This window comes from Pseudoalteromonas aurantia 208, from assembly GCF_014858725.1.
Lineage (GTDB): Bacteria > Pseudomonadota > Gammaproteobacteria > Enterobacterales > Alteromonadaceae > Pseudoalteromonas > Pseudoalteromonas aurantia.
Genome location: NZ_AQGV01000012.1, coordinates 692,057 through 807,399, shown reverse-complemented (window position 1 = coordinate 807,399; position 115,343 = coordinate 692,057). Strand labels below are relative to the sequence as shown.

General features: G+C 39.8%; 70 protein-coding genes and 2 pseudogenes (2 of these 72 running past the window's edge). 21 read left to right on the top strand and 51 right to left on the bottom strand.

The annotated features are described in order from the left end of the window. On the bottom strand, positions 1–2,311 hold the 5' portion of the coding sequence (locus PAUR_RS07510) for an efflux RND transporter permease subunit (RefSeq protein ID WP_192507163.1). It extends 815 nt beyond the left edge of the window; the window shows 2,311 of its 3,126 coding nt (coding positions 1–2,311); it begins with the start codon at positions 2,309–2,311; its stop codon lies beyond the left edge, outside the window. Next, positions 2,308–3,432 carry an efflux RND transporter periplasmic adaptor subunit gene (locus tag PAUR_RS07505; protein ID WP_192507162.1) on the bottom strand — a complete coding sequence of 375 codons (1,125 nt, stop codon included), beginning with the start codon at positions 3,430–3,432 and terminating at the stop codon, positions 2,308–2,310. Before PAUR_RS07505 ends, PAUR_RS07510 begins: the two co-directional genes overlap by 4 nt. 475 nt (positions 3,433–3,907) lie before the next feature. On the opposite strand from PAUR_RS07505, the gene PAUR_RS07500 reads away from it, so the two are divergent. From PAUR_RS07500 to PAUR_RS07490, 3 genes are read left to right on the top strand one after another with little or no spacing between them, the layout of a single operon-like run. Further along, positions 3,908–4,579, top strand: coding sequence for a response regulator transcription factor (locus tag PAUR_RS07500; RefSeq protein WP_192507161.1), 672 nt, complete (start codon positions 3,908–3,910; stop codon positions 4,577–4,579). Continuing rightward, complete coding sequence (locus PAUR_RS07495) at positions 4,579–5,862, top strand: sensor histidine kinase (RefSeq protein WP_192507160.1); 1,284 nt, start codon at positions 4,579–4,581, stop codon at positions 5,860–5,862. The genes PAUR_RS07500 and PAUR_RS07495 overlap by 1 nt, the downstream gene beginning before the upstream one ends. Positions 5,863–5,899: 37 nt before the next feature. Next, positions 5,900–6,304: a DUF1801 domain-containing protein gene (locus tag PAUR_RS07490; protein ID WP_192507159.1), complete on the top strand. Its 405-nt coding sequence runs from the start codon at positions 5,900–5,902 to the stop codon at positions 6,302–6,304. 41 nt (positions 6,305–6,345) lie between these two features. Here PAUR_RS07490 and PAUR_RS07485 read toward each other — a convergent pair whose 3' ends face one another. Beyond that, positions 6,346–7,875, bottom strand: a complete 1,530-nt coding sequence (locus PAUR_RS07485) for a DUF3369 domain-containing protein (protein WP_192507158.1) — start codon at positions 7,873–7,875, stop codon at positions 6,346–6,348. A 12-nt stretch (positions 7,876–7,887) separates the two neighbouring features. Then, the gene (locus PAUR_RS07480; protein WP_192507157.1) at positions 7,888–9,537 is read right to left on the bottom strand and encodes a sensor histidine kinase; all 1,650 of its coding nucleotides are present in this window, start codon (positions 9,535–9,537) and stop codon (positions 7,888–7,890) included. A gap of 156 nt (positions 9,538–9,693) precedes the next feature. On the opposite strand from PAUR_RS07480, the gene PAUR_RS07475 reads away from it, so the two are divergent. Beyond that, entirely contained in the window at positions 9,694–10,554 is an 861-nt protein-coding gene (locus PAUR_RS07475) for a type 2 periplasmic-binding domain-containing protein (RefSeq protein ID WP_192507156.1), read from the top strand. 362 nt (positions 10,555–10,916) lie between these two features. Here PAUR_RS07475 and PAUR_RS07470 read toward each other — a convergent pair whose 3' ends face one another. The 3 genes from PAUR_RS07470 to PAUR_RS07460 all read right to left on the bottom strand — a co-directional run bounded on the left by PAUR_RS07470 (position 10,917) and on the right by PAUR_RS07460 (position 17,167). Next, positions 10,917–15,854 (bottom strand): leucine-rich repeat domain-containing protein, encoded by a 4,938-nt coding sequence (locus PAUR_RS07470; protein ID WP_192507155.1) that lies wholly within the window; start codon positions 15,852–15,854, stop codon positions 10,917–10,919. 274 nt (positions 15,855–16,128) lie between these two features. After that, positions 16,129–16,545, bottom strand: a complete 417-nt coding sequence (locus PAUR_RS07465; protein ID WP_192507154.1) for a GNAT family N-acetyltransferase — start codon at positions 16,543–16,545, stop codon at positions 16,129–16,131. A 13-nt stretch (positions 16,546–16,558) separates the two neighbouring features. Continuing rightward, positions 16,559–17,167, bottom strand: a complete 609-nt coding sequence (locus PAUR_RS07460; RefSeq protein WP_318782600.1) for a LysE family translocator — start codon at positions 17,165–17,167, stop codon at positions 16,559–16,561. A gap of 94 nt (positions 17,168–17,261) precedes the next feature. On the opposite strand from PAUR_RS07460, the gene PAUR_RS07455 reads away from it, so the two are divergent. Then, positions 17,262–18,656 carry an aminotransferase-like domain-containing protein gene (locus PAUR_RS07455; RefSeq protein WP_192507153.1) on the top strand — a complete coding sequence of 465 codons (1,395 nt, stop codon included), beginning with the start codon at positions 17,262–17,264 and terminating at the stop codon, positions 18,654–18,656. Here PAUR_RS07455 and PAUR_RS07450 read toward each other — a convergent pair. The 15 genes and pseudogenes from PAUR_RS07450 to PAUR_RS07380 form a co-directional block, all read right to left on the bottom strand. Continuing rightward, complete coding sequence (locus PAUR_RS07450) at positions 18,598–19,245, bottom strand: DUF4573 domain-containing protein (RefSeq protein WP_192507152.1); 648 nt, start codon at positions 19,243–19,245, stop codon at positions 18,598–18,600. The genes PAUR_RS07455 and PAUR_RS07450 overlap by 59 nt on opposite strands. Before the next feature lie 108 nt (positions 19,246–19,353). Then, on the bottom strand, positions 19,354–20,004 hold the full coding sequence (locus tag PAUR_RS07445) for a hypothetical protein (RefSeq protein ID WP_192507151.1): 651 nt from the start codon (positions 20,002–20,004) through the stop codon (positions 19,354–19,356). A 131-nt stretch (positions 20,005–20,135) separates the two neighbouring features. Further along, positions 20,136–20,645, bottom strand: a complete 510-nt coding sequence (locus PAUR_RS07440) for a hypothetical protein (protein ID WP_192507150.1) — start codon at positions 20,643–20,645, stop codon at positions 20,136–20,138. 348 nt (positions 20,646–20,993) lie between these two features. Next, positions 20,994–21,446, bottom strand: a complete 453-nt coding sequence (locus PAUR_RS07435) for a hypothetical protein (RefSeq protein WP_192507149.1) — start codon at positions 21,444–21,446, stop codon at positions 20,994–20,996. Between the two features lie 226 nt (positions 21,447–21,672). Beyond that, complete coding sequence (locus PAUR_RS07430) at positions 21,673–21,981, bottom strand: DUF1272 domain-containing protein (RefSeq protein ID WP_192507148.1); 309 nt, start codon at positions 21,979–21,981, stop codon at positions 21,673–21,675. Between the two features lie 243 nt (positions 21,982–22,224). Continuing rightward, complete coding sequence (locus PAUR_RS07425; protein ID WP_192507147.1) at positions 22,225–23,103, bottom strand: MBL fold metallo-hydrolase; 879 nt, start codon at positions 23,101–23,103, stop codon at positions 22,225–22,227. A gap of 39 nt (positions 23,104–23,142) precedes the next feature. Further along, positions 23,143–23,445 (bottom strand): hypothetical protein, encoded by a 303-nt coding sequence (locus tag PAUR_RS07420; RefSeq protein ID WP_192507146.1) that lies wholly within the window; start codon positions 23,443–23,445, stop codon positions 23,143–23,145. A gap of 272 nt (positions 23,446–23,717) precedes the next feature. Beyond that, on the bottom strand, positions 23,718–25,985 hold the full coding sequence (locus tag PAUR_RS07415; RefSeq protein WP_192507145.1) for a CocE/NonD family hydrolase: 2,268 nt from the start codon (positions 25,983–25,985) through the stop codon (positions 23,718–23,720). 330 nt (positions 25,986–26,315) lie between these two features. Continuing rightward, positions 26,316–27,158: a class I SAM-dependent methyltransferase gene (locus PAUR_RS07410; RefSeq protein WP_192507144.1), complete on the bottom strand. Its 843-nt coding sequence runs from the start codon at positions 27,156–27,158 to the stop codon at positions 26,316–26,318. A gap of 160 nt (positions 27,159–27,318) precedes the next feature. Next, positions 27,319–27,786 carry a DUF3291 domain-containing protein gene (locus PAUR_RS07405; RefSeq protein WP_192507143.1) on the bottom strand — a complete coding sequence of 156 codons (468 nt, stop codon included), beginning with the start codon at positions 27,784–27,786 and terminating at the stop codon, positions 27,319–27,321. A 392-nt stretch (positions 27,787–28,178) separates the two neighbouring features. Next, positions 28,179–28,961 (bottom strand): YwqJ-related putative deaminase, encoded by a 783-nt coding sequence (locus PAUR_RS07400; protein WP_192507142.1) that lies wholly within the window; start codon positions 28,959–28,961, stop codon positions 28,179–28,181. 25 nt (positions 28,962–28,986) lie between these two features. Continuing rightward, complete coding sequence (locus PAUR_RS07395) at positions 28,987–31,596, bottom strand: hypothetical protein (protein ID WP_192507141.1); 2,610 nt, start codon at positions 31,594–31,596, stop codon at positions 28,987–28,989. 950 nt (positions 31,597–32,546) lie between these two features. Further along, the gene (locus tag PAUR_RS07390; RefSeq protein WP_192507140.1) at positions 32,547–32,897 is read right to left on the bottom strand and encodes a hypothetical protein; all 351 of its coding nucleotides are present in this window, start codon (positions 32,895–32,897) and stop codon (positions 32,547–32,549) included. A gap of 398 nt (positions 32,898–33,295) precedes the next feature. Continuing rightward, a complete protein-coding gene (locus PAUR_RS07385; RefSeq protein WP_225738309.1) occupies positions 33,296–33,610 on the bottom strand; it encodes a hypothetical protein in 315 nt (104 codons plus the stop codon). A gap of 334 nt (positions 33,611–33,944) precedes the next feature. Then, positions 33,945–34,811 (bottom strand): annotated as a pseudogene (locus PAUR_RS07380) (IS30 family transposase); the annotation flags it as partial. Positions 34,812–35,332: 521 nt separating this feature from the next. On the opposite strand from PAUR_RS07380, the gene PAUR_RS07375 reads away from it, so the two are divergent. Then, positions 35,333–36,229: a CPBP family intramembrane glutamic endopeptidase gene (locus tag PAUR_RS07375; RefSeq protein WP_192507139.1), complete on the top strand. Its 897-nt coding sequence runs from the start codon at positions 35,333–35,335 to the stop codon at positions 36,227–36,229. Positions 36,230–36,752: 523 nt separating this feature from the next. Here PAUR_RS07375 and PAUR_RS07370 read toward each other — a convergent pair. Then, positions 36,753–37,190, bottom strand: coding sequence for a hypothetical protein (locus PAUR_RS07370; RefSeq protein WP_192507138.1), 438 nt, complete (start codon positions 37,188–37,190; stop codon positions 36,753–36,755). Positions 37,191–37,325: 135 nt separating this feature from the next. Here PAUR_RS07370 and PAUR_RS07365 point away from each other — a divergent pair. Further along, a pseudogene (locus PAUR_RS07365) lies at positions 37,326–37,448 on the top strand (IS110 family transposase); the annotation flags it as partial. 171 nt (positions 37,449–37,619) lie between these two features. Here PAUR_RS07365 and PAUR_RS07360 read toward each other — a convergent pair. The 18 genes from PAUR_RS07360 to PAUR_RS07275 all read right to left on the bottom strand — a co-directional run bounded on the left by PAUR_RS07360 (position 37,620) and on the right by PAUR_RS07275 (position 88,423). Next, complete coding sequence (locus PAUR_RS07360) at positions 37,620–37,949, bottom strand: hypothetical protein (protein WP_192507137.1); 330 nt, start codon at positions 37,947–37,949, stop codon at positions 37,620–37,622. 1,052 nt (positions 37,950–39,001) lie between these two features. Continuing rightward, on the bottom strand, positions 39,002–40,018 hold the full coding sequence (locus tag PAUR_RS07355) for a transposase (RefSeq protein WP_192507136.1): 1,017 nt from the start codon (positions 40,016–40,018) through the stop codon (positions 39,002–39,004). 183 nt (positions 40,019–40,201) lie between these two features. After that, positions 40,202–41,965: an anti-phage-associated helicase HerA gene (gene herA / locus PAUR_RS07350; protein ID WP_192507135.1), complete on the bottom strand. Its 1,764-nt coding sequence runs from the start codon at positions 41,963–41,965 to the stop codon at positions 40,202–40,204. After that, positions 41,962–43,185 carry a DUF4297 family anti-phage-associated protein gene (locus tag PAUR_RS07345; protein WP_192507134.1) on the bottom strand — a complete coding sequence of 408 codons (1,224 nt, stop codon included), beginning with the start codon at positions 43,183–43,185 and terminating at the stop codon, positions 41,962–41,964. The genes herA and PAUR_RS07345 overlap by 4 nt, the downstream gene beginning before the upstream one ends. A gap of 118 nt (positions 43,186–43,303) precedes the next feature. Next, positions 43,304–44,383 carry a hypothetical protein gene (locus tag PAUR_RS07340; RefSeq protein ID WP_192507133.1) on the bottom strand — a complete coding sequence of 360 codons (1,080 nt, stop codon included), beginning with the start codon at positions 44,381–44,383 and terminating at the stop codon, positions 43,304–43,306. Positions 44,384–44,845: 462 nt separating this feature from the next. Continuing rightward, positions 44,846–45,295 carry a pyridoxamine 5'-phosphate oxidase family protein gene (locus PAUR_RS07335; RefSeq protein WP_192507132.1) on the bottom strand — a complete coding sequence of 150 codons (450 nt, stop codon included), beginning with the start codon at positions 45,293–45,295 and terminating at the stop codon, positions 44,846–44,848. A gap of 222 nt (positions 45,296–45,517) precedes the next feature. Further along, positions 45,518–46,711 (bottom strand): prohibitin family protein, encoded by a 1,194-nt coding sequence (locus PAUR_RS07330; protein ID WP_192507131.1) that lies wholly within the window; start codon positions 46,709–46,711, stop codon positions 45,518–45,520. Further along, on the bottom strand, positions 46,708–48,366 hold the full coding sequence (locus PAUR_RS07325) for a cyclic peptide export ABC transporter (protein WP_192507130.1): 1,659 nt from the start codon (positions 48,364–48,366) through the stop codon (positions 46,708–46,710). The genes PAUR_RS07330 and PAUR_RS07325 overlap by 4 nt, the downstream gene beginning before the upstream one ends. Positions 48,367–48,547: 181 nt before the next feature. After that, positions 48,548–48,721, bottom strand: a complete 174-nt coding sequence (locus PAUR_RS07320) for a hypothetical protein (RefSeq protein ID WP_192507129.1) — start codon at positions 48,719–48,721, stop codon at positions 48,548–48,550. A 73-nt stretch (positions 48,722–48,794) separates the two neighbouring features. Next, positions 48,795–49,349 carry a YcjF family protein gene (locus PAUR_RS07315; RefSeq protein ID WP_192507128.1) on the bottom strand — a complete coding sequence of 185 codons (555 nt, stop codon included), beginning with the start codon at positions 49,347–49,349 and terminating at the stop codon, positions 48,795–48,797. Between the two features lie 241 nt (positions 49,350–49,590). Beyond that, the gene (locus PAUR_RS07310; RefSeq protein WP_192507127.1) at positions 49,591–50,958 is read right to left on the bottom strand and encodes a serine hydrolase domain-containing protein; all 1,368 of its coding nucleotides are present in this window, start codon (positions 50,956–50,958) and stop codon (positions 49,591–49,593) included. 139 nt (positions 50,959–51,097) lie between these two features. Then, positions 51,098–52,051 (bottom strand): TauD/TfdA family dioxygenase, encoded by a 954-nt coding sequence (locus PAUR_RS07305; protein ID WP_192507126.1) that lies wholly within the window; start codon positions 52,049–52,051, stop codon positions 51,098–51,100. Between the two features lie 55 nt (positions 52,052–52,106). Further along, entirely contained in the window at positions 52,107–64,502 is a 12,396-nt protein-coding gene (locus PAUR_RS07300) for a non-ribosomal peptide synthetase (protein WP_192507125.1), read from the bottom strand. Beyond that, positions 64,502–74,569, bottom strand: a complete 10,068-nt coding sequence (locus PAUR_RS07295; RefSeq protein WP_192507124.1) for a non-ribosomal peptide synthetase — start codon at positions 74,567–74,569, stop codon at positions 64,502–64,504. The genes PAUR_RS07300 and PAUR_RS07295 overlap by 1 nt, the downstream gene beginning before the upstream one ends. Before the next feature lie 2 nt (positions 74,570–74,571). Next, positions 74,572–84,843 carry a non-ribosomal peptide synthetase/type I polyketide synthase gene (locus PAUR_RS07290; RefSeq protein WP_192507123.1) on the bottom strand — a complete coding sequence of 3,424 codons (10,272 nt, stop codon included), beginning with the start codon at positions 84,841–84,843 and terminating at the stop codon, positions 74,572–74,574. A gap of 1,284 nt (positions 84,844–86,127) precedes the next feature. Continuing rightward, the gene (locus PAUR_RS07285) at positions 86,128–86,643 is read right to left on the bottom strand and encodes a hypothetical protein (RefSeq protein ID WP_192507122.1); all 516 of its coding nucleotides are present in this window, start codon (positions 86,641–86,643) and stop codon (positions 86,128–86,130) included. Positions 86,644–86,958: 315 nt separating this feature from the next. Beyond that, positions 86,959–87,612, bottom strand: a complete 654-nt coding sequence (locus PAUR_RS07280) for a DUF2987 domain-containing protein (RefSeq protein WP_192507121.1) — start codon at positions 87,610–87,612, stop codon at positions 86,959–86,961. Then, complete coding sequence (locus PAUR_RS07275; protein ID WP_192507120.1) at positions 87,602–88,423, bottom strand: glucosaminidase domain-containing protein; 822 nt, start codon at positions 88,421–88,423, stop codon at positions 87,602–87,604. The genes PAUR_RS07280 and PAUR_RS07275 overlap by 11 nt, the downstream gene beginning before the upstream one ends. Before the next feature lie 226 nt (positions 88,424–88,649). Here PAUR_RS07275 and PAUR_RS07270 point away from each other — a divergent pair, with 226 nt between their 5' ends. Continuing rightward, positions 88,650–89,939, top strand: a complete 1,290-nt coding sequence (locus PAUR_RS07270) for an anti-phage deoxyguanosine triphosphatase (RefSeq protein WP_192507119.1) — start codon at positions 88,650–88,652, stop codon at positions 89,937–89,939. A 63-nt stretch (positions 89,940–90,002) separates the two neighbouring features. Here the strand turns inward: PAUR_RS07270 and PAUR_RS07265 are convergent, their stop codons facing one another. Continuing rightward, the gene (locus PAUR_RS07265; RefSeq protein WP_225738307.1) at positions 90,003–90,437 is read right to left on the bottom strand and encodes an exonuclease III; all 435 of its coding nucleotides are present in this window, start codon (positions 90,435–90,437) and stop codon (positions 90,003–90,005) included. A gap of 261 nt (positions 90,438–90,698) precedes the next feature. Here PAUR_RS07265 and xthA point away from each other — a divergent pair, with 261 nt between their 5' ends. The 3 genes from xthA to rlmA are packed head-to-tail and all read left to right on the top strand — an operon-like array spanning position 90,699 to position 92,944. After that, positions 90,699–91,508, top strand: a complete 810-nt coding sequence (xthA, locus tag PAUR_RS07260; protein ID WP_192508527.1) for an exodeoxyribonuclease III — start codon at positions 90,699–90,701, stop codon at positions 91,506–91,508. 3 nt (positions 91,509–91,511) lie between these two features. Beyond that, positions 91,512–92,138, top strand: coding sequence for an energy-coupling factor ABC transporter permease (locus PAUR_RS07255; RefSeq protein WP_192507118.1), 627 nt, complete (start codon positions 91,512–91,514; stop codon positions 92,136–92,138). Beyond that, positions 92,135–92,944, top strand: coding sequence for a 23S rRNA (guanine(745)-N(1))-methyltransferase (rlmA, locus tag PAUR_RS07250; RefSeq protein ID WP_192507117.1), 810 nt, complete (start codon positions 92,135–92,137; stop codon positions 92,942–92,944). Before PAUR_RS07255 ends, rlmA begins: the two co-directional genes overlap by 4 nt. Before the next feature lie 48 nt (positions 92,945–92,992). On the opposite strand, the gene yfbV is transcribed toward rlmA, so the two are convergent. Next, positions 92,993–93,439, bottom strand: coding sequence for a terminus macrodomain insulation protein YfbV (gene yfbV / locus PAUR_RS07245; RefSeq protein ID WP_192508526.1), 447 nt, complete (start codon positions 93,437–93,439; stop codon positions 92,993–92,995). A gap of 153 nt (positions 93,440–93,592) precedes the next feature. On the opposite strand from yfbV, the gene PAUR_RS07240 reads away from it, so the two are divergent. The 7 genes from PAUR_RS07240 to PAUR_RS07210 all read left to right on the top strand — a co-directional run bounded on the left by PAUR_RS07240 (position 93,593) and on the right by PAUR_RS07210 (position 100,112). Further along, entirely contained in the window at positions 93,593–94,789 is a 1,197-nt protein-coding gene (locus PAUR_RS07240) for an acetate kinase (protein ID WP_192507116.1), read from the top strand. 1 nt (position 94,790) lies between these two features. After that, on the top strand, positions 94,791–96,953 hold the full coding sequence (gene pta / locus PAUR_RS07235; RefSeq protein ID WP_192507115.1) for a phosphate acetyltransferase: 2,163 nt from the start codon (positions 94,791–94,793) through the stop codon (positions 96,951–96,953). Positions 96,954–97,039: 86 nt separating this feature from the next. After that, a complete protein-coding gene (locus PAUR_RS07230) occupies positions 97,040–97,420 on the top strand; it encodes an ACT domain-containing protein (RefSeq protein WP_192507114.1) in 381 nt (126 codons plus the stop codon). Further along, positions 97,421–97,921, top strand: coding sequence for a PTS glucose transporter subunit IIA (locus PAUR_RS07225; protein WP_192507113.1), 501 nt, complete (start codon positions 97,421–97,423; stop codon positions 97,919–97,921). A gap of 24 nt (positions 97,922–97,945) precedes the next feature. Further along, complete coding sequence (locus tag PAUR_RS07220; RefSeq protein ID WP_192507112.1) at positions 97,946–98,290, top strand: ArsC family reductase; 345 nt, start codon at positions 97,946–97,948, stop codon at positions 98,288–98,290. After that, entirely contained in the window at positions 98,290–99,432 is a 1,143-nt protein-coding gene (dapE, locus tag PAUR_RS07215) for a succinyl-diaminopimelate desuccinylase (protein WP_192507111.1), read from the top strand. Before PAUR_RS07220 ends, dapE begins: the two co-directional genes overlap by 1 nt. After that, positions 99,432–100,112, top strand: coding sequence for a M15 family metallopeptidase (locus PAUR_RS07210; protein WP_192507110.1), 681 nt, complete (start codon positions 99,432–99,434; stop codon positions 100,110–100,112). Before dapE ends, PAUR_RS07210 begins: the two co-directional genes overlap by 1 nt. Here PAUR_RS07210 and PAUR_RS07205 read toward each other — a convergent pair. From PAUR_RS07205 to PAUR_RS07195, 3 genes are all read right to left on the bottom strand, one after another. Then, positions 100,104–100,955 carry a DMT family transporter gene (locus tag PAUR_RS07205; protein WP_192507109.1) on the bottom strand — a complete coding sequence of 284 codons (852 nt, stop codon included), beginning with the start codon at positions 100,953–100,955 and terminating at the stop codon, positions 100,104–100,106. The genes PAUR_RS07210 and PAUR_RS07205 overlap by 9 nt on opposite strands. Before the next feature lie 121 nt (positions 100,956–101,076). Further along, the gene (locus PAUR_RS07200) at positions 101,077–102,294 is read right to left on the bottom strand and encodes a pyridoxal phosphate-dependent aminotransferase (protein WP_192507108.1); all 1,218 of its coding nucleotides are present in this window, start codon (positions 102,292–102,294) and stop codon (positions 101,077–101,079) included. Between the two features lie 93 nt (positions 102,295–102,387). Continuing rightward, on the bottom strand, positions 102,388–102,738 hold the full coding sequence (locus PAUR_RS07195; protein WP_192508525.1) for an Hpt domain-containing protein: 351 nt from the start codon (positions 102,736–102,738) through the stop codon (positions 102,388–102,390). 115 nt (positions 102,739–102,853) lie between these two features. Here PAUR_RS07195 and PAUR_RS07190 point away from each other — a divergent pair, with 115 nt between their 5' ends. Then, positions 102,854–103,447 carry a tRNA-uridine aminocarboxypropyltransferase gene (locus PAUR_RS07190; RefSeq protein ID WP_192507107.1) on the top strand — a complete coding sequence of 198 codons (594 nt, stop codon included), beginning with the start codon at positions 102,854–102,856 and terminating at the stop codon, positions 103,445–103,447. Then, positions 103,447–104,229, top strand: coding sequence for a CLCA_X family protein (locus PAUR_RS07185; protein ID WP_192508524.1), 783 nt, complete (start codon positions 103,447–103,449; stop codon positions 104,227–104,229). Before PAUR_RS07190 ends, PAUR_RS07185 begins: the two co-directional genes overlap by 1 nt. Here PAUR_RS07185 and PAUR_RS07180 read toward each other — a convergent pair. From PAUR_RS07180 to PAUR_RS07170, 3 genes are all read right to left on the bottom strand, one after another. Beyond that, positions 104,198–106,678: an EAL domain-containing protein gene (locus PAUR_RS07180; protein WP_225738306.1), complete on the bottom strand. Its 2,481-nt coding sequence runs from the start codon at positions 106,676–106,678 to the stop codon at positions 104,198–104,200. The two genes, PAUR_RS07185 and PAUR_RS07180, sit on opposite strands and share 32 nt — an antisense overlap. A 133-nt stretch (positions 106,679–106,811) precedes the next feature. Beyond that, a complete protein-coding gene (gene dcd, locus PAUR_RS07175) occupies positions 106,812–107,402 on the bottom strand; it encodes a dCTP deaminase (protein ID WP_192507105.1) in 591 nt (196 codons plus the stop codon). Positions 107,403–107,405: 3 nt separating this feature from the next. Next, positions 107,406–108,479: an Mrp/NBP35 family ATP-binding protein gene (locus tag PAUR_RS07170; protein ID WP_192508523.1), complete on the bottom strand. Its 1,074-nt coding sequence runs from the start codon at positions 108,477–108,479 to the stop codon at positions 107,406–107,408. Positions 108,480–108,649: 170 nt separating this feature from the next. Here PAUR_RS07170 and metG point away from each other — a divergent pair, with 170 nt between their 5' ends. Further along, a complete protein-coding gene (gene metG / locus PAUR_RS07165; RefSeq protein ID WP_192507104.1) occupies positions 108,650–110,677 on the top strand; it encodes a methionine--tRNA ligase in 2,028 nt (675 codons plus the stop codon). Positions 110,678–110,703: 26 nt separating this feature from the next. Here the strand turns inward: metG and PAUR_RS07160 are convergent, their stop codons facing one another. Beyond that, complete coding sequence (locus tag PAUR_RS07160; protein ID WP_192507103.1) at positions 110,704–114,351, bottom strand: sensor histidine kinase; 3,648 nt, start codon at positions 114,349–114,351, stop codon at positions 110,704–110,706. A gap of 63 nt (positions 114,352–114,414) precedes the next feature. Next, positions 114,415–115,343, bottom strand: partial view of a metallophosphoesterase family protein gene (locus tag PAUR_RS07155; protein ID WP_192507102.1) — the 3' portion only. 934 nt of this gene lie beyond the right edge of the window; 929 of the gene's 1,863 nt are visible here — the last part of the coding sequence; its start codon lies off the right edge, out of view — the gene reads right to left on this strand; it ends in the stop codon at positions 114,415–114,417.

The window sequence follows — 115,343 nt, the reverse complement described above, 5'->3', positions numbered from 1 at the left end:
GACTGCTTTCTTTATTGTTACTGACATAAACTTTAACTTCTTCGCCGCTTCGTTGCATTCTCTGGGCTTCAATCCCCGTAAATCGCCCGCCAATTTCAAAAGCCAAATCTTGTGCAGAAAACCCCAAATGCGTCGCTTCTGGCTTCAGAAGCAAACGTACTTCAGGCTGACCTCCTTTAATACTATCTCTTAGATTGTAAACCCCTTGAATTGCGTTAAGCTCCTGCATTAATTCATTGCTAGCCTCTTTGAGAATGGCTTCATTTTTACCAAATAAGTACAATTCCAAACCACCGCTTGTCCCTTCGTCAGACGCTGAGAATTTCAAGTTAATTGTTCCTTCTAGCTCTCCAACCCGTTCACGCCATAGGTTAACGATGTCAGAAGTATTGAGGTTTTTACGAGACTCTGATGGCAACAGCTCAGCATATATTTCCCCTTGAAATGCACCCGCAACTACTTTTAGCATATGGTTAATTGGTGCTGCTTCTGTTACCCCTTTTTGAATATAAAAGTCATTGATCTCATTTCCTATTTTCTCAATTTTTTCCATGTTCCCTATGGTCATTGAATAAGGTGCCCTTGGGTCCATCTCCATAGTAACTCGAATAATTTGCCCAGGTACATCAGGGAAAAAAATCGATTTTATTTTACCATTTTCAATGAGCCCCATACCGAGAAGCGCAACAGAGACGAATGTAATTAACATCGCATAACGTTGACGAATTGCCCAATTAAGCGCTGGTGCATAAATGCTGTCCCTAAATCGAGATAAGGTTGTTTGCGCAAAATGCTGACACTGACTCCATAAGCGAGCCACGACAAAAGTAGACGGTTTCTTATCAATATCGACATAAGCTAGATGCGCCGGCAGGATAAATTTACTCTCAAAAAGTGAAAATAACAGCGCTAAAATCACCACACCAGAAAATGCAGAGAGTACTGTACCAAACCCCTCTTGAATTAACATCATAGGTAAAAAAGCAGCGATTGTTGTTAATACACCAAAAACGGTTGCTGTAGCGACTTTCTTAACACCTTGTTCAGTACCTACAATGGGATCTTTGTGCCGCCTTCTTTCAGTGAACACACTTTCCCCTACTACAACAGCATCATCGACAAGAATACCCAGCGCGATAATTAGTCCAAATGTTGTGATGTCATTCAGCGAATAATCAATCCAACTCGTCCCCATTACGGCAAGTGCCCCAGCAATACAAATAGGAATCCCCATACCTACCCACAAGGCTAACTTAGTGTGTAAAAAGAGCGCTAATAAAAATACAACCAACAGCAAACCTTGAATAGCACTGGTTCTTAATAGACTTAATCTGTCAGAAATATAGCTGCTAGAATCACCAAACATTGAAACACTCATTTCAGGTGGAAGCTGAGACTCAAAATCTGCAATAACACGTTTTGCCACATCAGCAATGTGTAATACATTTTCCTTGCGACCAATTAACACCTCCATACCAATTGCCGGTTTACCGTCAAAGCGGACAATAACATCATCATCTTGATACTGATCTTCGACCATCGCAATGTCTCGTAAAAGTATCCGCGTACCGTCTCCATTTTCTATCACTGGGATGTTTTCAAAATCCGCTTTGTAATAGGCTTGACTGTCAGCGCGAAGTGAAATATTTGCGCCCTTGGTTTTTAACATACCCGCGGTGGAAAGAAGCGATGATTTCTTAATGGCTGCTGCCACATCGCTAATCGTTAACCCATACCTTTCTAACTCATCTGGGTTAGTACCAATGCGCATTTCTGGCTGTTTTTCCCCTAACAGTCTGAGTTTAGAAATTTCGGGTTGTTCAAGTAAATTTTCTTTTAGTGTCTTGGCTAATTGTTGCAATGTTTTTTGATCTATTTCCCCATCCAACATCACGTACAGCGCAGGGAAATCAAAATCATTAAGGGAGATCTTTGGCCGCTCTGCATCACTTGGTAACGTCGCCACGCCGTCAATGCGCAACCTAATATCATCAAGCAACCTTTGTAAGTCATGACCTGCATTTTTTTCGACTCTCACTTGTGAGCCGTTATTGTAAGAAAAAGACTTAATCGTTTTTATTCCATTGAGGCCTTCAAGTGCATCTTCAACCTTTTGAGTTATTTGTTCATCAACCTGCTCGGTGTACGCACCGTAATAAGTTGTGTCAATAATAATGGTATCGGCTGGAAGTTTAGGGAAGCCTTCTATGCGCATGCCATTGACTGTCATATAACCCATGACAAGAATAAGTAGCATAATCAAATTTGCTGCGACAGGGTTTCGAATGAACCAACTTGTTAGCATACTCATCTTAATGTAGCTCCTTCAAACGAAGGATTCACTTTTTTACCTGCGATAAATGACGCGAGAGGGTTTATTACAATATTAAAATCGCCAGCGACGCGACTAATTGGCGCTGTAATAATTAAATTATCTCCCTGATAGAAGAGTATATTACTTGGGAAGTAGCGTAACCGGTTATCTTCATCTATGTACCAAACTGTACTTTCACGCGTGTATGCACTGGCCGGGATCAATAATGAGTTATCTACTGCTCTACCAGGTATTTCTACATTGACAAAATCGCCTGACAGTACATTATTTCGCTCATCATTATCGATTTCTAAAAACAGTTTATGCTGACGAGTCTTCGGGTCTAGAAACCCCCCACCTCGCTTAATCTTGGCGTGCGCTACCCTATCGCCTTGTTTACTTTTAATTTGAGCAGTTCGCTTTTCCCACTGAGTTGCAAGGTTTTGCCATTGAATATTGTTTAACGAAACCGTGATATCAAGATTTGTTTGATCAAGTATACTAAGCAGTGGTTCACCCACATTCACTGTTTGTCCAATACTAACAAAACGGTGCGTTACAATACCTGAAAATGGTGCGACAACTGTGGTGTAAATTTTTTTCATTTCAGCCGCTTTTATATTGGCTTTAGCGGCCGATACCGCTTTCTTAGCAATATCTAGCTGCAGCGGTATCGCTGACGATTCAGACTGAATACCTGACTTTTTTCTATCTTTTAAGGCTCTTTTAGCCCGATCTTGTTCTGTAAATAAGGTAAGATTTGCTGCTGCTAGTGCTTGTTTCGCTGACGCTAAATGAGCCTTGTAATCACTATCTTCAATTCTTATGAGGACATCTCCCTTCGCGTTATATTCACCGGCCAGTGCACTATCCTTTACCTCAATAACCTCACCATCAACATGTGCTTTGAGGGTGACTGCCCAGCGAGGTTTTATTTCGGCAAATACTCTAATAACACCTTCATGGGTACCAACACGCTTATTAATAACACTCACCTCACGCACAGTGTTAATATTATCTTTTTCAACAATATCAATCGTGTCTTCCATATACTCAAGTGCTGTTAACACAATCACCATAAAAATAATTGAACCAATGAACCAAAACTTACGAGACATAACATTCCCCAAAACGACTTCTACGCAAAATTCAACGGATCAACAGACAAGTTGAATACCACCAATTTGCACGGTTTCTAAAGCGATGATGAATAAACCGCTGCATACTGTAATTTTTACAAAACAAGTATTAAGAAAACATTAAGGCGGTGCTTAAGGAGGTATCATTATTACGTTGATAAAGAGATGTTTTGCTGTATACGTGCACCAATTAGCGCATTAAAACAACGTTTTAGAGCAGGTTATTACATATTAAAGCCCTGTAAAAAATGACCATTACAATGGTATATTACGCGTCATTAAAGTACTTCATTTACCTTAATGCCATGTTAATAACGACACTGTCACAATGCTGGTCTACAGCGCAAGTCTGCGCTACTTAAAAATATATTACTCATCATGCTATGCAATTTTGACCAAATGATTAATGTGCTATCAGCTATGATGTATAAATAACGCAATAGAGAGTATTAAATTGAAAGTATTAATCGTCGAAGATGATAAAGACCTGTCGCTCGCTATATCCGATTACCTGGAAATGCATGGCGCTGAATGTGACTTTGCATATGATGGAAAAATGGGTGTAGAGCTTAGTATTAACAACCCATTTGACTGCATTATTCTTGATCTCATGCTGCCAAAAATACATGGTTTTGATGTATGTAAAACTCTAAGAGAACAAGGGTGTTTGACCCCTATACTCATGCTTACAGCGTGCGATACAGACGAAGAACAACTAATGGGGTTTGCAGCCGGGTTAGATGATTATGTGACTAAACCTTGTCATATGTCATTACTATGGGCGCGGCTTCAAGCGCTTCACCGCCGTAATAATCCAATATTAGCCAGTTTTATCGTCGGTGATTTGTCCATTTTCCCCAAAGAACACAGAGCAATGAGAGCTGATACTGAACTCAAGCTCACACCTACTGGCTGGAAAATCTTGGAGTTTCTCGCTAGAAATAGCCCTCAAGTGGTTACAAAAACACAGTTGGAGGAGCATATTTGGCCACATGAAGATGTTGAAACTGGTACGCTCAACGTACACCTTCATCAGCTGAGGAAAGTAGTTGATAAACCATTTCCTGCCACGCTTATTCACACACATGTGGGTGTTGGGTTATCACTTAGAGAAGCAACTACTTGATGACAGAGCATATTACAAAACAAGCAGCCCAGAGTATCGCTGAACGCACTAAACGACAACTCATATCTATTGCCATAGTACTGTTTATAACATGTCTTGCTTTTGTCATTATATTCGTTATTTATGTCGTAGACGCAACAACAGATAGCTACTTGCGTTTAGAAGCAAACAGCGTGATAAATCAGATTAATGTGAATAAAAATATTAAATTGCCGCAGCGTAAAGAGTTTAGTGCTTACCGTTCCTGGCAACAAATCCCCATTGATATAAGGCAACTATTTGATAAAAATAAACTTAAGCTTATGTCTCCTGTGACAATCGAACGTACTTCTGAATTAGGCCAAAGAGACTATGTTTATATCTTATATAGTAAAGTCAAAGACTACGGGGGCATCTACTTTACAGGCGTTGAAGACGCGAAAAATGCTGACCAGTTTCTAACCCCGCTATTTACCAACGCTTTCATTCATGCCTTAGTTTTAATTGCTGTATTATTCTCTGCCCTGTATTTTGTTATATCTTGGATTTTAAGGCGCGCGTTGGAGCCATTAACAGCCCTTGTAGCTTGGTCTAAAAAAATTCAAGATAACCCCAAAGAAGACATCTACTTAGACTTTTCAATTAGTGAACTAAATCAAATTGCAGACCAGTTAATGACTAACATCAAACAAATGAATGCGCTTAACGAACGTGAACGTTTGTTTCTAAAACATGCCAGTCATGAGCTAAGAACTCCCTTAGCCACGATACAAGCATCGTTAGATACCATCAATTTGAGAATAAAAGTTTCCGACGCAAACCACCCATCATTAACGAGAGCGCTCAGAGCCAGCAATAATATGATCAATTTGTCTGATACCTTGCTTTGGCTGGCACGTGAGTCCAATAAAAAAATACCAAAAAAGCAAATTTCAATTCGTCAATGCTGTAAAGAAATCATTCAATTTCAAAGCTATTTACTCAAAGGTAAACCCGTCACTACTGAATTATCCCAAACTGATCACACCGTCGATATAGAAGACGAACTGTTGCGTATTATACTTTCCAATGTAATTCGAAATGCTTTTCAACATAGTTTTGCTGGCACCGTTTCTATTAACCTGTATGAAGATCATATCATCATTAGCAATCTGGTAAATACTAACGAAGAATCAGATACACAGTGTTTCGGACTGGGGTTACAGTTAGTAGAAAAAATAGCCTTAAAAATAAATTGGCATTTTAATTTTGCCATTAAAAACAACATCGCTACCGTCATAATAAATTGGCAAACTCGCCAATAACAATACCACTAATTATTTATCCCGTTAGGAGTCATATATGAAGAAAGTGATTGCAGATAAATTCAACGCTTATCCTGACGATATTTGTTTGAAGCTCACTTATCTACGTCGTTTAATTGTCAACACGGCCACTGAGCTCAGTGCAGGTGTTCTGGAGGAAACGCTAAAATGGGGCGAACCTAGCTTTAAGGTTAAATCAGGAACCGCTATTCGCCTTGATTGGAAAAACACATATCCAGATAGCTATTTTCTGTTCTTTAATTGTAATACCAAGCTCGTCGATACATTTCGGCAACTATACCCTAATGAACTACAGTACCAAGGCAATCGAGCAATTGTGTTAAATCGTTCACAAGCCATTCCTGAACAGGCTATTACACACTGTATAAAACTGGCGTTAACCTACCACAAGATAAAGCATCTTCCCTTGCTCGGCACATAATAATTAGCCCTTAATCCAAGCCACAACTCTGTATTTGCACGCTAATCTGGATATGAATCCATTATATGTGTCACTTTATCAATGTTCTCGATGAATAAGTCAACTAACTTTGGATCAAAATGCTCACCTTTTTCTTCGTTCAACAACGCGACAACCTCCTCTAATGGCCATGCCTCCTTGTAACATCGAGAATGCGATAACGCATCAAATACATCAACCAGCGCAACGATACGACCAAATATATGAATATCTTCGCCAGCAAGACCATTAGGATACCCTTTCCCGTTATACTTTTCATGATGTTGACCTGCAACAATCGCGGCCGCTTTCAGCACTGGTCGTTTAGAGCGTGCGAAAATATCATGGCCAATCGAAACATGGCTTTTCATTATTTCCCATTCAGATGCATCAAGCTTACCTGGCTTTAATAACACCGAATCAGGAATCGCCACTTTTCCTACATCGTGCATTGGCGATGCCATAAATAGTTGATTGGCTTCATCTTCAGCTAGCCCCGCCCATTCAGCCAATGCTTTTGATAAGTGGGATACACGCCTAACATGATTTGCAGCTTCTTTTGATCGACTTTCAACAACTTCACCCAACGTGTCGATGATCTCTGACTGCGTATCAAAGATTTCTTTATCAAGGGCCAAGTTTTCAAATGCAACGGATATATTATGAGAAAACAATTCTAGTAATTGCCTGTCTAACGCGTCAATCTGGCCTACTCGCTCTAGGTAAATTAAGTTAATACCTGTATTCGTCGTTGGAAAATACCCAACAAATGCACCGGCATTCAGTATACTTTTCTGCTCAGCGCAAGCTCGGTTAAATAACGCAATAATGTTTTCTGGCAGATCGGGAGTAACGCCCACTGTGGGTTGTAACACTCCTGTCGCGGCGATTATTTCAAAGTTATCGTTAACCTTTTTTACAGCACAATTACTGGTTTCTCCACATAACGCATTTTTATCTACATGAAGTAAAGATGCCAGTTGCACCAACAGCCCATTAGCGAACTTATCTAGAGAGCGGATCCTAAACAAACTTGCAGTAGAATCAATGACCTTTTCAAGCCCCACTCTGTGGTTTTCTAACATAGCACGGGCATTCTCAATCGACAAAATATCACGATACCCCCGCAGGCCGGTATACATCACAGTAAACAATTTATCACTGCTTAGATTTGTTTTTTCTTTGTAATCGTTAATATCATAATTAACGATTATTTCTCTTTCTGGAGCTTGTCCGGGTTGGCCTGTTCTTAAAATAATACGTACAAAAGTATTTTTTAATTCTTCTCTTATATACTGTGCAACCAACAAACCCGCGTCGTCAGACTCCATCACTACATCTAAAAATACCAATGCAATATCTGAGTGTGCCGCCAAAATTTCTTTTGCTTGAGATCCACTATAGGCACTTAAGAATTCAATTTTTTTATCGTCAAATTCAAACCGACCTAGTGTTATTTTCGTGACTGTATGAATATCGGGCTCATCATCCACAATGAGTACTTTCCATGATTCTTTCGGCTTGCTATCCGATTTAGACTTTTTTTTAAACATATTGCTGCCTATCTACTTATCAGATAATGTTCGTGGCGTAGAAATTAAGAATGTACTGCCCCCGTCAAGTTCACTTTTAACTGAAATAGAGCCATGTAATTTTTGCGTCACTATATTATAAATAATATTCATACCTAACCCTGATCCCCCATTTGAACGATTAGTCGTGAAGAAGGGATCAAATATTCTCTCAATTGTGTCAACACTCATCCCTTTGCCATTGTCTTTAAACTCGAAAAGCAGTTGCTGTGCCTCTAATTGAAAAGTCAATGTCACCGTACCTTGTTGGCCCTTGTCATACGCATGAATTAAGGTATTCTGAATCAAATTTGTGAAGATTTGTGCCCACGCACCTGGGTAACTTGTCATCATCAGTACTTGTTGTTCACACTGCACATTAAAATGCACAGCGCTTTGTTTTAATTGGCTGTGCATGCTCGTCATGGTTTCTTTTAAATAATCTAAAATATCAAACTGACGAATTTCTTCTGATGATTGGTCCACTGCCACTTGTTTAAAGCTTTTCACCAAGTTTGCCGCTCTGGCCAAACTGACATGAATTGTTTTCGCCAACTCTGCTGAATCTTTTGTAAAACGCACAAAGTCATCTTCTTCTAATTCTCCTGCTTTAAACTGCTTATTAATATCTTCAACCATGTGTTCAAAATGAGAAATGCCAGTCAAACTTAACCCCACAGGGGTATTTATTTCATGCGCCACCCCTGCAACTAATCCACCCAATGACGCCAGCTTTTCAGATTCAATTAACTTTCCTTGTGCAAGTTTCAGATCTTCGAGAGACTGCGCCAATGCAACTTCTCGTTGTTGACGTATCGCAACTTCTTCTTTAAGCGCTTCGCGTTCAACATCAAGTTGAGTTACCGTCCGATTTAATTTTTCGGTGCGTTCAATCACTCTTTCTTCAAGCTCTTGATTAACTGTGTCTAACTTTTTGATTGTCTCTACTGTTTTATCCATCATGCTATTGAGTGCATTTTGAACAACCCCGAGTTCATCATTGTTATTTTTTGCAATGCTAATACGTTTAAATACAGCATGGTCAGGGTCAATCGAATTTGCATGCTGTGCTAACATGCCAAGTGGCACCGTCAGTAATTTTCTAAACACGATGGTGACTAGTACCACCAACGCCATCGTTTTAATAACAGCATTTATCGCAAGCGTATAAACACCAGACTTAATGCTGTTAATAATGACACTTCGATCTGAATATAACCGCACCTGACCTAAGTCAGTGCCCTCATCATTCATTGTTTTGATCAACGTAAATTCATGCCAAAATAACCCCTCTTTTTCAGCTGTGCGCTCAAGCGTGTTACCACTAGAGAACAGAACTTTTTTGTCGGCGCCCATCACTTCAACACCTGTAATGTCTGGCAACCCTTTTATACTTTCCGCAGTAATGTTTAATTGCTCAAGATCATAGTTCCACAAATCGGTCGCCAATATGTCATGAAATGTTTGCTCTGATGCTTCAAGCACATTTTGTACTTCATTTTTGGCATCTTGGTATTCCACAGCAATATGTATACCTGTCACGAGCAAGGTTAAGAGGAAATAAATAGACAATACAGAGCTTAGTAACCTCATCGAAATAGAGTTTTTAATCGACTTAGTATCAAGTGCTAACAATTCAACCATTACAAACAACCCATACAACATGTCTATAAAACTTAGTCGCTATTTACAAAAGTGGGTAGCCATTTTGTTTTATATCACCGTATAAGTGGTTCACTTGCCTAACAGAAGCGGCACTCTATACTTAAAAAAACCGCTACTATAGTGAGCTTAAATACAATGCATCATGTTTTAATACTGATTTTTGGTTTGATTTTTATACTGCCTAGCTATGGTCAAACATTAAAGGTAAGAGGCGCTCAATCAGAATTTGATAGTACACATGACTACTATATTGGGTTAATAAAGCTTGCGTATGAAAAGATCGACAAGCCAGTCGATATCACATTCGCACCTTATATGGTGCAACAACGAGCTCTGAATGAGCTCAAAGCTGGTCGACTTATTGATATTTATTGGGCTGGCACTGACTCTGAACGAGAAAGTGCCCTTGGTTTTGTCCCCATTCCTTTAGTTAAGGGGTTGCTCGGTTATAGAGTTTTTACTGCGCATAAACGTGCCATTGAAAAACTCAAAAAAATATCAACGTTAGAACAACTCAAGCAGCATCGGCTATGTCAAGGCTCCCATTGGCCCGATACCGATATTATGATTGCTGCGGGGCTAAATGTTATGCCAAATACCATCTATGAGAACATGTTTAAACAAGCGTATTCTGGACGGTGTTTTGCTTTTCCAAGAGGAATTAATGAAGCACATTCCGAAGTAATATCTAGAAATCAGACTATGCCTGACCTCATCGTATATGATAAATTAATTCTCAAATATCCATTTCCAATGTACTTTTTTACTCGTAAAAACAACCATGAACTCATAACGAACCTCGCAAATGGACTCAACAAAGCGATTGAGGATGGCAGCTTTGATAAATATATGAAAACCCATAGCTCTACTAAACACTTATTTCCACTTTCAAAATGGCAGTCGAGTTCAGTTATTCATATTGATAACCCTTTTCTGGATCCCAACAGAAATATTACTGATCCAAAATACTGGGTGAGTTTAGGCATTAAAAATTAAAGTAATTTATAATTCATGATTTGAATCTGTGCCTTTATCAGTAAAGTTTTCTATGTTCATTGAAACTTACGTAGAATACAACCTCCCTCATTTATGTGATATTGGGTAAAATGGACTCTTTCCAGTACTACAATAGATCTGACAATCCATACAAAAAAGCACGACTTACACATCGTGCTATTAAATAACAATAAAGCGTTGCAAACAAATTAAAGCATTCGTTATTCGTGCCACCACAGATTCAAATTCACAGTACACTAAATCAAGACTTTGTGGCTATGAAATTATTTCAAAGTCTATTTTAAATTTTTCTCTTTACCCTATCACGGGCATTCCGCTAGGGTTACGACTATACTAGGGTTTTAATTTTGCAAAGTACATGCAGCCCCAGTACAACTCACTCCTGCATCATATTTAAGTGAACTCAGCTGCGTGTTTAACACAACATCTAGATTCGTTAAATTATTTCTAAGTAAATTAACACTTTCTAACTGCAAACTTTTACTTAAATCAATACTCGTTAGTGAATTACGCTCTAACTCCAACTGCTTCAACATAGATACATTGGTTAAATCTATATCGGAGAGCTGATTAAAATTGAGATTAAGCTCAAGCAATTCGGTATTTTTTGATAGATCCAGCGTCAAAAAATCATTACTGTATAGCCTTAGTGAAGTTAACGCGACATTATTACTTACATCGATATTTGTCAGTTGATTACTACCTAAACTCAACTCCGCTAATTGAATATTCTCAGTGAGGTCAATACTGGAAATTTCATTATTGTATGCTTTTAAACTTGCTAGTTTAATATTTTTCGATATATCTAAGGTGGCCAAGTTATTTCGATAAATATTAAAATCAACAAGTGCAACATTGTTAGTGGTATCGACAACAGTTAATGCATTATCAGCCAACTGAAGTTGTTCAAGTGCTATATTTTTACTCACATCAATGTTGGATAGGCTATTCTCATACACGCTTAGTATTTTCAGTTCTACGTTAGTGCCTACATCAATTTGAGATAACTCGTTTCTATAAACTTCTAAAGCCTGTAATTTTACATTTTTAGACACATCTAAAAAGCCAAGCTTATTGTTACTTAAATCAATAACACTTAAGCTGGGGTTGTTTGTCAGATCAATGCTTGAGAAGTTGTTATTGCTTAAATTTAATTCCTGTAACAGAGGCAGGAGTACAGTATCAATAGCTGATAATTGATTCCCATACAAACTTACTTTAGATAGTTTTAAATTATTAGACAGGTCAACATCTATAAAATTATTGTTGTAAGCGCTAAATTCAACTAATTCCAAATTTTTAGATATATCTATAGTGTTCAAGACATTCCCTCCAACATTGAGTGTTGAAAGTACAGTATTTTCATTCACATTAATATCCGCAAGCTTATTTCCATATAGCTTCAAGCTTGATAATGACATGTTTTTAGAAACATCTATCACCTCTAACTTATTATCACCAACACTGAGTTCTTTTAATAAAGTATTACGCGAGACATCTATTCCTGAAATTTCATTACTATATAAACTTAAAACCAGCAATTTTGAATTTGCAGATACATCAATCTCTGACAGTTGATTTTCATACGCTCTCAACTGCAACAGATTGGTGTGACTCGTAACATCTATACTCGTAATTTTGTTTGCTCCAACACTCAAAAATTTCAACTCTTTATTATTTTCAATATCAATTTCTGTCAATTTATTCTCGAACAAGCTCACTGTTACCAACTTTGGATTGAAAGATAAATTAATTTCAGTAAGTTGATTTTGTGCGGCATGAAGTTCGGTAAGCGCTATATTATTTGCAACATCGAGTTGTGATAAATTATTGTTATCAACACTCAATTTCAATAAGTTCAAGTTATTGTCGACATTTAGCTCCAATAGTTTGTTTTGATCAACCGATAAACTTATTAGGTCATGATTTAATGACACATCTAATACTGTTATTTGATTATTATCTAGGTCTAGCGTTTTTAAAAACGTATTTTTTGTGACATCTACACTTGTCAGCGCATTTCCATCTAATAATAAAGATGTTAATAACAAGTTCGATGTAACATCAATACTTTCCAGTTGACTATCATTTAAACTAAGTGATGTAAGTGCTGCATTATTGAGCACATTAAGCGAGGTTAATTTATTATTAGTTAAATTAAAAAAGACTAATTCAGCATTATTTTCAACATTAATGCCTGTTAAATTGTTATTCTCTAAACTAAGTGATGTCAACTTCCCATTATTACTCACATCTATACTACTCAGTAAGTTATTGTCTGCACTCAATGTCTCTAAAATAAAATTACGGCTTATGTCTAGGGTAGTTACCTGATTACTGTCCAGTTCCAGAATTTGTAGTGCTATATTATTAGTCACATCAATCTTACTAAGTTGATTTCCATTCAACCCCAATCGAACCAACAAAACATTTTTAGAAATATCAATATCGGTCAGTAAATTGCGATCAAGGTCCAACCTTGTTAGAAATAAATTTTGACTAACATCAATCGTAATTAGTTGGTTATTATCTAAACTTAATATACTAAGTGCGAGGTTGTCAGCGATGTTTATCGCTGTTAATTTATTATCATCTAGGTGCAACGTATCAAGTAACTGATTACTAGTAACATTAATACTATTAAGCTGATTACTATCAAGGTCCAGCCGAGTCAAAGCGGTATTTCGAGTAACATCAATCGTGCTCAATTGATTATTATTCAGCCCTAACGTTTCCAGTAAAGTGTTGTTCGATACATCAATACTGCTAAGCTGATTTGAATCTAAACCCAATGTAGTTAGTTGCGTATTTGCACTCACGTCGATGTTAGTCAACTGGTTACTATCAAGGTCCAGCCGAGTCAAAGCGGTATTTCGAGTAACATCAATCGTGCTCAATTGATTGTTATTCAGTCCCAACATTTCCAGTAAAGTGTTGTTCGATACATCAATACTGCTGAGCTGATTTGAATCTAAACCCAATGTAGTTAGTTGCGTATTTGCACTCACGTCGATGTTAGTCAACTGGTTACTATCAAGGTCCAGCCGAGTCAAAGCGGTATTTCGAGTAACATCAATCGTGCTCAATTGATTGTTATTCAGTCCCAACATTTCCAGTAAAGTGTTGTTCGATACATCAATACTGCTGAGCTGATTTGAATCTAAACCCAATGTAGTTAGTTGCGTATTTGCACTCACGTCGATGTTAGTCAACTGGTTACTATCAAGGTCCAGCCGAGTCAAAGCGGTATTTCGAGTAACATCAATCGTGCTCAATTGATTGTTATTCAGTCCCAACGTTTCCAGTAAAGTGTTGTTCGATACATCAATGCTGCTAAGCTGATTTGAATCTAAACCCAATGACGCCAGTTGTGTATTTGCACTCACGTTCATGTTTGTGAGTTGATTGTTGTCTAAATCTAACCGAGTCAAGGCTGTATTACGAGTAACATCAATGGCACTTAACTGGTTATTATTCAGTCCTAACGTTTCCAGTAAAGTGTTGTTCGATACATCAATGCTGCTAAGCTGATTTGAATCTAAACCCAATGAAGTTAGTTGCGTATTTGCACTCACGTCGATGTTAGTCAACTGGTTACTATCAAGGTCCAGCCGAGTCAAAGCGGTATTTCGAGTAACATCAATCGTGCTCAATTGATTGTTATTCAGCCCTAACGTTTCCAGTAAAGTGTTGTTCGATACACCAATGCTGCTAAGCTGATTTGAATCTAAACCCAATGAAGTTAGTTGCGTATTTGCACTCACGTTCATGTTTGTGAGTTGATTGTTGTCTAAATCTAATCGAGTCAAGGCTGTATTACGAGTAACATCAATGGCACTTAACTGGTTATTATTCAGCCCTAACGTTTCCAGTAAAGTGTTGTTCGATACATCAATGCTGCTAAGCTGATTTGAATCTAAACTCAATGACGCCAGTTGCGTATTTGCACTCACGTCGATGTTAGTCAACTGGTTACTATCAAGGTCCAGCCGAGTCAAAGCGGTATTTCGAGTAACATCAATCGTGCTCAATTGATTGTTATTCAGTCCCAACATTTCCAGTAAAGTGTTGTTCGATACATCAATGCTGCTAAGCTGATTTGAATCTAAACCCAATGTAGTCAGTTGCGTATTTGCACTCACGTTGATCTGAGTTAGTTGGTTATTATCAAGGTTTAACAATGTTAAAGCTGTATTACGAGTTGTATCAATCGAGTTCAATAGGTTAGTGTTTAAATCAAGCACCACTAACGCTGTATTTTTTGAAACATCTATGTGTAATAACTGATTTTTATATAGCCGTAATTCCTTTAGTCGAGCGTTGCTCGAGATATCAATTTCATCAAGTTTGTTTCCCCCAAGACTCACATCTTTTAATAACTTATTATTGGATAGGTTTATTGTAGATAACTGATTATCATATGCTTTAAAGTTCGTTAAGGATTTATTATTATTTAAGTTAATACTCTCTAGCGCATTTTCATAAACTCTCAGCTCAATTAGCTGGCTGTTGTGCGTCAAATCAATGTTCGTTAGCTTATTATTACCTAAGCTTAAATCCGTCAGTTTACTATTTTTAGACACATCGATTGTATTCAATTGATTATTAGAAAGCTGTAACTTTGTTAGATCAAGGTTCTTAGTGACTGATAAACTTGATAAGCTATTGTTTCTTAGGTCTAGCTCTTTCAAATCGGATAGTGCTGAAACATCGAGTTCGGTCAGTAAGTTACCATTTAAACTTAACGAAACTAACCCTGTATTTTTAGAAAGGTCGATTGTAGTTAGCTGGCTATTGTCTAACTTAATGCGCGTCAATTTAATTAACTGCGAAATGCCCACCATTGAGTCTATCGCATAGCCATCACAACTTAACGATGTAACTTCATGAATAAAATTATTACCGCTATCTGACATACATTTTAGTAACTGTGGGTCAGCAATAACACTTGATACACTTACTTTCGGTTTAAATACGACAGAAACAGTACAATTAGTCTGAATTAATCCCGTTGTATAGGTTGTTCCTGACAAATTACCGCTGCACCCAGTGACGCTATCTAAAAAGTATCCCTCACCGGCGAGCATATTAACCACAGCCGATTTGCCAAATTCAACATCTATACTTTCTCGGCTGCTGGTTCCTTGTCCGTCAATATCAATAGACACACGATAGGTCTGCGCAAATGGTTTATCATTTCCTTTATCTGAGCCTCCCCCACATCCACACAAAAATACCAGTAGGAAAAATGTACTCAAGCTCAGTTTCATTATTTTCATTAGTCAGTCTTCTATAAATATGCACAAATGCTGATTCACAGAAACAGTAAATAGACTTATTTACCGTCCTTATCTCACCCAACAATCTAAATAACTTTGTATGTGGGAAATGATTAATACAAAGCCATTACTTAGTATGAACTACATAAGTAAGTTTAACGGCTAAAGGCAATGATGAATAGTTATTATAGTACTATCATACTAGATTTATAGTGATAGGAGACAGGTAAAGACTCAAGCAGTCTCACCTGACTAATAGAGGTTTAGTTATTCATCACACGGCGTAAATGCTCGCAACATACTTTTCCATTGCAATGTTAGGGTCAGCAATTGGTGTAAAACCGAACTGTTGATATAAACCATGTGCATCTTTAGTTGCTAACGTAAAGCGCCTCAGAGTCTGTAAATCTGGATGAGTCATAACGGCATCGATGAGTTTTTTCCCCAACCCCTGACCTCGGTATTGCTCTAATACAAACACATCAAGTAAATTCGCAAAAGTTGCATGGTCGGTAACAACACGCCCAAATGCCAATAATTGCTTACCATCAACAAGTGCAAAGCATAAAGAATGTTGTAACGCCCTCTTGAGCAAAGACTTATCGATTCCTTTGCTCCAATAACTGCGTTGAGCCAAATACCGATATACTTCATCAAATTGTGTAGCAGACAAGGTATGTATAAGTTGCATAATTCGCCCTTCCTTAAATGAAAATTAATGGTAAGCACGTGACCAACAATAATGCCATCACGATATTAAAACGGCTGCGCCGCTTTGGTTCGTGTAGATAGCGATTAATATATTTGCCAGCAAATACCCAAAAAACAGCACAACATATTCCAACCAAATTAAAAACAACCAATCCTAAAATCGCAGAGTCCCAAAATAGCTCTCCAGGAATGGTCAATGCACTACAAAGCGACAGTAACATACTCATAGACTTAGGATTAATTAACTGAAAAACAGCCGCTTGATTGACACTCATGGGTTGCAATAGCACTTGACTGTTTACTTGCGCCCCAGATTGAATAATTTTACTGGCTAAATACAAAATGTATCCGCATGCGATAGCTTGTAATGCAACATGCAAAATAGGCAACATACTGAACAAGCTCCCGAGTCCACACAGCATTACAATGTGCATTACCGTCATGCCAACACGGATCCCAAAAATATGCGGCATTGTGCGCTTTACACCAAACTTTGCCCCTGACAAAGTCAGTAAAATATTATTAGGCCCTGGGGTGAAAGCTGCTGTGAAGCAAAACAAAACCAGTGCAGGAGTTAACGCGATTAACTCTTCATTGAACACTCTACCTCCCCTCAATTGTATTGATACAATATTTATTTTCAACTAAGACTATTTATTGTCATAATGATAAAAAGACATCAATAAATTTATTGTTATGAATACAATTTGGCAACCAGAATTATCACAGTTCACATCTTTATCAACACATCAGCCCAAATACCGCGCATTGGCGGAATTGGTTGAGCAAGCAATTGATGATCAACAGTTGGTTTTTGGTTGTAAACTGCCACCACAAAGGCAATTGGCTGATCGCCTTTGTATAACGCATGGCACAGTAACCCGCGCTTATGCCTTGCTAGAGCAACGAGGACTCGTTAATGCCAGGCTTGGAGCTGGCACATTTATCGCGGTTAGAGAGCAAATTTTAGATACTGCACTTGAAACAGACTTTGCTTCAAGTATGCAGCCTATGTTGGGGCAACAGCAAGTTCTTGGTGCTGCAATGCAATCATTGGCAGAAGAGTCTGCTATGCTGCAAGAAGTTATGGTTTACAAACTTAACGGACTTGCACGTCATCAACAATTTTTTAAACAGTGGCTCAAAGACAAAGGGATGCATTGTGAACAGCAAGAAATTATATTTTGCCAAGGCGCACAACAGGCGATTTACGCAACATTAGCTACGCTATGTCAACCTGGCGAATTGGTGTTGCATGAAGCTATGACATATCCAGGGTTTTATAACGCCTGCCAATCACTCAACTTGAAAACACAAGGCATTGGGCTTGGCAACGACGGAATAAACCTAGATGAGCTAGAAAAGCTATGTCAAAGTAGCGATATTAAAGCCATATACATCACACCAAATTGCCAAAATCCCACTAATTTACAATACAGTGAAGAAAACCTAACGCAACTATTAGCACTTAGCCGACGTTACAATTTTTTTATTCTGGAGGACGACGTAAACTACTGTCTACCACAAAATTGGCGCCTTCCTTTGTGGCAAAAAGCACCTGATAGAGTATTCTATTTAGCCAGCTTATCTAAATATTTTGCTGGCGGTTTACGTGTCGGTTATTTGTTAGCACCGATATTATGGCAAAAGTCTGTATTACAGCAACTCCATGCCCAGTGCTGGGCAGTTTCTATGATGAATTTTGAATTGCTAATGCGCGTAATGAAAAACCCTGATTTTGCCCACAATCAAGAAAAGCTAGCAAAAGAGTTAACCTACCGTATCGATACACTTAAAATGATAATGACTAAACATCAACTGCCAGCATCCTTTGCTGGGCTTAATGTATATTTACCTTTGCCATTACATCTTAATATGCACTCTTTAACAAGTCAGCTAAAAGCAAATAAAGTCTTGGTGCGCGCCATAGACGTGTTTGTTAATCCCCATAGTGAACAAACTACACAACCAGTCAATGGTATTCGACTCACCCTTGGCGGACCAAACAGCCGAGCTGAGTTTGATTTAGGGATCACCCGAATTGATGAGGTACTCTCACAACTTCCTCATACCCATGATGTCGTGATTTAAGTGGTTTAAGTGGTTTAAGTGGTTTAAGTGGTTTAAGTGGTTTAAGTGGTTTAAGTGGTTTAAGTGGTTTAAGTGGTTTAAGTGGTTTAAGTGGTTTAAGTGGTTTAAGTGGTTTAAGTGGTTTAAGTGGTTTAAGTGGTTTAAGTGGTTTAAGTGGTTTAAGTGGTTTAAGTGGTTTAAGTGGTTTAAGTGGTTTAAGTGGTTTAAGTGGTTTAAGTGGTTTAAGTGGTTTAAGTGGTTTAAGTGGTTTAAGTGGTTTAAGTGGTTTAAGTGGTTTAAGTGGTTTAAGTGGTTTAAGTGGTTTAAGTGGTTTAAGTGGTTTAAGTGGTTTAAGTGGTTTAAGTGGTTTAAGTGGTTTAAGTGGTTTAAGTGGTTTAAGTGGTTTAAGTGGTTTAAGTGGTTTAAGTGGTTTAAGTGGTTTAAGTGGTTTAAGTGGTTTAAGTGGTTTAAGTGGTTTAAGTGGTTTAAGTGGTTTAAGTGGTTTAAGTGGTTTAAGTGGTTTAAGTGGTTTAAGTGGTTTAAGTGGTTTAAGTGGTTTAAGTGGTTTAACATCAAAATATACATTACAGTGAGTATATCTTTCATTCAATTAAGCTAATAAAAAAATATACTCAAGAATTAAGCCCGAACACACAGTCCATAAAACATTAAGTCTTAATTAAAAATAGTTAGTCTGCTATAAAGTCATAATTTGCTATTAAATATAGGTATTAACCTTAGGCTTATCGGTTAATAATAAAGCCGCTTTTTCTTTATACAACTCAAATGTATCATCTAATATAAATTTTCCGACCGTATTGCGTATTTCTTTCATATACGAAGCTGAAATACTGTAATCGTCTCGTTCTGGTGCTGCTTTTGCTTGCGCAGTGGCAAGTTCTGCCTGATTAGAAAAATACGCAGCAACATCAATTTTCTCATTGGGGTCAACACGACCACCGCCAAAAGAAAGTACCTCTAACGTCCCCTCTAAATCAAGGAGCGCTTCTCTCTCTTCAGATATGATCGGCGTGCCAAATCTACCAATCCTCGTAGGTTCATCATTGCCGTGCTCTTTTGCGTACTCTCTATGCATTGCGTTTACATCTTGAACAAGACTGTATAATTCATTGAGACTCATATTAGAGAAATCAAGATCTTCTTTATTAAAAATCTGCTCATAAGCACTGCCTTTGACTAAAGTTAAATCAAAATCGCCCTGTGTCTCATTTGTATCGGTATCAACCGTACTGCTTTCATTGCCCACATCTGGGGCTGCCTGATTTTTTACTTGTTCACCCGTTACAGGCTCCAAAAAAGAAGCTTTATTGCCAATCTGGGTATGAAGTGAATTAATATTAATTTTCATAAAGATCCTTTTAAACTAGGTTACTTCACTTTATCGGCTTTACCTTACAAAACTTAAAAATTACATTCAATTAACTTTTATATGAGACGATTTGTGAAACTATTCTCACAAACCGCCTCCGGTAGGGTTAATTAGCCCCCAGATCTTACTTCATATGTCATACCGCCATATGTTTTAGAGCCTGCCGTTGTTCTATTCTCTACTTGCCAATAGTACTTACCAGCTTGGAATATTGACTTAGAAACAGCCACACTATAACCACCAGCGACTTTTTTACCATCACTATCAACCAGTGTTACTTTAAAGTCATGCCCATCATAATTTCTCATAATACCGAAACTATACCTACGACAATTACCCCCATCATGCGTAAAGCTTGCAATCGTTCGGTTATCACCCATTCTGACACTTGTGTATCGAGTATACACTGTCGGGCGACAGCGTTCATAAGCTTCTGCTGATTGGCCGCCTTTATCTGCATTTTCAAATTCTACTATAGAATTAAACGCAGCCTCTTGATCATGTGCAACTGGTGTATTTTCTAATGGTGTATTTAAAACTATATCAGGAGCACTCATTACATTAAATGAACAACTTGATGCAGCCAGTATTGCTGCTGGGAGTAGATATGTGAACTTCATAACTTATATTCCTTATGAGCTATTATTATTACGCCATAAAAACTATGACTTTATTAAAGTACTTTATTTTTTCATGTAAAACCACACTAAGTTCAATATTTTTTAAAATATAAAACTAAGCTATAACAACAATACATACGGTTATTAAAAGTACAGAAGGGGGAATTCACAATTTAAATTTAAAGATCAATAAACATATATTAATAACTAATAAAATTACTGGATAGTGTTCATTGTAAATGGTAGCCACAACTTTACTATATTAAAACCTGCAAAAAAACGGGTAACTATTTTATGGCATGTCTGCTTATTGCACTCATAAACATATTTATGATTGGCTTTCACATACTAGTCGATGCACTTACCAGATTGACCAGCACCAAGAGATAAAGGTAGCTTGGGATCTGCAATATGATAGTAAATTGATAAAATTTGCCACTTATCAGTTGCACGATACAACTGAATACTATTTACACCCACAAAATCAGCGGCTACTTGCGCTTTATTCGAGCGTGTTTCAACTATGCTGTAAACATGAGCGAATCTATCATACTCTTGTACTGTTCTTGCTATTTCACATTCATAAAATCCAGTACTAGAAGGCTTATTCACCGCTTCGATAAACTCTGTGCCCAACATCGCCGAAAATACAGGTTGTTGCCCTTTAACTTGTGAGCCATAAACCGTCGATTTTGGATGTAATAACGTCTTTAACTTCGCAATATTAGGTTTTTCATCTGGTGCATGTGACAACGCTTGCCACAATTGGCTCAAAGTTGTTTCAGGCGTGCTATTAGCCATACAAGGTGACGTCCCAAACAACCAAAATAATATTATTATGAGTGAACCGTTTTTCAATTTATTATGTCCTTTCCTATCACAAATTCATCTTTTTGGAGTATTGCTCAATACCGCTCATCAACTTTCTTTCATCAAATAACAAGTAAACTACTCTGGTCGTTAACACTGAAAATAGCCTTATAAAACGTGAGTCACACAATAATGTTTTGTAACCCTTTACAATATATCAACGCTCTTGTGGCTTTATCCTTTTAACAACTTGAGAGAACCGCTTTAGCTCTTCAATACTGTACTTAGTATGCACGCGCTTAGTTGAAGCTGGCTGGTCTACAATGCTTAAACCTACACGTCTCGCAACTTTTGGCCTCACAGGCCTTAAAGTAAACCCTCCGCCACAATTTGGACAGACATTTTCAAGTATTTCATCAACACATTTAACACAAAATGTGCACTCATAAGTGCAGATCATTGCCTCTGTAGAATCTGGCAATAAGTCCTTATCGCAGCACTCACAATTAGGACGTATCTCAAGCATACTTGCAAACCTCTCATCTTAAAGTATTAGCGTCTCTAAGCGCTTATTCGCGCTCAACATACCACCAACTGAAAAGTAAATTATATACTCAGTTAAATTTAATATACTCAAAGGCATAGTTACCTTCCTTTCATCGCAACCAAGCTTTATCAAAAGGTTTACATTCTCAACGGAAAATAAGTACGATTTACCACACTTAAATGACGCACTGAACTGGGTTTACTTACACCGAGCAATATTCATTTATGGTTTGTGGTTTGTGGTTTGTGGTTTGTGGTTTGTGGGCCATTCCTGACTAATAATCGTCAATGTTCTTTTAATAAACATTCTATATGCTCTTTCAGGAATAAACGGTGATCGGTTTTCTACATTAAACATATTTAGAAGTTCAACGGTATGATCATCATGCATGATTTCACTTATGCCCATTCCTTTTAATGATAGCTTACGAATGTGAGCAACCCAATTATGAGTGTGCTTTCTAAACTCGCGTAATGACTCCTTATTCGCAGGTTTACCATGGCCTGGAACAATACGTGTATCTTCATTACCCAATGCCAAAATATGGTCTATCGCTTTATCGAACCCTTTTAATCCCCCAGCATAAAATGTGGGGTGCCAACTACTGTCAAACACATCGCCGACAAACAAACTATTGCTTTTTTTGTGATAAAAAACCTCATCTTGACTCGTATGAGAATTGACTGTAATACCCTCAATCTCATTGATTTTGAAATCAGAACCAACGAGCTTTGCCCCTTGTTTAATGAAAAAGGCATTACCACCAGAATGATCTTCGTGTGAATGTGTGTTCAAAATATAGCTAGGTGCTTGGCCATCTATTTTAACTATAAGCTTCATTAGCTCAGCTAATCGTCCTTTTCCGGGCATAGGATCAATTAAAACGACACCATCTTTTGTAGTAACTAGCCCGATATTGGTGTTGTACTTTACATCCGTCAATATATGGAGTGTTTGCGATAGTCTCGAAACATTAAAACCTTTGATCACCTCAGCTTTAGTAGGTGGTATAAATATCAGCAGCCCAAAAAGCACAAAATATCTCATTGATAACCCTTTTAACCAATTAAAGAACGATGCTGTTTCTACAAAAAGTTTCATTATAGTCACTATTAAGTTCGTCATTAATATTTCGCGATGTCATACTACATAGCCAAGAACATATACGGCTAAAAACAACACCAACATGATACTTCCGTATACATTAGCCACTTTATTAATAATGAAATTATTTTTTCCTACCTTTTCGACTTTAACCTGCTCTTTGAATAAGCCAACAGCAAACAAAGCAACTGAAAGAAATAAAGTGAATGAGAATAGTGCCGTAAAAACCACTTCAAATTGATTACCTAAAGCAAATATTGCGCCTAAAAACCCAAAAAAGTAATAAATAGGCATTAAGAAAATGCCTAGATACTTAATATAACAATATCGTTCCATCATATCAAAACCTGAAAGTAAAGTGTTCACGTTTAACCAAGCATTACCATTTATAACTCGACCAAAACGTCTATAAAAAACTCGTTAGTATCATAATTACATAAAACCACATTCTAATCACCTTAAAAAAGCTATCAAATCATTACTTTTATAATTTTTCTTCCCTCTCATATAGCTAGGTGACCAAATACCTGGTTTGATAATAATATCGTATTACTCCTGTTTATATTAAACCTGACAGGTAATGCATTGATTGCCTTCGTTTATACTTACACTCAGTCAATAGCTCGATAAATTGGCACATTTATAGAGCTGTTGTTGTGCCATTTGATCTGCAGCGGCTCTTTTGCATCACTTATATTTTCGTCACTCACATCCTTACCCGTGCCATAATTTATCTGTGCAAATGGATTTTTATTAATATTCAGTGTCACCAGTAAACGGCTCCCTTTACTTAACTTACGGCTCACCATCCTGGTTTTATCAAATGGAATTGACGTTACTTTGTAAGGCGTAAGCAAGCTTCTTTTACTCATGTCTTTTGCATAACTCGCTCGGCCTAAAAAATAAGACAAGTGAAATAACGCCCCGTTTGGCATCACCTCATACAACACCACCCCGATATCCATATCTTTTTTATTTATAGTGGCTTTTATCTCCCCAGAGAATGTACCCGAAACTTCAATTTCAGTGTCAAATGGCGCACTTATAAATGAATAGCCATTGGATAAATCGGGCTTTTTACCAACGATTGGGTAAGGGTAATAATCATTATTGGAGGTTTTCCTATCTGAAAAATCTACTTCTTGATACAAAAAACCTGATTCTGAGGGGTAAGCCGGAGTTAATTGATTTTTATCGCCACTTTTGAGGTTACTCAAATAGAGCGTCAGTACTTCATTACTTTGTTTTTCAATCGATGGAGCATGCTTCCACTTATTGTCTCCCATTACTTGATAATTTATTTTATCTTTTAGCAGGCTCGGCTTTTGCGCCCCATAAAATATATGATCCATCCATTGATAAGTAATTTCTGACGTATCAAAGTGCGCTACTGGGTCAATCGTATAACTTCTTAACGTCGATGACTTTTTCACCGCTTGTGCACCAAAATGGTCATACGGGCCTATTAGTAAATAATGTTCCGCATTAGAGTTATACTTGTAGTGCTCTTTCAGATAATGCAAAGCCGACTGTTGGCCATCATCATAATACCCAGTAATCGTTAACACGGGAATATTAAGCTTAGCGAATTCATCCTTATATGGGACCATATCCTGCCAATACTTATCGTAACTTGGATGCAATAACCAGCGTTGTAACCATTTATTTTCTAGACCATCCACAGTATCCACTTCACGATAAGACTTACCGCTTTGATACCACTTTTCGTTCAATTCATTCCAACGTTTATGGTCTGAGTAAATCTCATTATCGAGCGTTTTATTATTCGTCGTATAAAAAGGCCATGCATAATTCACAAATAGAAAAATATTATTCTCCATCGGTAAGCCATCACCGGGGTTATTAGCCACATAGGGTACAATTGTTTTTAATGCTGGCGGCAAATGCTTTAGTGCGGCCCATTGTGTGAAACCATCGTAGCTACCGCCAAACATACCAACTCGACCGTCACTCCACGTTTGTTTACTGAGCCAATTAATAACATTGCTGGCATCTTCTCCATCATGTTCATACGGGATGGGTCTATCAGGGCTATGACCTTTCCCGCGTGTGTAAGCGACGGCTCCCGCATAACCCCGCGCTGCAGACTCTCTTATTTTGGCAAATTCCTTTTCTGCATTATGATAGATAGTAAAATTCAGTAAGGTCGGTAGTGTTTTCTTATTGTTTTTTGGTCGAACGATCATTGCCGCTACGTGTGCGCCGTCGGGCATTGTTATCAGTACATTCTTGTCGATAATATAACGTTTATCATCATCCTCAGCGATTAATGACCCGACAAATGGCGCCCAAAGTTGATGGGCTTGATAATGTTGGAAATGTCGTAGCAACTCAATCGCTGCTACCCGTGATATTTTTGTTTTATGTTTATGCTTTTCAAGTACTAAATCAAAGGCTCGATGGGTCTCTTTTACGTCACGTTTAAACCACTGTATTGCTTTACTCGCACGCTTATTATCGAAACTCGCAAAGACAGTACGAAAAACCTGTGCAAACACGCGCTTCAAGCTCGGTTCATTCGACCACAACCCATTTTGGACCTGAGCCACGACATAAAACGGTACCAGTGATGCGATTAATTCGCCATTTTTATCTACTTTGATTTTTTTTAGATGCTCAAGTGTAAGCAATGCTTTCCCATGTAAACCTGCCGCACTTTGCACCCTAAATAGCGTGTCATTGTTTAAATTACATGCCGACTGCTCACATAGCTTTAATACTTGCTTAGCCAGTTGTTGCATCGAAGCGGCAAGTGCCGTGTCGTCTTTCGTCACACTCTCTGGCAGGACTAATTCAGTTGCAACCACACTCGTATGCGTTGCTACACAAATAAATAGCAAAAATAAGAGGTTTTTCATGTCATTTTCCCTAATGTATTTCCGTTAATCATGCGGCTAAATAAAGATAATACAAAGCGGCATTGATATTTTTAATATAACTATTAAATTGAATTTTTAGTTTTTCTTTTCACGTTTAAATGAGGTTTGATCATGTAGGATTTTTAACTACTACCACGATTTCCTTTAAGCTTTAAATTAACAGCTATCGTGGCCCACTATCATTTATAGTAGGTAGGTATAATATCGAGTATAAAGGTAAACTTTTACACAAATTGCTAATAGTTAAGACGCTTGCATACTACTTATATGAAACGCCTTTGTCATTTTTAAAATCTCACAGCTTTTATTTTAGAGTTGCGATTTAACAAACTTTAAGGTCATGCGATCAGACTCACCAATGGTGATATATTTCTTTTGGTCTTTTTCCTTCAACGCTAGGCTCGGAGGTAATGTCCAAACACCTTTCTCATAGTTCTTCGTATCTTTCGGGTTTGCATTTATTTCAGAGCTGGCGACTAATTTAAACCCGAACGACTCAACCACATTCACAAGATCTGTTTGCTTCCAACGGCCACGCTTTGATGCAGATACCCGATCTCCTTTATAATTCTCATTTTCCCTATGCTGCACAATGGCCAGCGTCCCCCCTTCTTTTAATAGTTGCCTTGCCTGCTTTAAACCATTGTCTAATCGCCCTTGATTTTGCCAGTTATGCATTGTGCGCGTAATGAAAACAACATCTAACAACCCTTGCTCTACTGCTGAGCCTTTGGTTACAGGAAGAAAAGCCCCAATTGCATTGGTGCCATATAAATCAGGATTGTTTCTAATTTCATCTGGATAAGCTGCCAATTTTTCAGCCCATTTAGGCCACTTACCGTAGTATTCCGGGTTGTGCTGCAAACCAACATAACGGCCTTTGTCTTTTAGTAAAGGAGCCAGAATATGGGTATACCAGTTTCCACCGGGGGCAACTTCACCTACTGCTGAAGTGTCTTTAATACCCATAAATCGCAGTACCTGCTCAGGGTTGCGGTATTGGTCTCGTTCAATCTCTTTTGTTGTTCTGTGTGGGTTTTCATGCACTGCGCGCCATATCGCATCCTTACCTTCAGGGCCAGCAAGCGCACTGCTGGTATATAAACTGGATAATACGAACATCGTTCCAGCAAGTAGTTTTGCTATATACATTAACCTTTTCCTTATAGTTGATTTTATATGGTTATATTTAACAACACTCAAAAATAACGACACTTATTATCTGTTCCTTTATTAACTACAGCCTTATAATTATTAAAACAACAATAACATATTAACCTGAGCCATTATTATTGTTTGATATTGGCAGGATTTATGAGATTTCAATTTTATGCGCTTCATACTCCGTTGAACTAAAGAGACTTTTAAAAGTAAAGGCATGGGGCGTATCGCCATTTTTACGAAGGTACATTAATTTATCTACAGCCTCCTCAACCGTTGGTATATGACCAGTCGGTATCCACCACAATACATAACTTTGTTCTGGAAGTTGATGAAACCATTCTTTTTTACGGCTTAAAAAGCTTTTGTGATGCGTTTTAAACATAAAGTGCTTAAGTGCATCTGTTGATGCCCAAACCGACATGTTTAGTATAATTTTAGGGTCTGAGAAAGCCTTGATCTGTGTCGCATCGCCAGTTTCATCTTGCAAGCGCCAGATAAACCCCTCACTTAAATCGGCAAGATGATTGACCGGTTCCAAATTATCTACAAAGTCTGTCATATTTTCAGACTCTAAAGCATATTTCGCTTTGGCTATATTCAATTGAGCAAGATGCATAATTTCCTTCTTCAATCTCCAGTGCCGAAAAGTATGGCCATGTTAAACTGATTGTAATGTAACCCGAAATAGGCACAGTTTGCAAAAAATGCCGTACTACCCAATTACTTTATATCATTTAACATCCTTTTCTGCCGCCCGTCGGGATAAAACTTGTTGTTCTGCGTAAAGCTTGCGTAAGTACACTATTCAGCTACTTCATTATCAGAACTTCCCGCTCCCTACTTCCTTGCCTGATCAAAGTTGCTTCCAGCTCCCCCATGCTAAATGACTATCATCTCCATACAAAAAAGCACAGTGTACACACCGTGCTATCAAAGGGCTGTAAAACGTTGCAAACAAATCACTTAAAGCATTCCTAGCAACACTCCGTTGTTAATTAACATACAATATTAATCAGGCAGATTATCCGTGATAATATTGACACCTGCGCCGTTTAAAATGCCTGAGCAATTTGGACAAGCGACAAAATCAGCGCCAATTTTAACTGGGTCTTTAGAGACTCGAACCGTTGCAATTGTAATCTTATTTAACTCTTGCGCAGTCAGGGTAACACCTTCATCTTCAGCCAAGTTTACTATCCTATTAAACGCTTGTACTTCGGCATGCATTCCTGGCAAGCCACTCACTTCGTTTAACAAGAGGTCGCCACCACCAGCCTCATTGGCCTGTAAATACTCCGTAATATATTTTCTTGTTGTGTCGTTCAATGTGTTCCCTACTTTTGCATATTCCGCTTCTACTTTTTTCATATATTTTTGAATGTTATCTATGCGGTAATTTGCTTCTCCTGGCGCATCAGAACTCACTGTCGTGATCCAACTTTCGTTCTTCACCTGAGCATATTTAACATTAATATTAATGTTTCCATCAGTTTGTAACAGCTCATCGTTAACGGTCATTTTAGCTCTAGCATATGCGGCCGCATTCTGTGTTCTTTTGCCAGTAAGTTGCACAGCATCGCTCCCTCCTCGCCTTATCGACCAATATTGGCCTTCCAGAGACACCGCTTTTTTAAATTTTTCATCTTCATTAAGTTCAGTATTACCGGTAATACCTTGCTCTGCTATTTCTTCACCCGCATTAGGCAGTGCACATGCACCTTCCCCACCTGCTGCAAAGGCAGCAGAAGACATTAAGTAAAAGAAAGCAACTAAAAATAATCTTACATACATAATAAAAACCTCAATAATCAAATGGCTAAATAGAGCAAATTTGGCTAAAACGCGTTTCAGATAACTCTTCACCCAACTCCGTTGCTGCAGACCCTTCTTCTGTCACTTCAGCTGCTTCTTCACTTCCAACTGTATCTAACTCGATTTCGCTTGCATCCGTTGTTCCAAGCTCCTCAAGCAATCCATCAAACTCTTCACCAAATAGTGAGCCTGTAAATACATAGTCCAACAATGGTCCACTGATCAAAGGCAATAATATTTCATCCCATCCGCCTGAGATATGCGTTTTTTCTACGCGCATAAAGCGTGCGATTTGGCGTTTTTTTATCTCTGCGATATCACTTTCTTCTTGATGTAGTTGAACTAAGCCGCAATCAGCCAATGTATCTTCCGTCAATATGGCTTTTTTGCTTGCATCATCTAACTCGCAAAAAGACTGCAACACTTCATTTGGAGAGCTATACGAACGTTGCGCATACTCATAAGCTGCGTGATAAATTATTGATTCTCTTCTTAACGGTCTATCGTTAGCGGGGATCCACTTTTGACCATACTGATTCAGTATTAAAGAAGAGGCTTTATACAATTTGTGATAATTTTGACCGTTTTTCGCATAAAAGCTATGCGCAGCATCTCGCCCTTGCAACTTTTCTATTGTTTGCAATGCCGCCGCCATAGTGCCAAAGATCACCAACGGTGCATCATAAGCGGGCAGCATTGAATAAGGTGAGGCGGTATAGTTGGCGTGTTCAGGCATCGTTGCAAAAGCCTCAAACGCGAAGGTGCTCAAATGTGGCTTGTAGATCCCATCAGACAAAAGATAATGACGAGATTCAATTTCTTTAAACCAATCGGTACCTTGCACATACTGATTTAGATATACATTATGTACCAAAGAAAAACTTTGTGCGGCTGGGCGCATAGCAGCTAATGCATTCGTGTCTAAGGTGCTAGACAGGTATGAGCGAAACTGCTGTTTCTCTTCGCTTGATAACCCTACAGTCGCCAAGTAACCTAGGTATTCAATGGCATCTAAGTCCATTTTTCGTTGTAAGAACTTATCTGACAACAGATAATTTTGAGCTTGTTTATAGACGGCTGAAGCAGCTGAAACCATGCGCTTATGGCTAAAATTTTGCACTTTGTCTGCGGTGACACGTGTTGGTAACTTAGCCACTATAAAGCGCGGTGTAAGTGCATTAGTTTGTAAATCACTAAAATCAGCGGCATAAGAAATACAGCTATCAGTCTGCTTCACATATGAAATGTTACCCGTTGTTTTACAGCGTGTATCTGCTAAATAAGTTAAGTGATCTTTGTCTATGTAAGTAGGTAATACCATAGAACTTAAATCCGTCACGGAACCTGGTTCTCTATTGCCAGTCGCTGACACGGCGAGATTTTTAAGCTGTTCCCACTCGGCAGGTGTCATAAAGCGTTTATCATATATTTGAAACTGGTCCCCCTTCTTGTTCTCAACGGTAATTACCGACTTCATCGGATAAACATAGTCAGCGCCAATTATTTTGCTTTGATACTTAATTTTATCAAGCATAACGCGAACATCTTGATGACTCAGCGTTAAAAATACCGAGCTTGTATCGTCAAAGTAGCTCTGCGTTTGCGCCATATCAGGTACTTCATTGATCCTAAACGTCAAGTTTTCAGGATAGTCTTGTTCTTTTAAAGGCGCGTGAAACGATTCAAAACCAGCAACGGTTGCTTTTTGTGCGAGTTGTAAGCTCTGTGGATCTTTGCCATCAATACTTGGTACATTCCCAATACCACTGAGGTGCCCTAAGGTTGATATAGTGAGTGCAGTATGAGCATCGCTATTTAGCCACAATGAGTGATTACGGTTGCTTTGCAATAAAGATGCGCCATTATCGGCAATGAGCTGTATACCTGTGTTTTCTTTCGTGTCATTGAAAAAATCAATTTTGAATACCGATTGTTCACCGCTAGGCGCTGTTGTTGGTGAAACAGTTAACTTACCCGCAACGCGAGTGAGGTACTTATCAGACAAGCTACCAATATTATGTCGTAATCTCAGTCGCACCTTGTCATATTGAGGATCAACAACTTCTATCTCAAATTGTGCTAGCTCGTCAGTCTGAGCATTCTGATGTCCAAAGTATAGATACTTTGTGCCACTAGGATAAATAGTCGCCACCTCTTTTGGGTCTGAAGCTTTGCTGAACACAATCGTGTCTTTATCAGTATAAGCATAACCACCTACCCTGATGTGCTTTTCTCCCCCGAGCTTTTTGGCTGCTTCACTATAAACGACCTGACCTGCGCCACCACAATTATCATCACCGGCCAACAAAATAGCATAAGGCACACCTTTAAAGTGCTCAAGCGCTACCCAATAATTGCAATTTATATTTGGTTTCTCTGTTACTACAGTAGTCAGTCCATTGATTGTAATAGAAAAATATTGGCCATAATTGGTATATGGCAAGTATCTTCCATCGATCCAATTTCCTATACTACTTTTTAAACTGCTTTGGGTTATGCCAAAACGTTCTATCACCGCATCATCTATTTTGATACTGGCACTGTATGCCGCTGTGGAAAAAGCCGATGCCACTGCAATTACGCAGCATCGTTTACTAAATAAACTATTGATCATATTAGCAATTCCTGTTGTAGGCTCACATAATATTTTTCTGTGTGCAAACCTAGTAAATAAAACACTCTTGTTCTGCTTTGATTTATACTGCTGCGACCTGTGTGTCGTGGCCGCGTAAGCGCATATATCAAGCTGACAAAAATGGAGATGATTAAGCAAAAAATGATCGTAAGCCGACCGTTCTGTGCAAAAACACCGACAAGCTAACACCGCAATAACCAAAGTCGTTGTGAATTATCCTTAGTAAATCTTAAACCATCTTAAAAAATAATAAGCTTTAAAATCAAAGGCCTGAAACTTAGATTTGACAGGAACAGTAGAGCTTCCATGAGATAAGTGTTAAATGATAGAAAAGTTGAACAGTAAACATGAAGAAAAGTTAGACCTAAACACACCAAGGCACTTTATAAAAAGGTTATTCCTGCCGCTTACCCTATTTCTTACTCGTACAAAGGTCCTTTACGACAAAAACCTATACGTACCTTTCCTGCTCAGTAAATTAATATCAGTAAGTTATCAATGTAAATAACCTCAGCTCTGGATAAGCGAATTTGCCCAATAAAGCTATTTTTCTCACTCTCGGCGTTGCTTTCATTTGTAATAGCCCGCTATTACTGCATAAAAGCGCCTTGATATTGAACAAAATATCATCATTGGATTGTACGTAAGTTTGTTTTCAAAGCATTTTCTATTCCAAAACCCTTATCCAAACCTGAGGTTAAATAAACTTAAATAGTCGTATTCGAGCAAACTGCGGGTAGAGTCGAGGGTTATTAATACGTTTTGAAAAATAATACGGCAAGCATATCGAATACCTGCCTGCTTTTGATTTTGAATGGTGTTTGAGATATAACGAGGAGGTCGAAACATATTGAACATAATAATGAGTACAGAACTTTGCGCCTATTCTTTCTTTACATTAAGACTGTACATCCAATTACCTGCAAGCTTTACCACCAGTTTAATAATACAAAAGCAGCCATAAACATAATCCCAGCAAGCACTCCAACTAAGCATAATGCTGTTGGTAAAGCAAAATTATTGCTTAGAGGTACTTCATAAATGGGATCTTTACGAATACGATCTATATGCCCAGCTTGTGATAACAAAGAAGAAACTATGCCTAAGAAAAAACCAGTAACCGACAAAAACGCAAATATTTTCCACGTAGGATCAGTAAACATTTTAATCGATAAATTAGAGGTGAGAACCAACCCCGCAAAAGATAACAAACCAAGATGTCTTAAATAGTCAACCATAGATTTAAGATATTCTAAATCCCTCTTTGTATCATCATCCATAACTGCCTCCTAATAACTGTAAAGCTCAACTCTGTAACTTCTTTACGCCTTAGTCTCCGCTTTCAGAGTTAGCCTAATTTTAAATCGGAACCATCATAAATTTTCCAATTAACAAAAAGCTGAGACTCATATAAATAAACATAACATGCTTTTATTAGCTTCATAGCCAATGAAGATTCGATTAATTCATTTATATTAAGCACTTAATAGCGCACTTGTATTACTTCCCAATACTATTTGATTACACGTATATACCGGCATAAAAACAATCACCACTCAGCACCTACCCGAAGTATTATGAAGCGAGTGAATTGACTCCTACTTTTCCTTTATCAATATGCAGATTGTGTCGCATGGTTCATTAATTCACAATTCGACAGCACGATAAGCCATATTTACTAAAAATCGACGTCAACTCCATCTCCTTTACCGGCCAATGATCCTCTAAATAAGCGACCAAGTGCTCGTAAAAACCATATTATTAACTCGACGGGGAGCTCTACAATAAATTCAAGCGCGTCAATTATAGTGCTTTCTGAGTCGCGCTTACCTCGCTGCTTACTTGGCCAAACAGCATATGCAAATAGATAAAATAGAAAGCCAGCCGGCATGTATGTCCAGTCAAAATGGACAAAAAGCATGCCCATAATTAAGAATGTGCCAGCAATAAATCCTAAAGTCGCAATGACGACTCTTAAAAATTCCATAATCATTTAACCTCTTTAGCCCGCTAGTATGTTTACAAGATTGCCCGTTTTTTCTATTTTTTATTAATGACTCACCCCTAGTGGAGTTCCGATTTCGGTTAAATCGTTTGGTGACTTTTTATTCTAGCCTGCATTATGTTATTTAAGCGTCATTTGACGGGTATTTAGAGCTAGTGCAAATGGCGTTTTACTTAAAAAGCAGCGACTATTGCTATATCGTGTTTTGCAGCATTTCTATGTCTGTACAAAACTTTGCAGCTACTATTATCCGTTCACATTCGTTTGGCCGCTAAAGGCCTGTTTAAAACAGCGGACCCGAATTCAACATGCAAGTGCACCATTATAAACTATCAAGTGAAAAGACTTCCTCAGGCGTCTGATAATCTAAAATCTTTCTTGGGCGACTGTTAATTTTGTGTACTACTTCTTGTAGTTCATTATCAGTTATAGTCGAAAAATCTGTTTTTTTGGGGAAATATCGACGTATCAACCCATTTGTATTTTCATTTGTCCCGCGCTGCCATGAGCAATAAGGATCAGCGAAGTAAATATCCATATTAAGCCTATTCTCGAGCTTACTAAAAAGTGAAAACTCTTTCCCATTATCAAGTGTGAGCGTCAGCCTCTTTGAAGTATCTAACGTTATAAACATTGAAATCGTTACTTTATTGAAAAGCTCTGCTGTTTTATTTTCTATTTTTTGCGCCATTAGATATTTTGTTGCTCTATCCACGTGAGTAATTATATATCCTGAACCTTTCTTTCCTTCAACAAGATCACCTTCCCAGTCGCCAATACGAGACCGTTTCTCAACAAGAGCAGGTCGCTCGTGGATACTAACTCGGTTTTTTATCTTTCCTCTTAAGTCTCCATATTTTCTTTGTTTTTTTCTCTTCTTATGACGTTTTGGTAATGCTTTATAGAGTTCTCCACCAACTTGATAGTCTTTAATAGCCCATTGGTAAATTGTCTCATGACTGACACATTCTCCCTTGTCATTTGGGTGGTTTTTTTTAAGCCGTCCTGCAATAGCGTCTGGTGACCAACCTGCTTGCAATTTATGTACAACATGCTGATAAAGCGTTTTATTAGCAAACTTTTTTGCGTGCCTTGGTTTCTTTCTACGTTCGGCTGCTAAGTCTTCTGCAGATTCATCGAAGTAAGTATAGTAAGGAGGTTTATTCCTCTTTACTTCTCGCATAATGGTAGCAATAAAACAGGACAGGCACATAATTATTCGCTCAACATTGCAATGTAACGCCACCCAATGATACAAGAAATTTGTGACTGCCCCACCTTACTGCCTAATCAAAGTTTCTACTTGAACACAATTAAGCGATATTACCAGCGACCCCTTTTAATTGCTTTCTTCGTACCATGATTGTCGTATCGGCTTATTAGGTTCTTATTGGCTCCAAACAAATAATCAATGGGATCCTCATCGTTGAACTTGCCCCTAGAGAATAATGTCTACCTTATCAATTCTGATTTTAATTGATAAACACCTAAACTTAGGCATTTTGATTACTATTTATTAAAAATAACCATGTTCAATTTACAAAGCAACCACTAAAAAACATAAACCATTGAATTTTATAAATATAAATGATGGCACACCTCTTGCCATTATTTGTCCACAGTAGGTATTTCTATAACTCCGCTGCCTTAGTAAGGGGTATTCCACCTCTTTTCTGAAAAATAATTATAAATGATATAACAGGGATAACAATGAAAAATATTTTCTATGATGATAATAAGAAAGTGAGAAATGGGTGGTGGATAATACTCTTTATTGGCTTAATTGCTTTAACCAGACCAATTTACAAGCCAGTCAAACAGGTATTAAGCCAAATCGGATTTACAGAACACATGTTAGAGCCCGTGTCTTTAATTCTATTATTCTTTGTGACTTATATATGTTTAAGAATACGACGTCAATCTCTATCCGATGTAGGGATAAGAATAAATCTATATTGGTTCAAACAATTTTTTATCGGCACCTTTGCGGGCATAGGAATGATATTAATCACAGTGCTGTTGATTTACGCTATTGATGGAGTAACTTTCGAGTTAAACCAAGAAAGAGATATTAATATCGTTATCTACGGATTATATTTATTCTTACTAGGCGCATTCTTTGAGGAGCTCTTGCACCGTGGGTTTATCTTTCAACGATTAATAGAGGGTATAGGCCCGATAGGCGCACAACTGTTAATCGCGTCCCTGTTTGCATTTGGCCATGCGGGCAACCCAGGTATGGAAGGTACTACGGAGATATTTGCGACTCTCAATTTATTTTTACTGTCACTCATTTTTGGATTTGCATATATAAAGACGCATAGCCTTGCATTACCTATCGGCCTACATTTAGGCTGGAATTGGGCGCAAGGTAACATTCTAGGATTTGGCGTAAGTGGTCACAATACAGCTGGGTGGTTAAAACCAACATTTCATGGCGTAGATGAGTGGATCACAGGTGGTAACTTCGGCCCCGAAGCGAGTATATTTTCCATCGCAGTTTGTATCCTCTCGTTAATAGGGCTTTATCACTGGAAAAGTAAAATAAAACTGGCTAACAATATTGAACCTCCTAAAGAAGAAAGCACGTCAATTGTTCAAAAATAGATAAACCAACAATGTTTTATTGATACTTAACAAAGCGGACCCACCACGTATACTCAATATACAAAAAGACAGTACCAAAAAAGAACAGGCATAAAACTACCACATTTTATGCCTGTTCCCCTCTCATACAAACACTTGATAACTTTAAATCATGAAAGCAGTCTGCTTCATCTGAAAAATGCATACGTAGGAAATACCGAGGCTTTTCTGCCTCACTTACCAACACACAGTAGGAATGCAAAATTTGTGTTTGTCCTCTTTTTCTAATGTCTCAGCTCTGGCGCCCTGCTTCGCTCTACTACCTAAATCCTTTTAGGCATAGTGCCCCTGCGAACCCATAAAGAAATAGAAAAAAGTAGGCAGCGATGAGACCGCAATAAAAGAGCCTCACTATGTGTTTGCCGTAAGCAACTTGCTTAACAGCCACATAGACAGACGAAGTAAACGAATTTGTTTATTGATTTATAGGTGGCCGTCACTGTATAAAAACGGCCAAAAAGACCATTAGTGCCTATTGAAAGAGTTAAGGCTCATATGTGTTAGTGTGTTCCTGCTCACTTTTTTTAATATTTTCTTTATGCTTTAACATATTAAGCTCATGCAGTTTATTAAAAATAAGCCTGTAATTTACATAACTACCAGCAAATATTGCTGCAAATAAAACAGGAATAGTAGTAAGAACTCCTTTCAAATCACCAACCGTGTCACGAGATTTTGATAGAGAAAGAAAGACCTCTGAAGCACCACGCAAACCATTGCCTGAATTTGGTTCTGTAGATGCTTCATCAATCAAGGACAACATTGTTCTAGATAAAATTTCACAAATTGATTGAAAAAAATCGGGCATTAAAACATAGATAGAGAACAACACGATAAAAAATATTGAGGTGTTAATAGTACCAAGCATAGCACCCGCTTTAGCTTCGTATGACTTTACGTCTTTCTCAATTGATTCAATCATATATATTTAATACTCGATGAAGACACTAGACATAATGACTCCCACACGGTGTTAGCCTCCGCTTTCGTGGGTTAGCTTAAAAATAAGCCAGAGCCATAATTAGTTTGTCAAATAACTAAAACAGCAGAGGCTAACATTACTAAACATAGCATACTTTTCATTGCCTTAGGTACCCATAAAGAATCTGTTGAAGTCGCCTATATCGAAGACCATCGTGGCACAAAACCCATCCACTTCGGACGTATTTCTTCTGCTAAGAAATAAAACAGAATAAAACAGGACAGGCACATAATTATTCGCTCTAAGAAATAAAACAGGGCAGGCACATAATTATTCGCTCAACATTACAATGTAACGCCACCCAATGATACAAGAAATTTTTGACTGTCCTATTTTACTCTCTATTGACAGAGTTAAGGCTCATATGTGTTAGTTGCTTATTGCACCATTAATGATGAAAATTGCCAATAGAGCCACAAATGAAATTATTGTATAAAAGCCACTTTTATATGCTTTATCGCACATTTCAACCAGCTTAACGTCAGAGTGACCAATATACTTTCTCTCAAGTATATATTTCTGAGCATTCCACTCTACGTCTTCTGTACCAAGCATGACGCTACCTAAATCTAAACTATACTTTTTACAAAATTCATTATCGTTGCTTTTAAGATATGAACGGATTCGTTTTAAATTAGAATAATACTCAACATTGAAAAAAACTGCGCAACCTAAGGTTATTAACACTATTAGAATCATACAACATACTCCTTAAGCAACTAACGCCAGCCAAGCGTTTTACGTCATTTTTGATGCGTTTGTTATGTGTTTACCACAAACTAAACATTACCATAATAAGAGCTACAACCACAAAACCAACAATAAACACACGAGTTAAAAGAGTGCTTGTACTCGAAAGATTAGACTTATATTTTTTCCTGAGATATACAGCTTCAATATCCGATACATCTTTACAGTGTGGGCATACATCCTCTCTGAAATTGTATTGCAACCCACAGCGTGTGCACATTCTCGAGTTAATATGTTGATTATTGACGCTCACCATTATTATCTATTGGAACCTTTAGTTTTAACTATATAAATACACTCAATCAGACAAATAACTATTTAGTATTTATGCAGCACGTTGTTTGTGCTGCATAATCGCTTGTTGGACTGAGCCGCTACCTGCTCGATGTGTCAGAGTTGGTGTTATTTATGCTTTTAGTGACGTAAGGTGTCTTACGCCTATTTTATCGGCTTGTCTTTCGCGCTTAAGCTATCCCTACATTACTCAGTACGTTTTATCATGCAATTAGAGCTAATTTTCGCCGATTTATCAAAGATATTCTCACCACACACGCACTTTTCAAGCCTGAACACTTAAGCAGGTTAACACGTTGATTTAATTCAGCAAGCTCTGCAGCTAACTCGTTCGTGCTAATTTCATAGTCTCTTCACTTGAATTAGCCATTTCGTTAAATCGTAAGACCCCGATTTTGCATACTTCAAAGAAATTTGTGCCTGTCCCATATTATTGCCTGCAATGATGAAACCAGTCGCCTTGAATAGTGCCATGATGAGGTTAACCGATGAATGTCTAGTGCCCCTGCCGACCCATAAGGAAATGGAAAAAAGTAGGCAGTAGTAAAATAGGACAGGCACATAATTGTACATTCACCAATACAAGCCACGTGCAATCTGGAAGCGTACCAGTAACTTCATTCACAACACGGAAAGCAAAACAGTAAGCTAATGTGCTTGCCTAGTCCGTTTTGATAGTGTTTATGCTCTATAGATAAAATACTGTATTACCCAGCCCCCTTGTACCATTTAACGTCATTCTTTGCCGCCTGTTGTCTTAAAGCGTGTTTACTCCCTGCAAAGTTTGCATATTGTCGTCTAAAGCTTTGTACCTGCTCTAACCATACCGTTTCTTCTATATTGAGAGTCACTAATACTCTTGGTATCGAGTGGCTTATATAGCCTTTCTTTTTGGGATGCACATGGCGGCCACTCCAATCTACCAGTTCGAAATAATCTAATAAGCTAAATGGAATACTCCCTGCTATGTGCTCTCCACCAAATGGTTTTAATTCCGTAGGTTGGCTTATATGGGCTGGGTCATCTTTTTGAGGAATACTTTGGGAGAGATTTAATTGTGTTTTTTTATTGTCTTTTATTTGTGTTTTAAAGTGCAGCAACCGTTCTTGAATTGACGTAAAGTCGCTCTCTTCAAGCGTATTTCCCATATTCGCTCTGATTGGATTTAAATCTACATACGCCATGCAACTTAGTAGCGCACTTTCATCAAGTAATGCCTGTGACTTATAGCGGCCTTCCCAATATTTACCTGTGCAGTTATCTTCCTTATTCGCTTCTTTGGCTATGAATTCGTTCAGGTTCTTCATATACCAGCTAATGTCATACAACCTCGAACGCCACTTTGACACTATTTCATTGAAGAAAGTCATCGCTGCATCATCTAGTACTTCTCCACTGATATATCTGTCTACCAATGAATCACCGTTGTAAAGTTGATACCAACGCTTAATAACGTCATCATCTGACCAATCAAGTGCGGTTTGCTTATTTACTTTCACTACAAGGTGATAATGGTTGCTCATAATCGCATAAGCCGCTATTTCTATTGCGAATACACTGCTGAGTAACTTCATTCTCTCGACCAACCATTCTCTTCTGTGGTCAAAGTTCTTTCCTGAATACTTATCTTCCCCACACAAAAAAGCACGGCGTACACACCGTGCTATTAAATGGTAATAAGGCGTTGCAGACAAATCAATTAAAGCATTCCTTGCTCTTGTCATCTGAATTTCTCTCTTAATCACTCAAACGAACTGGATGTATAAACAGTAGTTAAACCACCCAATTATGCAAGAAATTTGTGACTGTCCCATCTTACCGTTACCACCGAAAATACCGAAAATGTGGAGCGAATAGAAACGTAACCCATTGTTTTTGTTCCGTTTAATTGCCTTGTTAGAAGCCCGTTAAGACTTCCACTGATCTGTGAACTTTTCAAAATCTAGGTTGACCCATTCACTTTTCCAAAGTTTCAAGTAAGGAATATCAGAAGACGAAGGCGGCAACTCTGTCTTATCAATCTTAACAAGGGAAGGTAAAATTGCAGCATCCCCCATAAGTAAGGCTTCACCTGTTTGAAGTGAAGATAAGTTAGAGGTTAAATTCCCAAAAGTATCGGGTAAAATTCTTCGAACATAATTCTGGTCATCAGGGTTAGTTAAACGCATTGCAACGAAGTTACTACATTGAGAAAAAATGGTTTCTGATATTTCGGATGGCCTTTGACTTGCTAATAGAAGGGTTACTCCATACTTACGCCCCTCTTTTGCAATTCTTTCTATTGAGTTTTTTGAAGCTTTGAATCTTGCTAAATCACTTTTAGGTACATACTTATGTGCCTCTTCAAGAACAAGCAAGATTGGAATATCATGTTGTTTCTTTTCTTTGCTACTAGCATACCTTTTATAGTTATAACCAAAGTCAAATAGTATTCTAGAAATCAGAGACACTGTAATGCTTAGTACCTCAAATGGAATTCCGCTTAAGTCGATAATTGTTACGTTGGATTCCTGTTCTTTTTTATAGCCAAGAAATTGCCTTATTGTCTCTTCGAATGAAATATTTTTAGACGCTGTTCCAAAGAGAAACTTTAGACGATCTTGCTTATACTTTGAGGTGAATCTCGATACAAATTTATCTAGGGTACCATCAGCATAATCACCTTTCGTTACATTAGAGTTTTTAGTTGGCCTAAATTCGTATAATTTTGAAAAGTACATATCAAGCTTGTCTTCGTTGGACAAGAAAATACCAGACTTTGCTGTTGTTGAACTATTCTCAGCATCTCCTTCCTCACCCGCAATCATATAGCGATCTACAGCCTTTGAATTCTTTGTTTCACTTTTAAGGTTAATAAGGCAATTTAAAACTTCTTCGATATCAAACTTAAGTGGACTATCGTAAAATATTTTCTCAACATCTGGATTGTGTTTCTTTTTATTTTGAGTGATAACACTCCTCAATACTGAAGATTGGTTGTAATTATTGTTATCACCAGCATCAAGAAATAGCTCTTCTAACTCTTCACTATTTAGAAGCCAATAAGGTAAAACTATATCATCGACACTCAATTTATTAGATGATGGGAATGCTGATGGGTATTCATCATGTATATCAAATATTATTACATGGGAGTTATTTAACCCCTCATATTGATTACTTTTTTGTGAAACTGCTTTTTGAAGAATCGTGGCAATTGTATGTGACTTTCCTGAACCAGTAGAACCGACAATTCCAATGTGTTTGTTAAAAAATTTATCTCCATCAACGGGAACACGAACACCACCGTTATGTGACAGTTGAGAAAAATCAAATTTTTCTTTATCCACTAAACCATAAGCATATATTTTTTCAATTTCACTTATTTTTGCAGGTTCAACTTTTTTAGGAGGAATTGCAATAGAATCTCCACCACGAGAGAAAATTTCATTTTTTATTACTCCTAGAGGACTTGCTTCTATAATATATTTTCTATCTCCAGTATCTTTTACTTCAATAGAAAAACTATCAATGACAGCTATTAATACAACATCATCACAATCTGCAATTCTGAGGTATGAGCCAACTTTGAGGTGCTCTTCTGCCAAGCGAAATGAATCTAGATCATCAATGGATACTTTTACTTTATCTGGATAAACCGAAATTACTTCGGCACTTATTGATTCGGTCATTTAGTTAAATCCTTTACGTAGCTAATATCTTCAACTTTAATCTTTATGTGTTTATTCTGATCGTTAGAAAAATATACCCCGTCCTTATAGAACTGGTATATCTCAACTGTAGAATCTGATTCTTTAATCAATGCTTCTAAATCTTCAATCGAGTCAACGAACTTGAATTTCACTTTGTTTTCAAGAGAGGGATCTGAATTAAAATGCTTTGAAGATAACTTTGAACCTTTAAACGGGTACGCATCTTTAAAAACAATCCCCGAAGAGTAAATTTGATTTTTAAGTTCAATCTGTTTTTCTGGTTCTAAACCATTAAGGTAAATTGATGGGCAAAAACATGGTTTTTGCCTTTTTGAAATTTTAGCCCACTTATTTGCTAGAAGAAGGATAGCTTCTTTAAGATCTGCTAGATTTTCATGAGAACTGCAATCGATTAAAAAGAATCGGCTAAATGCTTCCATATTAAGGCCACTTGATAAATATTCTTTTTTTACTGACTTTATATATGTAGAACGCCCCTTTCTTTTAATAAACCATGCGTCAAAAACTTCATCTTTGACAGCTATGAGTTTTAGGAATTCTCTTTTTGACAAATACCTCTTATCTCTGTTTTGTTCCATCGATAATTTTTGTATAACTTTCAGTGCAGAATTATAATGATAAAACTCCGCTTCAGATTCTGAAACATTTAATGTTTTAGCTATTTTGTCGATTATTAACTTATACTGATTTTCGATAGATGGCGCGTGAATATCTATCGTTAATATATCTAAAAATTCTCCTAGATCATTATCCGTTAGATTAAGCTCTTCATAAATACAATAAGTGACCTTTTGTTTTTTACCACCATCATCTTTTTCAGTTTTACTATAAGTTAAGAAATTACTCTTGAGGCTTGCACATGACAACGACTGTAGTTTTTCATGCCCTGACTCATAATGACCATATAAATGATACTTAACATCGCTATTACGGTTTTCTGCAAAATGACGAAGCATGAGTGTTATTGGTTTTTTTATAACAGAATGATTATATTCAGTTTTTGCGTAATACTTACATTGAATAGCGCTAGTTTCATCTGCAGTAACAACATCAATGTCTTCAATTCCTTCAATACAAACTAATGTATTAGATTCTTCCTGTTGTAAAAGCTCAAGAATAGTTTTATCGAATTGATAAAAATACCCAGTGATTGTATCAATTGCTTCTCTAGTAGACATGAATGCTAATCCTTGCAAAGGGCTTCTAACGCCGCATTAAGCGGAACAAAAATAGTGGGTTAAAATGTGTAGCGAAGCGAAACGTAACCCACTGTTTTTGTTCCGTTTAAATGCCTTGTTAGAATTCTGTATTGAAGTTTAGTAGATCAATAACAAGTAGCTTTAAAATTAAACTGCACTTATCAATTTTCAACTCTTCATTCGAATGCTCTTTTACCAAATGAAAACTTGGGTGCACACGCTCTGCATGGATTAGTTTATTACGAGCAAAGTATAAATACTTTAAACACATGAATGCGACGATCTCTATGTCATTATTTACGTTCAGTGATTTTTTTTGTTGGATATGAGCAAGAACTGCGGGTAGATGCCCCTTATTATCTAAAAATTGTTTACGAATTGGCAGTGAGTCTTCAATTTTCTTAATTAACCTAGCATCAGAAATCCGCTCAATAAAACCAAGTAGATACCCACTATGAGACTCTTGCTTATAGTCATTTAGGATCATATTTCGCCAATTGACTATTGAAAATATACAGTCGTGTGTCATGGGATTTACATAAGCTATTGAAAGCGGATATTTCGAAGTATTTGCGATCATATGCGTTCTTAAACTTCTCAAAGACTGAGAATCTTGTGTACTCTCCGCCTTTAGCTTGTAGATAGAATTAAAACACTTCCATAACGCCTCAAACCTATGAAATGGTTCTGACGATGAGCAAGAGCTTATAAGGTGGGTCACTGCATACAAAAGAGCATGACCAGCTTCTGATTCTTTCCAAAGTGTCTCTAATTCACTGCGATTAATCTGTTTTAAATGTTCCAAGCCATTATCAAAATTTATGATCTGGCGAACCCCAAGTTTATTTATACTTTCTTCTTCTTGTAGTTTACCGCTTAGGTGTCTCGAAACCTTAATGCTTGTAATCTTATTAGGCTCTCCAACAGCAGCATAGTAATAAGCTAACGACTTTGATATCTGACGGTTCATAGCAGTATTCGCGTTATGAAGAATATCAGAAATGGAAGTTTTCTTACTTCGATTAGCAGTAATTACAATCGACTTTTCTTTAACGACAATCTTGTCTTGCAAACTAGAGTTGTTTGAATATGGATACTCAACATCAAAACTGCCGATAGAGTGATTTGTCGAAGATGAAAATCTAATTAATATTGTGTATTTATAATTTCTGCTCATATTTACTCTTGAATTCTAACAGCTTTTTAGAAGGACACTGGCCTTATTTTCTACCGATGAAATCAGGCAAGTGTCCCGTTTAATTTCGTCAAAATAATATAAAATGAAAACAAATACAAACGCGTATTTTACGGGCTCACATTAGTCAGGAATAGACACCCAATAAAACATGCGTTATTAATATCTTGCTAAACTGTATTACTCAACCACTATTTATTTAAACGCCAATCAAAATATATAACCATGGCAAACTCACCCTTTCTCCATGCCCTATCGAATAGCACGGTAAACTTACCGCATCTGGATTTAGCTATGACATCGTTTTTTATAACTAGGGGAAAACGCATATTATCTCTGTTATTTCTATACAGTCGTGCCTCGCTCCCAATACATTCTATCTTTGGGTGTCACGCTCTTTGCATATCTTTGTCTTTGCACTCATTCTCTCTCATATCACCCCCTTTAAACACCATACACTTTTCGCGCGCTGGCGATTTGCTGTTGCTCAGTAAGATCTGGCTGTAAGTAATAACTTGGGGCTACAATTGGTTTAACAGTGGTAATCTCAATATGAATGATGCCTTTGACTGGATATTGCTCTCCTGTGATTGGGTATATGTGTGTAAATAATTCATCAAAACCAGGAGTGCTTTTGCGATGGTAAGTGGCAGTTCCAGTTAATTTAAAACCCTTTTGTTTTAATACATGTACAAAGCTAACACACACATTGGCGTTACCTTGTATATTTTTAACACTGTTTGGAGAGGCAATATCCGCAATCAATATTGCTGTATTACCATGAGCTAAAAAAACTTCTTTGGGGGAGTTATTTGGCACGCCATCTATATCAACCGTTGCTAACCAGCACAACACACTTTCATTGATAGACGCTTTTACTGCTTCTGTTAGCACGGCTCTACTCCTTGGTAAAAAAATCGTTGTACCTATTCGTTTGTTATATGCAACCTCAACACCTACGTTAAGTCAATATACCCTATCTACGCAGACATGCTAATCATGTCCCTAAACACTCATTAAGCACTTATTAAACACAAGAGAATGTTTTAGCACCACCGCTACTAAAGTGAGAACCTCAGCAGCGGCTTATTTACTTTCGACTAACCCTGCCATTTATTACTTTTTATTCAACACCTCTCCTGCTTGGGTCGTCGATAAATGCCCATTGCTAAGGGGTTCACCCGCTTGTAAGTCCAGCTCTTTGTCATCGGTATTTACATATTCTCTTTCGGGCCGTTTAGGTGAGCTTTTGCTATGCGTTTTCTCTTTGCTTTGCCCGTGGGCTGCCTGAGGGCTAATAATCGGCCCTTGCGAACTTTCAGTATTTAAAATGAGAGGTAACCCATCTTTGCCACTGCCAATCACAACCACTTTGGCATTATTTGATTTAGCCAGCTCAACCGTGGCTTCTATGCCCCGCCATCTGAGGTAAGTTTCAGAAATTCCACCACTAACCATTTCTTGGAAATCTTTAATACCTTTGGCTTCTTTCTTTTTGCGCATGGCTTCTTTATCTGCCACTTCTAGGCGCATTTCATACTCTTCATTTAAATACAGCTGGTTCACTTTAGAAATAATCGCGTTATGTACTTTCTCTGGTATATCAACACGTCTGATCAATACATCGTCTAAGTTAATTAACGCATGGCCCCTCATTAAGCTTTCAGAGTCTTCCTCTTGTTCTAAAATGGTTTGCTCTTGCAACTTTAACTCTTTTAATACTTCATTTAGTAGTGCATTTTGCACTTCTGTACGTTGATGCCCATACACTTCTTCTGCGGTATAGCCTGAGACAATCATACGCACTGCAGAGTTCACCTCAGGTAACACTGTTTCGTTTAAATAATCAGGGCCAACCAATTTATGTAAATAAGGAATATGCTCAACCACTGGCCGATATCGCACGGTAATATCTAGGGTGATCCGCAAGCCTTGTGCTGTAATCGCAAATACCGTCTCATGGGCCGTTTGGAAGCGGCTAGAGTAAATGGTCAGCGTATCCCATGGCATCACCAACACCGTTCCTTCATCAAACGGTTGGTGCATATACGTACCACCACCTAACCGCTTCCACAATACGCCCACTTCACCCGAGTCTATTTTAATAAACATTACGGGGATCAACACCACAGCTAAAAACATAAAAATGAGGAGTGTGATCCCTGCCCGAAAACGCCACGATAGTATTTGCTTGCGCACATTAGGTTTATATCGTTTAAGAATACGCATACCAATGTTGGTAACCAGTAGCGCAACACATAACCCCGCCAGTACGACCAATGTGGTATCAGGTGTAAATACAATATTCATGATAATACCCCGTCAGTTTCAACTTCCTGGTGTGCCATTATTTGTCCTTCTACCATTTTTAAATGCACATCTGCCAGATGGAAATATGCATCATCATGGGTGATCGCTATCACAGTATTCCCTCTTGCTTTAAGCCTTGGTAGTACTTGCTCATAGAATTTACGTCTGAATATAGGGTCTTGATCCGCCGCCCATTCATCAAAAATATACACTGGTCTATTTTCTAATATGGTACTTAACAACGCGAGACGCTTTCTTTGTCCTGACGATAAATCAATGGTACTGAACTCCCCATCTACCACGGCGACCTTGGTATTCATTTCTAAAAATGTCAACCATTCGTCTATTTCTTGCTGTGAGGTATTATGAATCCCATACAGCTGTTTAAATAAGTGAAAATCGGCAAATACGGCGGTAAATAAGCTGCGATATGCCGTTAATGATCGCTCGTTTAATGGCTGCCCATCCAGTATAAGTTGCCCTGCTTGCAGTTCATATAAACCGGTCAGCATTCTAATAAAGGTGGTTTTTCCGCTGCCATTACCACCGGTAATAAACGTAATTTGTCCGCGTTTTAATTCAAAATCTACTGGGCCAACAAAGAAAGGCCTGTCGCCCGGTGTACGATTATGTTGGTAATACGCACCCGCAAGACGTATCTCGTTAAAGGAAGATATTTGTGCTTGCTCGTCATTTTCACGGCTATACTGCGCTTGTTCCCGTTTAAGTTCTTTTTCTAATGCTAATACATTTTGCCCAGCTTCCGTGGCGGCGGTAAAAATGGGAATACCTCCCACAATACTAGTAATAGGTCCAATTAAAAATAGCGATGCCGTAGTTACTTTTATCACCACATCGGTATATACATTCGAAAATACCGGCACCACAAACACCATTGCCCCAGTGGCTGCAAAAAAGGTAATTTGCGATAATACAAAATCTGTTGCGAATAGCGTTTGCGTGGTGGTTTTTGAGCGTTTTGCCCGCGCTGAGTCCATGGCAAATTCATGCTCTAACTCTTGCGCTCTTGGCACACTCAACTTAACCTCTTTAAACCCCTCAAGTAAATCGGACAAACGCTGGATCAGCTTATTTTCACTTTCAAATGACAGTTGCATATTCTTTTGAATTTCATCCGCGCGCAAGCGGTGAATACTGCCGCCTAATAATATCAGTGCGGTGAGTACCACAAATGCAGTGACAGAATGATAAGCAATATATAAAGAGGTGAAAAATACCAGACTAATTGATTGCCCAATAATCACAAACAACTGCGCTGATTGAGAAATGGTTTGTAACTCTTTACTTAAGGTATTAAAAATCTTTTCTTTACCAATCTTTTCCAAGGTTGATAATTCGGTATGACGCACGCATTCAAATAGTTCTACTCGCAAACCATCAATGGCTTTCTCAACCATTCTAGCCGCTTTGGTCATTAATCGTTGTTGGGTAAATCCGTATATCGCAATCGTTAAAGAGAACAATACTAAATAATACAAAATATTGTTTTCTTTATGAATATCAGAAATATTCTCTGCCACATTGTTTATTAATGCCAATACCAATGCATTGGCTAACCCTGAAATACAACCAAGTATTGCAAAGGTCCTTCTTTTAACTTTAATGTTTCGACTAATTAAATCGTATAATACCATTTTTATTGTCTTTTAATTGTTATTAATGGCTCGCAAATAACGCGCTATTGGCAATAGAGTAAAGCCAAAGTACCACATACTCCGCATTCCATTTTATATTTTCCGCAAGAAACTAGCAGCATCACCTTTGGCCATATTAAGTATATAGTTTGCTAGAACTTATATTCCATATATCACGTGTTTATACTTCTTCGTTTTGCTCTGTGCCTTTTTTCTGTGCTAACAGTAACATCAATAAACTCACAAATGGGGTTAATAATAACGAAATTAGAAAAAATCCAACCGGTCCTGCAAAGGTATTCCTTCCCCAATATCCAGACAAAACACATAGTACTAAATACAATGTAACAATCATTTCAAATTCCTGTCATGTTGATAAATAAACCAACAGAAACCTGCTGGTTTATTTAGGATTTAGCTCATTCTACTTAAACTGCAGCTTTGCTAGGTTGAGCATCTACATCATCTTTGTTTTTTCGATACTTTGCTGCAATCTCAGAGATATCACCTTTAATACTGTTAAGATTAAGGTCAATCAATGTACCGCCTGTTTCAAAGTGTCGAATAAACGTCGTGCCCACTGCGTGTGACGATGCAGCCGATACAACAGGCATAAATGCCAGTGAACTTAAAGTACCAATAACCGGTATTGCTTTAAGGAAACTGCTTAGCCCTGCACCACCTAATGACTGTGGAAACGAACCACCAATCACTGCACTAATCGTACCGCGAAGTTTATTGTCACTATAAGATTGACCATAAACTTCAGCAATTTCGCCGATCATTTTGATTTGAATGCCTGTTAACGCAACCAAATCGACCGCAGGGATCGGGATTAGCCCGCTACCAAACGACCATTTACTATATTTATCAACGATTAACTGCGCTACGGCAGCTCGGTTTTCTACCTCAACGAGATTCGCATCTTGTTCTGGCGCCGCTGTACTCGCCTTTTCTTCCTTCGCTGTTTTTGCCGCTGTCATATTATTTCCTCTATGAATTAGATTAAAACAGTTGTTGAACCCACCAAGTTACCGGTTTGAGATCACACTCTAATCAGTAACCTGCCCTTTTCACTTTTCTCTTTATTGATAAACAAAAAAGTAAACTTGTATGAATTTCCAAAATCCAGATTGGACATCAACCATTCCTTGTACAGGCTTGGTTCCAACGTATTTCAGTCACCCAATTTCTATTTAATATGTATAAACCATTCTCTGCTGGCTATGCGTCATTTAATACGGTTTGGCACGCTTCAGTACGATGTTTATCACTGTAGAAAATAATATTTCTGATCTCGCCCGCAATACAATCTGATTCAGTCCCTGTTTTCACATAGTTACTAAATACCATCACAGACTGATCTCGTTCAATTAAACGATTAAAGCTGGTCACCCATGAATAGGGGTAACTACCTGAGTACTGTATAAATTTCTCATATTTTCTGAGATTTGCTTCAGTCGGATCTGCTGGACAATCAGCGACTTTCCCATACTGGTTCGGGTCGATGTAAGTGACGAACCAACCATAACCGTAGTACTCACACTCTTTGGTGCTCCCCGTATTTGAATACGGAGCAAACGCCGCCAACTTTTGTGCTTCATTTAATATATTATCGGTGTAAAGCGCCTGATCCCATTTGTGCATGTCTTCCACTGTCGAGTACATATCTCCTGCAGAGTACAGTACCAATGGGTTACTATACGGATTCACTAAAATATTTTCATAAGGTGCAGGGCCACCCGTCAAAGGAGGACGACCATTTGCAAGGGGTAGATATTGATTTTGATTTGAGATATAGCCCGTAGTCATATTTTGGTAAATGCCAATAGCACTGAACGCACCACTTTCAGTCATATTAACTGGATCTAAAATTTGCTCTTTGACAATATTTCTAAACCAAAACTGTCGGCTAATATCACCTTGGCTACCTGCTGCAAGTTGTTCGATAATATTACCCACTAAATAATAGTTACAGTTGCTGTATTCGTATTTTGAGCCAGGTGTAAATGACGGTTTGTTGTCTTGCTCAGTACACGTACAGAAACGGTTACTAAAGTCTTCCGGGCCGTTTAGATTAAGAGTCTGATCATATAAATAAGGACGCCAACCATAATTGTCATAAACTTGCTCGTTATTGCTATAGTTATCAATCCCAGAAGACATGATCAGTAAGTCATGCAAAGATACATCTGCACATTGATTTTTCGGGAACCATGGCAAATAATCACCGACTTTTTCTTCTCGTAAATCTTTGCCTTCTAACATTCTTAATAGCACAGTCGATGCAAACGCTTTGGTATTCGAGCCAATACGATATTTCGACTCCTTGGTGTTAGCTACGTCATATTGAATATTCTGAGGCCCACAATTGGCTTCATATACAGTGCTCTCTTCTGATGTAATATAAATAGTGCCAAAAAACACCATTTTATCGCAGTAATCTCTTACCGTTGTTTCAATCATTTCTAATTGGCTGGCAGTAATTTCAGTATTTTTTGCCACGCTCTTTTTTTGCAAACAAGATGCTAAAATTAAGCTTAAAAAGCACAAAATTAATATCTTCGTTTTTGAATACATAAGCCATTTCATTGTTCATATCCTCAAAAATTGCTAAGTGTCTTTGCCAGCAAAATTGCCACTAACAAAGCCCTACACTGTTTTTTCTGCACTCTTTCTATTTATGCATATATCAAAAAACAGTGACTCGTCTTGGTGTCATTTTCTCTGGTTAAGCCATACCAACTAGTACTTTTCGTGTACCTTGATACGCCTCTCGTCCATGGGTGTACAACATATTATCCAACAGTAAAATATCGTTTCGCTGCCACTGATATGAGAACGTCAATTGACGGTACACATCATTGATTTGTGCAATATCTTTTGGGTCAATGTCACTGCCATCGCCATAAAAGGCATTGCGTGGTAAGCGGTCTATGCCAATGCTATTACGCATTGCAGCTGACTCAGGGCCATCTATACTTGAATGGTGAAATAAATGCGCTTGGTTAAACCACACCTTTTCACCTGTTACAGGATGCACAGCCGCTGCAGGTCTGTGCTGACGCGTTTGCAAATGATCATCGCTTTTCCATTCAAATTCGATGTGGTTTTTTCGACAATACTCTTGCACTTCTACTTTGCTATTAGTTTGAAACACTTCCTGCCATGGCAAATCAATGTCGCCATAATTACGTACGTACATCACACCGAGTTGCTCAAACTTTTCTCTAATGTGAGACGGGATGTGTTTATAGACTTCGCGGCTGTCGGCTAACGGGGTGTTACCACCACTGCGCGCAGGTATGACACAAAAGAACCCCATTCGCATAGGCCAGCTATTTGAATACGCATTTTCATTGTGCTGCAGAATAACCTGATCAGCATGATATTCCGTCGTCGTATAAATATTGTTTCTCAACGCCGTACGTGGCGAGGAACGATAGATATACTGGCTCAAAGGTTCACCAAAGATAGTCTCTAATATGGTGCTAAATTGATTGGTACTGACGATGTTCAAGCCTCGTAACAAAGCAAAGCCGTCATTGTTTACCCATTGATTAATTTCACTCACATGTGATTTTACCCACGCCAAACCACTGAGCTTTTCTGCAGATAGATCATGGACCCGTCGATCTGTATTAACGGAGTCTAAATCCATGTCTATTGAGAGTAACTGATCCATTTAATTCCCTTCCTTTTTCGAGGTCGATTTTTAAGATACAACTTATAGTTTACATTTACTGATTGAGCACATATTTACTCTGTATTTGTTCAATCAATACCGTATTGTTAGGCTGTTGCAATATCGATAAGTGATCCCCCGCAGCTTCGTATGCTGTCAGGTTATGGCTCACCGCATACCATCCCATATCTTTCGGAACAGCCTTATTTTCAAATTCATTCGTATCTGTCGCTTTTATGACGCTGATAAGCGTCTCCGTCAGCAGTGTGTCTATAGATACATGTGCCCTTAACTGCGCTTTAAATACCCCTTGAAAACGGGCTAACTGCAATGGCGTAAAGTGATAACCCGCATTGGCCAAACGCTTTGACAACCATTGCGTTCTTGGGCATTCATCTAACGATAAATAGTCTGTTTTATCTGCATTGGAAAAGCCCAGCTGGAAAAATTCATCTATATTTTGAAATACAAATTCAATGGCTTGATGCTCACTTACAGGCTCAATAGGTCGCGTTGGCAAAGGCGTATCTAAAATGAGCAATGACGTAGGCTGCTGAGATACTTCCTGCAGCTGTTTGGCCATTTCATAAATAATAAAACTACCAAATGAATGCCCCACAAAATGAACGTCTGCGTGAATATCTGCATCTGCTAGTGCACTCAAATAATGTGCCGCTGTGTGTGCAAGCGACCCAACAACATCGGGTTGCTCAGCAATTTCATCTGGCTGTAAGCCATAAATGGGAATGCGGTCATCTAGTTGCTGTACTAATGAAGAAAAGGCCATTAATAAGCCACCAGCACCAGCCACAAGTACCACTGGTGTGTAACCTTGCTCACCTTTTTGTAAACACAACACCGTACTGAGTTGTTTCGGTTTATGACTAAGCTGAAGTTGTTCAATCTCTCTCGCCAGAGCCACAATCGTGCTGTGTCGAAACAACATGTCAACGGGCACATCAACTTGTAATTGGTAGCTTAACTCCCCCACCAAACGCATTGCTAATAGCGAATGACCACCCAATGTAAAGAAGTCGTCCTCAATGCTCACTTGTGCTTGACTCAGTAATGCTCTAAATCGTTCAACGAGTAAGGCTTGGATCGGATTAGTAGGCGCGACGCATATTGCGGTGTTAGCCGTATTAAGTTGCCCACTCATCACAACTAACTGGTGACGGTCTATTTTGCCATTATTGTTATGAGGCAGCGCTGCAACGCATTGAAACAATTGCGGCACCATATATTCAGGAAGTTGCTCAGCCAATTGCTGACGAAGATACGCGACAGAAATGTGGTCATCACACGTTTCAATAAACGCCACCAGCTGCTCGCCTGCATTTTGACCTTGTCGTACCACCACCGCCGCAGCGGTGACTGATTCTATACGTTGCAAGTGACGCTCAATTTCACCCAGCTCGATACGATAACCTCGCACTTTCACCTGACTATCTAAGCGGCCTAAAAAGTAAATATCCTGGTTATTCTGACACCGAACCTTATCCCCAGTTTTATACAATCGAATCCCCGTATTCGGCTCTTCGATAAAGACACTCGCGGTTTTTTGAACATCATTTAAATAGCCTCGAGCTAATGCACACCCGCTAATGTATAACTCTCCTGCAACATAACTGGGGACTGGCCTCAGATACTTATCTAAAATATGAACATTCAACCCCGAAATAGGCTGGCCAATTGGTATGTGTGTACCGCTAAAGTGTGTAACCTCACACAGTGTGGCAGAAATTGTTGTTTCAGTCGGGCCATATGCATTAATCAACTTGATTTGCGTACCATATTGCTTCTGCCACTGCGTTAACGCACTCAGCTGCATTTGCTCTCCACCGATTGTAATGAGCCTCAGTTGACTATTGAGCGAAACATTCGATGCCGCCAATTGATGCCAATATGCTGTAGGAAGGCTCATTAAGGTCAATTTACTTTGTTGTGCCAAACTGGCCAATGCTGAAGTGTTTAATAGCTGGGTCTGCTCTGCCAGCACCAATGTGGCCCCACTGAGCAAGGTACAAAACACCTCTTCAGCAAATACATCAAAGCTACAACTGGCAAACTGTAAGTAGTTATCTGAGGAGGTTATGCCATAGCTGTGCTGTAAAAATGTCACGTAATTAAGCACACTTTGCTGCTCAACCATCACCCCTTTTGGTACACCCGTTGTACCTGAGGTATATATCACATAGCAAATATCTTGAGGGGCAAACTCCTCCAATGAATACGCAAGTGCTTGACTACTTACTAATGACCCAATGGCATCCAATGCAATAACCGAAGTTTCAGCGATGCTAGTAAGCTCACTCGCATCAATAGCACTTTGGGTCAGCATCATATCTACACTGGCATCTAAGAGCATAAACGTCTTACGTTGCGCAGGTAAATTTGGCGCAATCGGCAAATACGCAGCCCCCATTTTGAGTATCGCAAGGATGGCGACAATTAAATCAGCACCGGCTGGTAGGCACACCGCAATGATCGGTTGTGCATTACGATCACCAGTGCTATCAAACAGTTCAGTAGATAGATAATTTGCGAGTTGATTAGCCGCCTTATCCAGTGCCTGATAAGTCACTGTATATCCTGAGTGAGTTGCATTTTTAACTCGCTCAGCCAGTGAACAACGACTCTTGGAACAATCTTCCAGTGCAATCAAATCTCCAAAACGTGTTGCAACCTCTGAGAAACATTGCTGAATCGTCATATGTGTTACTGGTAGGTCTTGTACTGGCCGACTTTCTTTTTCTATATCTTGCTCACTAGGTAATGTCTTTATTGCACTGTCAAAAGAAAACGTCGGGATTGATAATGCACTAGCGGATGAACTAGGCGCGACGCTGTGCTCTATTCCGTCTAAAGGTATTGATTTTAGAGCTTGCTCTGGTGATTGCACAAATTCATTTAACAAATGTGACAACATTGCTAAACAGTGTTCAGCGGTACCTTGGTTGAATAATCCAACTTGATAACACAAGGTTAAAGACAACTGTTCACCCTGCCCTATAACCAAAGTCATTGGGTAATGTGTTTCGTCTTTATGAGCACTACGGATGACGTTGAAAGGGGCTTGTTCACTGTCTGTCAGTGGATCATCCGGAAAGTTCTCAAATACATAAAGTGCGTCAAACATCACCGCGGCATTATCAATCGCACTCCACCCTTGTACTTGAGTCAAAGGTGAATGAGCGTAATCTGACAGCGCTAAAGCACTGTGTTTAACGGCAGCTAAATAATGTAATATTGTTTGGTCACCTTGCGTATTGAGCAATACAGGTTGCGTATTAATATACAAGCCAATTCGTTGCTCTATATTTGCCAAGTCACTGGGTCGTCCTGACACAGTTTGACCAAACAATGCATAGTCTTTATTGCAACACATACTGATCCAGTATGCCCAAGCACCTTGCAGTAAATGATTCAGAGTCAAGCCATGTTGGCGTGAGAATACTTGCATGGTACTGCACAACTGCACAGATAAAGTGATGCTATGCTCAACGACCGAGCTATTTTTTTCAACCGCGCGTTCAGACGCTAATTCAACCGGGTTTTGTATCAACGCAATATTATTTGCCAATAAGGTCGTTTCATCGGCCTCATACAAATAAGTGTGCCAGAACTGCTGCTCGTCCAATGATGACTTCTGCTCTAAATAGTCAATATAATCTCTATAATTGTCATGCACTTTAGGCGAGATAAAACCCGCTACACGCGCAGTGTATTGCGCCAGTAACTGAGAAAACAATATGGGTAGAGACCAACCATCCATAATCAGATGGTGGTAAGTCCAAATAAATCCTGTGCGCTTGTTCTCAAACAATACAACTTTTAAACGCAGGCATGGCGCTGCACATAAATCGATTCCTTGTTGATACTCATCTGCGGCACTTTGCTCTATATATGCCTCATCATTGCATGATTGTAACGAAGGTATTTCAACGTGTAACGGCAATTCACAGTCACTGATAACAACTTGCACAGGCCCTATTGGACTACTTACAAAAGCGGTACGCAAAATACTGTGTGCCGCAACGACCTGCTCCCATGCATATACAAACGCTTCAACGTCAAACTCCCCTTCAAGGAGCATGGTTGATTGTTCAAGATAAGCATGATTTTGCTGGGCACTGTCACTGTATTGACTGTGAAACCACATACCTTGTTGTAACGCACTCATTGGGTAAATATCAGCAATGTGTTGCGACGGAAATTTGGCAATAATGTCTTGTAAATGTAAATTAGACACATCAGCTAGCAAGCTAAAATCACTCGGCGTATATCTATGTCTAATTAGGTCGTTACCACATGTACCTAAACTTGCAGAGTGTAATTGTTGGTTTATCTCGTTACAATAGCTGGCCACGTCAATAAGGCTCTGCTGATAATATGCAACTAAGTTAGCGACAGTTTGCTCGGTTATACGTGTTTTGTCATATTCAAAAGTGAACGATAATTGCTCGTTAACCACCGCTGCTGTGATCTGTAACCCGTAATAAGCATGGTTTTGCTGCGCATGCAGTACCCCCGCTGATTCAGTCGCATCACCAATCACACCCGCAGTGTCAAATACCGCATCCAACTGACCTAAATAATTAAAAAACACCTGGTTTTTAGTCTTTATTTCTAACGATTCGCGCACTGCTTCATCAGGGTGTGCATACCGCAATGCCCCAAACTGACTGGCCCTTCCTGCAGTAAATGCAAGTTGCTCTTTAACATTACAGATCACATCAGCCAAGTTATTGGTGTTGCTAAATAACCGCAGTGGATACATCGCAGTTAACCACCCCACAGTGCGCGTACTATCAAGGCTATTATTTAATAACTCTCGTCCATGGCCTTCTAGTAACACTACCCAATCTTTCGTTTGATAATGTCGCATTGCACACCAGTGCAAAGCAGCTAATAACAAAGATTGTACCCCAGTGTTGTATGGTTGATTTGCCGTTGTCAGCAAGGAGCGAGTCACAGTCTCGGGAATACTGACTTTACAACTGTCAAGTTCAGAGTCGGTCGCTGGTTTTTGTGTGTTAAAGTTTAACAGCTGCGCTGAATTGGCGGCTTCAGTCAATGCTTGCCAATACGCCAAATCTTCTGTTTTATGACCTTGTTCTTCAAAAAATAGACTGATCGCGTGTAAATTTGCTGTACGCGGCGGTAACTGCAGTGGCCTCTCATGCTGCACAGCAATCAAGGCGTGATTAATGTCTTCCAGCAAAACCCGCCACGACACCCCATCAATCAATAAGTGATGCGCTATAATTTGTAAACGATTACGCGATTCACTATCCGGTGTTATAACGTGGCACACTTTAAATAAAGGCTGGCCATCAAAACTGAATGTGCTTTGGTTGTTATCCCGCGTATATGCAAACGCCTGTTGCCAATTATCACCATGTTTGTGCGCATCAAATTGACTGCATACCGACACAATATCAATCTCCCCAATCACCGACAATTGATAAGCGCCCTGCTGATGATTGACCACTAGCCTTAATCCATCATGGTGTGCCATTACAGACGCTAGCGCAGCGCGTATTTGCTGAACTTCAAACACTTTATCAATGCTTATCAATAACGCTTGGTTCCAATGGTGGCTGTGCGTAAACTGTTGTTCAAAAAACCAACGTTGAATAGGGAGTAATGGTAATTCCCCAACAAATGGCGGGGCTTCTTTGACGAACACTTCTAACGTATTTGAGTGTGCTAAATGCGCTGCCAACAATGCCACAGTGTTGAAGTTAAATATATCTGCGACTGACACTGTGATTTGCAGTGCTCTCGCTCTGCTGGCAATTTGTATGCTAATGATTGAATCACCGCCTGCGGCAAAAAAGTCGTCGCTTGTTTGCAACTGTGCGTTATTCAAAACTTGTCGATATATCTCGAGTAAACGCGCCGACAATGAGTTATTGCCGTGCTGGTGTGTATTCGCATTAGCGTGTTGCTCTAATACCGTCTTAGCAGGACCTTCATGATCTGTTTCGTGTATCGTCGCGTCGTGTGCATTTAGTTGAGAGATGAGTGCTTTATGGTCCACTTTGCCATGTGGTGTTAATGGCAACTCTGACAATATCAAAACCTTATTTGGCACCATATATTCTGGCAATTGAGCACGTAATGAAGCCAAAGCCTGTTGCTCAAAAGCCTGTGTATTTTGAGTATGAGAAACGCCTTGCGCCGTTATAACAAACGCAACTAGTTGTTTAGGTCCTTCATGCACCTGCACCGCAAGTACTACACTTTCGGCTATATCAGGCAATGAGCGCAACTGATGTTCAATTTCAGCCAGCTCAATTCTATAGCCTCGGATCTTAACTTGAGCATCATTTCTACCTATATAGGCAATACGACCATTATTGCGCTGTCGTACCAAGTCGCCTGTCCGGTATGCTCTTACTAGTTCTCCTTCACTATTAAAGACATTAACAAATTTTTCTTGTGTGAGTTTAGGCCTATTTAAATACCCGCGCGCTAGGCCATCTCCCGTGATATACAACTCGCCAATCATGCCTTGTAAAACACGGTGCTGACGTTCATTAAGTATAAGCAGTTCAAAGTTGTCTATCGGCAAGCCTATATCTGGTATGGTTGCACTGTTCATTGTCGATTGCTGTACTTCACCCGACGTCGCCACCACAGAGGCCTCTGTCGGACCGTAGTTATTAATGAGCTTGAACGGATAAGGCGCTGTACTCAACGCGCTCAATTTGTCTCCGCCAACCAGTAAATACCGTAAGTGAGCCGGTTTAAAGCGACTGTCTGATAACATAACTTCTGCAATAGGCGTTGCCAAAAAGCTATGACTTACATCATAGTCATTAAGTAACTTAGATAACCCTTGTGGATCATTAAGCGCATTGCGTGCCACCGCGATAGAACATGCTCCCACGCTCAGGTATGGCCATATTTCCCAAGTCGCCGCATCGAAGGCTATATTCGCGGTTTGGGTAGCAATACTGTTGCTGCCCACATCAAATGTGCGGTTGTGCCAACGACAGAGATTCGCTAAACCGCTATGAGGGATCATGACCCCTTTAGGCTGACCTGTCGTACCTGAGGTGTATATGATATAGGCTAATTGGTCTGGCAATATCGTTGGCAACTTAATTCGTGCGAGGCTTGCTGCATTTGATTTTGTGACATTGCTCATATGAGCTAACACTTCATCAATACATATCACTTGATTGGCTGTCGTGTCGTTTTGACCTAGCCTTGCTTTAAACTGTTTAGTCGTTATGATCCGCTTCGCCCTGCAATCATTGATAATATAAATGATGCGAGAATCTGGATAATTAGGATCTACGGGAACATAGCATCCACCCGCTTTTAAAACCGCTAATAACGAAATGACAAACTCTGCCCCATTTAACATGCTAACAATAACAGGCTCTTCACTCTGTAACCCATTATTAATTAAATCTTTTGCTAACAATTCAGACTGTTCATGTAAATGTCGGTAACTCAGTGATTGAGCTGACTCGGCCTCTATAATTGCCGTATTTTCGGCTGTGCAGCTTGCGCTGGCAATATCGACAATACGTTCAACAATGCTACGCTCGTATGCGTCAACATCACGTTTTCCGCGTAAAGCATGGAGGCCATTCACAGTGCCACTCGATTCTGCATTTAACGTGCGAGTACAGTGCAATTGAATGTCATCTATCAACTGAGTACTGTTATTTAATAATTGTTCTACGAGTTCAGTAAACGCCCCTGCCATTGTGACAATCGTTTGTGACTCAAATAAGGCGTTGTTATAACCCCAATTTAAACGCATTCCCGAGCTAAGCTGCGTACACGCCAGCTCAATGTCGAATTTTATCTGAGGTGCTTGTTCTTGTGTCGCCGCAACTCTCATTCCTTGTAACTTCAGCACCGTATTCACCTCTGGGTTCAGTGAAAAGGTAAGCTGAAATACACTATGATGGTTTAGCCCTCTGGCAAGTTTTAAGCCATCAATGATTTGTTCAAATGGCATTACTTGATGTTCGTGTACATCGAGCATAACTTGCTGCTGGTACTGTACTAAATCAGAGAAAGTCATACCAGCCAACAGTTGTGTACGAATTGGCAGTGTATTAATAAAAAACCCAATCAATGGATCTAATTGTGAATGTGAACGGCCCGAAAATGGCGACCCGATAACAACGTCATCGCTGCCACTATATTTAGCAACCAATAAGGAATACACGGTGTGTAACCACACAAAAGGTGTAACATCAAGCGCTGCACAGCTGTGCATCAATCGTGAAACTTGTGATGGACTCAACATTTCAATATGACTATCGCCTTGCAACTGAGCCTTGGTCGTTCGCGATTTGTCTAACGGTATGTGGTGTAATGGCGGCGCATCTTGTAAATGCGTTAACCAAAACTGTTTTGCGGCGCTCAATTGCAGATTCTGTAACTGTAACCGCTGCCAATGTGCGTAATCGGCATACTGAATGGCTAACGGTTTTTGTAACTTAGCCGGTAACGGTGAACCAGTTGTAAACGCAGCATAAAATTGCTCTATTTCCTCAATCAAAATGGCCAAAGAATGTGCATCACCCGCAATATGATGTAGGTTCACCAATAACTTATATTGATCGTCCTGACGTTTAAATAACCGCAGACGCAATGGTAAATCTGTATTTAAATTAAATGCTTGTTGTTGATCATCTCGTATGACCTTCAGCCAACGACGTTGCTGCTGTTCATTGTTAAGCGCACAACCATCAATAACCTGCAATGGCAATTCAAACTGTTCATGTATGACCTGTATTGGTAAACCATCAGGTGTTTCTTTAAAAGTGGTTCTCAGTACTTCATGGCGCTGTATAATTGCCTGCCATGCTTGCTTGAAGTGTGTGACATTGAACTCCCCAAATAGCACAAATGTTGCAGGCATATGATATTGCAAACTACCTTGGCGTATTTTATCAATACTCCACAGACGCTGCTGTGCAAATGACAAACTTAATGGCTTATCACGTGATATTAACGGTATTGAAAGGCACGAAGCGTCAATAACATATTCACTTTTTGCACGCTTTACTAATACTGCTGCGAGATCTTTCACCACAGGAAACTGAAACAAATCTCGCAGAGCAATAGATAGTTTTGCTTGTATGGTCAAATGCGCAACAAGTTGCGTCGCGAGCAAAGAATGTCCACCCAAAGCGAAAAAATGACCATTTCGACCTACTTTTTCGACTGCTAATATCGATTCGAAAGCACTGGCAATCGCCTCTTCTGTACTCGACTCTGGGCTCTCATATTGTTCTGCCGAAGTCTCAAACTTATCCTGTGCGATGAGTGCTTTTTTATCTATTTTTCCATTGGATGTTAGTGGCAATGTCGCCATCGCAATGACATTACTTGGCAGCATAAAATCAGGAAGTGTTGCCCGCAGAAACTGCTGCACTTGCTCGGTAAGCGCATTAAACTCAGCATCATCATTCAACACGACAAATGCAGAGATCCTTGGGTTATCTACCTGCTCTTTGTTCAGTAGCACCACGACACTTGCAAGCCATGGGTGCATTCGAAGTTGGTTTTCTATTTCGCCCAACTCAATGCGGTAGCCTCGCACTTTAACTTGGTCATCCGCTCTATCAATGTATGTCAATTCACCCGTTGGTAAATATCGTACTAAATCACCAGTTCTATATAACCTTTGACTGGCCTGTGATGAAAATGGATCAGCAATGAAGCGCGAGTCATTTAGCTCCGGTCTTTGCCAATAGCCACGACAAACACCTGCGCCTCCCACATATAACTCACCGACCGCGCCCATGGGTAATAACTGTTGCTGTTTATCGAGCACATAACATGAGGTTGTTGCAATCGGTCTACCGATGTTACTCACCCCATTTGTTACATCATCTTGCGTCAAACGCTTAAATGTTACGTGCACCGTTGTCTCGGTGATGCCATACATATTAATCAATTGACAGTCAGTAAAACGCGTAGCCCATGGGACCAATTTCACCGGTTGTAACGCTTCACCACCAAAAATAACATATCGTAAGTGACTACCTTCACGGCGACTATTTGCCTCGTCTATGAAGGGGGTTTGCAAAGCATAAAACGCGCTGGGGGTTTGGTTTAGTACCGTGACTTTTTCATCAAACAGTAATTGTGCAAATGCAGGGCTATTTTTGCTTGTCTGCGATTCGACAACAACCAATTGGCCACCAAACAAGAGTGCGCCATACATTTCCCATACTGAAAAATCAAAGCAGAATGAGTGAAAGAGTGTCCATACGTCATGCTCATTAAAATCAAACTGATTCGGTTCAACACATAATAAGCGTACAACGTGGCGGTGCTCTATCTGTACACCTTTGGGTCTCCCTGTCGTGCCAGATGTATAAATCATGTAAGCCAAATCACTGGATTCAATCGCTAATTCAAGATTATGACGTTGGTCAATATCAGCGTACAGTGCTGCATCGTCAATATTAATAGCGACTAAATTGCGTTCATCCTGATTAAACAGCTCTAAACTTGCCGCATCACAGAGTACCCATTTGCTGCCAACATCATCAAGAATGTAATTGATCCTTTGCACCGGATAGTCGGGGTCAATCGGCACATAGGCAGCACCAACTTTAAGCACTGCCAGCAGAGTCACCACCAACTCAGCACGTCGAGTAATACTCACGGGTAACATGTCTTGCGCACGCACCCCTTTTGCACGTAATACCCACGCGAGTTGATTCGCTTGGTCATTTAGTTGCTGATATGTCAGTTCATTTTCACCATGCTTGATTGCTATTTTGTGGGAAAATTGCGCCGCTTTTTGTTCAAAAATATGCACTAAGCTTGCTGCTTTATCCCACTGCGCCAGTACACCACTTTGCTGCACGGCTAAGTCAATTTGCTGTTGCTGGTTAAGTAGTTCCAAACATTTAAAATTGCGCTGTGGACCCTCAACAATGTGCTCTAATAATACTTCAAAGCACGTTGCCCAATGCATTATTGTGTCTATTTCATACAGTGCTTTATCAAACTTCCAGGTGAGTAACAAGCCTTGTGTATTAACCGTTGCATTGAGTTCGATATCACATTTAACTGCTACCTGGTGTGCGCGCTCAGCACTGCGATATTCCTGAATATCAAGCTCTGGTAATTGAAAATCGGCTCTGTTATCCATCTCCAAAGTAAACAAAATCTGAACCAATGGATGGTGACTTAAATCTCGTGGACAGTTAAGCCCTTCAACGACCTTATCAAATGGCGTATCACGATACTCAAAAGCTTGCAATATATGGTCTTTTTGTTGTTGCAGCCAATCGTTAAATGACTGTTCTTTGGATAAATCAGCTCGAATAACTAAGGTGTTTACAAATAAGCCAATTAAGTTTTGTAACTGTGGGTGTTCCCGCCCTCTAACCGGGGTGCCCACGACAACTTGTTCACTCTGATTAATGCGTCCAATAAACAACATGAAACTGCTTAACAGCCACATAAAAGGGGTCACCGATTGCTGCGCTGCATGTGCCTGAATCTTAGATAACAACGGCATGGTTAGCTGTTGCCGATACACTAAACCTTGCTGCTGCTGTATTGCCGGTCTAGGCTTATCTGTCGGTAAAGATTGAATGGGGTCTAGCCCCGCTAAAGTTGTTTGCCAATACGTTAAATGCGTAGCTAGTCGCTGCTCAGATAGCATAGATTTTTGCCAATGAGCATAATCAACATACTGAATGGGAAGCGTTGATAGCGCAGAACTAGATGAGGGATATAGTAAATTACAATATGTACGTTGCAAGTCTTGAACGAGTATTTGTAATGATGCACCATCTGACACAATATGGTGCATATTAAAGGCTAAATAATGCTGAGAACCATCTGAGATTAAAAGGACACGCAGTAATATATCCTTCTCTAAATCAAATTTCTGTGATTGATGATCAGTAATAGAGTCAATGATTTTTTGATGGCGCTGTGCAACAGGAAACTCCGCCGCATTTATCCATTCAAACGGCGTATCAAATGACGTAGAAACCAGATGGTGCGGCTGGCCATTGTGCTCTACTTTTGAGCTGAAGCGGGTCCGTAATATTTCGTGCCGCTCTACTATCTGCTTGATAGACTCACGTAGTAATGGCACCTCTATTTTTCCCTGCAATTCAAACTCGGCGGGCATATAATATTGACGACTACCTTGTAGCTGTTCAATAAACCATAACCCTTGTTGTGCAAAAGTAAGAGGTAATCGCTGCGAACGTGATACGACAGGGATCAGCGCATTATCTGACGAGGCTTCTAACGATTTTCGTTGCTGAAAATACGCAATGATCTGCGCTTTATTGGCTATCACCCGTAACTTCAATGCTTCTGGAAAACCATTCGTTTGCTTAAATGCCAAGCTCCCTTGCTTTTCGTACAGAGTAACCCCCACGCTTAAAGCTTCAGCAATAAGGTCTTCAATTACTAATAACTGTCCATTCATTACAAAAACATCTCTTCTGAAGTGTCGCTTTCATTATCATTTGGCGCTGTGTTAGTCATCATTTTCTGAATGCTGTACCACTTAGAAAGTGCTTCTATGGTTGGCCGTTCAAACAAAACGCGTACGGGAATGTCTACATCTAAGGTCTCTTTCACCATTGCCATACACTGGGTGGCTAATAATGAATGCCCTCCCAATGCAAAAAAGTTATCTGTTATTCCCATAGAATCAGCACCTAATATCTTGGAAAAAATATCAATTAGCGCGCGCTCAAAATCATTATTTGCGGCAATATTCTTACTTTCTACAGTAATTGAAGCACTTAGATTCAACAGCTGCTTAGAATCAACTTTACCATTGTGGGTTAACGGTATGTGCTCTACGACCATCCATTTATGGGGGATCATATAGGTAGGTAAAAGCGCAGCTAAATGCTCTTTTAAAGCCCCTATGACATTGTTGGATACGGGCTGAATGCGTTGCTGCTCTGAAAATTGATATTGCAACCCATACTGCTGTGAAATAATGAAGGCTTCAAGTTGTTCTGTCTCAGGGTTTAGCAGTACCTGCGCCTCATCGATATCACCATGACGTCTTAATTGGTGAGCTATTTCGTTTAATTCAATACGATAGCCTCGCAGTTTAACTTGCTCATCTACTCTGCCGTAAAATAATAAGTATTCAGGGTGCATTTGTTCATTTATATGCCAACGAACCTTATCCCCAGTGCGGTAAAAGCGCCGTTCGGTACCCTCAGGCCCCAATGGCAACATGTTAAAGCACTGATTTGTTAGGCTTGGTTGGTTTAAATAGCCTAAAGCAAGATTGTCTCCTGCAATGTATAGTTCACCAATTGCGCCCACTGGGGCCAACTGTTGCTCTGTATCGAGCACCACGAGTCGACTGTTTGCAATGGCGTTTCCAATGGGCACTTGCGTCAACTGCTGTTGATCAAGCTCGGCTATACTTGCCGCATTACAACGATAAACACTGGTTCCGACGGTTGCTTCTGTTGGCCCATACTCGTTCACCCATTGAATGTTAGGGAAATACTCACTGAGTGATTGCAGTAAAGGTAATGGTAATTTTTCACCACCAATAATCACTTGATGGGCTGTGGGGATGATTTTTTGAGGCAATAAAGCCAATATCCCTTGCAGATGTGCGGGCGTGACTTTAAAAAATCCAGAGTGTTCGCTTTGCAAACGTTGCGACAGTTGGGTCAGCATTTGTGTATCATCAACGAGTATATCTAAACACATTCCCGTCAATAATGGCCCCCAAATTGACGTCACCGTCGCATCGAAAGCCAATGGCGTACTCACCACACTAATAGATTGATCGCCATCTAAGTAGGTATCCAACACATGATCAAGATACATCGATAAATTGCGATGCGTTATCTGCACCCCTTTCGGCATGCCCGTCGTACCCGATGTATAAATAATATAGGCCAGATCATCAATATCATAAGCGACAGGTGCAAGTTCACTCATCTCTTGCTGCCAATTATATTCATTTAACAATAAGCGACATGAGGCACTCGATTGCGTTAGCGTATTAAAATCGATATCTAACTGCGACGTAGTTATTAATAGTTCAGAGCCCGAATCGTCTAATATATACTGACGTCTTGATATTGGCTGCTTGGGATCTATGGGCACATAGGCCCCACCTATTTTGGCTACTGCGAGTATAGCGATAATCATCATACTCGATGCCGGTAAACAAATTGCAATCTTGCTGGCTTTACCGATCCCTTTACTTTGCAAGTACCCTGCGAGCTGATCGGTTTTTTTAACCAGGTCAGCGTAACTCATTACACGCCCATCAATATCTATCAATGCTCTAGACTGGTTCAAATGACCTTCATTCGAGCCCGTTTTGCTATGCCAATGTTTATTCAACCTAGACATGACATGGCGAGTATGGGGTTCTGGGCTTAATCGCAGGTTATTTTCTACTGCTTCTTGGCCACTTAGTTCTTCAGCCAGTAACCGCTGTCTTGTATCCGCGCTCATTACGGATAATGATCCAATTTGCTGAGATGGTGCTGTGAGTAAAGCAGCAATCATCACCTCAAAGCTGAGAGTTAGTTGTTCAATCCGCTGTTTTTTAAATAGTGATGTGTTGTAATTCCATTGAATATGAATACCATCACCTTGCTCAATCGCATTTACCTCTAAATCAAACTTCATTCGTACCGCGTGCGTTGAATGTTGTTCAATATGTAAATGCGGTAATGTAAAATCAGTGACTTCATTATTTTGTAGCGCAAACAAAATTTGAAACAAAGGTTGATGTGCCAAATTACGCTCTGGTTGTAACACTTCGACTAACTGCTCAAAAGGCACATGTTGATGTTTGAATGCATCAACAATAACCTGCTTTTGCTGAGCTAAAAGTTCAGTAAAGCATTGCTTGGACTGGGTCTGGCTTCGAATGACAAGCGTATTCACGAAGAAACCAATTAAATCACTCACTTGAGCCTGATCACGCCCCGCAACTGGCGAGCCAATTAGTACATCTTGAGATTGGCTGTATTTCATAACTAATACTGAAAATACCGTATGAAGCCACATATATAATGTTACACCGTGATCTGCACACTGCTGATGTATGGCTTTCGTTGTCGCGGCATTTAAATGGTGAATAACGCTCGCCCCGACAAGCTGTTGTTCTTGAGGGCGCGTAAAGTCCAAAGGCAACTCATGCACATGTGGTGCACCTTGTAATTGTGAGCGCCAATAATCAAGCGATGTGTTCAATGCATTTTCGCTACACACTAAGCGCTGCCAGTATGCGTAGTCAGCATACTGCACTGAGAGTGGTTCAGCCAAAGTTTGTGGTAATTGATACTCTTGCTCAGCAGTATGCGTGCGATAATAGGCAACAAACTCTCGTATTAAAATCGCCATAGACCAACCGTCACTGGCAATATGATGCATGTTAAAGTGCACAAGGCTGGTTTGTTCAGTCATTTTTGCCACTACCACACGCAGCATCACATCATGTGCTAAATCAAATGGTGCTGTACTTGCCTCGAATGCAATATGTGCCCACTGTTCGTCTTGTTCTTGCTGACTGAGCTCGGTTAAATCAAGACATTTTAGTGGTACTGAGAATGTTGAGTTAATCTTTTGCTCTGGTGCATCACTGCCATTTTGATTCACAATTATGGTGCGTAGCACTTCATGGCGCGTAATTAAGTCGTGTAATGCACTCGACACCGCTTTTAGATTCAACTTACCATTAAATATAAAGCTCGCAGGCATATGGTATTGCGTACTACTTTGCTGCACTTGGTCAATCAACCACAGTCTTTGCTGTGCATAAGACAAGGGCAATGCCTGCTGTCTCGACACTTTTACAATCTCTTGAGCGTGTGTAATCTTTTGACAACTCTGCAACGCGTCCGTTAACGCTGCAACAGAAGGTGTTTTAAACAATTGAGGTAAAGTGATATCAAAATGTTTTTGCTCGCGAATTTGTCCAATCAGCCGAATAGCCAAGAGCGAGTGACCGCCTATATCAAAAAAGCTATCTTCTATACCAATATGCTCCAACAGCAACGTTTCACGGAATAGGTTTAATAAATAACTTTGTAGGGGTGTTAAGTCTTTATCATTAACAACCGCTTTAGGCTCTAAATCACGTTGCTCAATACCTACTGTTAACGCAGTTTTGTCTACTTTGCCATTTTTTGTAACGGGTATGCCATCGTGCTCAAAAAATAACGACGGGACCATATAATGAGGTAACGTGTTTGCTAACTGTGACTTGAGAAGGCGAGAAACCATAGTATGACCTTGGCACATCACAATATGGGCGTGCAGCACCGCTTGTTCTACATCGACAGTGACCGCGCAATCCGATACTTCATTTAATTCACGTAATGTGTGCTCAATGGCGCAGACGTCTATTCTAAAGCCGCGCAACTTAACTTGTTCATCAATCCGTCCACTGTATCGCAAATAACTGGTTTCTGTTTTTTTATCCGATTGCCAAAATGCAATGTCCCCGGTTCGATAAAAGCGCTGTGTTCTTTTTTTGCCATTGCTTTGCATAAATGTCAGTGTGACAAAACGTTCATCATTAAGCCCAGCTAAATTCACATACCCTTGGCTAACAACAGGCCCACCAATCAACAATTCTCCCGGCATGTTCAATGGAGTCAATTGATTAAATCTATCAACCACTCGCACTATGACATTACTATTTGGTATACCAATAGGCACATCTTTATGCCCCTCATTTACATACTGAGTATACGGCGGCACCTGAATACCATTGCTGAGCGTTGTTTGTGTATCATCAATGGTATACGTTGTTGAACCAACTGTGGTTTCTGTTGGACCATACTCATTGACCCAACGACAATATGGCAGTTTTTTGCGCAAAGCTGCCAATAAGTCAACTTCCAGCGCTTCACCACCAACCACCAATGTGTGGTTCATTAAAGTGTTACTTTTATCTTTCGATAGGCCAACAATGGCCCTCAAATGCGCGGGGGTTAGTTTGAATAACTTAGCATTCATACTAGAGAATATAACGTCGGTTAACTTAACTAACTGTTCTCCACCTTCAGGTATTATTTCAACGGTTCCACCATGCATTAAAGGCGGAAATAACGCGGTTACCGTAGCGTCAAAAGCCAATGGAGTACTCACAACCGACGACCAGATCACCCCATCTTTCGGTTTATAACAAGTCACAGCATGCTGTAAATATGCACTTAGATTATCATGACTGATCATGACCCCTTTTGGCTTACCAGTAGAGCCTGACGTATAAATGATATAGCATATATCTTCGCCTTTATGACAAGGCTCACCAGCGCGTTCATCACCCTTTGGTGCTGCCGTATCATAGCCACAGAAATTTGAGTCTAAATCAAAAATATCATCTAACAATAAGAAGTCACTGCCACTGTCAACCAATGTATCGGTATCATCACTGTATGCCAAAATCATCATGAGCTCTGCGTCATCAACGATGTAGTTTAATGTTTGGCTGGGCGTGTTACTGTGAAGGGGAACATAAGTATGGCCTGCTCTCAAAATTGCGAGTATCGCCACAACCATTGCAGGGCCCGATGGTAATAAGATGGCGATGCGGCTTTGTGGTTCAAAGGTCATTTCGAGTAAACAATGTGCTAATTGATTGGCACACTGCTCTATCTTCTCATAAGAATAGGCTCGTCCATCATATAACAGCGCATCATAGTGCGGATACTGTCGTGCCATACTTGAAAAATGCGCTGAAAAAGTCGGTTGTTGTGCCACAGTTAAATCGAGCGATTCGGTGTCATATATAAACTGTGATTGTGCTTGGTCAGTCCATAGTTGTAACTTTGAAAGTGGGGTGTGAATGTCGTCAAGACATTGCTGTAACACATAGCAGTACTGCTCAAAAAACGCCTTAATGCTACACTCATTCCATAGTGCAGTATCGTAAAGCCACTCAATATCGATAGCGTCACCACTGTCAATTACCGATACTTCAAGATCTAATTTCGCACTACGTACGCCACTCTCAACCTGTTCAATTATCAACCCATCAAGTTGTAAAGTTTCATTCACGTCATTATTTGCTCTGAATACCACTTGCATTAATGGATGTATTGATAAACTTCGCTCAATATTCAAGGCATCAACAAGTGCTTCAAATGGTAATTGTTGATGTACCAATGCATCGCTCAATGTCACTTTAGTCATTCGCAGCATATGCGCTAGGTCAGTGTCAGATGACATCTGGCTTCTTAGCACTAAAGTATTAATGAAATTACCAATAATAGGCTCAAATTCGGCGAGTTCACGCCCCGCGACAGGGGTGCCAATTGCAATATCATACTGCTCAGAAATACGGCTAAACCATAATGTAAACACGCTTTTTAATGTTAAAAAGAGTGTTTGTGATGATGCTTTATTAAAGCGTCGCAATTGCTTAGTCAAACCCTTTGGTATTGCACCTTTAAATAGCCCACCTCCGCTAATCACATTATTTGAACGTGCACGATCAGTTGGTAGCGTATGCACTGTTGGTAAACCGTCGAGCTGAGAACGCCAATATTCACAGCTATCTTGCCATTGCTGCGAAGCTTTTTGTGTGCGCTGCCAGTACACATAATCGATATAATGATACGGCAGTGCCGTTTGGGCACAGTGCTCATTACCCACAACCAAATTGTTATAACTTTCTGACAGCTCTTTACACAAAATGGAAATCGACCAACCATCTGACACAATATGATGCATTGTGACAATAAGTTGATAACATTGAGTATCGAACTTAAGTAACGTTGCACGTAACAGTAGATCATCCGTCAAATCAAATGATGTGCTGTAATCATCCGCAATGAACGTCTGAGCCACTTGTTGCTGTGATGGGTTATCAGAATCACATAAATCAATTTCAGCCAAGGTAAACGCTAATTGTGAATTTAAGCTCTGCGTTGCTTCTGCTGTCGCGCTGCTTTGATAATTAAAATGAAGTATTTTATGACGCGCAATAACTCGCTGAAATGCCTGTTGTAACGCCACTATATTCACGTTACCTTTTAAGGTATAAACACCTTGTAAATTGTACTGTTCACTGTGACCTTGCATTTGATCAACGAACCACAGCCTTTGTTGTGAGAACGACAATGGATGAACGCCTATTAAATCATGATGCTCAAGCGCAACTATCCCTTGTAAACCACTTTTTTCTGACGTTTGACATAAATATGCTGCCAACTCAGCAACGCTTGAGTATGCAAATAACGCTTTAAGCGAGATATTCACATCTAACTGCTGACGTATCAAGTTCAATAATCGCATCGCTAACAGGGAGTGCCCACCAATAGCGAAAAAGTCATCCGTAACACTGACTTTTTCATGTCCTGTCAATTGAGAAAACAGCGCCACTAAAGTGTGCTCAATATCTGTTTGAGCAGCAACAAACGCACGTTTACTAGCTTGAATTGGCTTATTTTGTAATTGCTTGCGATCTATTTTCCCATTTGCCAAATACGGTAATTGTGTTTCAATTTCCCATATTCGGGGGACCATTGGTTCTGGTAATAGCAACTTTAAAGCATTTACAATGTCTTGCTTCATTTTCGCGATATCTAAATCAACGCTCTCATTTGATAAGGTGCAATACCCTACTAGCGTGTCAAGTTTACCCAATTTTCGACACACCACTACAGCGCTGCTTATTATCGGCAGCGCGGTCGCTTTTGCTTCAATATCTAACAGGTCAACTCGATAACCACTGATTTTTGGTTGATTATCTATGCGGCCTAAATACTCTATATCGCCTTGTGGCGTGAGTTTCACTTTATCGCCAGAGCGATAAAACAACTGTGCTACCCCATTACTTTCATGCTCAACAAAGTTGTCTGCGGTTTGTTCAGGTGCATTGATATAGCCCGTTGATAAACTCCTGCCTCCAATGTATAACTCCCCCGGCATACCTGGTGGTGTAGGCTGTTTTAGCTCATCCAAAATTAACGCCGTAGCATGAGAAAGCGGCTGACCAATTGGATACAAAGTACTCGTACATTGCTCGTTAGACGTAATCTGGTATGTCGTCACACCGATGCATGTTTCTGATGGCCCATAATGATTTATTATGGAAGACGTTGGGTACACGCTCTGCAGTGTATTCACAAGTTGAGGCGTTAATGGTTCCCCACCTAACACCCAATATGAAATAGCGGGTATATGCTTGATATTCTGCGACATGACAGGCAGTAATTCGCTGGCAATACTCGGCGTTATTTTTAATAAATTAACGTCTAGTTGATATAATGCGTCCACAATTAAGCTTGGATCAGCACCAATATCATGACAGGCAAGCGCTACGGTGCCCATACCTGCTAACACTGGATATATTCCTGTAAGGCATAAGTCAGTCGCCAATCCTGTGATCACACCGGCACGTATATTTTCATCAAATTGAATCCGCTCGCTGACCCCATTAACATAATGGGAGAGTGCCCCATGAGATATTTCAACGCCTTTGGGCTTACCTGTCGTGCCAGATGTAAATACCACATATGCTGAGTCACAATGTTGTACTTTTGGAAGGGCGAATTCTTTTTCTATATAAGGACTTATTAAGCCCTCAAATGGATGGATGCTGATTTCATGCTCATTTAATAGCTGCATGTCGGCCTCTACTAAGCTCTGCTTATCAACCGTGATCAGATATTGGCTTTTTGCCTGACTTAGCATCTCCATGATACGACGTACCGGTGTACCGCGCTCAATCGGCAAATATGCTCTGCCCGCACGCATAATGCCAAACATTGCCAGTACTGAATAAGCAGAACGCGATACAAGTAACCCGATTGGGGCTAATTGTGACGTACTGTGCTGTTCTAACAAGGCGGTCATATGTTGAGCAAAATTAAAACTGAGGCTGTTTAACTGTGCATAACTAATCCGGCTTAGTTCTTCTGTATGAACACTCGATTCAACTAACGCCGTTTTGTTTGGGTTACGGTCACTATGAGCCATTACCTTATGTAATAATAAGTCCACATCGTCTTGTACTACGCTATTACTTGTTGTAAATGTATTCTCAGAACGTAAAATTGAAGGCAGGGCTACCTTCCCGATTGCTTGCTCTGGTGCAGAACTCAATGCTGTTGTCAGCGCAATAAAATCATCACTCATTCGCGCTATTAACTGCGCGTCAAATAATGCAGTGCAGTAATCAATACTGCCAACTAACCCAGTATCTGACTCTGTGATATTCAGTGTGAAATCAAACTTCGCCGTATTGTTATCCAAAGGCGTCAGATCCGCTGATAACTCCGACGTTTGATGTGATTCAATGGTAATACCGTTATAGTTGAACAATATTTGAAACAAGGCTGAGTGTGCCGATGATTTTGCTAAACCAAGCGCTTCAATAATACTCTCAAGTGCAACATTTTGATTTTCTAACCCCTGCGCCACCGTGGCCTTTGTCGTACTTATCAAAGTATGAAATGATTGTTCTGCACTGAGCTTTTGACGCAGTGCTAACGTATTAACAAAACACCCAACCATTGCTTCAAATTCTGGCTGGTCTCGATTTAATACTGGTACACCCACAGTCACATCATTTTTCTGACTATACCGATGTAATAACACATAAAATACACTCAGTAACCCAACAAACTGTGTGACGCTATGTTGCTGACAGTAGTGCGTAAACGGCGCTATCGTTGCTTTGGATATGTCAAAATGATGAGTCGCACCGTGATATGTTTTTTGACTTTTTCTCGGATAGCTGGTTGGTAATTCAAACAACTCAATGTCTTTTAACGAGGTTTGCCAATATTCAAGCTGATTAAGGTATACCGGTGTTTGCTTAAACTGCTTTTCCCAATGAACGTAGTCTAAATACTGTAATTGTGGCTGCTGCAACGAGCCAAGATCACCCGGGCATTCCGCCAATATATCAACCAGTTGCTGTACTAATATTTGAACCGACCAGCCATCTGCAACAACATGATGCATCGCAATATACAGCCACTGCCCTCGATTCTGCTGCGTTATCAAGGTCGCTCGAAATAACAGTTCATTTTCTAAATCAAAACAATGCTGCAGTTCATCATCAAGCAGCGCGATAATATCCGCTTTATTTTCATTAACACCGACTTCGATTGTGTCTAAATGAAGTAGTGCCTTTTCATTAATTCGTTGTACGGCATTACCATCGACTGTAACAAAGTTACTTTTTAAAACTTGGTGACGTGTTAGTAAAGTGTTTAGCGCTTGCTCTACATCTGCCGTTAACACTGATGTTGAAAAATGCAGTAACCCGCACATGTTGTACGTCGCTGATAACGGCTCATATTGGTCAATAAACCAAATCCGATACTGAGCGCTTGATAACGGCCCTTGTTTTTGATGATGCTGTTGCATGTAAGCGATCAACGCTTGCTTACATGCTTTGATTCGCGCAAGCTGTTCTGCCGGCACAGTGGTAAGTTGCGTCCGCAGCTTTAAGCGGTCTTCTTGCAAGTAAACAAATATACCTTGTTCATCTAATTCAGCCAAAAAAGCAGCAATTTCTGAATTTTCCATCGTTATAGGTCCATCTCTGTCATGGATTCATCATCCAAAGCGGCACTAATATCGCGTCCACTCACAATATCACTCACCATTTTTATATCTGGTGAGCTGTCTGAACATGTCGCCATTGCATTCATCAAATCATCTATTCGCACTGCCAGAAGTGCGATGCTTGAATGGTCAAAAACATCGCCAACAGTGATACGGATCCCGAATTGGGCATTGATTTTCGACACCAACTGCATCGCTAAAACAGAATTGCCACCGCACTCAAAAAAGCTTTCTTGAGTGCCTAAAGTACTTGTATTAAGTAACGTCAAAAAGCAGCTGTGAAGCGCTTCTTCAGTGGCGGTATTCGGCTCTACAGGTATTATGTTTCGCTGTTTTATACTCTCCGGTATAGGTAGAGCATTCGAGTCCAGTTTTCCGTTCGGCGTTAATGGCCACGCCAGCAACCAACACACAGATTCAGGTACCATATAGCTTGGTAAACGCAAGGTTAGTGCTTGGCGTATCTCGCTGTATGCCCATCGTGTTTGCAAGATGCCATCATCAATACAATACGCACATAAACTGGCTTGTTGTTTGGCATTTTGTTTTATGAATACACGTACATTCTTAATTTCCAGAACTTGCCGTAAATGATGTTCGATATCACCTAATTCAATTCTATGACCGTGCAGTTTTACTTGCTGATCAAGACGTCCTTGGAGCTCAATTTCACCATTTGGTAAACGTCTTGCTCTGTCCCCCGTCCGATATAAACGCTGAATAAATTGGTCATTAAAACGATGCTCTATAAATCGTTGAGCAGTTAATTGAGGCTGCTTAAAATAGCCATTTGCCAAACCTACACCACCAATACACAGCTCCCCCCATACACCCGTAGGTAGTGGCAACAATGCACCTTGCACATTGTCTGACATGATATACAAGCTGGTATTTGTAATACCGTGTCCGATAGATATGTGCTCGGCATCTGTGATGTGACTCAGTGAAGACCAAATTGTGGTTTCAGTCGGTCCATACATATTCCATAATTCAACGTCATTTTTCAAAAATGCCTTTGCCAACGACTTGCTAAGTGGCTCGCCGCCACACAGCACTTTTAATCCTTTGACACAGTGAGGCTGGTGATCTAACAACAACTGCCAAAGTGTTGGTGTCGCCTGCATTATAGATACAGGGTTTATATTTAGGAGCTCAACAATGGCCGCAGGGTCACTGCATGTTTGCTCACTTGCCAGCAGCACATGAGCACCTACAAGCATTGGCGTAAAAAGCTCCAGCATTGCAATATCAAATGCAATGGTTGTTACTGATAACAACGTATCTGAACGCGATATTCCAGGCGCTTGTACCATTGCAGATAAAAAGTTAATTAGCGCTAAATGATTTATTTCAACGCCTTTTGGCTGACCTGTAGATCCTGAGGTATAAATGACATAGGCAGGCTGTGTTGGCAATAACTCGATATTTAAGTTCGGCGCCTCGCTTGGATTTAAAGTGCTCGATAGTGAGTCAATATCTAACACTGTCATACTATGGCGACTATTTAATACACTGTCGTCGCATAGGCTATCACAGAGTAATATGCACGCTTGTGCATCATTTAAAATGTAATTTATCCGCGCCTGTGGAAACGCCAAATCTAATGGTAAATATGCCGCACCTGTTTTCAAAACAGCCAATATACTCACCACCAACTCAACACGCCGAGGCAAAGCAATGGCGACTAAACTACCGACGCCAATATCGAGCGCTCGCAAGTGGTGTGCAAGTACGTTTACTCGCCTATTTAATTGCTCATACGTTAAAGTTTGTTCTTCACAGCTCAATGCTGGATGCGTCGGGTACTGAGCAACGATTTGCTCAAACTGCTCAATATAGTTAGTTAATGCCGGCTGTGAGCTGTTCGAGTCAACGCGTAGTTGCTGTGCTTTATTGAACTGCTCTTCAAGTAACGTTTTTTGAGCTGATTCAGTTACAAACGAACAAGCTGGTGAGTGCAACGTATCTTGAGAGTTTCCTTTCTCAATGAACGCAACAAAACTTTGTATGAAGCCATCAAATAGTTGGGTATCAAATTTGTGTTTATTAAACTCTATGTCTAACGACCATGACTCACCAACTTGGGTAACATTACAATTCAGTTCAAACTGACTATAGGTGGTTACCGAGGGCCCAGTATCAATACTCAGCTCAGCAAAAGCCGGTAATGACGGTACTTTATCCATATTGAACAAGGTAGAGGGTAAATGAATGTCTTCTTTCGTTAACGCAGAATATGGATAATGCTGATGTTCAAAGGCAGTCAGTAGTACAGACTGCACGTGCTTGGTCAGCTCACCTAAATGACTGCACGCCATAACATCAATATTAATTGGCAGAATATTAGTACAATACCCCACCAACTGGCTATCTAAGATATCAGGCTCAAAAATATCCTCCGAACTTCCAACGATATCTCTGCGAGACAATAACTGTCGATCTGAACATGGGATCCCTGCCGTGACAATCGATTGTTGCGTCAATTTACTTAACCATAAAAGGTACATTGACAACAAAGTAGCAAATTGCCCACAGCCATTGCGTTTAGCAAGCTGCGATACATTCAGCATGGCCTCCTCTGTGAGATGTATACTCCGTGTTTCCACCTCAAAATGCATCTCCTCCTTTGCATCGATGTTTTCAGCTAACGCAAACTTCGTTGGCAAGGCGAGCTCACAGCTGGTCGCCAAATGCGTTAACCAAAACGTCCTATCCTCTTCAAATTTTATTGTCTGTTGGTATTGCTTGAGCGCTTGAATATAGGCAAAAAAGTCTAGTTTTGAATTTGCGGGCTCTATCACTTCCTGATTGTAATAAGCTGCAATCGCCTTCAAAGTAATCTGTAGTGACACTCCGTCATATAGTATGTGATGTGCAACAAGGCTAAAATAACTGCAGCCTCGCTGATCTTCTACCAAATTAAAACGGCATAATACATCATTATCCAAGTCAAACGGGGCGTAACGCAAGGCGCTTAAATTTGCCGTCAGCTGAGCGTCTGTATCAATTGTCACAACCGGCATTAATATTTGATTAAAAGCACCTTTCCTATGACATAACGTATCGCTATCCACACCATAACTTAGCATTGGGTATTGCTTTATCACTTCCCTAATTGAACGCTCTAAACGTCGTTTATTCACTGCACCAGTTAACTTCACCGTCGCTTGTAACTGATAGGCTTTTGCACCTTGCTCAGACCGTAAAGCCAACGCCAGCAATTGCTGCTGAGCATCACTTAAGGGCACAGCGTCATTTTCACTGGCACCACTTATCTGTGATTCTAATGCTAAAGAATCGCCAAAATATCCGGCTTTTTTTATACTGAGTGCGCTGTCTTGTACGACTTGGATAATTGCCTCAACATCAGCATCCGTATGCGCTGCTGATAAGAAGCAATTTCGCCCCTCCCAAATAAACACGCCACGATTGAGCATTTCATAAAAAAACACATCCAAGTTTTGTGTAAATTTAAATCTAAATAGTGATGTAAAGGCTTCAAGGCTAATTGGGATCTGCTCTGCTGTAAAAAACCGATTTAACGTCTCTTTCAAGTACGTGGTTTTTTCATTCACAGCATCGAACAAAGCGGGTCCTTGACGTTTTATTTCGCTCAACACAGCTTTTGCACTCGCCATGGCTAATGGGTGTTTGCAGAAAGTCCCAGCAAAGAACGTTGTGTCTGCTTGGGGGTAAGAAGTATCGCCATATTGCCACACACCACCATCAATACCATCTAAGTACGCGTGGCTACCCGCAACCACACCGATAGGCAGCCCGCCACCAACAATTTTTCCATAAGTTGCCATATCGGCTTGTATATCTAGCAACCCCTGAACTCCACCTGGATGTGCTCGAAACCCAGTGATCATCTCGTCAAAAATCAGCGCAATGCCCAGTTCTTTCGTCAACTCGCGTAATTCTTTTAAAAATGCCCATGGCTGTAATTCAGGATGACGGCTTTGTACAGGCTCAACTAATACGGCTGCAATAGAAGAAGCATGTTTACGAATAGTCTCTAACGCCTTAGGATCTGCATATTCTAAAACCAAATTATCACTAATTGATCCATGACGAACACCCGAACACATTGGTTCAACGTCACTTTCACTCAATGCATGTGCTAATGTGCCATCATAATGTCCATGGTAAGCACCTGAAAACTGAACAACTTTTTCACGTTTAGTCGTATTACGCGCTAAACGAACCGCAGTCATGACCGCTTCAGTACCAGAGTTACAGAAAGTGACACGCTCTAAACCGGTCAAATCATTAATCAATGATGCCACTTCACACGCAAGCGGGCTGGCTAACCCAAGCTGCAAACCCGCCTCAACTTGCTGTAACAACGCTTGTGTTACAAAGTCTGGTTTATGGCCGAATAAATTAACCCCAAAATCCATAGCAATATCAATGTACTCGTTACCATCAATGTCCCATATTCGCGATTTTTCACAGCGCTGAGAAAAAATTGGGTAAAGTAACTCTTTACTTGAAAGTCTAAATCCAGCCGAAGCTCTACTGTCTGCTAAATATGGTCTGTTCTCACTAATTAGTGCTTTAGATTTTGCCGTTTTTTTACAATATTCCTCACTTAATACCGCAAAATGTTGCTGCATACGTTCAGATTTTAATTGAGAAGTAAGCTGTTTTTTTTGAAAAGATGGCAAGACTGAATTAACGCTACTTTGATACTTGTGTGCTTGGGGCTGAGGTACTGAATGTGTAACATTACCTTCCTCAACGCTGTACTTATACCCAGCGTTTACGCCTGCTGAAGCATCTTCAGAATCACCTTGTCCTAACGGTAATGAGTGACTACGCTCTGTCGTCGTTGTTAGCAACTGTAATTGCTGCGCAGTGATCGCCTTGAGACTATCTCGACTATGCTCGTTGTTAACTTGAGTAGCAGCGTGTAATTGCGCTTGACAAATTTCTTTTACAAGCTCGCCATTTATATGGCCCACAGCACACGAAGCTATCTTGTTATTTCCGTGCGTAATGTCTCCGGCACTTACTAATTGGTCTGTTGCGTGTTCTTCAACATTAGCTGCTATTGGCTGAGTACGGTAATCACTATGTTGTACAATGTAAGCCAATAAACTATCAACTGTGCTTAACTCTTCATAAAACTGACGCACACTAAACTCAAGGCCAAACTCCCTTTCATATAAGCGAACAGCCTGCATGATCATCAATGAATCTACGCCCATTTCGAGCAAAGGTAGATCTGTCTGGATTGCTTCAGCCGGCATAGATAATAAGTTTGCCAATGTAGACAATACAAACTCTCGAATTATGACTTGTCGGTCTTCACTATGCTTGCCTTGAACAATTGCGCCTTTAACATAAGCGTTAACTTCATCTGCATGGCGGTGCCCGTTCGATGCTTTATTTTTACTCTCTTGGGTACTTAAAGGCACAATCCAATGAGCATGCTCATCAAATGGATAAGCAGGTAAACTCTGTCTTGGAACCGATTTTTGAGGGTAAACGCAAGACCAATCAAGCTCCAATCCTAATTCAAATAAGCGACCAATACTTGCTGGAAAGCGCGATACATCTTCCCCTATGTTATGGAGTACATGCAAACATTCACAATGATGATCTTTAAGGTTTTCTTGAACAAGGGCACTCAATACAGGTTTGGGCCCCACTTCGAGCGTACAAAGTGGTGCAACTTTATTTAATTGATGCAGACACAAATCAAACCGTACAGGTTTAATAATTTGTTGCACCCAATAATCAGGGGTTGTCAGTGCGTCAGTTTCAAACTCACCTGTAACCGAAGACAAATAGGGATACTTAGGTAAAGAGAAAGTAATGCTATTGGCTACTTTTGCAAACTCACTAAGTATAGGTGCCATTAATGGAGAGTGAAAAGCACGTGCAGTGTTTACCTCCCTATATTTAATTTTCTTCTGTTCTAACTGCCTACATACAAAATCAATCGCGGTATTTTGCCCAGATAACACCACCCCTGACTCTGCATGAAATGCGCAAATGCAAACCTGAGTTGAACAGTCAGCATGGCACTTCGCAACTATTTCTTGTGCCACAATATCAGTACAGCGTATTGATATCATTCGGCCTTCATTAGGCAGCTCTGCCATTAACGATGCTCGGGCGGCAATCAGTTTAACTGCATCTTCGATAGAGAAAACCTCTGCAATACATGCAGCAGCATATTCTCCAACACTATGACTGACCAAATATTTCGGTGTAATACCTAAGCTTAACAATAACTTTGAGAAAGCGTATTCCACGGCAAATAAACAAATTTGTGTCCACTGTGCTTCGTTGAACAACTCAGCTTGTGGATTGCCGTATAACACGTCCAGCAAACTTTCTGCTCGCTGATTCTCTAGCAAATCATTACATTCGTCTATCGCTGCCTTAAATACTGCCTGTGTTGAATACAAAGACTTTGCCATATTTGCATACTGAGCACCCTGCCCCGTGAACAATAAAGCCAACTCACTGATATTATGAGACCCGCCGTCATGATGCGCACTATAGGTTTTGTTAGCCATGTTCAGGTTTTCAAGTAATTGTGTTCGACTTAAACCGTGTACCACCCGCTTATACTCTCTCATATGAGGCTGCCTTGCATTGTTATAAACCAATGCATCAAACTCATTAGCGTCTAGTTTAGCTAACACCTCGTAGTAACGATTAAGAGACTGATTCAGTGCTAAAGGCGTTTTTGCTGAAACAGCGAGTAAATAAAACCCTGTTTGCGCCAGTAAATTAACATCAAGGAGATTTTGCTTAGGTGCCGCTTCACAAATTACATGCGCATTGGTTCCCCCAAAACCAAATGAACTTACCCCTGCATAATGTGCTAAATCCTCTTTTGGCCAATGAGTATCAGAAGTATTCGCGACTAAAGGCATTTTTGCCCAAGGAACATGCGTATTAAGTGTATTAATGTGGGGCTGAGCTGGAATTTTTCCATGCTGCATACACAATAGAGTTTTAATAACACCTGCAATCCCGGCGCCTGATTCTAAGTGGCCTATATTGGCTTTAACCGCGCCGACAGTAATGGGAGACGCCATTTGACCCTGAGGTCTATATACTTTGCTTAGCGCTGATAACTCGATAGGATCACCCAATTTAGTACCAGTTCCATGTGCTTCAACATACTGTACATCTTCAGCACAAACAGCTGCGTTGTGTAAAGCTGCTTTAATAACAGTCTGTTGTGATAAGCCATTAGGCGCTGTAATACCATTACTGCGTCCATCTTGATTTACAGCACTGCCTTTTAATATGCCTTGTATTGGATCTTGCGCCCGATAAGCCCCTTCCAATGGCTTCAAAAACAAACAACCAACACCTTCACTGCGAACATATCCATCAGCAGCGTCTGAAAATGTTTTACAACGACCATCATCAGCAAGCATTTGTGCGGCTTCACAGGCTTTAGTCACTTCATCACTGAGAATTAAATTCACACCACACACAATCGCTTGAGAGATCTCTCCTCTTTTGATGCTCTGAATTGCTTGATGAAGCGCTACTAAAGATGAAGAGCATGCTGTATCAATCGAAATGCTAGGCCCCGTAAAATTATAAAAGTACGATAGCCGATTTGCAGCAATACTCAGTGCTGTCCCAGTACCAAGATAAGCATTTTGTTTATCAAACTGCTGTGACATGGCAAAGTAGTCGTTCTGTGAAATTCCCACATACACGCCTGTATTGCTTCCTGATAAAGCTGATGGGGAATAGCCACCAGCCTGGATGGCGTGATAACTGACTTGCAGTAGTAAACGATGTTGAGGATCAATATATTTTGCTTCCGTTGGAGAGATTCCAAACAAAGCGGCATCAAACTGCGCAATATCTTCTAAATACCCACCAAACCGACCCGCTTCCAAATTAGGACACAATTGTTGACGCTTTTCGGAAGGTAAAGAAATGGCGTCTCGTTTATCACAAATGAGCTGCCAAAATTCCTCAATATTATTTGCCTGCGGATAGCGACAAGCCATACCGATAACTGCAACATCTCTCTTATCTAAAGCCTGCTCTGTACTTTTACCAATCGGAGTGTTGATGTTTTTTACCGTATCATCCATGTCACTCTGATTTATAACGTTTTCAATACCTTGATTCTGTAATACCACGCTTTGTACTTGCTCAAACTGCCACAAATAGTCACTAAGCTGAGCAATAGTCGGGTATTCATATAACACTGTTGCTTCCAGCTCAATGCCATGCATTTCCATTAACTCACCAGAGATCCGTACCGCCCTCATAGAATCAACCCCCAGCGAGTGAAAAGGTGCATTCACGTCTAAAACGGGGACATTACTTTCGAGCTCTTGACCAACGACCTGCTGCAACAGCTTTTCTATCAATAATTTGCCTGATGCGTTTTGTGAAGAACCTGCCGTTAATGGCGCGTGAGTTTCAGCTAATTCATTCCCATGAAGGGTTCGATATAAAGGTGAAAATAAGGCTTCTACGTAGTGCCGTTTATTTTCTTGGCGCTGAATTTTACCACTAGATGTTTTTAAAATACGACCAGGTTTGATTAACACAACTTCATATGGTGTTACACCATGATGTTGTGTTACCGCGGCCATAATGTCAGCGGTTACGCTCTCAGGGTTGAGCTTACGCACCGCAGTACGTTTTACTTGCTGGACTATGATCAAACGCTCTTGCGTTGCTGATTGGTTTGCTTGTTGGTCCGGCGATGAAACAATTGAAAATGCAGCCCCTCCGTTGGCATCTAATGCCTCATGTGCATTGCTGACCGTAAGCTCTATATCTTGAGGATAATAATTTTTCCCCCGAAAAATAAGCACATCTTTTGATCTACCTGTGACAAATAATTCGTCTTGAAAGATAAACCCTAAATCTCCCGTGCGTAAATACGGGCCATCATTGTCATCTGCAATATGTGCTTGAAATATCTCTTTTGTTAGCGCTTCTTTACCCCAATATCCTTGTGCAACACTTGCACCTTTAACCCAAATTTCCCCTGTGTCACCATCATCACACCGCTCTTTACTCTCTGGATTTACAATTGCGACGGTATGATTATGCCACGCAATACCACATGAAACAGCGTAATAAGGTTGCTCTTGAGAGGTACTATCAAAGTCAAAAAAGATACCTGATTGAGAGGGCATAGATTCTTGCGTGCTCAACAACCGAGCTTGTCCATCTTTTAACGCTTGACTGGCCAAACGCAATACCGTTGGCGCGACAGACAATTTACCTCCAGTAGCAAATAACGTCGTTTCAGCCATGCCATAACAAGGTGCAATACTGTCTCTATGTAATCCACACTCTGCAAACTTTTGCGCAAAACGCTCTAAAGTACTTGCTCTTACAGGCTCTGCACCATTTAATGCAGAGCGCCAATGTGATAGATCTAAAGATTTTAAATCTGCATCTTTGACAGTATCAACGCATAAATCATATGCAAAGTTTGGGGCGCTTGAGGTCACCGCTTTGGTGTCACTCAACAACTTTAACCATCGGTAAGGCTTTTGCAAAAAATAAGTTGGGTTCATTAAGGATGCAGGTGCACCAATATATATCGGATGCAAAATACCAAAAATAAGACCCATATCATGGAAATGTGGCAACCAACTGACTATTGGGGTTGAATTATCATGCCCAAATGCAATTTTCATCATTTCTTGGTTATCGATGATATTGCCGTGGCTAACCATCACCCCTTTAGGATTGCCCGTTGACCCCGAGGTATACTGCAAAAATGCTAAATCATCCAATAAAATATCACTAAAACACCATTGCTGCGTTTGTACCTTAGTGGTGCTTTCTGAATCAGTTGTAAATACGGCTAGTTTGGCTAATTGTGCTTCAGAATCAAATAGAGGGCGTGCAATTTCATAAATTTTCTCACTGGTTAAGGCACCTTTTGCACCCGCATCAGTCACGATACTTCTTAAGCGATCAACATTTTGATTTTTTTTAGGTGGATAAACAGGAACCGCGATAATACCTGCATATAAGCAAGCAAAGAAAGCTTCAACAAATTCAAAGCCTGAGTTAAACAATAAGAGTGCTCGGTCGCCTTTGGAAAAATGTTGCTGAAGATGTATTGCAACTTGCTTTGCTCTCTCGTCTAGTTCAGAGTAGCTCATTACTCTACATGGCTTACCATCTTCATAAAAATATTGATATGCAATGTCGCTACCACGCGTATTAGCCAATGCGACTAACCTAGTCACTAAATCTGTATTCATTCCATGCCCATCATTGGTTCTGCGGATCAGTCAGATGTCACATCCTCAGCACGGCAATTTACACAGTAAAGTGCATTAAATCGCGTTACTCAAGGTGTTTCAGCCTATTACCACTTAAAATTGAAAAAATAGAATCAATTAAATATCATCAATAAACATTTATTAAAAACCGTGCATTCTGTGTTTTTAAAATGGCAGGGTTTAGTGAAACATTTATTGCAAATCAAAGGTAAAACTAACCGCTTAAACCACCAGCTCTGCTAATTTAACTGCACCTTTCCTACTACATCTTATTGCCTAAAGACATAAGCTAACTCTAAAGGCAGACTTTTCATAAAACGTCTTTCGAAATTAGTTTATGCACTCATTTAAATAAACTAGTACTCAAAGAATATGACAAATCTCGCAAAAATAACCTTATAAGTATGCCAATACAAAACTACTAGAGGTGTCCAACATCATGGACATTTACAAAAATGCTACCACAAACACCTAAAAAATAAAGATAAACAACAAAAAAATTAACAAGCCATAGATATAAGTCAGATTATCACAACAAAAAAACATACTTGTATTTCATGCTGCTCAACATCGTGAATCTATGAATCAGTATCTTAATAGATAGTACTGAATATAATTGCATGGGTAAATTACAGTCAATTACATTAACAACATGTAAACTTTAATCTTAGGTAATTCTTGAAAAAACAGAGTACTTTTTGAAACTAAAATCTTGATTGTGAAAAGTGGTAGCCGACAGGTGAGAATAAAAACATAATTATTTATATCAATTACTTATTTTTTATTTTGCCGAATAGTGAAATAGAATACCCTGGCCATTGATTAAGGGTTTTGTTTAGATATCGATATTATTTACATTGAACATGAAATTTATCACATTTTGTGACTCATACTTGTATGCTAATGCAACTGACTATATAAGAAAAAACAACGATAGTAGTGGCTATTAAGAAAGTGAGCAGGTTTGACGATTATGCCAAAATAGCTGACATGCTGAACTTTAAAACAGGTAAATTGAACTCGTCAATAAATAAGCCTATACCTCCAGGTTTTTAACTAATTCAATTCACAGCATAACATTAATTTAACGTAGAATAAGGCGAGTTGGGTGCGTACTTGCAGCGAAAAGGCAATGAGGCCAGAGATTCAACTAATGCGTGATAGGGTAAATTTATAGCATTTGTATTTTTCAAATTTCATGAAGTTAGTACATAAGAAGTGGCTAGTAATTACAAACCACTGCTTTGTTAAGTTGCATTCAACTTACCACTTATATAAGCGGCACTTTTGTTTCGATTTGAAACCGTAATTAGCAACAGTGTATGGTCCGATTTCAGCATCACGAATTGTCTTAAAAGTAAAACTATCCATTGACACATCCATTGTTCCATTGCTATCGAGTGCGTATGTTGTTTGAATTTTACTACTGCCAATTTCAAACATACTTATAAACTCATTACCTGTTAGGAATTGATCAATCACAATCCCGTTATTTTCATCCACAGCATAATGGCCTCTATCAGCATTGATTGTTAATAGATTATAGTTACGTACACTTGCTGATTGCCCTGAGCCATAACTGAGCGTCCACGAAACCTTACCAGTATCTTGTGCCGCAATTTCTAAAGACATTGCAAAGTTATAATAAGACCCGTGTCGAGGAGAAATAAGCTCACACTCCCCCTTGTAAGTGCCTGCCCAGCCATCGGGAATAGTATCCGCCGCGTAAGCCACTGAAGATAAAACTGCACCAGCAAATAGTATTGATAGAGTTTTCATTGATAATCCTTATTTTAATGTTGGCCTCAACCAGGTACCTAATATAGCAACAAAATCATATTTTACAAGTATTCCCACTTAATATTCCAACACATCGTCATCTATAGCGCTTTTATTAAAAAGTAGACATAGAAAACGGCACTTAAAGTGCCGTACTAATTCATATGATTAATTGCTAATATCGGTTCAACCTTAGAAAACTATTTCCAACATCGTCACATCACCAAAAAATAGCTGCACATCGTCGACTTTATTCGTTACCTTCACACTCGTACCTCTATAGCTCGTTAGATATCAGAACTAAGCGTAAAAGACCTATTTTGATATCCAAGGTTTCACTGACACAATCGAAGCTGGCGTATCTACTAATGCAGTTTCAATTCCATCCCACGTCGCATCCACTGCAAAATGACATAATGTACGTTCACACTTAATATCTATATTATCTAAAGTCACGGGTTGAGAGAATTCAACTATCACCCCTTTTTGTTCCGGTAGTAAAAAGCGCATTAACTTACTAACAAAAAAACCTGACAGATCAGAAAGTAACGTATCAAATTCATTGTGTAATTGATATAAACTCGCTTTAGTCAATTGCATTGTATCAAAATGCTCTGCTTCAATTTGAAATTTCAATTGGCATTGATGCTGAGGGTCACGGGGTTCTATAACCAGCACCGCTTTATCTTTGTCTAGCTTTTTATCAAATGGTAACAGTAATTGAGCTTGCTCTGTATACGCCAAAGGTGCTTCGCTATTTTCTGTTATAATTTTCCCACTACCAATTGTACAAGGTGCCAACGTTGTACTGTCTACAACATAGAAGTTTATACGAGCGAACTCGAACTCACCTTTTTCAATTACTTTCAATCTGTCGTAAAAACCATCATATGACACCACAAACTCTGTGGCCTGTGACATAAACGACATGCTTAATAACACTGCCGTGCAAAACCAATTACTCTTCATCAAAATAAGCCTTATTGTGTCTGATCATATCATTCAGTTCATTTACATATGCTTCTCCACGTTCTGAATATGAAATCAAACCAGCCGTTAATGCAGTTGCTTCAACTGGTTGTTTATTACTTCTTAATTCGGAACGTTTTACTCTTAGTCCTTGGTAAGCCTCATGTGTATTAATGTTTCTAAAATACGACTTAACGGCAGCTCGAACGGATTGAAATGCAGCAACCTCATGCTCCGCTTCATTATCTCTACGTCGCGGCACCATGCCACATCCTTTTTTGTAACACCATTGACCAAAAAAGTTTAATCCAATACGTGCAAACCGAGAAGTCCCCCATGCAGATTCATTTGCCGCTTGCATTAACGCCAACTCTTTGGGGATCACATCAACATGAGATAGCGCGACTTTTAAACTCTCTTCGGTATAACGCTCACCCTCCAAACGGTAATAATCATATATTTTATTCAACTTGTCGGTTTGTGCACCCGTTAATACTTCATCAAACTGTAACATCATAAGTGCAATTTCAATACTTGCACGCTGCTGCTGTATAGCTTTATTTTCCGCGATAATGTGTGGCTTTATAAAATCAAAAAATTGTTGCTTCTTTTGTCCAACCTCTTTTATCTGCGAAAATTTTGGGAGCCTCACAGTGTGTAACGGTTTTTCGGCAACAATTGGCGGTGTCTCAATCACCACCGGGGTGGTTTCACTTGGTTTTATGATTGGAGCTGGTTTATACAAAAATGGGTAAGCTAACCCCCATAATGACACTATAAAAATGACTACTCTAACTACATTGACTTGCATGTCTTTCCTCATCATTGAGCGTACCAGCCTATATCCATAATTTGGCTGTAAGTTACTGATATAACTTGCTACTATCAGCATATGTGTACGCTATTACTTCGTTCTTTCATTTTAAACTAACGGCGTATTATACTTAAAGTAGCAATTAAACGCGAGTTTATGCGTATTCACCGCATAATCGATATGTACAACGTGCGTTACTATGCCCATTAATCATGGAGTACTTATGCAGTCTGCTTGGCAACATAGACTATCGGAACAACAGAAAAACCGGCCAAACGATAATCGTTCTGCGTGGCAAGTAGACCGTTCACGTATTATTCATGCCGCTGCATTTAGGCGACTACAAGCAAAAACTCAGATAATGAGTATCGGTGTGAACGACTTCTATAGAACTCGACTTACTCACTCATTAGAGGTTGCACAAATAGGCAGTGGTGTACTACGCCATTTACGTATTCAAAACCCTGATTTTGAACATTTCCCTTCGACCAGTTTAATCGAAACACTATGCCTAGCACATGATATTGGCCATCCGCCATTTGGCCACGGTGGCGAAACCGCGCTTAATTACTTAATGCGAGAATACGGTGGGTTTGAGGGTAACGCACAAACCTTAAGGATTGTGTCTAAACTTGAACCCTACAGTAATGGATTTGGAATGAACCTTACTCGGCGTACATTATTAGGGTTTATTAAATATCCCGCCATTATTGATACTTTGTGGTTCAACATACCAAAACACGACACTAATCGACGTTTCATTAAAGCCAAAGATTGGCTCCCAGCTAAAGGCGTATATCGATGTGATTTAGACGTTTTTAATTGGGTTCTCGATCCTTTTTCAGAGACAGACCGTAGGCTACTGCAAACCAACAGACCTTTTGACAGCCACAAACGCAAAACACAATTTAAGTCTTTAGATTGCGCGATAATGGAGCTGGCAGATGACATTGCTTACGCTGTCCATGACTTGGAAGATGCCATCGCCACGAGTACACTCAGCTTAACTGATTGGCAAAACTACGCATTACCACAACTCAAAGCAGTGCCATCTAAATGGCTCAGTAACAACTTAAATACGCTAACCGAAAGGTTATTCTCTTTTGACGAGTCATTACGAAAAGACGCCATTGGGGAGCTCGTAAACTTATTTATTATTAATAGCCATTTAGTCATACAACATAATGACTTTGAATCGCCATTACTCAAATACAGCGTTGAAATAAATGCTGAATACGCAGCAATTCTTCAAGTATTAAAAACGTTTGTTTTTGAGCGCTTAATTCGAGAGCCTAAAATGCAACAAATCGAATTTAGTGGTCAAAATTTACTGATTGACGTATTTGAAGCTTTGGCTAGTGATCCTCTACGCTTACTCCCATATACAACACAAGAATTATACATGCAGGCAACTTCAAAAGCAGAGAAAATGCGAGTACTCGCTGACTATTTAGCTGGCATGACTGATGAGTACGCTAGAAGGACGCATAAGCGGCTATTTAGCAGTGAGTAAAATAACAACGCCAGACTCATTGTCTGGCGCTTTTATCAAAACAATTCACGATAATAATCGTATTTAAATTGCCGTATTTTCAAACTTTCTAACGAACTCTCTCACTGGTACATCATTACAACGTAAGCTACGTGCCTTATGACCATATTTTGAAATACTTGATAAACCATTTTTAGCTGCTTTTATGCATAACTCTGTTGCTGATGTTGACGTTTTTGCATAAAGAGCCACTTTTTTTGCGTCTGAATGAGTGTCATTGTTCACCTTCTTTGCCACATCACGAATATCTTCACCATTGCACAATACACTCGCCGAAAAACGAGAGATATGAATACCGTGTTGTGATGCTGCAGCGCGTGCAGCACTTAGCCCTTCCTCGGCAGCAATAACACACACTTTTGACGCAACAGAAGCATCGCCCTGAGTATATTGTACTTTCTCAGCCTGAACTGACAAAGTAGTAGAAACCGCAACAACCAAAGAGATAAATTTAAACATAATATACCCAACAAAGATGAATTTGCGCGCATTATATAGCCAAACCATCCTTTGTAAATGATTCATTAAGTCTTAAAAGCTAATTTAATAGACCATTCACATCTTTGTGATTTTTTCTCTCGCCCACTGTAACATTTACATACATTTATACATAAACCGATCAAAAATTAACCTTTGGTTTTTATATCTAGATCATGTCAGTTATGAAATTAAATGATAAACTATCCTTCACCTGACCATAGCGAAATAATCGATCAATATATGAAAGTCATTTCTTTTAACATCAACGGCCTAAGGGCTCGTCTACATCAATTACAAGCCATCATCGATAAACACCAACCTGATGTCATCGGATTGCAGGAAATCAAAGTACATGACGAAGCATTCCCGATTGAAGATGTTGAAGCCATGGGTTACAACGTATACTTCCACGGACAAAAAGCACACTATGGTGTAGCTTTAATGTCGAAAAAACCAGCTAAAAGTATTCAAAAAGGATTTGCAACTGACTCAGAAGATGCACAAAAGAGAATGATCAGTGGGACATTCGAAAATGCAGCGGGTGAAGAAGTCGTAATAATGAATGGCTACTTTCCGCAAGGGGATAATATTAGTCATGAGACAAAGTTCCCGTATAAACGTCAGTTTTATGCTGATTTAATGACTCATTTGCAAGAATATTGCGACCCAAAAGAGCATTTAATTATCATGGGAGACATCAATATTTCTCCCACTGATTTAGACATTGGCATTGGTGAACCGAACAAAAAACGTTGGTTAAAAACAGGTAAGTGCTCCTTCCAACCTGAAGAGCGTCAATGGTTAAGTACCTTAATGGATTGGGGGTTAAAAGACACTTTTAGAACCCTAACACCGGACGCCAGTGATCTATATTCCTGGTTTGACTATCGTTCAAAAGGGTTTGTCGATAATAGAGGCTTAAGAATAGACGTCATTTTAGCAACTGAATCATTAATGCCGCACTGCACTATCAGTGCGATTGATTATGAGTTGAGGGGCATTGAAAAACCATCAGATCACGCCCCTATTTGGGCTGATTTCGACTGCTAATACATGCTCGAATATCTCATCGTTACGGCATTATTTCTGCTGAGCATAAATAAAGTAGAGTGTATTGCCCTGTTCAAAAACCCCGCTCGTCAAACCGGGGTTTTTGCATGTGCGGTGATATTTGCCGCATTATGGCAAATCAAAGCAGGTATTTTGCCTTATCTTGACATTCACATTTTGGGCGTTACTGCCGTCACCCTCGTTATGGGCTGGAGATTAGCCTGCTTGAGTGCATTAGTGGGGGCTTGTTTATTACTGTACTTTACATCTTTATCAGTCAATGATTTTGCGCACTTCCTGCTTTTCACAGCATTACTCCCAATTTATTTAAGCTATGCACTATTTGTATTGTGTTACAATTTCTTGCCTAGACATTTTTTTGTCTACATTTTTGTATGTGCGTTCATATGCGCAGGATTGATAGCTGCAACTAAGATTTTAGTGACTAGCAGCTATTTTTGGTCCCAAGATATATACCCTTGGCAAACACTGTATGACAATTATTTGTTCTTTTCAGTGCTAATGTGGTTTCCCGAAGCCATGCTAAATGGTATGACCATTACTTTATTAATTACTTATCGCCCTGAATGGGTGAAAACCTTTTATGATCAGGAATATTTAGATAAATGACTTTGATGTATCACTGCCCACTGTGCAGTAAACCGCTTAAAACAAACGACCAAAGTTTACAATGTGACAGCCATCACCAATTCGACTTTGCTAAAGAAGGTTATGTCAATTTATTACCTGTGCAAAATAAAAAATCCAAGCAACCCGGTGATAACTTAGAAATGGTGCAAGCAAGACGTGCATTTTTCGCGACCGATCATTATGATTTTTTACGTCAAGAAATTGCGCAAAGGGTCATTGCAGCAAACCCAAATACCGTGATCGACTTGGGTTGTGGTGAAGGGTTTTATACCCAAGCTTTTACTCAGCACCTATCTGCAACAGCACAGGTTTATGGTGTTGATATTTCTAAGTCAGCTATAAAATACGCGGCCAAACGCTACAAGAATGTTAATTTCAGTGTTGCATCGATTAAACAAGCACCATTTAAGGCCCAGTCTGCAGATGTTTTGGTCAGTATCTTTGCCCCGGTCTTTTCGGATGAATTACACCGATTGTGTGATAGTAACGGCAAGGTTATTATCGTTAGCCCAGGTCCAAAGCATTTATTTGAATTAAAAAATTGTATTTATGAAGAAGTCAATTTGCACGAAGCCATTGAATGCCCAGCAGGCTTTGAGTATCGCTCACAAACTCTATTAGAAGTTCAGCAAGATATTCCGACAGAAACGATAGCGCATTTAATTATGATGACACCTTTTGCATGGAAGTTTAAACCATCTCATTACGAAGCACTTCATAAAAAGTCATCTCACAGGGTTACCTTATCATTCTATATTAGTGAATTTTCTCCGGCTGTTGTTTAACTAAATAGTGTGCGAGTCAATATTTTCTCGCACACCGTATTAATTTTACTAAAACTGTTCTTTCGTAAATGCTTTGTCCATTTTATTAAACATATCTGTCAATAGTTTTGCTAATTCTCTATATTTCGGCTTACTGGAAGCAAGCGGAGTGTCATACCCGTTTGCCACCATTTTATGATAAAGCTCGTTATACCAAGAAGCCAGTGAGGGATTTAATGATGTTTCAGCTCGTTTACCAAGCCACAACAACCCTTGGACAGGTAAAGATAAGAAAAACAATGCAATCGTAATTGCTTGTGGTAGATATTCCATACCTAACTGGCTGGTTTGAAAAAACACCGTAAAAATAGCCAGCATCGGCATCACTGTTAACCCTAGTTCAGTGGCTTTTATTACTCTAAACTCAGCAAACATTGGCGCGAGTTCTTTTCGCATAGGCCATTCTTTGGCATATTGGCGTCCAAGCTGCACTTGTGAAATAAGACTTTTTTGCATCATAACTCCTAGGTGCTAACTTTTAAGTAAATAATCAGGTAAAATTATAGTCTTAATAAGTCAATTATACCTTTGTCTAACGTGTAGCTGTAGTGCAACCTCACTATTAGCTTAATACGCGTTTACTGTTCTTGTCAAAAACGGAAAGTCATTATGTCATCTTCGCATGTCCTGGTTCTAAACTGTGGTAGTTCTAGCCTTAAGTTTGCCATTATCGATATCAACTCTGGCGCTGAGGCGTTATCCGGTTTAGCCGAACGCCTTGCTGAACAAGCTCCACTGATTAAGTATAAACACAATGGCAGCAAACAATGCATTGACTTAAACGCAGGTGATGCACACCAAGTTGCTATCAAGCAACTTGTCAAGCTAGTCAAGCAACTCGATTTAGCGCAGAACCTTATCGCTGTTGGTCACCGAGTTGTACACGGTGGCGAACACTTTACGAAATCAGTACTCATCAATGATAACGTGATTGATGCGATCAAACAAACAAGTGTACTCGCCCCCCTACATAACCCAGCAAACTTGCTCGGTATTACCGCAGCACAACATGCTTTTGAAAACCTACCGCAAATCGCGGTATTCGATACCGCTTTCCATCAAACCATGGACAAACACGCATTCTTGTATGCGATACCTTATGCTTTATACACCGAACATGGTATTCGCCGTTATGGGTTTCATGGAACCAGTCATTACTATGTATCGACCCAGGCACATAAAATATTAGGTCTATCTCATGATCAATCTCGCGTTATTAGCGCGCACTTAGGGAATGGTTGTTCAGTAGCAGCCATTAAAAATGGGAAATCTGTAGACACCAGTATGGGCCTTACACCTTTAGAGGGTTTAGTCATGGGTACACGTAGCGGTGACATTGACCCAGGGTTATTTTCATTTTTAGTTAATCAGCTAAATTACACGGCCAGCGCCGTCGATGAACTACTGAACAAGAAAAGCGGCTTATTAGGCATCAGTGAGTTATCAAATGATTGTCGTGCAATTGAAGAAGCCGCAGCGCAGGGACACCCACAAGCAACCCTAGCTCTGGACATTTTTTGTTATCGACTTGCAAAACAAATTGCCGCATTCGTCGTCCCTTTAGGTGGACTTGACGCACTCATTTTTACTGGCGGTATCGGTGAAAATTCAGATGTGATCCGAAGTAAAGTCGTTAATATGCTCGCATTCTTAGGGTTAAATATTGATACAGACAAAAATCTTGCTGCCCGTTTTGGTAATCAAGGCGTTATCACCTCTCAAATTCAACCATGCGCCATTGTGATCCCCACTAATGAAGAGTGGGTTATTGCAACCGATGCTGCAACAATCGCTCAGGAGCAATAATATGGGTCGTCGTATTATGCTCATCCCTATCTCAACTGGTGTTGGTCTAACGTCTATCTCTGTTGGTCTAGTACGTGCACTTGAGCAAAAAACTGTTAAAGTCAATTTTTTTAAACCAATTGCACAGCCACGTAAAGACGATGAAGGCCCAGAGAAATCAACGGTCATAGTTCAACAAGGATCAACCATACAACCACCAACTCCATTCGCGCTAAGCTATGCTGAACAAATGATAGGTGATGGTAAAGGGGATGATTTACTTGAAGAAATAGTTGAGCGCTTTGAAAGTGCCATTTCTGATGATGAAGTTGCAATTATCGAAGGCATGGTGCCAACTCGCCTACAGCCCTATGCGGGCCGGGTAAACCGTGAGATTGCACAAACGCTGGGGGCTGACATCGTATTTGTGCTCACACCTGGCAATGACAATAACAGCCAACTAGAAGATAGGCTCGAGATTGCGGCGGGTAATTATGGAGGTGTCGACCACAGTCGTGTTTTGGGCTGTATTTTTAATAAAGTAAATGCGCCCCTAGATGAAGAAGGCCGTGCACGTGCCGACCTTGTCGATCAACATAAGCCAGAAGAGTTAGAAAACGAAATAAATAGACTGGCCTCTCTGCCCATCTTTAGAAAACATCCATTTAAGCTGCTCGCAGCCATTCCGTGGGATTTTGATTTGGTTGCACCACGCGTTATTGATTTAAGCAACTATTTAAATGCTGAAATAATGAATGCAGGAGATATGGCGCACAGACGCCTTCGCCGTGTGACATTTTGTGCCCGAACAGTATCAAACATTCTCAATCACTTTACCCCTGGCGCGCTGTTAGTAACGCCAGGTGATCGCTCTGACATTCTGGTTGCAGCTTGTCTATCTGCAATGAATGGTACCAAGTTAGGTGCAATTTTACTGACTGGTGGATTCAAACCTGAACCTCGCATTATGAGTTTATGTGAACAAGCAATGGAAACAGGATTGCCGATTCTTGCAACAGATGCTGATACATGGCGCACTTCATTACTACTGCATAACTTTAATATGGAAGTACCAAGTGATGATGAGCAGCGTATTGATAAGGTTAAACAACATAATGCTAACCACATAGATTCAGAGTGGCTAGATAGCCTAGCGCAAGGGGTAGCGAAAACACGAAAACTATCCCCTCCTGCTTTTCGTTATTTATTAACAGATCTTGCTCGTAAAGCAGATAAAACCATTGTCCTACCTGAAGGTAACGAACCAAGGACTATTAAGGCAGCCGCAATTTGTGGTGAACGTGGTATAGCGAAAACTGTTTTATTGGGGGATAGAGAAGAAATTGAGCGTATTGCCCTGCAACAAGGCGTTGAACTAAACGAAAATGTTACAATCTGTGAACCTCATAATGAGATAAGTAATTACATTGTGCCTATGGTGGAGTTACGTAAAAATAAAGGGCTAACAGAGGTTGTTGCTGAGGAGCAGCTACAAGATAATGTAGTACTCGGTACCATGATGCTTGCACAGTCTCAAGTTGATGGGCTTGTCTCAGGCGCCGTTAATACAACAGCAAACACCATACGTCCGTCATTACAGCTCATTAAAACAGCACCTGGCTCATCTTTAGTGAGTTCTGTCTTTTTCATGTTGTTGCCAGATCAAGTACTCGTCTATGGTGATTGCGCTATTAACCCAGATCCAACCGCTGAGCAATTAGCAGATATCGCGATTCAGTCTGCAGATTCTGCCGCTGCATTTGGCATTGAACCACGTGTTGCTATGATAAGTTATAGCACGGGTACTTCTGGGCATGGTGCTGACGTTGATAAAGTGCGCGAAGCCACCGAACTCGCTCAGCAAAAACGTCCAGATTTAGATATTGATGGACCGCTACAATATGACGCAGCAATTATGGAGAATGTTGCGAAGAAAAAAGCCCCGAATAGCAAGGTTGCGGGAAAAGCCACTGTATTTGTATTCCCTGATTTAAATACCGGTAACACTACCTATAAAGCGGTACAAAGAAGTGCTGATTTAATCAGTATTGGCCCTATGCTACAAGGGATGCGCAAACCGGTTAATGATTTAAGTCGTGGTGCGTTAGTGGATGATATTGTTTATACAATTGCACTCACAGCCATTCAAGCACAGCAAATCATAGACGCTAGCTCACAAAGCTGAGTTGCTTTAGCCAAGTGTTAAAAAGGTTTTAATTTTTATCGCTTGGCTATACTATTAACTTAATTAGTTTTTATAGAGCTTACGGGATGTCAAAGCAAACCTTACAGTTGCTCAACCAAGACTTTACCATTCATAGCTTAGACTGTGATGATACAATCCCCACAACGGTTTTAAATGCAAGTATTTTTTTTATTGCCAAAACCGATGAGGAGTTATCAATTGTCTGTCCTAGTGATATAAAACTGCATAGTTTTTCGGCAGAAAAGCACTGGCGAGCATTAGAAGTTGTTGGCCCTTTAGGCTTTTCTCTCACGGGGATCATGGCTGATATTTCCGGGGTACTTGCTAATGCAAATATTTCTATTTTTGCGATGTCCACCTATGATACTGATTTCATTTTAGTTAAAGAGCAGCAAATTGATATTGCTATTCATGCCTTAAAAAAAGACGGTTATATGGTGCTTTAAATGCAATTTTCCCCTGTCATCGCTTACACTCCTATCAACGCAATACCAAACCCGTTCATGCACCTTGCAAGCCCATTCAGTGGCAAGGTTTTACCTCTGAGCTCACACCCAGAACCTTTATTTTCTCAAGGGATGCTTGGTAGAGGTGTTTGCGTGCAATTGAGTAGCTGTAAAGTAGTGTCACCTGTACACGGAACCATTGAACAAATTAATCGTCATGGAACAGAATATATTATTACTGCACAAAATGGCCTAAAAGTACTCGTCAACATACTGATCCCCGCTGAATATTCGAGTGCCCAATATCAAACGGCTAATGCATTTGGTAAAACCGATATACAACAAGGAGAAATTTTGGCCTATTTTGATATTCCCAGCTCGGTGGCCCCTACAATGGGCTCTTTGGTGCTCATCAATGCAGAAAAACTCGGACCATGCTATCATCCATTGAAACAAGTGAGTGCGGGACAAGATCCTCTCATCACACTCACTAAAACTTGAACAAATTTCAAATGAGGCCAATTTATGACCATCATGTACGGTATCCCTAACTGCGACACAATAAAAAAAGCTAAAAAATACCTTAATGATAACAATGTTGAATTCACCTTTCACGATTACCGTAAAGATGGCGTATCACCCGAGTTAATTGATCAATTCTTCGCTCAGCTCGGATGGGAAAATGTGCTAAATAAGCGCGGTACAACTTATCGATCATTGACTGATGAGCAAAAACAAGCATTAAATGAATCCTCTGCTAAGCAGCATTTACTCGACTCACCTGCAATGATAAAGCGCCCTATTATCGTACATAATGAAGCAATTCATTTAGGTTTCAAAGCACCGCAATATAATGAGATTTTTAGTTAATGAGTGATACACGCCTGAGTTCCGTGGTACAGCTCGCGCAAACGCTAATACAGCGTGAGTCGATTACCCCCGAAGATGCCAACTGCCAATCATTAATGAACAAACGTCTGAGCAATATTGGCTTTAACATTGAAGAACACTTCTTTGTAGACACATTGAATACTTGGGCAAGAAAAGGCCAAACATCCCCCCATTTTTGCTTCGCAGGACATACCGACGTAGTCCCTGTAGGTGACGAAAAAGCATGGCACTACCCCCCGTTTTCCGGTGTAGTGAAAGATGAGATGCTCCACGGTCGTGGTGCCGCAGACATGAAAGGCTCCCTTGCTGCCATGATAATCGCGACAGAGCAATTTATAAAAAAATACCCAGATCACAAAGGCTCTATTTCATTTTTAGTTACCTCTGATGAAGAAGGTCCGTTTATTAACGGTACAACCAAAGTTGTGGACTTACTTGAGGCCAGAGGTGAAAAAATTGATATGTGCCTAGTGGGAGAGCCTTCTTCTCGTAATGAACTCGGTGATGTCGTCAAAAATGGCCGACGGGGATCCTTAACTGCTCACCTAACAATTAAAGGAAAACAAGGCCATGTTGCATACCCTCATTTAGCAATAAACCCGATCCATAAAGTCGCTCCTTTTATTAGTCGGTTAACTGAGGAAGTGTGGGATGCTGGAAATGATTATTTCCCTGCCACCAGCTTGCAAATATCCAATATCAAAGGGGGAACCGGAGCTGGTAATGTTATCCCCGCTGATGCATATGTTCAATTTAACTTTCGTTTTAGCACGGAGGTCTCTGCAGACGAACTCAAAGCTCGAGTTCATCATTTATTAAGTCAATACGAGCTAGACTATGACATTGAATGGATACTAAATGGATTACCATTCTTAACCGAACCAGGGCCTTTATTAGACGTGACCTTAGCTGCAATCAAAGACGTAACGGGTGTTGAGAGTACTCCCGAAACGTCAGGTGGCACATCTGATGGTCGATTTATTGCCCAAACAGGCTGTAAAGTCATAGAGCTAGGGCCTATTAACGCAACAATCCATCAAGTAAATGAATGTGTAAGTACAACCGATCTTGATAATTTAGCCCTGATTTATGAACGAATTTTAGAAAAGCTGCTGACCTAATGATGGATGAACACTTAGCGAGTATCGCCTGTGGACTCACACAAACTCACTTGTGTGAGTATCAAGGGCAATTATTGCACCGAGATATTATTGATGATTTAGTATGCTTGACCCAGCATGCAAAAGACGCTGGGTTTACACTTTCAATTGCATCGGGCTATCGAAATTTTGAGCGACAGATGCTTATTTGGAATAGTAAGTTTCTAGGTAAACGCGCAGTTTTAAATAAACAAAATGCCCCAGTGAACCTAACTGGGTTTGACGATTTAGAAAAGTGCCATGCGATCATGCTGTTTTCTGCATTACCAGGGGGGAGTCGGCACCACTTTGGTACAGACCTAGACATATATGCGATAAACAGCCTTCCAGACAACCAAAAATTACAACTTGAACCTTGGGAGTATGCAAAAGGAGGTCCTTTTTATGACTTCAACTGTTGGCTAGACAGTAATTTAGCGAAATTTGGGTTTTACCGGCCATATGCACGCTTTAACGGTGGTGTTGCTGCTGAACCTTGGCATATTAGCCATATAAAAACCTCCTCATACATTTCTCAGGCGCAAAATGTAGATAATCTTCAAAGTGCGATACAGCTATTTGACGTTGCAGGAAAACAAACTATTCTAGCAAACATTTCACAATTACATTCCCAATATATAAACAATACGTGCTCACCCTAGACGACTTTTTTGTTTCAAGTAAAAGCCAATAGATAATAAAATTAATACCGCACATATACTTTGGATGACATTGACTGACTCGCCTAAAAATAGCACACCAGAGATTAACGTGATCACAGGTACACTTAACTGCATAGTAGCCGCTTTATCTACCTGCAACCAAAACAGGCTTTGATACCATAAAACATAGCCAACACCTGATGTTAGCGCACCACAGATTATAGCGATAACAACACCGTGCCATGAAAATTGAATCGCAGAGATAAACGGAAATATAGCAGGCACAAACACCATGGCTCTAAGAAAGCATCCAGCAGTACTTTGAATAGGGCTCTGCCCTTCTAATTTTAATTTGGTACCATGCAGACTATATGCCCCCCAACCAATGCCACTTAACCCCATCGCCAACACTGCATACCAATTAGGATGTGACACGGAAGGGTTGAGTAAATATGCTAAACTCAATAATGCGACGCTTAATGCCCCCCACTGTAGTAGTGATAATTTTTGCCCCTGAATAATGCCCCCTATTACCATAGTGAATGTTACCACCACAAATAATATCAAGGCACCAAAGCCCGCATCTAGCGCTGTATAAGCAAAACTAAAACCAATTAAATAGACTAGCAACGCAATTGCCCCATACCAACTTCCGCACTGTGATAATGCTCTATTTTTTTGCTTGGAAAGCAACAAAAATAATACCAGCACAAAAGCACCACTACATAAACGAATCACCGTAAACGTCACTTCATCTAACAAGTCTTCATTAAAAACATAGCGGGCAATTAAAGAGTTAAGTGCAAAACATACGAGGGCCAGTACCAAAATAAAATACTTCATAAAAACAAACTTTTTGCTCAATCCTATTGGTTGTAGTCCATATTATCAGTAAACAAACACTTACCGACGTTTTAGCATAATAAAAAAGCGGGACTTAGCCCGCTTTCATTCCCAACGTAATTTACACTTGCTGGTATCCATCAAAGAAATGCTTAATTCTCTGCATTGCTGGTTCTAATTCATCTTTATGAGGTAAAAAAACCAGTCTAAAGTGATCTGGCTGTGGCCAATTAAATGCACGCCCAGGGACCAACATAATTTTCTCTTGGCTTAATAAGTCAAGCATCATCTGCTCGTCATTCACAACATTAAATTTAGCCATGTCTATCTTTGGAAAAGCGTATAATGCTCCTTTAGGCTTAACACAGGTGATCCCATCAATGGCATTAAGGCCTTCAGTTACGATATTACGTTGCTCGTAAAGCCTTCCACCTGGTAGAATCAAATTATCAATTGACTGAATGCCACCCAATGCTTGTTGAATAGCAAATTGCGCGGGCACATTTGCGCATAAACGCATAGAAGCCAACATATTAAACCCGGTGATCAAATCAGTCATAGCACTTATTCTACCGCTTAAAACCATCCACCCCATCCGCAAACCGGCGGCTCGGTACGATTTTGCTAAGCCGTTAAATGTGATAACAGGTAAATCATCACACATAGCTCCAATAGATGTATGCTCTAAACCATCGTAAACAATTTTTTCATAAATTTCATCACTCAATAACAGCAACTTATGCTCACGTGCAATATCAATAAGACCTTGTAACAGTGTTCTATCATACACTGCACCAGTGGGGTTATTTGGGTTTATCAATACCAACGCTTTTGTTTTCGTTGTAATTTTGGCTCGAATATCTGCCAAATCAGGAAACCAGTCTTGTTCTTCATCACACAAATAATGGACTGGCGTTCCGCCTGCCAGCTTTACTGACGCTGTCCATAAGGGGTAATCTGGAGCCGGTATTAAAACTTCATCACCGCTATCAAGCAATGCCTGAGTGGTCATTTGAATTAACTCACTCACCCCATTACCAATATATATATTGTCTACATCAATATTCGGTAAGTTTTTTTGCTGGTAATGCTGATAAATTGCTACCCGAGCTGAATATAACCCTTTTGAATCACAATAACCTTGCGCTAAATGTAGGTTTCGGATGATATCTCGATGCATGTCTTCTGGCATATCAAAACCAAATACGGCTGGGTTACCAATATTCAATTTTAAGACCTTTTGACCTTCGTCTTCCATTTTTTTCGCTTGATCAAGCACAGGACCACGAATGTCGTAGTACACCCCATTTAATTTATTACTTTTTGTTAGTTTAGACATTTTCATCTCCCTCTCGACCCTAGAATAGCTTACAAAGCATCCTAAAAACTAGAGGGGGAAAACGATTTTTAAGAGGTTTTTCTTAAGATATAATTAAAGAGACGCTTTAGATGACAACCACTGTAACAGCTGAGCTTTTGACCCTGCCACTTGACCGGATAAGCATGCAACGTTCTCTTGAACTGACTCATTATCTTCATTTATCAAGCCTTGCTCTATCGCACGCGCAGCATTACTCAAGCTCATTGCTCCAAACTGTGCCGCGTTTGACTTTAAGCTATGTGCGTGACGGATTGCATCTTGATTATTTGCATTCAGCGCCATTCTTAATTCATTTTCGAGTCTTTCAAATTCATCACAACAAAAAATAAGCGTATCTTCAAATTGATCGCCTAAAAGTGATTGCATACCTTCTAAAGCATCTTCATTAATGGTTACATTCATAACAATCCCTTCGCTTTGTTTCATACTTGTAATGCTAGTCAATTCAGACACTATTAGCAAAACAATTCACGATATATGGTACTATTTGTCTAGGTTTTAAATCCACGAGTAACCCATGAAACGCTCACAATGCTCAAACTGTACATACCCGACTACCACTTGTGTTTGCAAATACCTTCAAGACCCAATTAAAAATAGAACCAGAATCATTATTTTGCAACATCCCGATGAAGCCGACCTTGCTAAAAACACGGTTCGCTTATTAAATTTACAATTGGACAATATTGAGATTTTTGTGGGGGAGTCCAATCAAGACTTTGCACAATTACAAACGCAGTTAAATTTGTCATCGTGTGCATTATTATACCCAGGAAAAGAATCCATAGCCGTTGAGGATATTCCCCAATCAGGTATTGAAATTGATACCCTATTAGTTATTGATGGAACATGGAAGAAAACCAATAAAATACTCGCGCTTAACTCATGGCTGCATGCACTCAAGTTTGTCAGTTTCAAGCAGTTACCAAAAAATCAATATTCAATAAGAAAAGCAGAACAATCATACAGCTTATCAACATTGGAAGCAGTTGGCCTTTTTCTTACTTGCCATGAACATGTTAACTCCCAACCATTGCTTAATTTGTTACAGGGTATGATTGAACAGCAAACAAAATATATGCCCCCACACGTAAAAGCACGCTATTCATGATGAGAGTTTCCCGAGTTATGCAAAAGTTTAATCGTCAAGGTCCTGACTATCGCTTTGATGATCAAGTTGATTTTGACGAAGTGCGTGATACTTTTGGGTTGTGCACAATCTCTATTGGCCAATGGGTAACCAAACCTGAACGATTAGCAAGTGCAAATTTAGTCTATGATGCATTTGCAGATTTGGCACAAATCCTTAACATTCCTCCTTATGTTATTGGGTTGCGGGGAACACTCAACTTTTCATTTGGTACAGGTGGTCAACTCGGTGTTCAAGCTCACTATGATAGCGGCTCACGTACATTAGCGTTGGCAAAAAATGCAGGGGCTGGCGCGATCGCACATGAATGGTGGCACGCATTTGACCACTATATCTGCAAGCGCCTCTTTAATAACAGCTCTGCACATGGATTTGCATCAAGCTACTGGTTACATAGCGCAAACATGACGCCTCACCCTTTGAACAATCTATTAAATGACTTTTATAAAGCATGTATGCTAGATCAAAGTGGTGTAAACCCCAGTATATTTTTCGTCCGAGCAGTCGAATTAGATAAGCAATACCAACAACTTTATTTCAGCAAACCACAAGAGCTTACAGCAAGAGCGTTTGAGGCATGTATCGCTTTTAACTCAAAAATACACAACGAATTTTTAGTCAGCGGTGTCAAAAACAGTGAGCTTGCAAGTCTTGGTGGCTTTCCGTGCCCTACTCTTCGAGCTAAATTGTCGCACTCTATATTCCGCTACTTTAACGCGCTAGGTGCTGCTTTACATCAGTAACTCGATTCGCTTTAGTTAGCCAGACCAAGTAATCACTCATCGCTAACGGCTTTGAAATAAAATACCCTTGACCAAAGTCACACCCATAACCCTGCAGCCGAGTATAGCTAGCTAAGCTTTCTATGCCTTCTGCTACCACTTTTGACCCCAAACTATGTGCCATATCACACGTTGCTTTACATATGGTTTGATTACTTCGAGAAGTTTCAATATTCATAACAAACTGCTTATCTATTTTCAATTCATCAAATCCTAATTGACTTAGATAAGCCAAAGATGAATACCCGGTACCAAAGTCATCTATCGCCACCTTGATCCCTATCCTGCGGTAATCATCAACCACCTCTTTTAAGTTTGCTTCTTTGCCTATTGTGACTGATTCCGTGATCTCTAATATAATTTGCCGTGGATTAAGATTTAACTCATTAATCAACGTGATCAATTGCACCGTGAGTTCTCTTTTTGATAAATCCTTCCCTGATATATTCAGCGATAAAACATGGCTAGGGAATTGCTCTACTATTTGCTTTTGGTATCGTAAGCCTTGTTCAATAACCCATTCAGTTACTGAATATATCATCCCTGACGATTCCGCTATCGGAATAAACTCATCTGGAGGTACTTGACCTAAATCTGGATGGCTCCACCTGAGTAACCCTTCACATCCGTGTACCTTACCAGTCGTTAAATTAATTTGAGGCTGCATATATAACGCAAACTCCCCCTTATCCAGCGCCGTTTTCAAAGCCGATGTAACCTTCAGCCTTCGCTCAGAAACAACCGAGTTTGCGACATCAAACAACTGCCAACGCTCACTACTTGCACATTTTGTTGCCAATGCTAGCCTAGCGCGTTGTACTAATTTCTCAGCGCTTTTTGCATGCACCGGAGAATGTGCTACGCCAATTTCTATTTTATCAACGAGCTGGTGCCCTTTCAGCTCAATACCTTCTTCAAATACTGACGATAACAAACACACATATTGTTCAACTTGAGACAACGACAGTTTTCCGACTAGAATCACTGCAAAAACCGACTCATCGAGTCGATAAATGTCCGTATGTTTATCGTTGCGCTTGGTACTGATCGTTGAGTTACCATATGTGTCTAGCTGCAAATTTAATTGCTCAAAGAGGTTTTTTAAATGCCTATCGGCATAGTCCATGCCATAATTTAGGCGAATACTATTAAGCACCAACGGCTTAAACAAAAGCAATGTGTGGTGTTTGTGGCCTGCTGCAAGCTTGCTCAACTCGCGACTTAATGCAAGCCTGTTGGGTAACCCCGTATCTTTGTCATGAATCGTATAAAATACAAATGCGTCTCTTTGTCTTTTATCACGCAAGTAGATAAGGAACCCCAGTAGAGTGACATGGAAGATAACAGCTAATTTACTGGCGCTCACTAGTGCGCTATTAATAAATATCCCCATTTGCATACTGACCCAGGTAAACGCTAAAATAAACATCGGGAGCCATGCAAGTATGACGACCCATATTTCTCGCGCATGCTCCTTTTTTAGATAACTACACATACCGACCCCAAGCCCCAATGTCGTTAAAACACTCAACGCTTGAACCTGCACTGCAATCGAAGACCCCATTCCAATCGATAACACAGCCATAAATACCAACAAGCCAGTCAGTATTAAAGTCGGCAATTTTAATTGTTTTACATGCTTATCTATTTTAAAAAAGCTATAGTGGAACAACAAACACGCAGCTAAACCTAACACCACAAGCGCACTACAATGATGCGTGACCCACCTTGCGATGCTTTGTGGTAAGTAGTAATAAATACTGCCATTGTTTGCACTGCATTGCAGCGCCAGTAACAATAAATAGCCACCTAAATATGATAAGTACTTTCTAGCGCTAAATATTGCAATCAGTACGATAAACAACGCAACAAAGTAGAGCAAACCTAGCTCTAGACCATACCAAAATAACCGTGCTTGTGCTTGCTCAGAAAAGTCTCTCACGGAGAGTCTTTGATGCTCTATCTTAGTGTTGAAGGGCGCTCTAATTCGAATATAAATCTGTTGCGGTGTGTTAGAAGTCGTATACTTAATATGAGGGTAAATACTTTGTAAACGGGGGAGTACCGCGTTATCTATAGGTAGGTTGACTGCTTGAACAACTCGAGCTCCCTCAACAACATACAGGTCAAGCAGGGTTTCAACAGGTTTATAAATAGTGAGGATTTCTTCTCTAATGACATTGCTGTCCTCGGCTGGAATATCCACTTTCAGCCACGTCGAGATTGCTTTTTCTGCAATCGCTTGATTGATATTTACAGCAGAAAACAGTCCTTCCCCATAAATGATCTCATTAATTGTGACTTCATTGCTGGTATCATTAAACACCTGAGCAGCCTGTAAATAGTTGCTAAACAAGTGTGTTATCAATATCAGAGCTATTGCATGTAATGCCTTTTTACATACCCACATACCATCTCCTTGATGCCGAGGCATGCAACAGCCTCGTTCAATCAATATTTAAGTATGTAAACTTTACTCAGTATTGCCAGTTATGAATTAAAATATTCATATATTTTACACTGTCTGCTGAGATGCCTAAAAGCTAGGCTTTATTGTCATCACTAATGCGGCTTGCTACAGCGCTATTTTGCCCTTTGTATTTCGCATCTTTTCTCGCATTATATGGCGTTGCGGCTTCACTGCTCATCGTTTCAAAACTCAGTGCACCAATTTTCATATTAGGCCTTAATGCTAAAGGTAGCTTACCTGAGTTATAAAATTCTAATACAATGTTCCCTGACCATCCAGGATCAATTCTATGAGCTGTAACATGAACCATTAAACCCAATCGTGCCAATGAAGATCGCCCGTCCAACCAGCCAACAAGGTCCGCTGGCAATGTAACCGACTCAAACGTAATAGCCAATGCCAATTGACCGGGATGCAAAAAAAACGCTTCATTTTCTTCAAGTACAATTTCGTCGCTCATGATCGACTCCATTGCAGCATTAAGCTGGTCTTTTGGTCCGCTCAAATCAACATATGGTGCAGCGTGATCTTGAAAAACTCTAAACTTATTCCCCAATCGTAAATCCAGCGTAATACCTGAAATCATTTCGTCTTCAGGAGGCGGGTCAATAATAATGCGCTGTTGTTCTATCGCTTGTTTTATATGCGTATCTGATAATCTCATTGATTAGTCATCCGTTATTACAATATCGACCGTTGAAGTCGCTTGCGTTTGATAATGCAGTATGCTGCTAACAAGTTGAGCGCACGCAGTATAATTGCTTGCTTGATTTGCTGGCAGCGTTGAAATATTTCCACCTAGCTCTGACGTTTCACGAATTGCAACATTCAGTGGCACTTCAGCCAGTAAAGGAACACCATGACGACTCGCTAATTCTGCGCCACCATGCTCACCAAAAATATGATTTTTTTGTCCACAATGAGTACATAAGAAATGGCTCATATTTTCAATCAGACCTAAAATAGGTAAATTAACTTGATTGAACATAGCGATACCTTTTTGCGCATCTGCCAAAGCTAAATCTTGTGGTGTAGTAACAATCAGGGCACCGCTTGCTGGCACTTTCTGTGTCATTGTTAATTGTATATCGCCAGTGCCTGGCGGCATATCAACAATTAAATAGTCTAAATTACCCCAATCGGTTTCATTCAGTAACTGATTTAATGCTTGTGATGCCATTGGCCCTCGCCAAACCGTGGCGTTTTCAGCCGGTACTAAAAAACCGATCGATTGAATTTTTATTGCATCTTTTACGATAGGGTTGAGGGTTTTATTATCTTTTGAAGACGGCTTCTCATTTTTCACACCAAAAATAGACGGAATAGAAGGCCCATATATATCCGCATCTAATACACCAACATTCGCCCCCTCTAAAACGAGCGCTTGAGCTAAAAATGCCGCGGTTGTTGACTTACCAACCCCGCCTTTCCCTGACGCCACCAAGACGATGTGTTTTATTTTTTTATATTTAAACTGCTCAGGTAAGTGTACATTAATTGTAACCGTGACGCGCTTATCTAAGTGTTCGCTTAAATAAGTAGCTAATGCAGTGTTCGCACTTTGCACTGCAAATGGGACCGACAACGTAATATCTAAGACGTCTGGTTTGTCAGCATAACGCTCCACCCATTCATGCTCAATACCAAGCGGAAATACGCCACTTTTATAGCCTTCAAGTAAAGTAAATAACCGCGATTCATCGGAATTATCTTTCTTAAATAGTTTATTGATGCCAAACATAAAAATAAAACGTACTCGAGTGATGAAAAAGGCTTCGGAATTATGTAACATTCAACCCATTAAAACCAGTCTATTAATGCTTTACATGGCTACCAACTGGCAATTGTAAACTAAAACTTAGAGGGTTGGCTGTTTCTTAAACAGAACCGCTCAAAATTCACGGAACCGTTATGACTAAGAGAAAAATTCTCATCACCAGTGCTTTACCTTATGCCAATGGCCCAACACACTTAGGTCACATGCTTGAGTATATACAAACGGATATTTGGTCACGCTTTCAAAAACTACGTGGTCACGAAGCGTATTATGTATGTGCTGATGACGCACACGGTACTCCTATTATGCTCAATGCCCAAAAGCAAGGGATCTCGCCAGAGGAAATGGTGAAAAATGTCAGCATAGAACGCCAACGAGATTTCGCTGACTTTAATATTGAATTTGATAACTATCACAGTACGCATAGCGATGAAAATAAAGAACTGAGCGAACTGATTTATAACCGCTTAAATGACAAAGGGCATATTAAAAAACGGACAATTTCACAGCTGTTTGATCCTGAGAAAAACATCTTTCTACCTGATCGTTTTGTGACTGGTACATGCCCTACATGTGACGCAACAGAGCAAAATGGTGACAGTTGCGATGCATGTGGTGCGACATATAGCCCAACAGAATTAAAAGAGCCGCGCTCTGCAATGTCTGGCGCTGTCCCTATCTTAAAAGACTCAGAGCACTTTTTCTTCGATTTGCCTGCATTCGAAGGCATGCTAAAAGAATGGTTACATTCTGGTTCAATTCAAACTGAAATGGCTAATAAGCTTGACGAATGGTTTGCTGATGGTCTTCAGCAATGGGATATCAGTCGAGATGCGCCTTACTTTGGTTTCGAGATCCCAGGTGCTCCTGGAAAATACTTTTACGTTTGGTTAGATGCACCAATTGGCTACATGGCGAGCTTTAAAAATCTATGCGATAAAAAAGGCATCAATTTTAATGATTTCTGGTCTGAGAATTCAAATGCCGAGCTTTATCACTTTATTGGCAAGGATATCATCTATTTCCACAGCTTATTTTGGCCTGCTATGTTAGATGCTGCAAAATTCCGGAAACCAACGAATGTATTCGCGCACGGTTTTGTTACAGTCAACGGTGCCAAAATGTCTAAGTCTAAAGGCACATTTATCAAAGCTCGTACCTACCTTGAGCATTTAGACCCTGAATTCTTGCGTTATTACTTTGCAGCAAAACTCAATGGGGGGATCACTGATTTAGACCTAAATTTAGAGGATTTTGCACAACGTGTTAACTCAGACCTAGTTGGTAAAGTTGTTAACATAGCCTCTCGTTGTGCTGGGTTTATAACTAAAAAGTTTGATGGAAAAATCTCTGACACAATACTTGAGCCAGAACTCATTACAGAATTCCAAACAGCCGCTAGCGTTATTGCAGAGCATTATGAACAACGTGAGTACAGTAGAGCCATTCGTGAAATAATGGCACTTGCAGACAAAGCAAATCAATTTATAGATGCACAAGCACCATGGGTACTGATCAAGAACGAAGAAACTCATGAGCAAGCACACCAAGTGTGTTCTTTGGGTTTAAATTTATTCAAGATCCTAATGACGTATTTGAAGCCAGTATTACCTGCTATGGCTAGTAATGTGGAACAGTTCCTAAATACAGAATTGACATGGGACAGTGCACAAGAAATATTATCTGATCACCCGATCAATAAATTTAAAGCACTAATGCAACGTGTTGATATGGATAAAGTCAATACAATGCTAGATGAGTCAAAGGAAAGTTTGGTTGCGACAACCCAAGCAACAATTGATCCAAGTAGCCCACTTGCGAAAGAACCAATTGCCGAAGAGATTGAATTCAATGACTTTGCCAAGGTTGACCTGCGAGTTGCCAAAATAGCTAAAGCTGAGCATGTTGAAGGCGCTGACAAACTACTCAAACTCACCCTTGATTTAGGGGGAGAAACAAGACAAGTCTTTGCCGGGATCAAGTCGGCGTACGCACCTGAAGATATTGAAGGTAAACTAACAGTGATGGTTGCTAACCTGAAGCCTCGTAAAATGCGCTTTGGGATGTCAGAAGGTATGGTCTTAGCTGCAGGACCAGGTGGTAAAGAAATTTACATATTAAGCCCAGACGACGGTTCAGAACCTGGCATGCGTGTAATGTAAAAATAGCCAAATTGAGAAATGGCCAATTATGAGGCCATTTCTTTTACACTGTCGATTGGTATTTTTAGCTTCACAGCAATACCTTTTCCTTCTTCTGAGAAACACTTAATTTCCCCTTTTAATAGCTGCGTCACTAAATTATAAACAATGTGCATCCCCAGCCCACAGCCTCCCTGGCTACGCTTAGAAGTCACAAAGGGGTCAAAAATGGTTTTTAACATCTCCTCATTCATTCCTACACCATCATCCGTATAATTGACATACCAACTACTCTCATCAACCGCAACCGTCACTAACACCTCTCCATTACCACGTTTTTCAAAGCCATGCAGTACTGAATTATTGAGTAAGTTAGTTAATATTTGATAAATCGCCCCCGGATAGGTTGTTAATATCACAGTGTCACTGCCTGATACATGGATAGTGATCTCCTTGCCTTTTATCAATGGTTCTAAAGAATGAAATACATCTTCGACATATTCTTTAAGGTTGATTTGACGAGACGTTTCACTAGACTGGTCAACTGCCACTTGCTTAAAGTTACCTATTAAGTTTTGCGCCCTATCTAAGTTCCTCAGAATGAGCTGATATCCTTGCGTTTGCTCTGCAATCGCTTTAACTAAATCATTTTGTTTCAAAGTTTTATCTGCTAATTTCTTTTCAACTACTTGCAAACACTCTTGATTATATGTCATCGCGGTTAGTGCGACGCCCAAAGGCGTGTTAATCTCATGCGCTACTCCGGCCACAAGCCCACCGAGTGATGCCATTTTTTCACTTTCGATAAGCTCTTGTTGAGTTTGTTTCAGTGTTAACATTGCCTGCTCGAGCATTTGATTCTGTTTATAAAGTTCATTTGTACGCATTTCTACTTTAATTTCAAGTTGCTCATTAAGCAGTTGTAACGCATTTTGGTGTGTTTTGAGTTCGGTAATATCTTTCAATGCCCCAGCAATTCGAATGGCTTTACCACTTTCGTCTCTATCAACTACTTTTCCCCGATCTAAAACCCATGCCCATTGACCACTTAAGTCTTTTACTCGTATTGCGATTTCATAGCTTTCAACGTTTCCACGAATACAAGCTTCGACTTTATCTTCTAATAAAATATTATCTTTTGGGTGAACAAACTGTATAAAATCGTCCAGCTGCATGTGATTCTCAGCTTTCCCATAATCCACTCGAGGTGAAACACAGTGTCTATATATCGTCTGTTGATCTAAATGCCAATCCCACAACTCATCACCACTTGCCCATAGCGACAACTCTAGCCGTTGCCGTAATTCACTCATTTTCTGATTATCGGCCACGACCTGCCTATACCGCTTCTGCCTTATCCTTACTATCAAGATAATTAACGCAAGTAAGGTCAATACATATAATGTCTTCGCATATATATCCCACCACCATGGCGCATCTATTTTAAGCTCAAAACGATGTATAGGTGACTGCACATTAAAACGATTAATTGTATATGACTCAATAATATAGCTCCCTGGATCTAAGCGTAATAAATTGACTTGGCGAACCCCTTTTGCCAGCTTAAGCCATTTATCACTCAACCCAATCACTCGGTAATAGAATTGCTGTTGCTCCGAGCCATAATCTAAACTGGAGTATTGTAACGAGACAATATCTTGATCATATTTCAATAACAATGATTCAGCCAATTCTGGTGCTGTTTTTAAAAGCCCTTCATCACTTGGTGTTAAGCTCTTACCTAACAGCTCAATATGACTAATCAGCAACGGGCTAGCTGAGTTATCTAAACGAAGCTTTTGTGGATAAAATTGATTAAAGCCCATCGCACCACCAATAAAAACACGTCCATCAGGTGCCAACCACGCAGCGTTATAATTAAATTCATTGCCTTGAACGCCATCTACCGGAGAGAAGTTATAAATTTCAAAGTTATTGGTGTTGATCTGACTTAACCCCCCACTACTGCCTACCCATAAATGATTTAGATTATCGAATACAAGACCCCAAATTGCGTTATTTGCTAAACCACTTTGCTGAGTAAAAACACGCTCAACAGTAAACTCTTTTGTCACCAATGATAGGCCTGACTCACTGGCAACCCACACCCGACCATACTGGTCTTGTTCAAGCATAAATACTAGATCTGATACTAATCCTTCTGCTGTTGTCAGATTCTCCAGTTTCCCATCAATATCTCGATACAGTCCATTGCCAATTGATCCGAACCACAGCTCTCCATTAACCACTGACATTGATGATACATGACTAGGCGCGTTCTGCTCATTTGTATATAGTGACTTTAGAGTCTCGGATGTCGCATCAAAATACATTGCCCCCATAGTTCTAGAACTAACTAGAACTCTATTTTTAAACAAAAACACATCATTAAAACTCAGTTCTGGTCCATTGCCTATATCGGGTTTTAAGTGAAGTAATTTCTTTGTTTTCAAATTAAACGACACCACACCGTTACCCCGAGTAGTGGCCCAAAGGTGATCGTCATCAAAAAGTATCCGCGTGACAAAGCTTCCGTCAAGTACCTTTAATAATGGATATAGGTCATGTGCGCCATTAAACCCCTTACCATCAAATATATGAACACCATTAGATGTTGCTAACCAAATTCGATCATTACGGTCTATGGCAAAATTACGAATATCAGCTGACTTGATTGGCGCACTGGGGTAATTGTACTCACTGACATGGCCAAATGATTCACTTAACTGGCTAAAAAAGTGCAGACCACGCGTTTCAGTACCAATCCACAGATCTTGGTTTTTGTCCCTCATAACGGTGAGAATATTATTGTCCTGAAGACCCTCATGTTGTCGGTCACGTTTATACCAGTGATTTAACAACTTACCTTGTAAATCAAGTAGGTATACACCGTTGTCACTGGCAACTAATAATTCGTTGCCAGTGATGGCTAAACTATGAAGTGTGATGTTCTGCACCGCATCAAAATTACGCGACCATAAAACCCGTTGATACAAAGTATCATAACTTATCAGACGGTCTGACTTACTGATCAACATAGCACGTTGACCTTGGTAAATCATATGCTTAAACTCACCGGAGAGCAGTTGTACTGAAGTTTGTGCCTGTTTATGATAAACCATAAACCCTTCATTGCTCAGGTAGAAATAATTGTCACCCCGTTGCACTACATTTCTTATGTAACTACCTTCTATTTTTAAAGCTTGGGGTACCAACGTCGCTTTATCAACTTCATAAGAAGTATTATCCTCGGTAGAAACAACAACATGCTCACCTTTACAATCAATCCAATTTACTCGGTCAGATCCAATAACCGGAAACTCGCTGGCCAATAAAGACGTAAACCGTCCTTCAACAGTATGATAAACACTTAGACCTGTACTCGTTCCCACCCACACTTTATCATTACTAACACATAATTCAGTAATAAAACCACCAGCCAAGCTTTTTACGTTTTGCTGCTGTGATGCAAATGTTTTAAATTCATGCCCATCAAAACGATTGAGTCCAGCTTGAGTTCCGATCCATATATAACCAAACTGGTCTTGTGCCAGTGCCATAACAGTCACTTGGCTTAACCCTGCTCGGTAATCATAATGTCGCATGACCTGAGCGGTATCAGTAAACTGTGGGACTGCCCACAATAATTTACAGAATAGGAATAATAGACAACCAAGACAGTGAACGGTTTTCATATACAGCCATATGCAAGACTCGATTTATAAAATATAGCAAACTGTATAAAAACTAGGAGGTTTTTATTCTAAGTCTAAGCAGAATTTACTTTTCGAACCATCGCCATGTAATAGCTCATACTGTGCTAATTTTCCTTGCTCTAACGTAACAAGGCTTATCGCACTATGAGATACTAAATAGGGTTGCTTTTGATCACCCTTTTGAAGCGGGTGCTTGTTTACTTCCATTTGCCACCGCTTGGTGAAAAAGTTAAGAGGACTCCAAGGGCCATAAAAAATTGAATCTAATTTGTCTAAACAAGCAATGAGCTTTTTTGGAAATTCATTTTTAATGCCTGATGCAGTTAATTGCCAAATACGGTTATCATGGCGACCAAATCGGCTTTGCACTGAAAAACAAAAGGAGTAATGTACATCTCCTGATAATATAATTGTTTCTCTTGGAGTGTCTGGCCGTTTAAAAATATCCAAGAGCTTCCTTGCTGATCCCTCATGGGCCATCCAATTTTCAACATCTACAACAAGAGGTTGACCGCAAAAATTAAAAAGTGCTTGGATCGCTTCAATCGACTTAACACCAAATACTGGCGGGGGTGATACCAGTATCACGGCATCATGATCAACGAGCATGTCTTGCAACTCCATCAACATTTCCCAGTCCATTAAGCCACTGGGTTCTCCGAAATTTTGCTCATTTCGCCAGCGGTGTGTTCGCGTATCCAACACCACGACTTTCGGGTATGTATTTAAACAAAAGTGCCATCGACCAAATCGCTGTAATGATTTATCTAACGTGTCAAAATGCCAAGTTTCACCTCCAAAGCTGGCTTCAAAAGGTACTATAAGCGCTTCAGAATCACTCATCGCGTCATTACCTAGACCTTGGAACAACCAATAACTCAACAATCCGTTGTTAATGATCCTACGGCTCGCATAATTGCTCGCTATTGCTTGTTCCCATTGTGCAGTTAAATTCCAATCATCAGTGACAT

What these genes read in the sequence shown, in the direction of transcription:
- PAUR_RS07505 (WP_192507162.1), bottom strand. Translation starts at nt 3,432, where the DNA reads ATGTCTCGTAAGTTTTGGTTCATTGGTTCAATTATTTTTATGGTGATT.
- PAUR_RS07495 (WP_192507160.1), top strand. Translation starts at nt 4,579, where the DNA reads ATGACAGAGCATATTACAAAACAAGCAGCCCAGAGTATCGCTGAACGC.
- PAUR_RS07490 (WP_192507159.1), top strand. Translation starts at nt 5,900, where the DNA reads ATGAAGAAAGTGATTGCAGATAAATTCAACGCTTATCCTGACGATATT.
- PAUR_RS07485 (WP_192507158.1), bottom strand. Translation starts at nt 7,875, where the DNA reads ATGTTTAAAAAAAAGTCTAAATCGGATAGCAAGCCGAAAGAATCATGG.
- PAUR_RS07480 (WP_192507157.1), bottom strand. Translation starts at nt 9,537, where the DNA reads ATGGTTGAATTGTTAGCACTTGATACTAAGTCGATTAAAAACTCTATT.
- PAUR_RS07475 (WP_192507156.1), top strand. Translation starts at nt 9,694, where the DNA reads ATGCATCATGTTTTAATACTGATTTTTGGTTTGATTTTTATACTGCCT.
- PAUR_RS07470 (WP_192507155.1), bottom strand. Translation starts at nt 15,854, where the DNA reads ATGAAAATAATGAAACTGAGCTTGAGTACATTTTTCCTACTGGTATTT.
- PAUR_RS07465 (WP_192507154.1), bottom strand. Translation starts at nt 16,545, where the DNA reads ATGCAACTTATACATACCTTGTCTGCTACACAATTTGATGAAGTATAT.
- PAUR_RS07455 (WP_192507153.1), top strand. Translation starts at nt 17,262, where the DNA reads ATGAATACAATTTGGCAACCAGAATTATCACAGTTCACATCTTTATCA.
- PAUR_RS07445 (WP_192507151.1), bottom strand. Translation starts at nt 20,004, where the DNA reads ATGAAAATTAATATTAATTCACTTCATACCCAGATTGGCAATAAAGCT.
- PAUR_RS07440 (WP_192507150.1), bottom strand. Translation starts at nt 20,645, where the DNA reads ATGAAGTTCACATATCTACTCCCAGCAGCAATACTGGCTGCATCAAGT.
- PAUR_RS07435 (WP_192507149.1), bottom strand. Translation starts at nt 21,446, where the DNA reads ATGGCTAATAGCACGCCTGAAACAACTTTGAGCCAATTGTGGCAAGCG.
- PAUR_RS07430 (WP_192507148.1), bottom strand. Translation starts at nt 21,981, where the DNA reads ATGCTTGAGATACGTCCTAATTGTGAGTGCTGCGATAAGGACTTATTG.
- PAUR_RS07425 (WP_192507147.1), bottom strand. Translation starts at nt 23,103, where the DNA reads ATGAAACTTTTTGTAGAAACAGCATCGTTCTTTAATTGGTTAAAAGGG.
- PAUR_RS07420 (WP_192507146.1), bottom strand. Translation starts at nt 23,445, where the DNA reads ATGATGGAACGATATTGTTATATTAAGTATCTAGGCATTTTCTTAATG.
- PAUR_RS07415 (WP_192507145.1), bottom strand. Translation starts at nt 25,985, where the DNA reads ATGAAAAACCTCTTATTTTTGCTATTTATTTGTGTAGCAACGCATACG.
- PAUR_RS07410 (WP_192507144.1), bottom strand. Translation starts at nt 27,158, where the DNA reads ATGTATATAGCAAAACTACTTGCTGGAACGATGTTCGTATTATCCAGT.
- PAUR_RS07405 (WP_192507143.1), bottom strand. Translation starts at nt 27,786, where the DNA reads ATGCATCTTGCTCAATTGAATATAGCCAAAGCGAAATATGCTTTAGAG.
- PAUR_RS07400 (WP_192507142.1), bottom strand. Translation starts at nt 28,961, where the DNA reads ATGTATGTAAGATTATTTTTAGTTGCTTTCTTTTACTTAATGTCTTCT.
- PAUR_RS07395 (WP_192507141.1), bottom strand. Translation starts at nt 31,596, where the DNA reads ATGATCAATAGTTTATTTAGTAAACGATGCTGCGTAATTGCAGTGGCA.
- PAUR_RS07390 (WP_192507140.1), bottom strand. Translation starts at nt 32,897, where the DNA reads ATGGATGATGATACAAAGAGGGATTTAGAATATCTTAAATCTATGGTT.
- PAUR_RS07385 (WP_225738309.1), bottom strand. Translation starts at nt 33,610, where the DNA reads ATGATTATGGAATTTTTAAGAGTCGTCATTGCGACTTTAGGATTTATT.
- PAUR_RS07375 (WP_192507139.1), top strand. Translation starts at nt 35,333, where the DNA reads ATGAAAAATATTTTCTATGATGATAATAAGAAAGTGAGAAATGGGTGG.
- PAUR_RS07370 (WP_192507138.1), bottom strand. Translation starts at nt 37,190, where the DNA reads ATGATTGAATCAATTGAGAAAGACGTAAAGTCATACGAAGCTAAAGCG.
- PAUR_RS07360 (WP_192507137.1), bottom strand. Translation starts at nt 37,949, where the DNA reads ATGATTCTAATAGTGTTAATAACCTTAGGTTGCGCAGTTTTTTTCAAT.
- PAUR_RS07355 (WP_192507136.1), bottom strand. Translation starts at nt 40,018, where the DNA reads ATGACAAGAGCAAGGAATGCTTTAATTGATTTGTCTGCAACGCCTTAT.
- herA (WP_192507135.1), bottom strand. Translation starts at nt 41,965, where the DNA reads ATGACCGAATCAATAAGTGCCGAAGTAATTTCGGTTTATCCAGATAAA.
- PAUR_RS07345 (WP_192507134.1), bottom strand. Translation starts at nt 43,185, where the DNA reads ATGTCTACTAGAGAAGCAATTGATACAATCACTGGGTATTTTTATCAA.
- PAUR_RS07340 (WP_192507133.1), bottom strand. Translation starts at nt 44,383, where the DNA reads ATGAGCAGAAATTATAAATACACAATATTAATTAGATTTTCATCTTCG.
- PAUR_RS07330 (WP_192507131.1), bottom strand. Translation starts at nt 46,711, where the DNA reads ATGAATATTGTATTTACACCTGATACCACATTGGTCGTACTGGCGGGG.
- PAUR_RS07325 (WP_192507130.1), bottom strand. Translation starts at nt 48,366, where the DNA reads ATGGTATTATACGATTTAATTAGTCGAAACATTAAAGTTAAAAGAAGG.
- PAUR_RS07320 (WP_192507129.1), bottom strand. Translation starts at nt 48,721, where the DNA reads ATGATTGTTACATTGTATTTAGTACTATGTGTTTTGTCTGGATATTGG.
- PAUR_RS07315 (WP_192507128.1), bottom strand. Translation starts at nt 49,349, where the DNA reads ATGACAGCGGCAAAAACAGCGAAGGAAGAAAAGGCGAGTACAGCGGCG.
- PAUR_RS07310 (WP_192507127.1), bottom strand. Translation starts at nt 50,958, where the DNA reads ATGAAATGGCTTATGTATTCAAAAACGAAGATATTAATTTTGTGCTTT.
- PAUR_RS07305 (WP_192507126.1), bottom strand. Translation starts at nt 52,051, where the DNA reads ATGGATCAGTTACTCTCAATAGACATGGATTTAGACTCCGTTAATACA.
- PAUR_RS07300 (WP_192507125.1), bottom strand. Translation starts at nt 64,502, where the DNA reads ATGAATGGACAGTTATTAGTAATTGAAGACCTTATTGCTGAAGCTTTA.
- PAUR_RS07295 (WP_192507124.1), bottom strand. Translation starts at nt 74,569, where the DNA reads ATGGAAAATTCAGAAATTGCTGCTTTTTTGGCTGAATTAGATGAACAA.
- PAUR_RS07290 (WP_192507123.1), bottom strand. Translation starts at nt 84,843, where the DNA reads ATGAATACAGATTTAGTGACTAGGTTAGTCGCATTGGCTAATACGCGT.
- PAUR_RS07285 (WP_192507122.1), bottom strand. Translation starts at nt 86,643, where the DNA reads ATGAAAACTCTATCAATACTATTTGCTGGTGCAGTTTTATCTTCAGTG.
- PAUR_RS07280 (WP_192507121.1), bottom strand. Translation starts at nt 87,612, where the DNA reads ATGAAGAGTAATTGGTTTTGCACGGCAGTGTTATTAAGCATGTCGTTT.
- PAUR_RS07275 (WP_192507120.1), bottom strand. Translation starts at nt 88,423, where the DNA reads ATGCAAGTCAATGTAGTTAGAGTAGTCATTTTTATAGTGTCATTATGG.
- PAUR_RS07270 (WP_192507119.1), top strand. Translation starts at nt 88,650, where the DNA reads ATGCAGTCTGCTTGGCAACATAGACTATCGGAACAACAGAAAAACCGG.
- PAUR_RS07265 (WP_225738307.1), bottom strand. Translation starts at nt 90,437, where the DNA reads ATGTTTAAATTTATCTCTTTGGTTGTTGCGGTTTCTACTACTTTGTCA.
- xthA (WP_192508527.1), top strand. Translation starts at nt 90,699, where the DNA reads ATGAAAGTCATTTCTTTTAACATCAACGGCCTAAGGGCTCGTCTACAT.
- PAUR_RS07255 (WP_192507118.1), top strand. Translation starts at nt 91,512, where the DNA reads ATGCTCGAATATCTCATCGTTACGGCATTATTTCTGCTGAGCATAAAT.
- rlmA (WP_192507117.1), top strand. Translation starts at nt 92,135, where the DNA reads ATGACTTTGATGTATCACTGCCCACTGTGCAGTAAACCGCTTAAAACA.
- yfbV (WP_192508526.1), bottom strand. Translation starts at nt 93,439, where the DNA reads ATGCAAAAAAGTCTTATTTCACAAGTGCAGCTTGGACGCCAATATGCC.
- PAUR_RS07240 (WP_192507116.1), top strand. Translation starts at nt 93,593, where the DNA reads ATGTCATCTTCGCATGTCCTGGTTCTAAACTGTGGTAGTTCTAGCCTT.
- pta (WP_192507115.1), top strand. Translation starts at nt 94,791, where the DNA reads ATGGGTCGTCGTATTATGCTCATCCCTATCTCAACTGGTGTTGGTCTA.
- PAUR_RS07230 (WP_192507114.1), top strand. Translation starts at nt 97,040, where the DNA reads ATGTCAAAGCAAACCTTACAGTTGCTCAACCAAGACTTTACCATTCAT.
- PAUR_RS07225 (WP_192507113.1), top strand. Translation starts at nt 97,421, where the DNA reads ATGCAATTTTCCCCTGTCATCGCTTACACTCCTATCAACGCAATACCA.
- PAUR_RS07220 (WP_192507112.1), top strand. Translation starts at nt 97,946, where the DNA reads ATGACCATCATGTACGGTATCCCTAACTGCGACACAATAAAAAAAGCT.
- dapE (WP_192507111.1), top strand. Translation starts at nt 98,290, where the DNA reads ATGAGTGATACACGCCTGAGTTCCGTGGTACAGCTCGCGCAAACGCTA.
- PAUR_RS07210 (WP_192507110.1), top strand. Translation starts at nt 99,432, where the DNA reads ATGATGGATGAACACTTAGCGAGTATCGCCTGTGGACTCACACAAACT.
- PAUR_RS07205 (WP_192507109.1), bottom strand. Translation starts at nt 100,955, where the DNA reads ATGAAGTATTTTATTTTGGTACTGGCCCTCGTATGTTTTGCACTTAAC.
- PAUR_RS07200 (WP_192507108.1), bottom strand. Translation starts at nt 102,294, where the DNA reads ATGTCTAAACTAACAAAAAGTAATAAATTAAATGGGGTGTACTACGAC.
- PAUR_RS07195 (WP_192508525.1), bottom strand. Translation starts at nt 102,738, where the DNA reads ATGAATGTAACCATTAATGAAGATGCTTTAGAAGGTATGCAATCACTT.
- PAUR_RS07190 (WP_192507107.1), top strand. Translation starts at nt 102,854, where the DNA reads ATGAAACGCTCACAATGCTCAAACTGTACATACCCGACTACCACTTGT.
- PAUR_RS07185 (WP_192508524.1), top strand. Translation starts at nt 103,447, where the DNA reads ATGAGAGTTTCCCGAGTTATGCAAAAGTTTAATCGTCAAGGTCCTGAC.
- PAUR_RS07180 (WP_225738306.1), bottom strand. Translation starts at nt 106,678, where the DNA reads ATGTGGGTATGTAAAAAGGCATTACATGCAATAGCTCTGATATTGATA.
- dcd (WP_192507105.1), bottom strand. Translation starts at nt 107,402, where the DNA reads ATGAGATTATCAGATACGCATATAAAACAAGCGATAGAACAACAGCGC.
- PAUR_RS07170 (WP_192508523.1), bottom strand. Translation starts at nt 108,479, where the DNA reads ATGTTTGGCATCAATAAACTATTTAAGAAAGATAATTCCGATGAATCG.
- metG (WP_192507104.1), top strand. Translation starts at nt 108,650, where the DNA reads ATGACTAAGAGAAAAATTCTCATCACCAGTGCTTTACCTTATGCCAAT.
- PAUR_RS07160 (WP_192507103.1), bottom strand. Translation starts at nt 114,351, where the DNA reads ATGAAAACCGTTCACTGTCTTGGTTGTCTATTATTCCTATTCTGTAAA.